Annotated in this window: 103 protein-coding genes and 7 pseudogenes (1 of these 110 cut by a window edge); 63 read left to right on the top strand and 47 right to left on the bottom strand. The window is 68.3% G+C overall.

The features are described 5' to 3' along the window. Nucleotides 1-252 carry the beginning of a cholesterol catabolism transcriptional regulator KstR gene (gene kstR, locus BJF87_RS01335; RefSeq protein ID WP_005194416.1) on the bottom strand. It extends 399 nt beyond the left edge of the window, so only the first 252 of its 651 coding nucleotides appear in the window; its start codon is at nt 250-252; the stop codon falls past the left edge of the window. Between the two features lie 137 nt (nt 253-389). Here kstR and BJF87_RS01330 point away from each other — a divergent pair, with 137 nt between their 5' ends. The 7 genes from BJF87_RS01330 (at nt 390) to BJF87_RS01300 (ending at nt 9,361) form a co-directional block, all read left to right on the top strand. Beyond that, nucleotides 390-2,576 (top strand): acyl-CoA dehydrogenase, encoded by a 2,187-nt coding sequence (locus BJF87_RS01330; RefSeq protein WP_075862517.1) that lies wholly within the window; start codon nt 390-392, stop codon nt 2,574-2,576. Between the two features lie 119 nt (nt 2,577-2,695). Continuing rightward, on the top strand, nt 2,696-3,820 hold the full coding sequence (locus BJF87_RS01325; protein WP_042376222.1) for an acyl-CoA dehydrogenase family protein: 1,125 nt from the start codon (nt 2,696-2,698) through the stop codon (nt 3,818-3,820). A gap of 2 nt (nt 3,821-3,822) precedes the next feature. Beyond that, a complete protein-coding gene (locus tag BJF87_RS01320; RefSeq protein ID WP_042376220.1) occupies nt 3,823-4,986 on the top strand; it encodes an acyl-CoA dehydrogenase family protein in 1,164 nt (387 codons plus the stop codon). After that, entirely contained in the window at nt 4,983-6,035 is a 1,053-nt protein-coding gene (locus tag BJF87_RS01315; RefSeq protein ID WP_035751921.1) for a bifunctional MaoC family dehydratase N-terminal/OB-fold nucleic acid binding domain-containing protein, read from the top strand. Before BJF87_RS01320 ends, BJF87_RS01315 begins: the two co-directional genes overlap by 4 nt. After that, nucleotides 6,032-6,475 carry a MaoC family dehydratase gene (locus BJF87_RS01310; RefSeq protein ID WP_035751919.1) on the top strand — a complete coding sequence of 148 codons (444 nt, stop codon included), beginning with the start codon at nt 6,032-6,034 and terminating at the stop codon, nt 6,473-6,475. The genes BJF87_RS01315 and BJF87_RS01310 overlap by 4 nt, the downstream gene beginning before the upstream one ends. Then, nucleotides 6,475-7,647, top strand: coding sequence for a lipid-transfer protein (locus BJF87_RS01305; RefSeq protein WP_035751917.1), 1,173 nt, complete (start codon nt 6,475-6,477; stop codon nt 7,645-7,647). The genes BJF87_RS01310 and BJF87_RS01305 overlap by 1 nt, the downstream gene beginning before the upstream one ends. Nucleotides 7,648-7,729: 82 nt before the next feature. Further along, the gene (locus tag BJF87_RS01300) at nt 7,730-9,361 is read left to right on the top strand and encodes an acyl-CoA synthetase (RefSeq protein ID WP_075862516.1); all 1,632 of its coding nucleotides are present in this window, start codon (nt 7,730-7,732) and stop codon (nt 9,359-9,361) included. 23 nt (nt 9,362-9,384) lie between these two features. On the opposite strand, the gene BJF87_RS01295 is transcribed toward BJF87_RS01300, so the two are convergent. Beyond that, entirely contained in the window at nt 9,385-10,650 is a 1,266-nt protein-coding gene (locus BJF87_RS01295; RefSeq protein ID WP_035751912.1) for an SLC13 family permease, read from the bottom strand. Nucleotides 10,651-10,667: 17 nt separating this feature from the next. Next, a pseudogene (locus BJF87_RS01290) lies at nt 10,668-12,333 on the bottom strand (MFS transporter). Between the two features lie 192 nt (nt 12,334-12,525). Here BJF87_RS01290 and BJF87_RS01285 point away from each other — a divergent pair. Continuing rightward, the gene (locus tag BJF87_RS01285; RefSeq protein WP_035751909.1) at nt 12,526-12,723 is read left to right on the top strand and encodes a hypothetical protein; all 198 of its coding nucleotides are present in this window, start codon (nt 12,526-12,528) and stop codon (nt 12,721-12,723) included. Nucleotides 12,724-12,748: 25 nt separating this feature from the next. On the opposite strand, the gene BJF87_RS01280 is transcribed toward BJF87_RS01285, so the two are convergent. The 3 genes from BJF87_RS01280 to kstD all read right to left on the bottom strand — a co-directional run bounded on the left by BJF87_RS01280 (nt 12,749) and on the right by kstD (nt 15,873). After that, nucleotides 12,749-13,180 carry a DUF6918 family protein gene (locus tag BJF87_RS01280; RefSeq protein WP_035751907.1) on the bottom strand — a complete coding sequence of 144 codons (432 nt, stop codon included), beginning with the start codon at nt 13,178-13,180 and terminating at the stop codon, nt 12,749-12,751. Between the two features lie 95 nt (nt 13,181-13,275). Continuing rightward, nucleotides 13,276-14,136 (bottom strand): MaoC/PaaZ C-terminal domain-containing protein, encoded by an 861-nt coding sequence (locus BJF87_RS01275; protein WP_035751905.1) that lies wholly within the window; start codon nt 14,134-14,136, stop codon nt 13,276-13,278. Nucleotides 14,137-14,139: 3 nt separating this feature from the next. Further along, nucleotides 14,140-15,873, bottom strand: coding sequence for a 3-oxosteroid 1-dehydrogenase (gene kstD / locus BJF87_RS01270; RefSeq protein ID WP_035751903.1), 1,734 nt, complete (start codon nt 15,871-15,873; stop codon nt 14,140-14,142). Between the two features lie 254 nt (nt 15,874-16,127). On the opposite strand from kstD, the gene BJF87_RS01265 reads away from it, so the two are divergent. The 6 genes from BJF87_RS01265 to BJF87_RS01240 all read left to right on the top strand — a co-directional run bounded on the left by BJF87_RS01265 (nt 16,128) and on the right by BJF87_RS01240 (nt 21,609). Then, nucleotides 16,128-16,646 carry a nuclear transport factor 2 family protein gene (locus tag BJF87_RS01265; protein WP_035751902.1) on the top strand — a complete coding sequence of 173 codons (519 nt, stop codon included), beginning with the start codon at nt 16,128-16,130 and terminating at the stop codon, nt 16,644-16,646. Nucleotides 16,647-16,813: 167 nt separating this feature from the next. Further along, nucleotides 16,814-17,761 carry an SMP-30/gluconolactonase/LRE family protein gene (locus tag BJF87_RS01260; RefSeq protein ID WP_035751900.1) on the top strand — a complete coding sequence of 316 codons (948 nt, stop codon included), beginning with the start codon at nt 16,814-16,816 and terminating at the stop codon, nt 17,759-17,761. 44 nt (nt 17,762-17,805) lie between these two features. Then, the gene (locus BJF87_RS01255) at nt 17,806-18,711 is read left to right on the top strand and encodes an SDR family NAD(P)-dependent oxidoreductase (RefSeq protein WP_035751898.1); all 906 of its coding nucleotides are present in this window, start codon (nt 17,806-17,808) and stop codon (nt 18,709-18,711) included. 38 nt (nt 18,712-18,749) lie between these two features. Beyond that, entirely contained in the window at nt 18,750-20,000 is a 1,251-nt protein-coding gene (locus tag BJF87_RS01250) for a cytochrome P450 (protein WP_075862515.1), read from the top strand. A gap of 9 nt (nt 20,001-20,009) precedes the next feature. Next, nucleotides 20,010-20,327, top strand: coding sequence for a 2Fe-2S iron-sulfur cluster-binding protein (locus BJF87_RS01245; protein WP_035751892.1), 318 nt, complete (start codon nt 20,010-20,012; stop codon nt 20,325-20,327). A gap of 1 nt (nt 20,328) precedes the next feature. Continuing rightward, complete coding sequence (locus BJF87_RS01240; protein WP_075862514.1) at nt 20,329-21,609, top strand: NAD(P)/FAD-dependent oxidoreductase; 1,281 nt, start codon at nt 20,329-20,331, stop codon at nt 21,607-21,609. A 9-nt stretch (nt 21,610-21,618) separates the two neighbouring features. Here the strand turns inward: BJF87_RS01240 and BJF87_RS01235 are convergent, their stop codons facing one another. From BJF87_RS01235 to BJF87_RS01210, 6 genes are read right to left on the bottom strand one after another with little or no spacing between them, the layout of a single operon-like run. Further along, the gene (locus tag BJF87_RS01235) at nt 21,619-22,569 is read right to left on the bottom strand and encodes an alpha/beta hydrolase (protein ID WP_035751887.1); all 951 of its coding nucleotides are present in this window, start codon (nt 22,567-22,569) and stop codon (nt 21,619-21,621) included. Further along, the gene (locus tag BJF87_RS01230; protein ID WP_035751883.1) at nt 22,566-23,243 is read right to left on the bottom strand and encodes a GntR family transcriptional regulator; all 678 of its coding nucleotides are present in this window, start codon (nt 23,241-23,243) and stop codon (nt 22,566-22,568) included. Before BJF87_RS01230 ends, BJF87_RS01235 begins: the two co-directional genes overlap by 4 nt. A gap of 11 nt (nt 23,244-23,254) precedes the next feature. After that, nucleotides 23,255-24,535, bottom strand: coding sequence for a CaiB/BaiF CoA-transferase family protein (locus BJF87_RS01225; RefSeq protein WP_035752089.1), 1,281 nt, complete (start codon nt 24,533-24,535; stop codon nt 23,255-23,257). Then, a complete protein-coding gene (locus BJF87_RS01220) occupies nt 24,532-25,647 on the bottom strand; it encodes an acyl-CoA dehydrogenase family protein (protein ID WP_035751880.1) in 1,116 nt (371 codons plus the stop codon). Before BJF87_RS01220 ends, BJF87_RS01225 begins: the two co-directional genes overlap by 4 nt. Further along, nucleotides 25,644-26,810: an acyl-CoA dehydrogenase family protein gene (locus tag BJF87_RS01215; protein ID WP_035751877.1), complete on the bottom strand. Its 1,167-nt coding sequence runs from the start codon at nt 26,808-26,810 to the stop codon at nt 25,644-25,646. Before BJF87_RS01215 ends, BJF87_RS01220 begins: the two co-directional genes overlap by 4 nt. Continuing rightward, nucleotides 26,807-27,619: an enoyl-CoA hydratase-related protein gene (locus BJF87_RS01210; protein WP_035751874.1), complete on the bottom strand. Its 813-nt coding sequence runs from the start codon at nt 27,617-27,619 to the stop codon at nt 26,807-26,809. The genes BJF87_RS01215 and BJF87_RS01210 overlap by 4 nt, the downstream gene beginning before the upstream one ends. 184 nt (nt 27,620-27,803) lie before the next feature. Between BJF87_RS01210 and BJF87_RS01205 the strand changes: the two genes are divergently transcribed. From BJF87_RS01205 to dmpG, 3 genes are read left to right on the top strand one after another with little or no spacing between them, the layout of a single operon-like run. Then, complete coding sequence (locus BJF87_RS01205; protein WP_035751870.1) at nt 27,804-28,592, top strand: 2-keto-4-pentenoate hydratase; 789 nt, start codon at nt 27,804-27,806, stop codon at nt 28,590-28,592. A gap of 51 nt (nt 28,593-28,643) precedes the next feature. Further along, nucleotides 28,644-29,549 (top strand): acetaldehyde dehydrogenase (acetylating), encoded by a 906-nt coding sequence (locus tag BJF87_RS01200; protein WP_006358438.1) that lies wholly within the window; start codon nt 28,644-28,646, stop codon nt 29,547-29,549. Continuing rightward, complete coding sequence (dmpG, locus tag BJF87_RS01195) at nt 29,546-30,640, top strand: 4-hydroxy-2-oxovalerate aldolase (RefSeq protein WP_035751867.1); 1,095 nt, start codon at nt 29,546-29,548, stop codon at nt 30,638-30,640. Before BJF87_RS01200 ends, dmpG begins: the two co-directional genes overlap by 4 nt. Nucleotides 30,641-30,647: 7 nt before the next feature. On the opposite strand, the gene BJF87_RS01190 is transcribed toward dmpG, so the two are convergent. Further along, nucleotides 30,648-31,565 (bottom strand): LysR family transcriptional regulator, encoded by a 918-nt coding sequence (locus tag BJF87_RS01190; protein WP_081724793.1) that lies wholly within the window; start codon nt 31,563-31,565, stop codon nt 30,648-30,650. Nucleotides 31,566-31,613: 48 nt separating this feature from the next. On the opposite strand from BJF87_RS01190, the pseudogene BJF87_RS01185 reads away from it, so the two are divergent. Both BJF87_RS01185 and BJF87_RS01180 read left to right on the top strand, forming a co-directional pair. Then, nucleotides 31,614-32,806: pseudogene (locus tag BJF87_RS01185) on the top strand (TDT family transporter). A 106-nt stretch (nt 32,807-32,912) separates the two neighbouring features. Then, nucleotides 32,913-33,125, top strand: coding sequence for a hypothetical protein (locus tag BJF87_RS01180; RefSeq protein WP_035751864.1), 213 nt, complete (start codon nt 32,913-32,915; stop codon nt 33,123-33,125). Nucleotides 33,126-33,170: 45 nt separating this feature from the next. Here the strand turns inward: BJF87_RS01180 and BJF87_RS01175 are convergent, their stop codons facing one another. Further along, on the bottom strand, nt 33,171-33,965 hold the full coding sequence (locus BJF87_RS01175; RefSeq protein ID WP_035751861.1) for a VOC family protein: 795 nt from the start codon (nt 33,963-33,965) through the stop codon (nt 33,171-33,173). A gap of 160 nt (nt 33,966-34,125) precedes the next feature. On the opposite strand from BJF87_RS01175, the gene BJF87_RS01170 reads away from it, so the two are divergent. Then, nucleotides 34,126-34,686 carry a hypothetical protein gene (locus BJF87_RS01170; RefSeq protein WP_006358444.1) on the top strand — a complete coding sequence of 187 codons (561 nt, stop codon included), beginning with the start codon at nt 34,126-34,128 and terminating at the stop codon, nt 34,684-34,686. Here the strand turns inward: BJF87_RS01170 and BJF87_RS01165 are convergent. The 3 genes from BJF87_RS01165 to BJF87_RS01155 all read right to left on the bottom strand — a co-directional run bounded on the left by BJF87_RS01165 (nt 34,661) and on the right by BJF87_RS01155 (nt 36,956). Then, a complete protein-coding gene (locus tag BJF87_RS01165) occupies nt 34,661-35,197 on the bottom strand; it encodes a C40 family peptidase (RefSeq protein WP_035752086.1) in 537 nt (178 codons plus the stop codon). The genes BJF87_RS01170 and BJF87_RS01165 overlap by 26 nt on opposite strands. A 128-nt stretch (nt 35,198-35,325) precedes the next feature. Further along, a complete protein-coding gene (locus BJF87_RS01160; protein ID WP_006358447.1) occupies nt 35,326-35,721 on the bottom strand; it encodes a hypothetical protein in 396 nt (131 codons plus the stop codon). A gap of 2 nt (nt 35,722-35,723) precedes the next feature. Further along, nucleotides 35,724-36,956: a Rieske 2Fe-2S domain-containing protein gene (locus BJF87_RS01155; RefSeq protein ID WP_042376212.1), complete on the bottom strand. Its 1,233-nt coding sequence runs from the start codon at nt 36,954-36,956 to the stop codon at nt 35,724-35,726. Nucleotides 36,957-37,182: 226 nt separating this feature from the next. On the opposite strand from BJF87_RS01155, the gene hsaA reads away from it, so the two are divergent. The 7 genes from hsaA to BJF87_RS01120 all read left to right on the top strand — a co-directional run bounded on the left by hsaA (nt 37,183) and on the right by BJF87_RS01120 (nt 43,762). Continuing rightward, complete coding sequence (gene hsaA / locus BJF87_RS01150) at nt 37,183-38,367, top strand: 3-hydroxy-9,10-secoandrosta-1,3,5(10)-triene-9,17-dione monooxygenase oxygenase subunit (RefSeq protein WP_006358449.1); 1,185 nt, start codon at nt 37,183-37,185, stop codon at nt 38,365-38,367. Between the two features lie 89 nt (nt 38,368-38,456). After that, a complete protein-coding gene (gene hsaC / locus BJF87_RS01145) occupies nt 38,457-39,368 on the top strand; it encodes an iron-dependent extradiol dioxygenase HsaC (RefSeq protein ID WP_035751856.1) in 912 nt (303 codons plus the stop codon). 1 nt (nt 39,369) lies between these two features. After that, nucleotides 39,370-39,942 (top strand): 3-hydroxy-9,10-secoandrosta-1,3,5(10)-triene-9,17-dione monooxygenase reductase subunit, encoded by a 573-nt coding sequence (hsaB, locus tag BJF87_RS01140; RefSeq protein WP_006358451.1) that lies wholly within the window; start codon nt 39,370-39,372, stop codon nt 39,940-39,942. After that, complete coding sequence (locus BJF87_RS01135) at nt 39,939-41,135, top strand: hypothetical protein (RefSeq protein WP_075862513.1); 1,197 nt, start codon at nt 39,939-39,941, stop codon at nt 41,133-41,135. Before hsaB ends, BJF87_RS01135 begins: the two co-directional genes overlap by 4 nt. Beyond that, nucleotides 41,132-41,923, top strand: a complete 792-nt coding sequence (locus BJF87_RS01130) for an SDR family oxidoreductase (protein ID WP_035751854.1) — start codon at nt 41,132-41,134, stop codon at nt 41,921-41,923. The genes BJF87_RS01135 and BJF87_RS01130 overlap by 4 nt, the downstream gene beginning before the upstream one ends. Beyond that, nucleotides 41,916-43,058 (top strand): sulfotransferase, encoded by a 1,143-nt coding sequence (locus BJF87_RS01125; RefSeq protein ID WP_035751852.1) that lies wholly within the window; start codon nt 41,916-41,918, stop codon nt 43,056-43,058. The genes BJF87_RS01130 and BJF87_RS01125 overlap by 8 nt, the downstream gene beginning before the upstream one ends. A 77-nt stretch (nt 43,059-43,135) precedes the next feature. Beyond that, nucleotides 43,136-43,762, top strand: coding sequence for a TMEM175 family protein (locus BJF87_RS01120; protein WP_035751850.1), 627 nt, complete (start codon nt 43,136-43,138; stop codon nt 43,760-43,762). A gap of 7 nt (nt 43,763-43,769) precedes the next feature. Here the strand turns inward: BJF87_RS01120 and BJF87_RS01115 are convergent, their stop codons facing one another. The 6 genes from BJF87_RS01115 to BJF87_RS01090 form a co-directional block, all read right to left on the bottom strand. Beyond that, nucleotides 43,770-44,867, bottom strand: a complete 1,098-nt coding sequence (locus BJF87_RS01115) for an acyl-CoA dehydrogenase family protein (RefSeq protein WP_035751848.1) — start codon at nt 44,865-44,867, stop codon at nt 43,770-43,772. Next, nucleotides 44,864-45,832, bottom strand: a complete 969-nt coding sequence (locus BJF87_RS01110; RefSeq protein WP_035751845.1) for an acyl-CoA dehydrogenase family protein — start codon at nt 45,830-45,832, stop codon at nt 44,864-44,866. Before BJF87_RS01110 ends, BJF87_RS01115 begins: the two co-directional genes overlap by 4 nt. A 6-nt stretch (nt 45,833-45,838) precedes the next feature. Then, nucleotides 45,839-47,005, bottom strand: a complete 1,167-nt coding sequence (locus BJF87_RS01105) for an acyl-CoA dehydrogenase family protein (RefSeq protein WP_006358458.1) — start codon at nt 47,003-47,005, stop codon at nt 45,839-45,841. 1 nt (nt 47,006) lies between these two features. Further along, nucleotides 47,007-47,915 (bottom strand): enoyl-CoA hydratase, encoded by a 909-nt coding sequence (locus BJF87_RS01100; protein WP_035751842.1) that lies wholly within the window; start codon nt 47,913-47,915, stop codon nt 47,007-47,009. 44 nt (nt 47,916-47,959) lie between these two features. After that, on the bottom strand, nt 47,960-48,430 hold the full coding sequence (locus tag BJF87_RS01095) for a hypothetical protein (RefSeq protein WP_035751840.1): 471 nt from the start codon (nt 48,428-48,430) through the stop codon (nt 47,960-47,962). Nucleotides 48,431-48,525: 95 nt separating this feature from the next. After that, the gene (locus BJF87_RS01090; protein WP_042376209.1) at nt 48,526-49,449 is read right to left on the bottom strand and encodes an IclR family transcriptional regulator; all 924 of its coding nucleotides are present in this window, start codon (nt 49,447-49,449) and stop codon (nt 48,526-48,528) included. A gap of 61 nt (nt 49,450-49,510) precedes the next feature. On the opposite strand from BJF87_RS01090, the gene cysD reads away from it, so the two are divergent. From cysD to BJF87_RS01075, 3 genes are all read left to right on the top strand, one after another. Further along, the gene (gene cysD, locus BJF87_RS01085; protein WP_006358462.1) at nt 49,511-50,473 is read left to right on the top strand and encodes a sulfate adenylyltransferase subunit CysD; all 963 of its coding nucleotides are present in this window, start codon (nt 49,511-49,513) and stop codon (nt 50,471-50,473) included. Next, nucleotides 50,473-52,335 (top strand): adenylyl-sulfate kinase, encoded by a 1,863-nt coding sequence (gene cysC, locus BJF87_RS01080; protein WP_042376207.1) that lies wholly within the window; start codon nt 50,473-50,475, stop codon nt 52,333-52,335. Before cysD ends, cysC begins: the two co-directional genes overlap by 1 nt. Nucleotides 52,336-52,407: 72 nt before the next feature. Beyond that, nucleotides 52,408-53,187: a 3'(2'),5'-bisphosphate nucleotidase CysQ gene (locus BJF87_RS01075; RefSeq protein ID WP_035751833.1), complete on the top strand. Its 780-nt coding sequence runs from the start codon at nt 52,408-52,410 to the stop codon at nt 53,185-53,187. Between the two features lie 30 nt (nt 53,188-53,217). Here BJF87_RS01075 and BJF87_RS01070 read toward each other — a convergent pair whose 3' ends face one another. From BJF87_RS01070 to eccA, 3 genes are all read right to left on the bottom strand, one after another. Then, nucleotides 53,218-53,757 carry a hypothetical protein gene (locus tag BJF87_RS01070; protein ID WP_006358465.1) on the bottom strand — a complete coding sequence of 180 codons (540 nt, stop codon included), beginning with the start codon at nt 53,755-53,757 and terminating at the stop codon, nt 53,218-53,220. A 14-nt stretch (nt 53,758-53,771) separates the two neighbouring features. Then, entirely contained in the window at nt 53,772-54,200 is a 429-nt protein-coding gene (locus tag BJF87_RS01065; RefSeq protein ID WP_006358466.1) for a hypothetical protein, read from the bottom strand. Nucleotides 54,201-54,268: 68 nt separating this feature from the next. After that, a complete protein-coding gene (eccA, locus tag BJF87_RS01060; RefSeq protein ID WP_035751832.1) occupies nt 54,269-56,053 on the bottom strand; it encodes a type VII secretion AAA-ATPase EccA in 1,785 nt (594 codons plus the stop codon). A 159-nt stretch (nt 56,054-56,212) separates the two neighbouring features. Between eccA and purL the strand changes: the two genes are divergently transcribed. The 3 genes from purL (at nt 56,213) to BJF87_RS01045 (ending at nt 59,513) form a co-directional block, all read left to right on the top strand. Beyond that, nucleotides 56,213-58,558: a phosphoribosylformylglycinamidine synthase subunit PurL gene (gene purL / locus BJF87_RS01055; protein WP_262338826.1), complete on the top strand. Its 2,346-nt coding sequence runs from the start codon at nt 56,213-56,215 to the stop codon at nt 58,556-58,558. Nucleotides 58,559-58,705: 147 nt separating this feature from the next. After that, complete coding sequence (locus tag BJF87_RS01050) at nt 58,706-59,068, top strand: CD225/dispanin family protein (protein WP_035751830.1); 363 nt, start codon at nt 58,706-58,708, stop codon at nt 59,066-59,068. A 28-nt stretch (nt 59,069-59,096) separates the two neighbouring features. Next, nucleotides 59,097-59,513, top strand: coding sequence for a DUF2752 domain-containing protein (locus tag BJF87_RS01045; RefSeq protein WP_006358470.1), 417 nt, complete (start codon nt 59,097-59,099; stop codon nt 59,511-59,513). On the opposite strand, the gene BJF87_RS01040 is transcribed toward BJF87_RS01045, so the two are convergent. Beyond that, nucleotides 59,502-60,449 (bottom strand): glycerophosphodiester phosphodiesterase family protein, encoded by a 948-nt coding sequence (locus BJF87_RS01040; protein WP_075862512.1) that lies wholly within the window; start codon nt 60,447-60,449, stop codon nt 59,502-59,504. The two genes, BJF87_RS01045 and BJF87_RS01040, sit on opposite strands and share 12 nt — an antisense overlap. Nucleotides 60,450-60,484: 35 nt before the next feature. On the opposite strand from BJF87_RS01040, the gene BJF87_RS01035 reads away from it, so the two are divergent. Next, nucleotides 60,485-61,120, top strand: coding sequence for a hypothetical protein (locus tag BJF87_RS01035; RefSeq protein WP_262338825.1), 636 nt, complete (start codon nt 60,485-60,487; stop codon nt 61,118-61,120). Nucleotides 61,121-61,142: 22 nt separating this feature from the next. Then, a complete protein-coding gene (locus BJF87_RS01030) occupies nt 61,143-62,222 on the top strand; it encodes a diacylglycerol kinase (protein WP_075862511.1) in 1,080 nt (359 codons plus the stop codon). A gap of 4 nt (nt 62,223-62,226) precedes the next feature. Here BJF87_RS01030 and BJF87_RS01025 read toward each other — a convergent pair whose 3' ends face one another. Further along, entirely contained in the window at nt 62,227-63,735 is a 1,509-nt protein-coding gene (locus BJF87_RS01025) for a hypothetical protein (protein ID WP_006358474.1), read from the bottom strand. A 47-nt stretch (nt 63,736-63,782) separates the two neighbouring features. Between BJF87_RS01025 and BJF87_RS01020 the strand changes: the two genes are divergently transcribed. The 3 genes and pseudogenes from BJF87_RS01020 to purM all read left to right on the top strand — a co-directional run bounded on the left by BJF87_RS01020 (nt 63,783) and on the right by purM (nt 67,165). Next, a complete protein-coding gene (locus BJF87_RS01020) occupies nt 63,783-64,202 on the top strand; it encodes a sterol carrier family protein (RefSeq protein WP_006358475.1) in 420 nt (139 codons plus the stop codon). Nucleotides 64,203-64,363: 161 nt separating this feature from the next. Next, complete coding sequence (gene purF, locus BJF87_RS01015; protein ID WP_035751821.1) at nt 64,364-65,971, top strand: amidophosphoribosyltransferase; 1,608 nt, start codon at nt 64,364-64,366, stop codon at nt 65,969-65,971. Between the two features lie 82 nt (nt 65,972-66,053). Further along, a pseudogene (gene purM, locus BJF87_RS01010) lies at nt 66,054-67,165 on the top strand (phosphoribosylformylglycinamidine cyclo-ligase). A gap of 328 nt (nt 67,166-67,493) precedes the next feature. On the opposite strand, the gene BJF87_RS01005 reads toward purM, so the two are convergent. The 3 genes and pseudogenes from BJF87_RS01005 to BJF87_RS00995 all read right to left on the bottom strand — a co-directional run bounded on the left by BJF87_RS01005 (nt 67,494) and on the right by BJF87_RS00995 (nt 69,623). Next, nucleotides 67,494-67,670: a DUF3073 domain-containing protein gene (locus tag BJF87_RS01005; RefSeq protein WP_005194294.1), complete on the bottom strand. Its 177-nt coding sequence runs from the start codon at nt 67,668-67,670 to the stop codon at nt 67,494-67,496. A 94-nt stretch (nt 67,671-67,764) separates the two neighbouring features. Then, nucleotides 67,765-68,441 (bottom strand): annotated as a pseudogene (locus BJF87_RS01000) (MOSC domain-containing protein). Between the two features lie 3 nt (nt 68,442-68,444). Next, a complete protein-coding gene (locus tag BJF87_RS00995; RefSeq protein WP_042376197.1) occupies nt 68,445-69,623 on the bottom strand; it encodes a folate-binding protein YgfZ in 1,179 nt (392 codons plus the stop codon). Nucleotides 69,624-69,697: 74 nt separating this feature from the next. Here BJF87_RS00995 and BJF87_RS00990 point away from each other — a divergent pair, with 74 nt between their 5' ends. From BJF87_RS00990 to cydC, 5 genes are all read left to right on the top strand, one after another. Next, nucleotides 69,698-70,567, top strand: coding sequence for an aminodeoxychorismate lyase (locus BJF87_RS00990; protein ID WP_035751815.1), 870 nt, complete (start codon nt 69,698-69,700; stop codon nt 70,565-70,567). A 207-nt stretch (nt 70,568-70,774) separates the two neighbouring features. Next, nucleotides 70,775-72,355: a cytochrome ubiquinol oxidase subunit I gene (locus BJF87_RS00985; RefSeq protein WP_035751813.1), complete on the top strand. Its 1,581-nt coding sequence runs from the start codon at nt 70,775-70,777 to the stop codon at nt 72,353-72,355. A 27-nt stretch (nt 72,356-72,382) separates the two neighbouring features. Continuing rightward, nucleotides 72,383-73,465 (top strand): cytochrome d ubiquinol oxidase subunit II, encoded by a 1,083-nt coding sequence (gene cydB, locus BJF87_RS00980; protein WP_035751811.1) that lies wholly within the window; start codon nt 72,383-72,385, stop codon nt 73,463-73,465. Next, a complete protein-coding gene (gene cydD / locus BJF87_RS00975) occupies nt 73,462-75,186 on the top strand; it encodes a thiol reductant ABC exporter subunit CydD (protein WP_051405860.1) in 1,725 nt (574 codons plus the stop codon). The genes cydB and cydD overlap by 4 nt, the downstream gene beginning before the upstream one ends. Continuing rightward, nucleotides 75,168-76,880, top strand: a complete 1,713-nt coding sequence (cydC, locus tag BJF87_RS00970) for a thiol reductant ABC exporter subunit CydC (protein ID WP_035751809.1) — start codon at nt 75,168-75,170, stop codon at nt 76,878-76,880. The genes cydD and cydC overlap by 19 nt, the downstream gene beginning before the upstream one ends. 108 nt (nt 76,881-76,988) lie before the next feature. Here cydC and BJF87_RS00965 read toward each other — a convergent pair whose 3' ends face one another. The 3 genes from BJF87_RS00965 to BJF87_RS00955 all read right to left on the bottom strand — a co-directional run bounded on the left by BJF87_RS00965 (nt 76,989) and on the right by BJF87_RS00955 (nt 79,618). Then, nucleotides 76,989-78,488, bottom strand: coding sequence for an aldehyde dehydrogenase (locus BJF87_RS00965; protein ID WP_075862510.1), 1,500 nt, complete (start codon nt 78,486-78,488; stop codon nt 76,989-76,991). Between the two features lie 133 nt (nt 78,489-78,621). Next, the gene (locus BJF87_RS00960) at nt 78,622-79,257 is read right to left on the bottom strand and encodes an LON peptidase substrate-binding domain-containing protein (protein WP_075862509.1); all 636 of its coding nucleotides are present in this window, start codon (nt 79,255-79,257) and stop codon (nt 78,622-78,624) included. A gap of 52 nt (nt 79,258-79,309) precedes the next feature. Beyond that, the gene (locus tag BJF87_RS00955) at nt 79,310-79,618 is read right to left on the bottom strand and encodes an antibiotic biosynthesis monooxygenase (RefSeq protein WP_006358487.1); all 309 of its coding nucleotides are present in this window, start codon (nt 79,616-79,618) and stop codon (nt 79,310-79,312) included. Between the two features lie 82 nt (nt 79,619-79,700). Here BJF87_RS00955 and BJF87_RS00950 point away from each other — a divergent pair, with 82 nt between their 5' ends. After that, nucleotides 79,701-80,528, top strand: coding sequence for an alpha/beta fold hydrolase (locus BJF87_RS00950; protein WP_075862508.1), 828 nt, complete (start codon nt 79,701-79,703; stop codon nt 80,526-80,528). Between the two features lie 60 nt (nt 80,529-80,588). On the opposite strand, the gene BJF87_RS00945 is transcribed toward BJF87_RS00950, so the two are convergent. Both BJF87_RS00945 and BJF87_RS00940 read right to left on the bottom strand, forming a co-directional pair. Beyond that, nucleotides 80,589-81,557 (bottom strand): integral membrane protein, encoded by a 969-nt coding sequence (locus tag BJF87_RS00945; RefSeq protein WP_042376195.1) that lies wholly within the window; start codon nt 81,555-81,557, stop codon nt 80,589-80,591. Between the two features lie 120 nt (nt 81,558-81,677). Beyond that, complete coding sequence (locus tag BJF87_RS00940; protein WP_035751799.1) at nt 81,678-82,550, bottom strand: A/G-specific adenine glycosylase; 873 nt, start codon at nt 82,548-82,550, stop codon at nt 81,678-81,680. Between BJF87_RS00940 and BJF87_RS00935 the strand changes: the two genes are divergently transcribed. Next, nucleotides 82,549-83,199, top strand: coding sequence for a carbonic anhydrase (locus BJF87_RS00935; RefSeq protein ID WP_035751798.1), 651 nt, complete (start codon nt 82,549-82,551; stop codon nt 83,197-83,199). The two genes, BJF87_RS00940 and BJF87_RS00935, sit on opposite strands and share 2 nt — an antisense overlap. A 126-nt stretch (nt 83,200-83,325) precedes the next feature. Continuing rightward, on the top strand, nt 83,326-84,093 hold the full coding sequence (locus BJF87_RS00930) for a hypothetical protein (protein ID WP_006358492.1): 768 nt from the start codon (nt 83,326-83,328) through the stop codon (nt 84,091-84,093). A gap of 44 nt (nt 84,094-84,137) precedes the next feature. On the opposite strand, the gene disA is transcribed toward BJF87_RS00930, so the two are convergent. Continuing rightward, complete coding sequence (gene disA / locus BJF87_RS00925; protein WP_006865342.1) at nt 84,138-85,223, bottom strand: DNA integrity scanning diadenylate cyclase DisA; 1,086 nt, start codon at nt 85,221-85,223, stop codon at nt 84,138-84,140. Between the two features lie 83 nt (nt 85,224-85,306). On the opposite strand from disA, the gene BJF87_RS00920 reads away from it, so the two are divergent. Beyond that, entirely contained in the window at nt 85,307-85,900 is a 594-nt protein-coding gene (locus BJF87_RS00920) for a PaaI family thioesterase (protein WP_396246691.1), read from the top strand. Here the strand turns inward: BJF87_RS00920 and radA are convergent. Beyond that, nucleotides 85,865-87,244, bottom strand: coding sequence for a DNA repair protein RadA (gene radA / locus BJF87_RS00915; protein WP_006358495.1), 1,380 nt, complete (start codon nt 87,242-87,244; stop codon nt 85,865-85,867). The genes BJF87_RS00920 and radA overlap by 36 nt on opposite strands. 83 nt (nt 87,245-87,327) lie before the next feature. After that, nucleotides 87,328-88,038 (bottom strand): annotated as a pseudogene (locus BJF87_RS00910) (hypothetical protein). 323 nt (nt 88,039-88,361) lie between these two features. Here BJF87_RS00910 and BJF87_RS00905 point away from each other — a divergent pair. The 3 genes from BJF87_RS00905 to ispF are packed head-to-tail and all read left to right on the top strand — an operon-like array spanning nt 88,362 to nt 90,057. After that, nucleotides 88,362-88,850 (top strand): CarD family transcriptional regulator, encoded by a 489-nt coding sequence (locus BJF87_RS00905; protein WP_006358497.1) that lies wholly within the window; start codon nt 88,362-88,364, stop codon nt 88,848-88,850. A gap of 29 nt (nt 88,851-88,879) precedes the next feature. Then, nucleotides 88,880-89,596, top strand: a complete 717-nt coding sequence (ispD, locus tag BJF87_RS00900; RefSeq protein WP_035751793.1) for a 2-C-methyl-D-erythritol 4-phosphate cytidylyltransferase — start codon at nt 88,880-88,882, stop codon at nt 89,594-89,596. Continuing rightward, nucleotides 89,593-90,057: a 2-C-methyl-D-erythritol 2,4-cyclodiphosphate synthase gene (gene ispF, locus BJF87_RS00895; protein WP_075862507.1), complete on the top strand. Its 465-nt coding sequence runs from the start codon at nt 89,593-89,595 to the stop codon at nt 90,055-90,057. Before ispD ends, ispF begins: the two co-directional genes overlap by 4 nt. 22 nt (nt 90,058-90,079) lie before the next feature. On the opposite strand, the gene BJF87_RS00890 is transcribed toward ispF, so the two are convergent. Both BJF87_RS00890 and BJF87_RS00885 read right to left on the bottom strand, forming a co-directional pair. After that, the gene (locus BJF87_RS00890) at nt 90,080-91,315 is read right to left on the bottom strand and encodes a nucleotide disphospho-sugar-binding domain-containing protein (protein ID WP_075862532.1); all 1,236 of its coding nucleotides are present in this window, start codon (nt 91,313-91,315) and stop codon (nt 90,080-90,082) included. Beyond that, complete coding sequence (locus BJF87_RS00885; protein WP_075862506.1) at nt 91,312-92,667, bottom strand: hypothetical protein; 1,356 nt, start codon at nt 92,665-92,667, stop codon at nt 91,312-91,314. The genes BJF87_RS00890 and BJF87_RS00885 overlap by 4 nt, the downstream gene beginning before the upstream one ends. 548 nt (nt 92,668-93,215) lie before the next feature. On the opposite strand from BJF87_RS00885, the gene BJF87_RS00880 reads away from it, so the two are divergent. The 6 genes from BJF87_RS00880 (at nt 93,216) to rlmB (ending at nt 101,195) form a co-directional block, all read left to right on the top strand. Continuing rightward, nucleotides 93,216-94,253 (top strand): alpha/beta hydrolase family protein, encoded by a 1,038-nt coding sequence (locus BJF87_RS00880; RefSeq protein WP_075862505.1) that lies wholly within the window; start codon nt 93,216-93,218, stop codon nt 94,251-94,253. A 167-nt stretch (nt 94,254-94,420) separates the two neighbouring features. Next, nucleotides 94,421-95,911, top strand: coding sequence for a condensation domain-containing protein (locus BJF87_RS00875; protein ID WP_075862504.1), 1,491 nt, complete (start codon nt 94,421-94,423; stop codon nt 95,909-95,911). Then, nucleotides 95,911-97,443 (top strand): acyltransferase, encoded by a 1,533-nt coding sequence (locus tag BJF87_RS00870; RefSeq protein WP_075862503.1) that lies wholly within the window; start codon nt 95,911-95,913, stop codon nt 97,441-97,443. Before BJF87_RS00875 ends, BJF87_RS00870 begins: the two co-directional genes overlap by 1 nt. Next, a complete protein-coding gene (locus tag BJF87_RS00865; RefSeq protein ID WP_006358504.1) occupies nt 97,440-98,759 on the top strand; it encodes a condensation protein in 1,320 nt (439 codons plus the stop codon). The genes BJF87_RS00870 and BJF87_RS00865 overlap by 4 nt, the downstream gene beginning before the upstream one ends. An 82-nt stretch (nt 98,760-98,841) precedes the next feature. Beyond that, a complete protein-coding gene (gene cysS / locus BJF87_RS00860; RefSeq protein WP_075862502.1) occupies nt 98,842-100,233 on the top strand; it encodes a cysteine--tRNA ligase in 1,392 nt (463 codons plus the stop codon). Further along, complete coding sequence (gene rlmB / locus BJF87_RS00855) at nt 100,233-101,195, top strand: 23S rRNA (guanosine(2251)-2'-O)-methyltransferase RlmB (RefSeq protein WP_006358506.1); 963 nt, start codon at nt 100,233-100,235, stop codon at nt 101,193-101,195. Before cysS ends, rlmB begins: the two co-directional genes overlap by 1 nt. Before the next feature lie 13 nt (nt 101,196-101,208). Here the strand turns inward: rlmB and BJF87_RS00850 are convergent, their stop codons facing one another. Continuing rightward, entirely contained in the window at nt 101,209-101,991 is a 783-nt protein-coding gene (locus tag BJF87_RS00850; RefSeq protein WP_006358507.1) for a LamB/YcsF family protein, read from the bottom strand. Nucleotides 101,992-102,055: 64 nt separating this feature from the next. On the opposite strand from BJF87_RS00850, the gene BJF87_RS00845 reads away from it, so the two are divergent. After that, on the top strand, nt 102,056-103,609 hold the full coding sequence (locus BJF87_RS00845; protein ID WP_006358508.1) for a carboxylesterase/lipase family protein: 1,554 nt from the start codon (nt 102,056-102,058) through the stop codon (nt 103,607-103,609). A gap of 16 nt (nt 103,610-103,625) precedes the next feature. Here BJF87_RS00845 and BJF87_RS00840 read toward each other — a convergent pair whose 3' ends face one another. Further along, nucleotides 103,626-104,429 (bottom strand): alpha/beta fold hydrolase, encoded by an 804-nt coding sequence (locus BJF87_RS00840; protein WP_006358509.1) that lies wholly within the window; start codon nt 104,427-104,429, stop codon nt 103,626-103,628. 187 nt (nt 104,430-104,616) lie between these two features. Between BJF87_RS00840 and BJF87_RS25625 the strand changes: the two are divergent. Then, nucleotides 104,617-105,069 (top strand): annotated as a pseudogene (locus BJF87_RS25625) (hypothetical protein); the annotation flags it as partial. Nucleotides 105,070-105,098: 29 nt separating this feature from the next. Further along, nucleotides 105,099-105,599: pseudogene (locus tag BJF87_RS00835) on the top strand (ABC transporter); the annotation flags it as partial. A 7-nt stretch (nt 105,600-105,606) separates the two neighbouring features. Here the strand turns inward: BJF87_RS00835 and BJF87_RS00830 are convergent. Beyond that, nucleotides 105,607-106,737, bottom strand: a complete 1,131-nt coding sequence (locus tag BJF87_RS00830) for a beta-mannosidase (protein WP_231498863.1) — start codon at nt 106,735-106,737, stop codon at nt 105,607-105,609. 63 nt (nt 106,738-106,800) lie between these two features. Between BJF87_RS00830 and BJF87_RS00825 the strand changes: the two genes are divergently transcribed. Then, nucleotides 106,801-107,346: a DUF2599 domain-containing protein gene (locus BJF87_RS00825; RefSeq protein WP_035751768.1), complete on the top strand. Its 546-nt coding sequence runs from the start codon at nt 106,801-106,803 to the stop codon at nt 107,344-107,346. On the opposite strand, the gene BJF87_RS00820 is transcribed toward BJF87_RS00825, so the two are convergent. Genes BJF87_RS00820 through BJF87_RS00810 form a run of 3 tightly spaced genes read right to left on the bottom strand, consistent with a single transcriptional unit; the run spans nt 107,343 to nt 109,986 of the window. Next, nucleotides 107,343-108,212 carry a metal ABC transporter permease gene (locus BJF87_RS00820; RefSeq protein ID WP_006358514.1) on the bottom strand — a complete coding sequence of 290 codons (870 nt, stop codon included), beginning with the start codon at nt 108,210-108,212 and terminating at the stop codon, nt 107,343-107,345. The genes BJF87_RS00825 and BJF87_RS00820 overlap by 4 nt on opposite strands. Continuing rightward, entirely contained in the window at nt 108,209-109,012 is an 804-nt protein-coding gene (locus BJF87_RS00815) for a metal ABC transporter ATP-binding protein (RefSeq protein ID WP_006358515.1), read from the bottom strand. Before BJF87_RS00815 ends, BJF87_RS00820 begins: the two co-directional genes overlap by 4 nt. Nucleotides 109,013-109,017: 5 nt before the next feature. Then, entirely contained in the window at nt 109,018-109,986 is a 969-nt protein-coding gene (locus BJF87_RS00810; RefSeq protein ID WP_006358516.1) for a metal ABC transporter solute-binding protein, Zn/Mn family, read from the bottom strand. 148 nt (nt 109,987-110,134) lie between these two features. Here BJF87_RS00810 and mshA point away from each other — a divergent pair, with 148 nt between their 5' ends. The 3 genes from mshA to BJF87_RS00795 all read left to right on the top strand — a co-directional run. After that, nucleotides 110,135-111,499 carry a D-inositol-3-phosphate glycosyltransferase gene (gene mshA, locus BJF87_RS00805; RefSeq protein WP_035752079.1) on the top strand — a complete coding sequence of 455 codons (1,365 nt, stop codon included), beginning with the start codon at nt 110,135-110,137 and terminating at the stop codon, nt 111,497-111,499. 37 nt (nt 111,500-111,536) lie between these two features. Beyond that, nucleotides 111,537-112,145 (top strand): YbjN domain-containing protein, encoded by a 609-nt coding sequence (locus BJF87_RS00800; protein WP_006358518.1) that lies wholly within the window; start codon nt 111,537-111,539, stop codon nt 112,143-112,145. Between the two features lie 208 nt (nt 112,146-112,353). Further along, a partial coding sequence (locus BJF87_RS00795; RefSeq protein WP_075862501.1) for an AMP-binding protein occupies nt 112,354-113,674 on the top strand: 1,321 nt, incomplete at its 3' end.

Raw genomic sequence — 113,674 nt, 5'->3', positions numbered from 1 at the left:
TGCGGTCACCAGCAGGTGGACCTTGGACGGGAAGTAGCGGTAGAGCGTGCCGACCGCGACGTCGGCCTTGTCGGCGACGGTGCGCATCTGGACGGCGTCGTAACCGCCCTTGGAGGCTAGAGCGAGCGTCGCGTCGAGGATGCGGCGGCGGCGTTCGCGCTGCGCGGTGGAACCGGCTTCGGGCGACGCGGCAGGGGTTGCGGCCCCCGCTGGGGCGTCGACCGCGGCGTTGCCTGGTGCAGAGCGGGCCATGTGTGTACGGACATCCTCACGTGATCGGCGACCGGGGAGGCGGGGGATTCACGGGTGGCTACCCGATCACCTCCACCCATGGCATATTAGAACAGGTTCTAATTATTCCTCACAACTCGACATACAGAGGATCACTCGTGACTATCGCCACGTCTCCCGAACAACAAGCCGTATGCCACAGTATCGAGTCCTGGGCGCGCGCCGCGAAGGTGACCGAACTCGTCCGTTCCGACCTCGACAAGCCGCGCGACCAGTGGACCCAGCTGTTCGGTCAGCTCGCGGACTTCGGTGTGTTCGCGGCCGCGGTGCCGGAGGCGTCCGGTGGTCTCGGGGCGGGATTCGTCGACGTGGCGGCGATGGTCGAGCAGTGCGGCATCGAATTGGTCCCGGGGCCCGTCGTCCCGACGGTGACCGCTGCTATCGCGCTGTCCACCAGCGCCGATGCCCGGGCGCAGGCGCTCCTCGACCAGGTTCTCGAAGGTGCGCTACCCATCGTGACGCCGGTCGCGAGCCACGCCGGCGGGGCGGCCGCACCGCTGTCCGACGCCATCGACCTCGGGCTCGTCGGCGGCTACTCCGAGGGTGTCGCGGTCCTCGCGGCGCTCGACGTCCCCGGTCGCGAGGGTCGCTGGTGGATCCTCCCGCCGAACGTCGGCAGCGCCGACATCGCGCCGGAGACCCCGCTCGACGGCACCACCTCAGTGGCCCGCGTGCGCCTGACCGGTGTCACCGCCGACGACCTCGTCGAACTACCCGATGCGCCGCTCGTCGAGGGGCTGCTGTCGGCGACGCTTGCTGCGTATCAGAGCGGCGTCACCCGCTGGACCCTCGACACCGCGGTCGACTACGCCAAGGTCCGCACACAGTTCGGTGCGCCGATCGGATCGTTCCAGGCGATCAAGCACATCTGTGCCGAGATGCTCTGCCGCAGCGAAGAGGTCACGGCCGTCGCATGGGACGTGGCCGGTGCGGTCGACGAGGTGCTCAACGCCTCCTCCGACGAACTCGCCTCTGCGCGAGAACAACTCGAGATCAGCCGGCTCGCCGCCGACGTCGTGGTGGCCCAGGCGCCCGCTGCCACGGCCAAGGACTGCATCCAGGTGCTCGGCGGGATCGGGTTCACCTTCGAACACGACGCGCATCTCTACCTGCGGTCCGCACTCGCCGCGCAGGCGGCTCTGGACCATGCGCACGATGCCGCCACCGCGCTCGCCGACCGCGGGCTCGCCGGTGCACGCCGGCGCTTCGCCCTCGACCTGTCGCAGGTCGAGGACAAGCGGAACGAGGTCCGCGAGACGGTCGCACGCATCGCGGCGGCCGACGCCGACGACCAGCGGCGCGTCCTCGCCGAGACCGGTTACCTCACCCCGCACTGGCCGGCGCCGTACGGACTCGGTGCCGATGCGGCCCTGCAGTTGCTCATCGACACCGAACTCGACGCGGCCGGCGTCGTCCGGCCCGACCTCGTCATCGGCGCCTGGGCGATTCCGACGATCCTGTCCCACGGCACCGACGCGCAGCGCGAACGCTTCGTCGCCCCGACCCTCGCCGGCGAGATCGTCTGGTGCCAGCTGTTCAGCGAACCGGAGGCCGGTTCCGACCTCGCCGCGCTGCGTACCAAGGCGGAGCGCGTCGACGGCGGCTGGAAGCTGTCCGGTCAGAAGATCTGGACCTCGCAGGCGCACAACGCGCAGTGGGCCATCTGTCTGGCGCGCACCGACGCCGAGGCCCCCAAGAACAAGGGGATCACCTACTTCCTCGTCGACATGTCCTCGCCGGGCATCGACATCCGGCCGCTCCGCGAGCTGACCGGTCGCGCCAACTTCAACGAGGTCTTCCTCGACGACGTCGTCGTGCCCGACGACTGCGTGGTCGGCGAGGTGAACAACGGCTGGCGGTTGGCCCGCACGACCCTCGCGAACGAACGCGTGGCGATGGGCGGGTCCGGGCTCGGCAAGGAGATGGAGTCGCTGCTGCGTCAGGTGCAGGGCATGACGCGCGACCTCTCCGACGCCGAACGGGTGGCACTCGGCAGCCAGTTCGCCGACGCACATGTCGGTCGGGTCCTCGACGCCCGTGCCGCCACCCAGCAGCTCGCCGGACTCGACCCGGGTGCGCTGTCCAGCGTCCGCAAATTGATCGGTGTGCAGCACCGCCAGTCGGTGCCCGATCTCGCCCTGCGGCTCCTCGGCGTGCAGGGCCTGGCGGCCACCGGTGCGTCCGACGCGGTGCTGCAGAACCGCTGTCTGTCGATCGCCGGTGGAACGACCCAGATTCTCAAGACCGCGGCGGCGGAACGCATTCTCGGTTTGCCGCGCGGCTGACCGGTCCAGGCTGCGCGAAACCGCAGATAAAGCCGGATCTCTACCCCCGGATGCGCCGACTCTGATACAACTAGAACAAGTTCTAGTTCTGTAGTTCGCGCACGGTGAGGAGACGCAGGGTGGACTTTGCCCTGGACGGCACGGCGATCGCGGTTCGCGACGTCGCGGAGGACGTGTTCGCACGACGACAACCCGACTGGGAGTCGACCTTCGGCAGGCGGGATTCCGGCGAGTCGGGAGCAGGTGATCAGGTCGGCGGCTTCGATGCCGAGACCTGGCAGGCGCTCGTCGACGCCGGGTTGCTCGCGTTGCCGTTACCGGCCGACCACGACGGTGACGAGGTCGACGAGGCGGGACTGCTGCCGCTGTTCCGCCGGATGGGGCGCGCCGCCGCGGTGACCCCGGCGCTCGGCACCCTGACCGCCGCGCTCGTCCTCGCCCGGGCTGCCGGCGACGGTGGGGACGTGTGGTCGCGCTGGGCCGAGTCCCTGACCGCCGGACGCTGGGCTGCCATCGCGATCGGCGAACACGGCGACCCGCTGACACCGACGCCCCAGACGAGCGTCCGGGGCGGGCGACTCAACGGCACCAAGGTCGGGGTCCTGCACGCCGAGGGTGCCTCGGTCCTCCTCGTCACGTCCGACGCCGGCGTCGTGGCCGTGCCCCCGACGGCCGACGGTGTCACTCTCACCCGTACCCCGTCATCTAGCGGGTGGGGCGAGTACACGATCAGCTTCGACGACGTCGCCGTCGCCGATGCCGATGTCATCAGTCGTGAGTTGGCGGTCCTGCGCGATCGCTATCGGCTCGCGCTGTGCGCCTACGCCGACGGTCTGGTCGCCGGGGCCACCCGGCTCACCGCCGACCACGTCTCGACGCGCGAACAGTTCGGCAAACCGATCGCGCTGTTCCAGGCCGTCGGTCAGCAGCTCGCCGACATCTACGTCGTCGGCCGGTCGATGGAGCTGTCGACCACCGCCGCTGCCTGGCGTCTCTCCGAAGGCCTGGACGCCGCAACCGATCTCGGCGTCGCCGCCTACTGGCTCGCCGAGGAGATCCCGCCGACCCTGCGGACGATGACCCATCTGCACGGCGGTATCGGCGTGGACATCACCTATCCGCTGCACCGGTACTTCTCCGTCGCCAAGGACCTCGCCCGCCTGGTGGGTGGGGCCGCGGTGCGGCTCGACGAACTCGCCGACATCACCGAGGGCGCCGCCCCGGCCGACCGAGCACAGAGGTGAGCATGTTCATCGATCTGACGTCCGAGCAGCGCGCGCTGCGTGAGGAACTCCGGGAGTATTTCGCCGACCTGGTGACCCCGGAAGAAGCGAAGGTCATGCTGACCGAGCGGCACGGACCCACATACCGCAAGGTCATCAAGCGGATGGGCGACGACGGCTGGCTCGGTGTGGGTTGGCCGAAGGAGTTCGGCGGCAAGGGCTTCGGGGAGATCGAACAGCAGATCTTCACCAACGAGGCCGTCCGCGCCGACGTCCCGCTGCCGTCGGTCACCCTGCAGACCGTCGGCCCGACCCTGCAGGTCCACGGCACCGAGGAGCAGAAGCGCAAGTTCCTGCCCGCGATCCTGGCCGGCGATGTGCACTTCGCCATCGGCTACACCGAACCCGAGGCAGGTACCGACCTGGCGTCGCTGAGTACCACCGCAGTGCTCGACGGCGACCACTACGTGGTCAACGGCCAGAAGATCTTCACCACCGGTGGGCATGACGCCGATTACATCTGGCTGGCCGTGCGCACCGACAAGGACGCGCCCAAACACAAGGGCATCTCGATCCTCATCGTGGACACGAGGGATCCCGGGTTCAGCTGGACGCCGATCATCACCGCCGACGGTGCCCACCACGTGAACGCCACCTACTACCAGGACGTGAAGGTCCCGGTGACGATGCGCGTGGGCGAGGAAGGCGACGGTTGGAAGCTGATCACCACGCAGCTCAACCACGAGCGCGTCATGCTCGGACCGGCCGGACGCATCGACGGTCTGGCGGCCCGACTGCGTGCCTGGACGCAGCGTCCGGGTCCCGACGGCACCGTGATCGCGAAGCAGCCCGACGTGCGCCGGGCGCTGGCCACCATCGACGCCTACGGCCGGATCAACGAACTGCTCAACTGGCAGGTCGCCTCCACCGGTGAGGCGATCTCCATGGCCGATGCCGCCGCGACGAAGGTGTTCTCCACCGAACGCATCCAGTCGGTGTGCCGGATGGCGAACGAAATCATCGGCCGCTACGGCGATTTCACCGATCCGGAGACCGCCGCCCTGGTGGACTGGCTCGACGTCCAGCAGAAGCGCCACGTCGTCATCACCTTCGGCGGCGGGGTCAACGAGGTCATGCGCGACATGATCGCCACCGCCGGACTCGGACTCCCGAGGGCCAAGCGTTGAGCACCCCCGAGCTGACCGGTACCGAATTGACCGAAGACGAGGCGATCCGCGCTGCCGCGCAGACGATCATGGACGACGGTGCGAGTGCACCGGTGCGTGGGCGCGATCCGATCAACCAGCCGATGATCAACAACTGGGTCGAGGCGATGGGCGACGAGAACCCCATCTACGTCGACGATGCCGCGGCACGCGCTGCCGGACACCCCGGCGTGGTGGCGCCGCCGGCGATGGCCCAGGTGTGGACCATGCGCGGCCTCAACGGCGTACGCACGGCCGACGATCCGCTCGGACGCGCGACACAGCTCTTCGACGACGCGGGCTTCACCTCGGTGGTCGCGACCAACTGCGACACCGTGTACCACCGCTACACCCGGCCGGGCGAACAGGTGTCGTTGTCGGCCGAACTCATCGAGATCGTCGGCCCCAAGAACACCGCGCTCGGTGAGGGCTGGTTCTTCACCACCCGCAACGTGTGGTCGGTGCCTGACGAGAACGGTGCAGCCGAGGTCGTCGCGGAGATGCGGTTCCGCATCCTCAAGTTCCGCCCGGCCGCGAAGGACGCTGCACCCGAGCCGGTTTCGTCGGTACCCGACGATCTCGACCCGGCCCGGTTGCTCAAGCCGAGCGTCTCGCGCGACACCGCCTTCTTCTGGGAGGGTGTCGCCGCACACGAACTGCGCATCCAGCGCGACGGCGACGGCGCCCTGCGTCATCCGCCGGTCCCGGCGACCTGGAAGCCCCGCGAGGCCGACGGTTCGGTGCCGGCGACCGACTACGTCGTCGCCTCGGGAACCGGAACCGTCTACAGCTACGTGGTCCATCGTGCCCCCAAGGTCCCCGGCCGGCAGCTGCCGTTCGTCGTCGCCCTCGTCGAGCTCGACGAAGGCGTGCGGATGCTGGGTGAACTGCGCGGCGTCGAACCGGAGGACGTCGAGATCGGCATGCCGGTCCGGGCGACCTTCCTGGACTTCCCGGCCCGCGACGATGCGGGAACACCGGCGTGGACGCTGTACGCCTGGGAACCGGCGAGTGAAGGGGGAGAAGCATGACCGGTGTCGCCACTCCGGCGGTGAGCGTCGGAACCACACTGCCGCCTTTGGTCGTCGACGCGACCCCGACCTTCGTCGTCGCGACGGCACTCGCCACCCGCGACTTCCAGGACGTGCACCACGACCGCGACCTCGCGCAGGCCAAGGGGTCCAAGGACATCTTCGTCAACATCCTGACCGACACCGGTCTGGTCGAGCGCTTCGTCACCGACTGGGCGGGTCCCACCGCCCGAATACGTTCGATCGCACTGAAACTGGGCGTGCCGTGGTACGCCTACGACTCGGTCACCTTCACCGGTGAGGTCACCGAGGTCGCAGACTACGGCCTGCTGACGGTCGCCGTCACCGGAACCAATTCGCTGGGCAAGCACGTCATCTCGACGGTGACCCTCACCATCGGCGAGGGTGCCTCGAATTCGTCGCAAGGGGAGGGGCACTGATGGGCGGGTTGTCCGGACAGGCGGCTATCGCCGGCATCGGGGCCACCGAGTTCTCCAAGGACTCCGGGCGGAGCGAGCTGCGGCTCGCGGCGGAGGCGGTGTCGGCGGCGATCGCCGATGCGGGTCTGACCCCGGCCGACGTCGACGGACTCGTCACGTTCACCATGGACACCAACAGCGAGATCTCGGTCGCCCGGGCCGTCGGAATCCCCGAGCTGACCTACTTCTCGCGGATTCACTACGGCGGCGGCGCAGCGTGCGCGACCGTGCAGCAGGCCGCGATGGCGGTGGCGACCGGGGTCGCCGACGTCGTCGTCGCCTACCGTGCGTTCAACGAACGGTCGGGACTGCGGTTCGGACAGGTGAATTCGGCGGTCGCCAACCAGGAGAACTCCTCGGGCACGGAGAACGCCTTCAGCTACCCGCACGGGTTGTCGACGCCGGCGGCGTTCGTCGCGATGATCGCCCAGCGGTACATGCACGACTACGGCTCCACCAGTGAGGATTTCGGCCGAATCGCGGTCGTCGACCGCAAGCATGCCGCGGTCAATCCAGACGCCTTCTTCTACGAGAAGCCGATCACCCTGGAGGACCACCAGAACTCCCGGTACATCGCCGAGCCGTTGCACCTGCTCGACTGCTGTCAGGAGTCCGACGGCGGTGTCGCGCTGGTCATCGTGTCGGCCGAGCGTGCCAAGGACCTGCCGAACACACCGGCCGTGATCGCTGCGGCCGCAGCCGGTTCCGCGGCCGACCAGTTCATCATGACCAGCTACTACCGCGACGAGCTGGCATCGCTGCCCGAGATGGGTCTCGTCGGACGGCAGCTGTGGTCGCAGTCCGGCCTCGGTCCCGAGGACATGGACATGGCCGTCCTGTACGACCACTTCACCCCGTACACGCTCCTCCAGCTCGAGGAGCTGGGTTTCTGCGGACGCGGTGAGGCCAAGGACTTCGTCCGTGAACCCGGTGCCCTGGAGGTGGGCGGCCGCCTGCCGCTCAACACCCACGGTGGCCAGCTCGGTGAGGCCTACATCCACGGCATGAACGGCATCGCCGAAGCCGTCCGTCAGATCCGGGGTACCTCCGTCAACCAGGTCGACGACGCCGAGAAGGTCGTCGTCACCGCCGGAACGGGCGTCCCCACAAGCGGGTTGGTGCTCACCGCATGACCGGAACCGCAGCCACCACCCACATCAGTCCCGACCAGCCAGTCCAGTGCAACAACTCTCTTGAGAACGAGGAGCGCGCAGAATGAAGTTCAACCTCGCCGATGTCTTCGAGACGGTCGCCGATTCGGTGCCCGAGCGGATCGCGCTCAGCTATCAGGGCCGCCAGATCAGCTACGCCGAACTCGACAAGCTGTCCAACCAGGTGGCACACCTGCTCTCGGGTTCGGGTATCGGCGCCTTCGACAACGTTGCACTGTTCCTCAAGAACAGCGTCGAACACGTCACCAGCCTCCTCGGCCTGCTGAAGGTCCGCGCGGTGCCGGTCAACATCAACTACCGGTACACCAACGCCGAGCTGCAGTACATCTTCGACAACTCCGATTCGCGCGCGATCATCGTCGAACTCCCCGAGCACCAGCGCAGCGTCGCCGCGCTGCTCGCCGAGACGCGCACCGTCCGAACGGTGTTCGTCATCGGTGACGTCGTCGAGGAACTCACCGCGGCCGTCGCAGACCTGCCCGATGGACGCACCGTCGAGATCGTGTCCTTCGCCGAGGCCGACTCCAAGCCGGACAACCGCGACTTCGAGCCACGCAACGGCGAAGAGCTCTACCTGCTCTACACCGGTGGCACCACGGGTTACCCAAAAGGCGTCATGTGGCAGCACGACGACTTCTTCCGCAAGCCGCTCTCGGGTGGCAACCCCTACGGTGATCCCCGCAAAGATCTCGAGGAGATCGGTACGGCGGTCAAGGATTTCCCGTCCATCGCCTTCCTGCTGGCGGCTCCGCTCATGCACGGCGCGGCATCGTACTCGCTGTTCACCTTCTTCACCCTCGGCGGTCGCCTGGTGATCCAGCGCGACTTCGACCCTGAGGCCATCGTCACCGAGGTCGAGAAGGAGAAGGTCAACATCGTCCTCATCGTCGGCGACGCCATGGGCATGCCGCTGGTGGAGGAGTTGGAGAAGCGGAAGGACTCCGTCGACCTGTCGTCGATGTTCTCCATCACCTCCGGTGGCGCGATCTGGTCGCAGCACGTGCGTGACCGCATGCTCGCGGTGAAGCCGGATCTGGTGCTGCGCGACAACTTCGGTGCGTCGGAGTCGGGCAACGACGGCGAGATCATGATGGACGACAACGGCAACCTGAAGGTGCCGCCGACCGACCGCATGATGGTCGTCGACGAGAGTCTCAACAAGATCGAGCCGGGCTCGGGCAACGTCGGGTACATCGCACGCATCGGCAACGTCCCCCTCGGCTACTACAAGGACGAGGAGAAGACCGCCAAGACCTTTCCCACGCTGCCGGACGGCACCCGGATCTCGATCTTGGGTGACATGGGCACCGTCGAGGCCGACGGTTCGATCGTCTTCCTCGGCCGCGGATCGCAGTGCATCAACACCGGTGGCGAGAAGGTGTACGCCGAAGAGGTCGAGGCCACCCTGCACGCGCATCCGGCTGTCGCCGACGCGCTGGTTGTCCCGGTTCCCGACGAGAAGTACGGCCAGCGGGTCGCCGCGGTGATCTCGCTCGCCGAGGGCGCCGAGGAGCCGTCGCTCGAGGAGATCCAGGAGCACTGCCGCGAGACCCTGGCCCGCTACAAGGTCCCGCGCACCGTCGTGTTCGTCGACGAGGTCAAGCGCACGCCGGCCGGCAAGGCCGACTACCGCTGGGCCAAGGCGGCCGCGGCCAAGGAGAGCACTCCGGTCTAGCCGCTCAGCAGAGGGGCGGGGGCTCAGGTGAGCTGCAGGCTCGCCCACAGCGCGAGCGCGGCGACGCCGAGCGTCGCGGGGACGGTGAGCGCGCCGAGCCGTAGGTACTCGCGTGAGGTCGGCGCTGCGACATCGCGGTGCATGATCTCCCGCCACAGCAGGTTGGCCAGCGACCCGAAGTAGGCCAGGTTGGGGCCGATGTTGACGCCGAGCAGCATCGCCATGACCAGTCCCGGGTCGTGGGCCACCAGCGGGATCAGTAGAAGCGTCGCCGGGAGGTTGTTGACGAGGTTCGCCAGAACCGCGGCGAGCACGGCGACCGCCAGGATGCCGAGCAGCGTCGACGACGACGGGATGAGCCCGCCGATCCAGTCGCCGAGGGGGCCGTCGCGCACCGGCAGGATGACGACGCCGAGCGTGGCGACGAAGGCCAGGAACGGCAGGTTCAGCGCGGTGATCGTGGAGCGCAGGGTGGCGATCGGAGAGCGGAGTAGCTCCGGCATGGTGAATCCCACCGCACCCGCCCCGGCGACCGCGGCGAGCGGCACACCGAACGGTTCGGCGATCACGAAGGCCACCAGCAGCAGCGCCAGCCCTATGAGCAGCAGGGTCGGGCGCCGAGCGTGCGGTTGAGGTTCACGGTCAGCTGCTTCGGGTGTGGGACTGCGCAACTCGCCGGCGAAGTACCACCGGAAGATCAAGTACTCGACGAGGATCGCCGCGATCCACGGCGCCAGCATCACGCCGGTGAAACCGAGAAAGCCGAAGCCGGTGGCCGAGAACGCCAGCAGGTTGGTGAGGTTGGAGACCGGCAGCAGCGTCGACGCGGTGTTCGCCAGATGGGCGCTGGAGAAGGCGATCGGGGTCACGCGCGCGCCGATGTGCCGCGCGGTGGCGACGGCGACCGGAGTCAGCAGCACGATCGTCGTGTCGAGGCTCAGGATGGCCGTGGTCACCGCAGCAGCGACGAACACGATACGCAACAGGCGATGCGGCGAGGACCGGCTCCAACCGGCGAGCACTGTCCCGACCCAGGTGAAGACGCCTTCGCGGGCGCACACGTCCGCGACCACCAGCATCGCGGCGAGGAAGCCGATGGTCGGGGCCATGGTCATGACCTCGTCGGCCGCGGCCTCGAGGTCCGTCAGACCGAGCGCGATGAGCAGTCCGGCCACCGGTGCTGCCACCACGACCACCGGAACACGCTGCGCGGCAAGGGTTGCGATGATCACCACGACGAGGCCGGCGATGCTGACGATGCAGCCGGCGATGCTGTCCACGGTGAGCACCGCAGACAGGTTACGCGTCAGTCGTTGGCGTAGGTGTCGTCGAGGTCGGGATCGGCCTCGAGGTCACCGGTTCGGCTCGTGATGACCGGACCTTCGACGACGCGGCGGGGAGTGATCCACAACAAGACGACGGTGCTGGCGAGCATGATGCCGCCCAGGATCAGCGACGCCTGCTCGAACGGCACGTCGAAGGCGGCCTGGCTGCCCTGGGCGATCTTGTCGGCGAGCTCGCCGGACTGCGCGGACAGATTGTCGACCACGACCCTCGCCTCGGCGAGGGACCGCTCGATGAGCGTGCCGGCCTGTTCGGCCTGGGCGATGGTGGCCTGACCGCCGGTCGGGTCACCCGCGGCTATCTGCTGTTGTCCGGCGGCGGTGAGCTGCTCCGAGGTCTGCGGTCTCTCCGATCCGTGCCTTGTAGCCGGCGGCCACCATGGAGCCGGCGATCGCGATGCCGATGGCCGCCCCGATCTCGCGGGCGGTGTCGTTGATCGCCGAACCGACGCCCTGGTTGTCGAGCGGGGTGTTGGACATGATCGCGGTGGTGGCCGGGGCGGAGGCGAGGCCGATGCCGATGGCGATGACCGCCAGAATCCAGGCCAGGGTCCAGTAGTCGTCCACCCGGATCAGGCCCAGCAGTGTCAGGCCGATCCCCGACAGCAGCGCACCGCCGGCGATCACGAATTTGAGTGAATCCAACCGCACCGCGAGCCAATTCGACAGCAGCGAGAAGACGCCCACGCCGGCGACGAACGGCATCAGCGCGACGGCGGACTGCAGTGGCGAGTAGCCGAAGACCAGCTGCAACAGCTGCAGGACGAGGTAGAACATGCCGAACGAGGCGAGGAACTGCACCGCCACCGACAGCGAACCCGATCCGAACGCCCGGTTGCGGAGCAGTCGTACGTCGAAGAGCGGTGAGGCCGAACGCAGTTCGACGACCACGAACAACACGGCGAGCAGGATGCCGCCGATCAGACAGCCCAGGACGAGCAGATCGTCCCACCCGCGGTGCGGCGCCTCCAGGAGCCCGAAGACCACACCCGCGATCGCCAGCACCGAGCACAGCGTGCCCGGGATGTCGAAGCGGCCCGGGTCGGTGTCCTTCGACGTCCCGATGGTGAAGCAGAGCAGCGCCGACACGGCCGACGACGCGGCGAAGGTGATGAAGATCGAATGCCAGGAGAAGAACTCGAGCAGGAGGCCGGTGACGAGGAAACCGGCGATCGCACCGCCGCCGGCGATGGCCGACCAGATGCTGATCCCGACCGCCCGCTGGCCGTCGGGCATCCCGGAGGTGATGAGCGACAACGTCGTCGGCATGATCAGCGCGGCGGCGGCGCCGGCGAGGCAGCGCGTGAGGATCAGCTGCTCCGGGCCGTTCACCCAGATCGCGGCGAGCGATGCGATACCGAAGAACACCAGCCCGACGATGAGGACCTCGCGTCGTCCGAACCGGTCACCGATCGCGCCGGCCGGCAGCAAGAGCGCGGCGAGAGCGAGCGTGTAACCGTCGACGATCCACGTCATCTGGCCGGCGTCGGCGCCGGTGTCGACGGCGATGTCGGGCAGTGCCGTGTTGAGTGCCGCCATGGCGGCGACGACCATGCTCACGGACAAGCAGGCGACGAGGACGAGCCACGCGGAGCGCGCATCCATCCGGAAGCCGTTCGGCAATTTCATCTTCCGTCCCCGATTTCGGTGTGTGACTCGTAGGATCGCAGGGTTGCCGTCCGTCGCGTTGCGGTTTCGTTATCGCGACACGCGTGGGGGCTACCACCGCAACGTGGGTAACTTGTGACACATTTATCACTGCAGTACCAGAGGCCGTAACGGTCGAAGTTGGCCCCGGACAATCGAAAGTGGTGAAAGGTCATGGCCTCACCCCACATCGCGTCAAACCCCGTCGCGTCCGCCACTGCAGGTCCCAGTACCGGCGCGGCCCCGATCGCTTCTCCGAACAGTAGCGACGTCTCGCCTGCACGCCTCCACATCTGGCGGGTGCTGTCGATGCTCGCGGCGCTCATCGGCGTCATCGTGACCCTCGTGGTCATCGCGTCGTCGGCGGTGTGACCGCCGACGACGCGTGACCGGGTGACTACCCGGCGTGCTTCTCGATGGCAGTGCCGAGTCGCGGCAGTGCCGCGACCACATGGTTCTTGGCCTTCCCGCGCAGCGAGTTGTAGGCCTTCGCCAATCCGGGCTTGGCCGAATCGGCCTGTGCGTCGGTGACCGCCAGCAGGGCCTCGGCAGCGGCGTCGCCGTTGGCCGAGAGGTGATCGCCGAAGGCGACACCCGCAGGCTTCGAATCCCACAACGGCGCGAGGGCCGTCAGGAAGTCCTCCGCCAGCTGATCCGTGGCGCTGCGCACCACGCCGGGCTTCACCTTCTGGACCGCCGAGTAGGCGGTCTTCACAGCGGCGCCGCTCAGACCCGACTGGTCGGCCACCTCGGCATCGATGACACCGACCAGGTCGGTCACCAGTGCGCTGCGGTTGTCGGCAAGTAGGGGCGTCAGCGAATCGCTCATGCGGTCTCCTTGTGAATATGCGACGTGGTTCACGCGGACCGGTCGTTCCCGGTCCGCGTGTAGAGCGTACTGGCCGCCGCTGACGGGCCGGCGACTCAGTTACGCGCGCACACCACATTGGCGAGGGCCTTCGCGCCCTCCCGTTCGATGACACTCGCGGTGGCCAGGAAACGGGCGCCGTCGTCCCAGACCGCGACCTCGAGGGTCTCGCCGGGGAAGACCACGCCGGCGAAAGATGCCGAGAACTCCGCGACGGCGGCGACGTCTCCGTCGAGCAGTTCGTCGGTGATGGCGCGGGCGACCGTGCCGTAGGTGCACAGCCCGTGCAGAATCGGGCGCGGAAAGCCTGCGCGCGAGGCGAACTCGGGATCGGAGTGCAGCGGGTTGCGGTCGCCGCACAGCCGGTAGAGCAGCGCCTGGTTGGGCAGCGTCGGGATGCGGAGCCGGTGATCGGGTTCGCGGTCGGGGTACTCGACCTTCTCCGACGTGCCGCGCTCACCGCCGAAGCCGCCCTCGCCCTTGGCGAAGATCGACGACCGTGCGGTCCACAGCGTCTGACCGGCGTCGTCGGTGGTCACCGACTCCTGGACGATGACGGCGGCCGATCCCTTGTCCTGGACCTCGGCGATGCGGGTCCGGGTGGTCGCCTTGCCGGCCGCCGGCAGCGGACGATGGGCGGCGATCTTCTGGCTTCCGTGGACGACCTTGGCGAGGTCGATGTCGACGCCGGGGAAGGAGACCTTCGGCGGCTCGGTGGTGTGGAAACCCGCGGCGACGGTCGCGAAGGTCGGCAGGACCTTGGGCGCCGAATCATGAACGTAGCTCAGCGACTCGGTGTCCATCGGGTCGGCCGCGGCGCCCACCGCGAGGTGATAGAGCGCGACATCCGATGCCGACCACTCGAACGAGACCTCGGGCAGTTCCGCTCCGACGGCGACGGTGGGATCGATCGGCATGGTTCAGGCTCCTGTCTGGGACGTCGGGGTGGTGGCCGACGCCTTGGCGGCGATGTCGGCGGCAGCGAGGTAGCCGAAGACGATCGCCGGGCCGATGGTGGCGCCGGGACCGGCGTAGGTGTGGCCCATCACCGGTGCACTGGTGTTGCCCGCGGCGTACAGGCCCTCGATGACCGATCCGTCGGCGCGAAGCGCGCGACCCGCGGCGTCGGCGTTGATGCCGCCCTTGGTGCCGAGGTCGCCGGGGACCATCTTGACCGCGTAGAACGGGCCCTTGCTGACCTCGCCGAGGCTCGGGTTGGGCTTGTTGGTGATGTCACCGTAGTAGTGGTCGTAACCGCTTGCGCCACGGCCGAAATCCTCGTCGACGCCGGCGCGGGCGAAGCCGTTGAATCGCTCGGTGGTGGCGACGAGCGACTCGGCGGGAACGCCGATCTTCTCCGCGAGTGCAGAGATGCTGTCCGCCTTCACGACCACGCCCGACTCATACCACTTCTTCGGGAGCGGCTGTCGCGCATTGATTCCGGCGAAGAGGTAGCGGTTACGGCAGCGCTGATCGAAGATCAGCCACGACGGCACGTTCTCGCCCGGACCCTCGCCGTGACCGAACTCGCCGCCGTACATCTGGTGCACCGCTTCGACATACGGGAGTGACTCGTTCATGTAGCGCTTGCCGCGCAAGTTCACGATGAAGGTGCCGGGGACCGACCGCTCGGACAGCGCGAACCACGGTCCGCGCGGCAGCGGGATCGTCGGACCCCACCAGGCGTCGTCCATGAGGGAGACCGCGGCGCCGATCTTGAGCCCGGCGTTGATGCCGTCGCCGGTGTTGCTGGGTGCACCGGTGGTCCAGTCGGAACCGATCGGTTCGCGCTGGTACTTCTTGCGCATCTCCTCGTTGTGCTCGAAGCCGCCGCAGGCGAGGATCACGCCCTGGCGCGCGTGGATCTCGAACTGCTTGCCCTCGGACTCCGCGATCACGCCGACGACCCGGTCGTCGGCGGTGATGAGGTCGACGAGGCCGGTGTTGAGGCGGACCGGGACCCCGGCCTCGCGCACGCCGATGAGCAGCTCGGCGGCCAGTGCCGCGCCCATCGCGATCAGCTTCTTGCCGCGGCTGCGGGCCCAGAAGAACCGGCTGCCGACCTTCGCCATGCGCAGCGGCCCACGCCAGTGGCGGAGACCGGTGTTGAGCCAGCGGTAGTCGGACTGCAGCACGACCATGTTGAGCGGGGCCTTGGTGTACTGCGGGTGCAGCGTCTTGAGGTCGTCCCCGAGGCGGCGCGCGTCGAACGGCCGCGGCTCGATCGACCGGCCGCCGAGACGACCGCCCGGCGCCTCGGGGTAGTAGTCCGAGTAGTTCTTCACCCACTCGAGGTCGAGGGGTGCGTGCTCCAGCAGGAAGTCGAGGGCCTCGGGTCCGCGATCGATGTAGGCGTCGATGCGGTCGGCCGGGGCGTGCTCGCCGATGATCGCGTGCACGTACTCGCGGGCCTTCTCCGGCGTATCGCTGACGCCGTCGCGCTTCAGCACCGAGTTGTTGGGGATCCACACGCCGCCGCCGGACCGGGAGGTCGAACCTCCCCAGTAGGGCGACTTCTCGATCAGGACGGTCTTGAGGCCCTTGCGGGCCGCGGTGATCGCGGCGGCCAGACCGGCACCACCGGCGCCGACGACGATGACGTCATAGGTCTCGGGTTCGGTGCTGGTCTGTGGTTGATCGGACGAGCCGGCCATGGGGTCCCCTTCGTGCGCGCAGCTGTAACGTGTTCTACCTGAATTAGAACACGTTACAGAAACGTGCCGCCAGGGTCAGTCGCCTCATTCCCGCGAAACCGTCAGGACGAGGCGCTGACCTGCACGGTCATGACGACCGGCTTTCCGCTGGATGGGAGTAGCGTCGCGCTCAGGGTGGCCCGGGATCGCTCCGACCTCCCGCTGAGCGGAAGCGGTCCCATTCCTACCGCGGCGGCCGGGCCTAGCGTGCCGGCATGGCACACAACACATGGTCCAGGCAGGAACTCGAAGAGGCATACCAGCGGTGGTTCATCACCATCAACCGCGCCGGGTCGGGGGAGGGGAGCTGGCGGGACTTTCTCGACCTGTTCACCGATGACGTCGTCTATCACGAGCAGATGGCGGGTGAGCTGAAGGGCAAGGAAGGGATCTGGGCGTGGGCCGAACCCAGCCTGGCGCAGTTCCCGGGCTCGCACACCGAGAGCTTTCCCGAGCACTGGCATGTCATCGACGAGACCAACGGGACCATCGTCGCCCGCCTCGACAACGTGATGAGCGATCCCGGTGACGGGAGCCGATTCGCGGCGCCGCACATCAGCGTCCTCGACTACGCCGGTGACGGGAAGTTCTCCCAGCAGCGGGACGTCTACGACGTGACGACCTTCCTCGACCTCATCAAGGCGTGGGGGCGTCGTGCGATGGAGCTGGGAACCTTCGACGCGGAGCAGCGGGCGTGGTTTGCCGCGGTGTACCCGGAGACCGTCCCCGGCTGACCGTTCAGGTGGGGGTCCACTGAATGGGAAGGTCCCGACCACTCGGCCGCCGAGCACTTAACGTACCTCTGTACGCGGCCCTGTGATCCAGCTCACGACCATTCTGGGCCGTCTTCCCCGTTGTCGCACAACACAACTCAGCCTCTCACGCTTCGGAAGGTTCACCGATGACCACTCCTGTCGACACCGTCGCAGCGGCCGTAGCCGCCGCGGACGCACCCACATTCGAGGCCCGCAAGATCGCGTCCGGGTTCTCCTGGCCGGAATGTCCGCGCTGGCACGACGGAGCACTGTGGTTCTCGGACATGTACACCGGGACGCTCAAGACCCTGGACGCCGACGGCAATGCGACCGTGGTCGTCGACGCAAACGGACGCGCCGCGGACACCGATGCCCCCATCACCCTCGGCGGGTTCGGTTGGCTGCCCGACGGTCGGCTGATCGTCAACTCGATGCACGAGCAGAAGGTTCTCGTCCACGGCGGCAACGGGATCGACGATCTCACCGTCTACGCCGATGTCGGCGAGTTCGCGATCAAGGCCGTCAACGACATGGTCGTCGACGCCGATGGTCGTGCCTACATCACCCAGCTCGGCTTCGACATCTTCCACGGCGAGACCCCGATCACCTCGGCGCTGATCATCGTGGAGCCCGACGGTACTGCACACGTCCCGGCCGGCATACCGGAGCTGAACTGCGGCAACGGCATCGGGATCAGTTCGGACGGCTCGAAGCTCTTCGTCGCCGAGGTGATGGCGCAGAAGATCACCGTGATCGACCGTGCCGCCGACGGAACACTCTCCAACGCGCAAGATTTCGCCACCTGTCCGTTCATGCCGGACGGCATCGGCCTGGACGAGGAGGGCGGGGTCTGGGCGGCAATGCCCGGTGGCGGATACGTGGCCAGGTTCACCGAAGAGGGCTTGACGGACGCGGTGCCGATGCCGCTCGAAGGCGGCATCGCATCGGCCTGCCTGCTCGGCGGACCCGATCGCAGCACTCTCTACATGACGGTCGGTTACGAGGTCTTCGACTTCGAGAAGTCCGCGCGCGAAGCACTCGGCGGGATCTGGGTCGCCGACGTCAAGCACCACGGCGGCCAGACGCGCCCCTGAGCCCCGACCACCCATCTGTTTCGAACCGATTCGAGGACGACACCATGACAGCACCACTCGACTTCACCGATCGCGTCGTGATCGTGACCGGCGCGGGCCGCGGTATCGGCCGCGCACACGCCCTTCTCCTGGCTTCGCGCGGCGCATCGGTCGTGGTCGGCGACCTGGGCTCGACCACCGACGGCTCCGGCGTCGAGTCGGGCGATCCGGCTGCCGACGTCGCCGCGGAGATCACCTCCGCCGGCGGCAAGGCGGTCGCGGTCGCCTCCGACATCACCACCGACGAGGGCGCGCTGGCTCTTGTCGACGCCGCGATCTCGAACTTCGGTCGGATCGACGCGGTCATCAACAACGCGGGCATCGTGCGGGCAGCGCCCTTCCGAGAGGTGCCCGACGCCGAGTACCAGCGACACCTCGACGTCCACTTCCTGGGTCCGATGCGCCTTCTCCGTGCCGCGTGGCCCCATCTGCTCGAGTCGCCGGCACCCCGCGTGGTCAACACGATCTCGCAGGCGATGCTCGGCAACCCCGGGATGGCCCACTACGGCGGCTCGAAGGGCGCGCTGTTCGGCCTGACCCGTAATCTCGCGCTCGAGGGCCTCGAGGCGGGCGTGAAGGTCAACGCCATCGCACCGGGTGCGGGTACCCGCATGGCCGAAGCGGCCGCCGACACGTTGTCGCCGGAGATCATGGAGTACATGCGGACTCAGCTCCGGCCGGAGCACGTCGCGCCTGTCGCGGCGTTTCTCGTCCATCCGTCCTGCGAGGTCACCGGCGAGGTGTTCAACGTCGCGGGCGGGATCGTCAATCGGCTCGCGCTGGTCAACACCACCGGCATCCACGACCCGGCTCTCACCGTCGAGACCGTGGCCGAGCAGTGGGACCAGATCATGTCGATCACGCCGGAGGCGATCCCGCAGGTCGTGGCTCCGGCGCAGATGCCGGTCTGACCCGCCACCGAACGTCCCCACAGCCCTGGAGTCCTGACATGAGTACCGAAACCACCGCCGACACAGCCGAACTGGACGAGGCCTACACGGTGTACCCGTTCTCGCCGGTGTCCCCGTCCGAGGCGGCCCTGCGCTACCAGGCGATCGCCGAAGACCGGCCGATGACCAAGATCACGATGCCCTACGGCGGCGAGGCCTGGATCATCCATCGCAACGCCGTGGCACGAGAGATGCTCGGCGACCCGCGATTCGTCCGCGAGCCCTTCCGTACCGGTGAGCGTGTGGTGCCCTACTTCGTGGAGTTCCCCGACTTCCTCAAGACCACACTGCAATTCGAGGACCCGCCGCAGCACACCAAGCTGCGCAAACTCGTGCAGAAATCGATCTCGCCGAAACGTGTCAAGGCGATGCGCGACTCGGCGGTCGAGTTCGCCAACAAGCTGATCGACGACATGCTCGCCAAGGGCGCGCCGACCAACCTGGTCGACGACTACGCGGTGGCATTGCCGATCCAGATGCTGGCCAACCTCATCGGCGTCCCGCCGGAGGACCGCCCTAAGTTCCAGAAGTGGAGCTCGGCGACGCTCGCGGTCGCGAACATGCCCGAGGAGGAAGCCACCGCCAACATGACCGAACTGGTCATGTACATGCTCGCGCTCATCGAGGAGCGCCGGAAGAATCCGCGCGAGGATCTGCTCAGCGACCTCACCAACGCGCAGGACAAGGACGACACCCTCACCGATGGTGAGATCCTCTCCGTCGCGCTGGTTCTCATCATCGGCGGCTTCGACAACACGGCGAACTTCATCTGTGCCGGGGTCCTGTCGCTTCTACACAACACCGACCAGCTTCGGGTGCTGCTCGAAGACATCGACGGGGTGACACCCACTGCGGTGGAGGAGATCCTGCGGCACGGGCGTTTCGAACTCAACGGCAAAGTCGGCGGGCCCAGCGGACTGGTGCCCTTCGTGGCCACCGAGGACGTCGAGCTCGACGGCCAGCTCGTCCGCAAGGGTGAGGCGATCATGGGCGACCCGGCGTCGGCCAATCACGACGGGTCGGCGATCGAACATGTCGACACCTTCGACATCCGGCGGCAGTCCAACCCTCACCTGACACTGAGTTACGGCATGCACCACTGCCTGGGCGCTCCGCTGGCCCGGATGGAGATGCAGGTCGCCATCGCCGAGCTGTTCCGTCGACTTCCCGACCTGGAGCTCGCCGGCGACCCGCTCATGAACAACGACAACCTGACCCAGCCGATCGTCGACCTCCCGGTCAGCTGGTAGGAGGTCCGCATGCCCAAGGTGTTCTACACACAACCCGACGGGGCGGTGAAGGTGATCGACGGTACGGCGGGAGACTCGGTGATGGCGACCGCGGTGAAGAACGGGGTCAGCGGGATCGTCGGCCAGTGCGGCGGCACGCTGTCGTGCGCGACGTGCCACGTCTACCTGGATCCCGAAGAAGCCCAGCTGTTCCCCGAGATCAGCGAGGACGAGGACGACATGCTCGACTGCACGTCGTCGGACCGCGAGGACACCTCGCGCCTGTCGTGCCAGCTCACCCTGGCCGACACCGACCTCCACGTCACCATCCCCGACGAACAGGTCTGAGGTGACGCCACACAGCGTCGCGGTCGTCGGAGCCTCGCATGCCGCAGTACATCTCGCAGACCGGCTGCGCACGAACGGCTTTGCCGGCCGGATCGCATTGTTCACCGACGAGCCACACGTGCCCTACCATCGGCCGCCGCTCTCGAAGGGACTGCTCAACGGAGCGGTCGACTCAGCGACCCTGGCGCTTCGTGCGGAGTCGTACTTCGACGATCAGTGCATCGATCTGCATCGGGGAACCCACGTCACCGGGGTGCGCCGTACCGGTGACGGTGTGATGGTGGATCTGTCGGACGAGAACGGCAGCCGGAGTGAGCAGTTCGAGCGACTGGTCCTCGCCACGGGCGCCCGCGCGCGGCGCCTCACGCTGCCGGGCGCGGACCATCCCGACGTTCTCGTCCTCCGCGACCTCGACGATGCCGATCTGCTTCGAGATCGGGCCACGGCCGGTCCGGCCGTGGTGATAGGCGGCGGTTTCATCGGGTTGGAGGTCGCCGCCGGTCTCCGTGCCGCGGGTACCGACGTGACGGTCGTCGAGACGGCCGACCGTCTCCTGGCCCGAGCGGTCGGGAAGCACACGGCGTCAGCGCTTCTCCGTGCGCACGAATCGATGGGGACATCCGTCTTGTTGGGCCGGCGACCCGTCGAGATCGTCCACGGCGGCATGGACAACGACGGCGACAACGGCATCGGGCGGGACTTCATCCGCGGCGTTCGCCTCGACGACGGTGGCGTCGTCCCCGCGGCGACGGTGATTGTCGGGATCGGTGCCGAGCCACGGACCGAGCTCGGTGAGATGCTCGGACTGGAGTGCGACGGTGGAATAGTCGTCGACGACAACTGTCTGGCCTCCGACGGATGGACACTCGCGATCGGGGACTGCACGGTCCACGTTTCCGCGAGCGGGCGGCGCTATCGGCTCGAGTCCGTGGACAATGCCACCGAACAGGCCACCGCCGCGGCGGCAGTCCTCCTCGGAACCGAACCACCCGTTCGACCGGCCCCGTGGTTCTGGTCCGACCAGGGGGCGCAGAAGCTCCAGATCGTCGGATTGTCCGGCGGGCACAGCGAAGTCGTGCACCGTACCGATCCGAAGCGGCCTGACCGTCAGGTGTCGTTGTACTTCTCCGACGGTCGACTGGCCGCCGCGGAATGCCTCAACTCACCGGCCGATTTCATGACGTTGCGTACCGCACTGAACCGCGGCCATCGTCCACCCCCGGAAGTGTTCGCGGACGAGAGCGTCCCGATCAAGATGCTCTTGGCGTCCGCACGCACCTGATCGGAGGGGTCAGTCCCGCACCGGGTGCGCGAAACGTGCGGCGACCAGGGCCCCGACTTCGGCGAGCGCCGCACGACCCCGCGCCACCGACGGGGCCTGCATCGCGAACCCGTGTCCCACACCGGGATAGCGCAACTGGGCGGTGGTCACACCGGCCTCTCGGAGACGATCCCCGAACTCTTCGATGCCATCGCGGAGCGGATCACCGTGTCCGACCGCGATGATCGTGGACGGGAGACCGGACAGGTCGGCGGCGAGCGCAGGTGTCCCGTATTCGTCGTCGAGTGAAGCGTCGCTGCCGAGGTAGAGATTCTTCATCCAGTCGATGTCCTCGGCGGTGAGGAACGGGCTGTCACCGAACTCGCGCATCGATGCCCGGTCACGGCGTCGTTCCACGCCGGGGTAGAACAGGACCTGTTGTGCAATGGCCGGGCCCCGCTCATCTCGGCTGCGCAACGCGGTCGCGGCGGCGAGCCCGCCTCCCGCGCTGTCGCCGCCGACACCGATCTTCGCCGGGTCGATGCCGAGGTCGGTTGCGACCCGGTGGGTCCACGCGAGCGCCGTGTACGCGTCGTCGTTGCCTGCGGGATAGGTGTGTTCGGGTGCGAGCCGGTAGTCCACGTTGACGATGACGGCGCCGGTGGCCTCCGCCAGGTCGCGGGCGAGGCGGTCGAAGGAGTTCAGCGACCCCATGATCATCCCGCCGCCGTGATACCAGACCAGCGCTGCCGCACCGGTATCCGGTGCGGTGTGCGGACGATAGATCCGCACCGGGACCGGGGTACCGAGGTCGTCGGCCACGGCGTCGGTGACCGAGGACATGTCCGGGCCGGGCGGGCGGACGATCGATTCCAGACTCTTCCGGATGCCGGCGACACCCTGCTCGCGAACAGGCCTCGCACCCGCGGCGGCCATCCGTTCGACGATGACCGCCAGATCGGGATCCCATGATGACGTCACGGCCGACCTCCACCCAGGATCATCCCCGTGTTGGCCTCGCCGCCGCGCCGGTGTTCGTCCATCAGCTCGACGAGGCGGGTGTTGTCACCCTCGGCCAGGGCGTCGATCATCGCGTCGTGTTCTCCGCACACGCGCTGCCGTCCGGCCGGATCGTACAGATACGCCGCATGATAGGGCATGGCGAGCTTCCAGAGGCGACGCAGTTCGGCGACCACCAGGTGAAGCCCCGAACGCTCGAACATCGCGAAATGAAAGCTCTGGTTCTCGGTACGCATCGAGACGATGTCGCCGTGGTCTGCGGCCTCGGTGATCCGCACCGCGATGGCGCGTACCTCGTCGAGCGCAGCGGCGTCGAACCGGGGGAGCCGGGTGAGGACCTCGCGCTCCAATGCCGAACGCATCAGATAGATCTGGTCGAACTCGCCCTGATCCAACCGGACGACGGTGTATCCGGCATTGTGCTGGTGCCCCACAAGTCCCTGAGCAGTCAGTTCGCGCAGGGCTTCGCGGATCGGCAGCCGGCTCACACCCAGGCGTTCGGCCATCCACTCCTGTCGGATCGGCTGTCCCGGCAGCAGCTCTCCGGTCGCGATCATCCGCTCGATCTCGGCGATGACACGTGTAACCGATCGTGACGGTGCCGGCCCGGATGACGCGGTCGTCGTGCGTCCCATGATGTCTCCCCTCACCCGTCGCCGAACACGCCGGACGATCGGAGCTCGGCCAACCGGCGCGGGCCGTAACCCAGCGCGGCGAGGACTTCCTCGGTGTGCGCGCCCCGACGTACCGCTGGACGGGGAGAACGGTGAGCCGACCTGCTCAACGAGATCGGCACGCCGACACCGCGATACTCGTCGGTGTCCAGGAACAGGCCGCGATGGCGGACTTGCGGCGAGGTGAGTGCCTCCGCGACATCGTTGACCGGGCTCGCCGGGACGCCCGCCCGCTCGAGCCGTTCCGCGAGATCGTCCCGGTCCCACTGCGCGATCCGCGCGCCCAGGACGGCGGCCAGTTCGACTCGATGGCGCGACCGCTCGCCGTTGTGCACGAATCTCGGGTCGTCGGCGAGCTCGGGCACCCCGAGGACCCCGACGAGCGAACGGAATTGACGGTCGTTGGCCGCACTGACGAAGAAGTCACCGTCTCGAGCGGAGAAGACCTGATAGGGCACCACGGTCGGGTGGAAATCGCCGGTCCGCTGCGGTATCGCACCTCCGGAGACCCAGTTCGCGGCATGCGGATGCAACAGGGAGATCACCGAATCGAGCAGCGTCATGTCCACCAGCTGCCCGCGACCGCTCCGGTCTCGCTCGTACAGCGCCAGGAGTATGCCGCTCACCGCCATGTTGGCGGCGACGATGTCCACGATGGGGATACCCACGCGCAGCGGCGCGCCGTCGGGGTAACCGTTCACGCTCATCAGACCGCCGAACGACTGGAGAACCGCGTCGTATCCGGGTAGTCCGCCCATCGGACCGTCGACGCCGAAACCCGTGATGCGGCAGTACACCATCCGCGGATGTCGGTCGGCGAGAACGGTGTCGTAGTCGAAACCCCACCGCGCCATCGTGCCGGCCTTGAAGTTCTCGATCACGATGTCAGCACCTGCCAGGAGGTCGCCGAGGACCTCCCGTCCGGCGTCGGTGCGAAGGTCGAGGCAGATGTTCTCCTTGCTGTGGTTGAGGCTCTGGTAGTAGGCGCTCGTGGCGCCCTCGTCCTCGAACGGTGGTCCCCAGCCTCGGGTCTCGTCGCCCGCGGGCGCTTCGACCTTGATCACCTCGGCGCCGTGGTCGGCGAGGATCTGGGCTGTGTAGGGACCGGCCAGGACCCGACTCAGGTCGAGAACCCGCAGGCCGCTGAGGATTCCGTGGTCGGCGGCCGCGTCGGCGGCGCGCCATGCTGCTCGTGGCTCCACCCGCTCGTCCTCGTCACGGAGCTGGTCACCCACCAGATCCGCCGCACTCATCGGACGCTCCGCGGCGAACTCTCCGGCGATGTCTCCCCGGCCTGCGGCGCTTCGGTCCCGGTGATGACCTCCCATGGATCGCCACCGTCGTCGAGTATCCGTCCGGCCAGGACATCGGCCCATTCGGCTTCGGTCCCGTGCCGGTCGCGCCATGCCCACAGCGCCGTCGTCGACCGGCCGAGGCGGTGCTCCGAGGTGAAACCGATGGCACCGTGGATCTGGTGTCCCGCCGCGGCCACCTCGTCGGCGTATCCGGACGTCACCACCTTCGCCGCGGCCACCGCGGCCCGGGCACCGGCCGGATCGTGCGATGTCGCATCGGCGGCCACCCGTGCCGCGGTCTCCATCATGGTGGTCCGGGCCGCCATCACCGCGAGGCGTTGCTGGATGGCCTGGAACTTGACGAGGGGCCGGCCGAACTGGATGCGTTCCGAGGCGTACCGCACGGACAGGTCGTGGACCGCCCCTGCTGCCGCCGCCAGGGCTGCGGAGTACGCGAGGGCGCCCCGTTGACGGACCTCGGCGGCATCGACCGGTGAGTCGGCGTGGAACACGGTCGCCGCCTCGTCGAATCGGAGGTCGCCGAGCGACACTCCCAGGAGGTCCGTGCCGTCCTCGACGTGGACTCCGGCGCCGCTCAGGTCGACGATCGCCACGAGCGGAACGTCGGAGGTGGGTACGAGTACGACCACGGAGTCGGCGGAGGCGGCGTGGACGACGTCGCGTGCGACCCCGCTGAGAATCAATCGCTCCTCGCCCTCGACACCTCGCTCGATGCGTGTTTCGACGTCGTCGGCGACCGCGATTGTCGCGGTGGTCCCCTCGAGTGACCGTCCGACCGTGCCGGCGAGCCATGCGGCCAGGAGCGCATGTTCGACGAACGGCGTGACCGCCCCGGCCGCGGTCACGGTCGACATCACGGCGAGTGCATCGTCGAGATCGGCGTCCTCTCCACCGGCGGCGTCGGGCACATCGAGACTCGCGAAACCCGAGTCCGCCAGGACTGTCCACAGTTCCGTGTCGACGCCGGTCGGCGGCGTCTCGGTGCCGACCGGAATGCGGTCCAGTATCGAGGTCGTCGCCGCGACCAGTTCAGCGGCCAGTTCGCTCATCGAATCCCCATTCCCCGCGCCACGATGCCGCGGAGGATCTCGTTGGTTCCGCCCCGTAGGGTGAAAGCCGGTGTGTGCAACACGCTTTGGCCGAGGAGACGCTCCAGCGAGGTGCCTCCGCTCCGTCGTGCGACGATGCCCGACGCCGCGCGTACCGCGTCGACGAGGTCGCCCTCGAAGATCGAACCGAGGTCTTTGACCATGGCGGCCAGCACATCCGGCTTGCCGCCGGCCGACAACTCGGCAGCGACCTGCAGGGACATCCGTCGTAGCGCCCAGGCTTGTGCGGTGAGCGTGCCGAGAGTTCGGCGCTGTTCGGCGGTGGCCCCGGTCTCGCGGAGATGATCAGTCCACGCCCGCAACAGTGGCAGTGTGCTGAGGTAGCGCTCGGGACCGGACCGCTCGAAGGCCAACTCGCTCATCACCTGTTGCCACCCGTTGCCGCGTCGGCCGAGGAGTGCCGACTTGTCCACGACGGCATCGTGGAAGACCACTTCGTTGAAGTGGGCCTGGCCGTCGATGCTCCGCAGCGGACGTACCTCGATATCCGGATGGGACAGGTCGACGAGGATCTGCGACAGACCCTGTTGACGATCTTCCGGGGTGCCGTCGGTGCGTGCGAGCAGAACCATCGCGTGGGAGACGTGGGCGCCGGTGGTCCAGACCTTGGTGCCGGTGATGGTCCAGGTGTCGCCGGTGTCTCGTGCCCGGGTGCGGACGCTCGCGAGATCCGAACCGGCATCCGGCTCGGACATCCCGATCGCGAAATAGATCGAGCCCGAGGCGATCCCGGGAAGGTAGCGGCGCTTCTGCTCTTCGGTGCCGTTCGCGAGGATGCCCGGCGCCATCTGCCGGTCGGCGATCCAGTGGGCGGCCACCGGCGCGCCGTGGGCGAGGAGTTCCTCGGTGATGACGAATCGCTCGACGGGAGTGCGTCCTCGGCCGCCGTACTCGGTCGGCGTGGTCATACCGAGCCAGCCCCGCTCACCCAGTCGTCGACTGAATGCCGGGTCGAAGCCGGTCATCCAGCTGTCCACGTCGGGAGCGAATGCGCCGCGGTCGATCTCGTCGCGCAGGAACTCGCGGACCTCGGTGCGCAATTCCACCAGGGCGGCGTCGTCGACGCCCGTCGACGAGCCGCGGGGGTCGTGCAGTGCCGTCATGACCGGCCGGGCCCGCGGGACGACCAGTTCTGTCCCTTGCGGGCCATCGACCACATCTGGGTGCCGCGCTCGATCTCGATCGCCGAGTCCCAGGTGACCGCGGGCGGGCCGAGTTCGAGTCGGACGCTGGACATCACGCGGCGGGTCAGCTCGGGATCGCGCGCGGCGGGTGCGGTGAGACCGTCCACGATCGCCGGGATGTCCTCGATCGGGGCGGCCGCGTACGCCAGACCCTGTGCGACGGCCTCCTCGCCGGTGAGTGACTGACCGCACGCCGCCAGGGCGATGGTGTTTGCCCGTCCCACCGCCCGGTTCAGCAGTGTGATGTGTCCGCCTCCCGGGTGGATACCGCGAGCGAGGAAACCGCTGTCGAGGACGGCATCCGGGGTGGCGACGAGCAGGTCGACGGCCAGCGCCAGGTTGAGGCCGGCGCCCACCGCACCGCCGACCACCACGCCGACGGTGGGTACGGGCAGCGACCCCACACGCACAAAGGCCTTGTACACCGCGGACAACTGCACGACCGACTTCGGCGATGCGGGATCGGCCGATGCGGATGCGAGGATGCGGGTGTCGGCGCCGCTGCAGAAGTAGGAGCCGGCGGCGTCGACGACCACCGCGCCGATGGTCTCATCGGCGGCGACCTGGTCGCAGAACTGCTCGATCGCCGCGGCCATGTCGAGGGTGATGGCGTTCTTGCGGCGCGGGTTGTTCAGGGTCAGCCGGGCGACGCCGTCGGTGAACGACGTGAGGATCGAGGGTGCGTCGTCGTCGGAAGGCTGCGCGTTAAGGGCTGTGTCGGACGTCATGAAGGGCAGCGTAGCCGATTGGATACAAAAAGCGATCCAAAATCATTGACTTGCCGGAGTCGCTGCGGTGAACTGCGTACCTGAGTATCTGACGGTGACCCGATCGCCTACTGGAAGGCCGCAGACACGATGGTGCAACGTGTTCTAAACTAGAACACGTTCACATTGGGAAGGTGAGGGCACGATGGCGGTTGACCAGGCTGTTCGCGAGCAGATCGCGGCTGAGCTGTGGAAAGCGGAGACGTCGGCCACCGCGATCGACCGGCCCACGGACACCCATCCCGACCTCGACGTGGTCGACGCCTACGAGATCCAGCTGATCAACATCCGCAAGCGACTCGAGGCCGGGGCCAGGGTCGCCGGGCACAAGGTCGGCCTCGCTTCCGAGGCGATGCAGAAGATGATGGGCGTCGACGAGCCCGACTACGGACACCTCCTCGACGAGATGCAGTACTTCGAGGAGACCCCCATCGACGCGAAGAAGCTGTGCTTCCCCCGGGTCGAGGTGGAGGTCGGCTTCATCCTCGGCGAGGACCTGCCCGGCGAGGGGTGCACCAACGAAGACGTCATCGCCGCGGTCGAATGGGTGGTGCCCTCGATCGAGCTCATCGACTCCCGCATCAAGGACTGGAAGATCACGCTGTGCGACACCATCGCCGACAACGCGTCGTCGTGCGGCTGGATTCTCGGACAGCAACGTGTCCCGATCGGCGAGATCGACACCGGGGACATCGACGCGGTCCTGCATCGTAACGGGGAGATCGTGGCGAAGGGCAATTCGTCTGCGGTGCTGGGCCATCCGCTCAATGCGGTGTCGTGGCTGGCACGCAAGGTCGACAGCTTCGGGGTCCGTCTCCGCAAGGGGGACGTGATCCTGCCCGGCACGGCGACGCGGGCGATCGACATCTCCTCGGGTGACCACTTCGTGGCCGAATTCGCCGGCCTCGGTTCGGTCACCCTGGATTTCACCTGACACGACTTCACCTGACATGCAACAGACTTCACTAGCAAGAGGAGGGTCCACGTGGCGGCAAAACTGACCGCGGCGATCATCGGATCGGGCAACATCGGCACCGATCTGATGTACAAGCTGGAGCGTTCGGAGGTCATCGAACCCCGATGGATGGTCGGCATCGACCCGGACTCGGAGGGCATGAAGCGCGCCGCCGACCGCGGACTCATCACGATGAGCGGTGGTGCGGACGAACTCCTCGGGTCGCAGGACAAGCCCGATCTCATCTTCGAGGCCACCTCGGCCTACGTGCACCGTGAGTACGCCCCGAAGTACGAGGCCGCCGGTATCACCGCGGTGGACCTCACCCCGGCGGCGGTCGGGCCCGCCGTGGTCCCGCCCGCCAACCTGCGTGAACACCTCGACGCCCCGAACACCAACATGATCACCTGCGGCGGGCAGGCGACCATCCCGATGGTGCACGCGGTCTCGTCGGTCGTGCCGGTCCCGTACGCGGAGATCGTCGCGTCGGTCGCCTCGGTCTCGGCCGGTCCGGGCACGCGCGCCAACATCGACGAGTTCACCCGCACCACCTCCGCCGGCGTCGAGTCGATCGGTGGCGCGCAGCGCGGTAAGGCGATCATCATCCTCAACCCGGCGGACCCGCCGATGATCATGCGCGACACCATCTTCTGCGCCATCCCCGAAGACGCCGACACCGACGCCATCGCGGAATCGATCCACCGGCGAGAGAAGGAGATCCAGCAGTACGTGCCGGGCTACCGTCTGCTGCAGGACCCGCAGTTCGACCCGCCGAGCGTCCTGAACGGCGGCTATGCGCGGGTGTCGATCTTCGTGGAGGTCGAGGGTGCGGGCGACTTCCTGCCGCCCTACGCCGGCAACCTGGACATCATGACCGCCGCCGCGACCAAGGTCGGCGAAGAACTCGCAAAGAAGAAGCTGGGAGTCCCCGCATGAGCACCAACGTGGTCACCACCCCGCGCGACCCGAAGCTGATGGCGAACGCGCGCAAGTACTCCGACACCCTCGACATCCGCATCACCGATTCGTCTCTGCGGGACGGCAGCCATCACAAGCGGCACCAGTTCACCGAAGAGGAGGTGCGCGCGATCGTCGGTGGCCTCGACGAGGCCGGTGTGCCGGTCATCGAGGTGACCCACGGCGACGGCCTCGGCGGCTCGTCGTTCAACTACGGGTTCTCCAAAACCCCTGAGCAGCAGCTGATCAAAGCTGCGGCCGAGACCGCGAAGCGGGCCAAGATCGCCTTCCTCATGCTGCCGGGTCTGGGCACCAAGGACGACATCCGCGCCGCGCAGGACAACGGCGGCCAGATCTGCCGCATCGCCACCCACTGCACCGAGGCCGACGTCTCCATCCAGCACTTCGGTCTCGCACGGGATCTCGGACTCGAAACCGTCGGCTTCCTGATGATGAGCCACAGCCAGCCGCCGGAGGTCATCGCCAAGCAGGCTCGCATCATGGCCGACGCCGGATGTCAGTGCGTCTACGTCGTCGACTCCGCGGGTGCGCTCGTCCTCGAGGACGTCACCGTCCGCGTCGAGGCGCTCGTCGCCGAACTCGGCAACGACGCCCAGGTCGGGTTCCACGGACACGAGAACCTCGACATCGCGATCGCCAACTCGGTCAACGCCATCCGTGCGGGCGCCCAGCAGATCGACGGCTCCATCCGACGCTTCGGCGCCGGCGCGGGCAACACGCCCACCGAGGCCTTCGTCGGTGTGTGCGACAAGCTCGGGATCACCACCGGGGTCGACTTCATGAAGATCGCCGACGTCGCACAGGACGTCGTCCGACCGGCCATGCCGTCGGAATGCCTGGTGGACCGCCCGGCGATGATGATGGGTTACGCCGGTTGTTACAGCTCGTTCCTCAAGCACGCAGAGGGCCACGCCGAGCGCTACGGCGTCTCGGCCGCCGAGATCCTGCTCGAGGCCGGCGCGCGCAAACTGGTCGGCGGCCAGGAGGACCAGCTCATCGACATCGCGCTGGAGTTGAAGAAGAAGCAGGACGCGAACGCCGGCGTCTGAGCAGAGCTCAGGAGCGGCCGATGTGGGCCAGGAAGTCCCGCGCTGCACCGGCACCGGGCTGGGGACCGGACGACCACACCGCCCGCAACTGACGTCCGAGGTCGAGGTCGTCGATCGGGATGCGGACCAGCCGTCGGTCGAGATCGTCGGCGACCGACAGGTTGCTGAGCACCGCGGGTCCGGCCCCCGCGATGACCGCGGCGCGCACCGATGCCGTGGTCGACAGTTCCAGCACCGGTGCGGTGACCTCGCGGGACGGTCCGAGCGCCCGGGTCAGGGCGCGTTCGAAGAACTCGCGAGTGCCCGAGCCCTCTTCGCGGGTCACGAGTGCGGTACCGGCGAGGTCGGCGGCCCCGATCCGACGGCGGCTGCGCGTCCACGGATGATCGGGTGGCACGACGACGACCAGCTCGTCACGTGCGATCGTCCGGCTCCGGAGCCCGGGTGCCACCCGAGGCCCCTCGACGAACCCGAGTTCGACCTCGCCGTCGCGCACCAGCGTGCAGACGTGGTCGGAGTTGGCGGCGGTGAACGACACCTTCGGCGCGGGGTCGTGCTGGGCCGCGAAGGAGACGAGCCAGCGGGGGAGGAGATGCTCCGCGACGGTGAGGCTCGCGGCCAGCCGCAGCCGATCTCGTCGTTCCAGCCGTAGGGCGGAGAGTCCGGCGTCGAATTCGCCTGCCAGCGTAAGTAATCGGTCGGCCCACTCGGCGACGAGCCGGCCGGACTGGGTCGGTACCGATCCGCGCGGCGTTCGCGTCAGCAGTCCGACGCCGAGCTGCGTCTCCATCGCGCGGATACGCGCCGACACCGCCTGCTGGGTGACACCGAGTTCGGCGGCCGCAGCATTGAGACTGCCCGTGCTGACGACCGACTGCAGGGTTTCCAACGATGCGAGGTCGGGCATCCGCGGACTGAGGACCATCGCCCGAGGGTACAACCAGCGTTGGTACCCCGGCTACAAGCGCAGTTTGTGACCTGCCAACGATTCGGGCTCTACCGGGGGCGCGGCATCCACGCGATCGTGGTGGACATGACCACGATGACCGTTCGCCCGACCCCGTCCCGGACCGGTTCCCTGCCCGGGACCGGGCCCGGAGTGCGCGTCCGTGTCACCTACTTTCCGCCGAACTGGTTCGCGGCGGTGATGGGCACGGGGATCATCGCGATCGCCGCGCACGGCCTGCCCTGGCAGCCGGCCGGCCTGAGCGTCGTAGCCGTCGGGTTCTGGTTGCTGGCCTGCCTCGTGTTCGTGGCCGTGGCCGTCACCACGATCGGCCACTGGGTGGCGGACCCCGCCGTCGCTCGCAGCCACCACGGTCATCGCGTCGTCGCGCACTTCTACGGTGCGGTGCCGATGGCGATCATGACCGTGGGGACCAGCACTCTCCTGGTCGGCGGCGGGCTCGTCGGCCGAGACGTTGCCCTCGGCGTCGACGTCGTGTGCTGGATCGTCGGCACACTCGGCGGCGTGGTCACCGCGCTGGTCATCCCGTACCGGCACCTGATCGTCGGGCGCGCTCGCGTCGAGGATGCGTTCGGCGGCTGGTTGATGCCGGTAGTGCCGCCGATGGTGTCGGCGTCGGCCGCGGCGATCCTGTCGGGGCAACTCGGTGCCGGGTGGGCGCGGGACCTGGTTCTCGGGGTCGGGTGCGCGATGTTCGGTCTGGCGGTGGTCGCCGCGACGCCCATCCTGGTCGCTCTCGTCCGGCGCTCCGGACGGGCGATCACGGTGCCACGAACATGGTGCCGACCTGGTGGATCGTGCTCGGCCCACTCGGGCAGTCGGTCACGGCGATGTGCATGCTCGCCCATGCGGCACTCCACGTGGTGCCCGCACCGGTCGCGGGTGCCATCCACGAGTTCGCAATCGCCTATGGGCTGGTCGTGTGGGTGATCGCCACGGCCTGGATCGGTGTCGCCGCACTGCTCACCCTCCGCACCGCGCGGGCCGGGATGCCGTTCGCGATGACCTGGTGGTCGTTCACGTTCCCGGTCGGTACCTACGTGACCGGCTCCTCCGCGTTGGCGCTCACCCTGGGCCGGCCGGTCTTCGAGGTCGCGGCGGTGACCGGCTTTGCTGTACTGGTGGCCGCCTGGGCCGTGGTCGCCGCCCGCACCGCCCGCGGCATCGTCTCCGGCGATCTCCTCCGACTGCCGGTCTGAGGATGTTGACGCTCGCGGGGTACGTCAGGATGATCGGAAGCGCACCACCGGAAGATCGAGCCCAGGCACGCCCGTGCCGAGCGCCCAGCTACCGGAAGGAGTCGCCATGGCAGACGCCCAAGCGTGGAGCGGAGGGGAAGCGGACGACGCCGACGTCGTCGAGCAGACGATGCCGGCGGATCCCGTCGACGACGAGGCTCCCGCCGAGTCCGAGGGGCCGGTCATCGCTCTGGAAGCCAACGACGCGGACGTCGTCGAACAGGCGACCGACGTCGGGTCCGACGACCCCGACGAGTACCCGCCCGAGGACGATCGGTAGACAACACACGCATATCGCGCGTTTTTCTTCTACCGATCGGTGGTGTCACATCCCGGCCGGCGGATGTCCGAGGCAGATCAGCGCGCCCATCGGGTCCTTGATCGCCGCGAGCGTCCCGTACGGGGTGTCCTCGCCGGGCATCAGGATCTCGCCGCCGAGGGACTCGACCTGCTTGACCGTCGCCGCCACGTCGTCGACGGTGATGTAGATCTGCCAGAACGACGGCACCTCCTCGGGAAACAGCTTGGAGGCGTCCATGATCCCGGCGTAGGACTCCTCACCGTAGAAGATCTGGCCGTAATGGTCAGGACCTACGGCGTCGGGGTCACCGCCGGTGCCGACCTCCTCGATACGCGCGCCGAGCACGGCGCGATAGAAGTCGAGTGACTTGGCGTAATCCTTGGACTGGCATTCGAACCAGTACGGGGTGCCGTGATCGCCGAACTCCGAATAACCCTTGTGCTGCTTGGGCTGCCAGAAACCGATGACCGCTCCGGCCGGATCGGTGGCGACCATCATCGTGCCCTCGTCACCGATCGGCATGGGCGGGACCATGATGCTGCCCCCGGCGGATTCGACGGCGTTCACGGTGGCGTTCGCGTCCTCGGAGTGCAGGTACACCGACCAGATGTTCGGCGGCCCGGCCTCGTCCATGGCGGGGCTGAGCCCGGCGACCGGTTTGCCGTTCTTGAGGAAGTTCCGGTAGCCGCCGAATTCCTCGTTCGGTTCCTCCGTCTCCCAGCCGAAGATCTCGCCGTAGAACTGCTCGGCCTTCGCCGTGTCGCTGCTCATCAGGTCGAACCAGATCGGCGCCCCGGACGGGGCTGCGTACTCGGCCATGTTCGTATCCCTTCGTTGCCTTGCGGAATGTTGCTGAACGACTGAGGTGGAGACTCTCAGCGTCGCGCAAACTCATCGGTCCGACAGCGTGTTGGGGCGCTTGGGTGGGATCGATACCGGCGCGTGATTTCGGCACCGGGTGAATGGCAGTCTTGTCGGCATGACCGCAGAACCGGGCATCGTCGACAGACTGCGCACCTTCGTGTGGCCTGCCGCCCTCGTCGGTGGACTCCTCCTGGTGCTGTTCGCACAGGTGGAGTGGGGAAGCACCGACGAGGGCGTACAACCGTCCATCACCGGTCTCGGACGGGTGACCGTCCCGGGGGCGAGCGATGAGGACGTGGCCTTCTTCTTCGAGGACAACACCGACCGGCCCGGTCTGAGTGTGGTGATCCTCGGTGCGGTCATCGCGGTGGTCGCCGCGTTGGCGTGGTGGCGCGAGCGTCTCCGTCCGGCGGCGATCGGGGTAATCGGCCTGGCCGCGGTGGTCGCGTCGGTCGTCGGGATCCGAACGCTGAGTGATCCGGCCGCGCACCTGTTCTCCGACCGGGTCACCGAGGCCCTCGACCTCGAACTCCCGACGATGCAACCGGGTTACGGGCTGCTCGGCACCGTGGTGGTCGCGGTGCTGCTGCTCGTCGTCGTGGGGTTCGCGACGGTGACCTCGGTGTGGCCCGGACGGTCGGTCGACCCGGTCAGCCGAAACGACGAATGGTCTTGATGGTGCCCATGTCCTTGACCTTGGTGAAGCCGATTGGCTTGCCCGTGGTGTAGGCGTTGAACAGGCGGCCGCCACCGGCGTAGATGCCGACGTGCCCGGCGTCGCGGCCGAAGATGATGATGTCGCCGGGGGCGAGGGCGCTGAACGGGATCGCATTGCCGACCCTCGCCTGTTGCTGGCTGGTCCGGGGCAGCTTCACGCCGGCGGTGTGGAACGCCCACTGGACGAGACCAGAACAGTCCCACGAGTGCGGACCGGTGCCGCCCCACCGGTACGGCTTGCCGATCTGGGTCATCGACGCCCCGAGCGCGGCCAGGCCGGTGGGGGTGGGGATGGGGAGGTAGATCGGCACCGAACCTGTCGAATCGCTGGAGCCGGAGCTCGAACCGGCCGCGGCGGCGCGTCCGGCATCGGCAAAAGGTGAGCCCAGGAACGGCGCCGCGACGGTGAGTGCGGCGGACAGGGCGACAGCACAGGTGACCCGCGTACAGCGGGTTCGCAAAACGGACATGACGACCAGATTGGCCGACCGCATACCCGCTTGTCGCCGCTATTCCTAGACGTGTGATGAAGGTGTGACCGTTGTGATGCGTGAGGCTAGTGTTGATTAATGTTGCAGACAGTGCTCAAATTCGACACTCACCAATAGCCGTCGGGATCGGTGGCGGGTGATTCCGGAGGAATGATTCCCTCGGCCACACCGTGGTCGATACTCGCCGACAAGCGGACACAGGTCGGCATCATCGCACCCGGGAGCAGTGGCCCGTTCCCGTCGTCGCCGCCGGCGCGCATCTGCTCGAGGCCGTGGCATCGGCTCCGGGCGTCGGCGTTCCACTGCACGCTCGTGTGGTGCGTGCTGGTCTTCTTCACCAGCACGCACGCGTGGCAGGCGCGGCATTCGATCTCTCGCATGCCGCCCTGCAGGTAGTGCTCGCGGTCGCGCTGGGTCGCCGCGTGGACCCGGGCCGCCCGGTCGGGATCGTCGCCGAAGTCGGGCGCCTTGGCCCAGTGTGCTCGTGACGCGGCCCGGGTCATCGTCAGACCTGCGCCTTCTCCGAGGAATCCGCCGCGCCGTCCGGCGACTGCTCGGCCGCTGCCTTCTCGGCCTCTTGGCGTCGGAGGTTCTCCTGGATCTCGGCGTTCCAGCTCTCGACTGCCTTGGAGGTGTCGATCTCGTACTCGAACCGGCCGGTCATCTCGTCGGTGACGTCGGCCTTGTCGACATAGAACTGCTCGTACCAGCGACGGAGCTGGTACACCGGGCCGTCCTCCTCGACGAGGAGCGGATTGTCGATGCGGGTCTTGTTCTTCCAGATCTCGACGTCCTGCAGGAAGCCGACCTCGACACCCGCGCTGATCTTGGTGGCCATCTTCGAGGCCTGCTCGGCGGTGAGGCCCTCGGGAACCTTCGCCATGACGCCGTACATCAGGACGAACGAATTCTCGTCGATCGGGTAGTGGCAGTTGGTCAGGATGGTCTCGACCGCGAAGCCGCCGTAGTACTGGACCATCGGGTTCAGCATGTAAGACGGACCGTAGTAAGCGGCGATCGATTCGAGCCGGCTGTCGCCGTAGTTGGTGCCCAGCGTGACGTCGGGGCGCCCATGCGAATTCATGTACTGCGCGGCGATCTCGCCCTCGAAGACATTCTTGAAGTAATCCGGCAGCGCGAAATGCACATAGAAGAAATGCGCCATGTCGACGACGTTGTCGATGATCTCGCGGCAGTTCGAGCCCTCGATCACGATGCGGTTCCAGGTCCAGTCGGTCCACTCCTCGGACCCGACCTCGGCCAGCTCCGGGATGATGACCTCTTCCGGCGGCGGGTTGCCCTCGGGGTCGTTGTAGACGAAGACCTGGCCGTTGCGGACCATCGACGGCCACGAGCGGGTCTTGGCGAGCTTGGGGTTGCGCTTGGCGTACGGGACGCCGGCGCAGCGACCGTTGCCCTTCCACAGCCAGCCGTGGAACGGGCAGGCGACGTTGTCGCCGGACAGCTTGCCCTGCGACAGGTCACCGCCCATGTGGCGGCAGTAGGCGTCGAGGATGTTCAGCTCGCCCTTGGTGTCGACCCAGACGACGAGCTTGGTGCCGAAGATCTGCACGGAGTGCGGTTGGCCGTCGTCGAACTCGCCGAACAGGCCCAGGCAGTGCCACCCGCGGGCGAACCGGGTGGGCGGCGCGCCGGTGTCGATCTCCCGGATACCCACCTCGGCGTCGTTGGACGAACCGGGGGTGTTCGGGGTCATCGTGTCGGGTGCTGGTGACATGTGCCCTCTCCTGTCTGTGGCTGGTGTCGCGTCGAACCTCTGCCGCCAATACTAGAACACGTTTCAAATCCTTTGGGTGGATCGCCGCCCAGATCGCCGATCAGTGCTGTACATGGGCATAAAGTCCCAGTGCTCGACAGAAATGAGAACGTGTTCTAATCTCGAACTCGATGAGTAAGCGGCCGGCGCCGTCCGGCCGAGGGAGAGACAGGTAGGAGCAGGCGAGATGCCAGCACAACGGAGCGAAGCCGCCGAGCAGGTCCTGGAGAAGATCAACGCACTGCTCCCGGAGATCGAGCAGCGGGCGCAGTCCACCGAGGATCTGCGTCGAATCCCCGAAGAGACCGTGTCCAGCCTCGAGACGGCCGGCTTCTTCAAGCTGATGCAGCCCGAGCAGTGGGGCGGATACCAGGTCGACCCGGTGACCTTCTACGAGGCCGTGCGGCGGATCGCCTCGGCCTGCGGGTCGACGGGTTGGGTGTCGGGCATCATCGGCATCCACAACTGGCACCTCGCGCTCTTCGACCAGCAGGCGCAGGAGGACGTCTGGGGCAAGGACCCCAACGTCCGCATCTCGTCGTCGTACGCGCCGATGGGTATGGGTGAGGTCGTCGACGGCGGCTACAAGGTCAACGGTTCGTGGGCCTGGTCGTCGGGCTGCGACACCGCCGACTGGGTGTTCGTCGGTGGACCGGTCATCAAGAACGGCAAGCCGGTCGACTTCGTCAGCTTCCTGATCCCGCGTGAGGACTACACGATCAAGGACGTGTGGAACGTCGTCGGTCTTCGCGGCACCGGGTCCAACACCATCGAGGTCAAGGACGTCTTCGTCCCCCGCCACCGCATGCTGAGCATGCGCACCATGTCGATGGGCCAGAGCCCGGGACTCGAGCAGAACACCGCACCGGTCTACAAGATGCCCTGGGGCACAATTCATCCCAGCACCATTGCGACCCCGATCGTCGGCATGGCCTTCGGTGCCTACCACGCTCACGTCGAGCACCAGGGCAAGCGCGTCCGCGCCGCTTACGCCGGGGAGAAGGCCAAGGACGACCCCTTCGCCAAGGTTCGTATCGCCGAGGCCGCCAGCGACATCGACGCCGCATGGCGTCAGCTGTCAGGCAACCTGCAGGCCGAGTACGACCTGATCCTCGCCGGTGAAGAGGTCCCCATGGAGCTGCGTCTGGCGGCCCGTCGCGACCAGGTGCGCGCCACCGGCCGCGCGATCTCCGCCATCGACCGTCTCTTCGAGAACTCGGGTGCCCACGCGCTCGAGAACGGCACCCCGATCCAGCGGTTCTGGCGCGACGCCCACGCCGGACGCGTGCATGCCGCCAACGATCCGGAACGAGCCTACGTCGCATTCGGCAACGGCGAGTTCGGGATTCCCATCGGCGACACGATGGTCTGACCCTTCGAGACGCTCGCAGGCTAGCTCCTCAGGGGGCCGGGGACACTTTCACACGCTCCTCAGGGAGCAGGAAACAGGAGATCGTGGAGATGAGTGACTGTCCGATCCGTTCATTGGGATACATGAGGATCGAGGCGACCGACATCGAGGCGTGGCGCACCTACGGCCTCAAGGTTCTCGGCATGATCGAGGGCTCTGGACTCACCGAGGGCGCGCTCTATCTGCGGATGGACGACTTCCCCGCCCGCCTGGTCATCGTGCCCTCCGAGCACGACCGCCTGGCCTGCGCGGGCTGGGAGGTCGCCAATGCCGCTGCGCTGCAGGAGGTCCGCGACCGCCTGGCGGGCGCGCACGTCGTCTTCCGTGAGGGCAAGGACGAGGAGATCGCCGACCGTCGCGTCGCCGAGATGATCGTGTTCGACGATCCCGCCGGCAACACCCTCGAGGTGTTCCACGGGGCCGCGCTCGAGCATCGTCGCATCGTCAGCCCGTACGGTCACCGCTTCGTCACCGAGGAACAGGGTCTCGGCCACGTCGTGCTCACCTGTGAGGACGACAAGGCCGCGCTCGAGTTCTACCGGGACGTACTGGGATTCAAGCTCCGTGACTCGATGCGCCTGCCCCCGCAGGTCGTCGGACGCGAGGAGGGCGACGAGGTCCCGTGGCTGCGATTCCTCGGCTGCAACCCGCGACACCACTCGCTGGCGTTCCTGCCGATCCCCAACAGCACCGGCATCGTCCACCTGATGGTGGAGGTCGAGAACTCCGACGACGTCGGACTGTGCCTCGACCGCGCCCTGCGCAAGAAGGTCCCCATGTCGGCGACCCTGGGTCGGCACGTCAACGACCTGATGCTCTCGTTCTACATGAAGACGCCGGGCGGCTTCGACGTCGAATTCGGTTGCGAGGGACGGACGGTCAAGGACGAGGAGTGGATCGCCCGGGAGAGCACCGCGGTCAGTCTGTGGGGGCATGACTTCAGCGTCGGGTTCAAGAACTGACATGGCCCAGACGCCTTACGGGTCCGCGGAGTTCGACTCCCGGCAGTTCCGTACCGCGATGGGTCAGTTCTGCACCGGCGTCACGGTCATCACGACCGTCGACGACGACGGCAAACCCGTCGGCTTCGCCTGCCAGTCCTTCGCGGCGCTGTCCCTCGATCCGCCGCTGGTGCTGTTCTGCCCGATGAAGACCTCCCGGAGCTGGAAGGTCATCGAGAAGGCCGGGAAGTTCTGCGTCAACGTCCTCTCCAACCGGCAGCAGGACGTGAGTGCGGCTTTCGGCGCCCCGGGTGACGACAAGTTCGCCAACATCACCTGGGACCCGTCGCCGGCGGGCCTGCCGGTGATCAGGCACGCGCTGACCTGGGTCGAGTGCGACGTCGAACGGGTCACCGACGGGGGCGATCACCACATCGTCATCGGCCGGGCGCTCACGCTGGGCGAAGTGCTGCAGGACAAGCCGTTGCTCTTCTACCGTGGCGGCTATCTGTCGACAGAACATCCGCGGGTGACGCCGGCACAGGCCGAACTCGAGAACTTCCTGACCTGGACGGGCGGAGACACCTGGCTATGAGCTCGCGCGAGATCGCTTCACCGCAGGACCTGACCAAGCCCCTGACCGATGCGATCGCCGAGGCGGAGAAGCTGGTCGCGTCGGCGGAGTTCGCCGAGACCGAGCAGGATCTCGCCGAGGGGTACGACTATCTCGCGGGCAGCATCGCCGCGATCATCCAGCTGGTCCGCGGCCGGTCGTTGTCGCACCCGAACTTCGTCACCTCGACCGGGCCGTCGACCAAGATGGGCCTCGACAACCCGGACACGCTGTACTACCACGCCGACGTCGAACCGACCGGGACCTACGTGGTCCGCGGACGCCGTGGCACCACAACCGATCTCAGCTTCCAGGTGCTGCGCGGCGACTACACGCCGTCCGCGGTGCCCGGCGGCGAGGACGCCTTCGACGACCGTCGCCTGACCATCGCCGACGACGGCACGTTCGAGCTGACCTTCGGACCGGGGATCGCCGACCCGCCCGACAACTACTTCGCCCTCGGCGAGGGGGCGTCGATGCTCGCGGTCCGCGAGGTGTACTCCGACTGGACCGAGCGCAAGGGTTCGATCACCGTCGAACGCGTCGACACCGTCGGAACCGCGCCGGAGGAAGCCGATCTCGCCCGCGTCGCACGTCGGTACGCGACGGCGGGCAAGATGCTCACGGCACGCATCAACACCTGGTTCAATTTCCCCAAGTGGTTCTACCTCGACGAACCGGTCAACACCTTCACCCCGCCCCGGCAGACACCAGGCGGGCTGAGCACCCAGTTCTCCTCGGTGGGCCACTACCGTCTGGGTCCCGACGAGGCGATGGTCATCACGATCCCGAAGTCCGATGCGCCTTATCAGGGATTCCAGCTCGGGAGCATGTGGTACATCTCGCTCGACTACGTGAACCACCAGACCAGCCTCAATTCGGCTCAGGCGCAGGTCGACCCGGACGGCATGATCCGCATGGTCGTCTCGCACCGCGACCCCGGCGTCGCCAACTGGATCGAGACGACCGGCCGGGAGAAGGGCATCCTGCAGTTCCGCTGGCAGCGCAGCGATTCGCCGATCGGTCCCGAGCTCGGGCCGACGGCGACGGTCGTGGGCCTCGACGACGTGGCCGCGCACCTGCCGCACTTCGAACACAACAAGATCGACGCCGCCGGCTGGTCCGACCGGATCGCGGCACGGCAACGCGCGTTCGCCGAGAGGATGCTGGGATGAGTTCTGGAGCGGGTCTCCTCGACGACAAGGTGGTCGTCGTATCCGGCGTGGGACCCGGGCTGGGTCGCTCGATCTGCCTGCGCGCCGCCGCCGAGGGAGCTCGTGTCGTCCTCGCTGCGCGCACCGAGTCGCGTCTCAAAGAGGTGGCCGCGGAGGTCGATTCGGCCGGAGGGACGAGTCTCGTCGTGCCGACCGACATCACCGACGACGCCGCCGTCGACAATCTGGTCGCCACCACGCTCGCCGAGTTCGGCCGGGCAGATGTCCTGGTCAACAACGCCTTTGCCCTGCCGTCGATGAAACCGCTGGGCCGCACCGACTTCGAGCAGATCACCAGCAGCATCGAGGTCACCGTCGTCGGGACCCTGCGGGTGATCAAGTCGTTCACCGATGCGCTCGCCGAGGCGAACGGGTCGATCGTCAACATCAACTCGATGGTCATCCGGCACTCCGAACCGCGATACGGCAGTTACAAGATCGCCAAGTCGGCGCTGCTCGCGATGTCGCAGACGCTGGCGTCGGAGCTGGGGGATCGCGGTATCCGCATCAACTCGGTGGCGCCGGGTTACATCTGGGACGATCAGCTGAAGTGGTACTTCGGCGAGGTCGCCAAGAAGTACGGCATCACTCCCGAGCAGGTGTACGAACAGACCGCGTCGAAGTCCGATCTCAAACGCCTGCCCGAGCCGGACGAGATCGCCGACGCCGTGATGTTCCTCGCCTCGCCGATGGCGCGGGCGATCTCCGGGCACACCCTGGACGTGAATTGCGGTGAATACCATGACTAGTACGGCGCGGACCGACGTCGGGACCATCGCGGACCTGCACGCCTCGGCCACCCGGGCGACGGGCCTCGAGGACTTCGGTGACACCGACTACCTGGAGCCGTTGGGCATCCTGCTCGACTCCTACCGCTCCGAGGCCGGACTCACCGAACTCGGCAGCAAGATGTTCCGGTTCTTCCTCAAGGGAGCACTCGTCGCCCGACTGCTGAGTGAGGCGTCGTGGAAGGCGAACCCGGAACACGCCGAGGTCGAGATCACCCGGCCCATCTTCGTGACCGGTCTGCCGCGCACGGGAACCACTGCGCTGCACCGGCTCCTGGCCGCCGACCCGGCGCACCAGGGGTTGGAGATGTGGCTCGCCGAGTTCCCGCAGCCGCGGCCGCCCCGCGACACCTGGGCCGACAACCCGGTGTACCAGCAGATCCAGGCCGGCTTCGAGCAGCACCACGTCGAGAACCCGGAGTTCATGGGGCTGCACTACATGGATGCGGGCGAGGTCGAGGAATGCTGGCAGTTGTTGCGGCAGAGCGTCACCTCGATCTCCTACGAGTCGCTCGCCCATATCCCGACCTACTCGCGCTGGCTCGCCGAGCAGGACTGGACGCCGGCATACCTGCGGCATCGCAAGAACCTGCAGCTGATAGGCCTCAACGATCCGGGCAAGCGGTGGGTGCTCAAGAACCCGAGCCATCTGTTCGCACTCGACGCGCTGATGGCCGCCTACCCGGACGCGCTGGTCATCCAGACCCATCGCGCGCCGTCGACCATCATCGCGTCGATGTGCAGCCTCGCCGAGCACGCCACTCCCGGCTGGTCGACGACCTTCACCGGTGATCAGATCGGACAGGACCAGCTGGAACTGTGGTCGCGTGGATTGCGTGAGTTCTCTCGCGCCCGCGAGAAGTACGACCCCGCCCAGTTCCTCGACATCGACTTCGCCGACCTCCGCTCGGACCCGATGGGCACCGTCGAACGCGTCTACGCGGCGCTCGACACCCCCATGTCCGAGGCGGCCCGCGCGGCGGTGACCACGCTCGACGAGGAGAGCAGGTCCGGTGCGCGGAAGCCGCAGCACCGCTACCAGCTCGCCGACTACGGACTCGACGAGGCAGTGGTCGAGGCGGCGTTCGGGGAGTAGCCGGGAACGGGCGCGCGATCCGGGACCATCGGGTCGATTGTCGCGCGCGCCGACCGCCACGGTTCTACATTCAACCAATGGCCGCACCGGAGAATCGGAAGTCGGAAGAGGGTCTGAGTCGGCTGATCGCGTTCGCGGACGCGGTGGTGGCGATCGCGCTCACGCTGCTGGTGCTCCCGCTGGTCGACATCGCCAACGACCTGCGTGAGGAGACCTCGGTCGCCGAGGTGGTGTCCGACCATGCGCTCGAGCTGACCAGCTTCTTCGTCAGCTTCGTGGTGATCTGGGTGCTCTGGCGGCAACACCATCGGGCGATGGAGTACTTCCGTTCCTACGACTCGGTTTTGATCAATCTCACCTTCGTGTGGCTGCTGACCATCGTGGTGCTGCCGTTCGCGACCGCGATGGTCGACGACAGCCGGGTTGAGTGGGCGAACGTGCTCTACATCGGCGTGCTCGCCATCTCGGTGGCGTCGCTCGTCGGGATCGCTCAGTGGGGGCATCGGCACCGGGAGCTGCTCGTCGACGACGAGGCCACCGACCGCTGGGCCAGGTCGTCGGGTGGGTGGGGCACCCTCCTGGCCCTGGCGGTGGCGCTGGTCATCGCGCTGGTCTACCCGAAGAGCGGGAACTGGCCGCTTCTGCTGCTGCTCTTCACCGATCCGATCGAGCGGACGCTGGACCGCCTCCGCAACCGCGCCTGAGAGCCGACTATCGCAGGCGCGCAGCAGCTTCGGCGACCGCGAGATGCGGGGCGCCCAGCAACTGCGACGACGCCTGTGCGCGCTTGAAGTACAGCTGGATGTCGTGTTCCCAGGTGATGCCGATGCCGCCGTGCAACTGGATGGCCTCGCCGGTGATTCGCCGGAAGGCATTCGAGCAGTACACGTGGGCGGCGAGGGCCAGTTCGGACGCTTCGGGGTCGTCGCCGGCGACCGCGGCGACCGCCGCACGCGAGATCGAACGAGCGGTCTCGACGAGAACGTACATGTCGGCCATGCGGTGCTTCAGCGCCTGGAACGAGCCGATGGTGCGGCCGAACTGCTTGCGCGACTTGGTGTACTCGACGGTGAGGTCGAGGGCGCGCTGGGCGCCGCCGACCTGCTCGGCGGAGAGCATCGCCCACCCGAGCGTCCGCAGGCGTGCGGCGAGGTCGGCCGGTGCGGGGATCGCGGTGGACACGACCTCGTCGAACCGCACCGAGGACAACGCACGCGTCGGATCGAGAAGAGGCAACGGCGACACCGTCACACCGGCCGCATCAGCGGCGACCGAGTGCATTGTCACGTGCTCACCGGGCCCCGATGCCAATACCAGGAAGGTGTCCGCGGACTCGGCATCGACGACGAAGTGTGCGGTGCCGGAGAGCAATCCGGCGTCGGCGTGCACGCCGGGGGTGTCCCAGCCGCGTTCGCCGGCCCAGCACAGGGCGGCCGTCTGCTCACCGGCGGCCAGCGCGGGAAGCAGCTGCGACGCGGCGTCGTCGTCCTGCGCCAGCAGGATCGCGCCGGTCGCCAGCACCGAAGACCCGAAGGCGGGCACCGGACTCAGGGTCGCACCGAGTTCTTCGAGGACAGCGGCCAACTCGGCCCACGACGCCCCCGCACCGCCGGCGTCCTCCGGGATGGGAAGTGCCGCCACCCCGATCTCGGTGCACAGGGTCTCCCACAGGCCGCGGTCGACGCGTCCGGTCGACGCCATGGCCGTGCGCACCGAGGCGATGTCTCCCCGGCGTCGCAGCAGATCACGCACCGCCTCGGCCAGTGCCTCACGTTCCTCGGCGGAGATCGCGAGCGTCTCGGTGGTCACAGTGTCTCCAGGATGCGTCGACGATGGACTGCGGGCGAGCCCCAGGCGGACAGGAGCGCGCGGGTCTTGGTGATGTACAGCGAGATGTCGTGTTCGGCGGTGTAACCGATCGCCCCGAGCACCTGCAGCGAGCGGCGGGCCGAGAGGTGCGCGGCGTCGGCCGCCGCGACCTTGGCCGCCGACACGTCCCGCGACACGTTGGTGTCCTCGGGCACCTGGCCGTCGATGCCGAGTGCTGCGGCATGGACCAGGGGACGGGCCATCTCGAGTGCGATGGCCACATCGGCGAGGTGATGCTTCACGGCCTGGAAGGACCCGATCGGCCGGCCGAACTGCTTGCGGGTCTGTGCATATTCGCTGGCGAGGGCGAGCATCGCCTGACCGAGTCCGAGGAGCTCGGCTGCGGTGGCGAGTGCCCCGGCGTCGACGGCGTCGGACGGGTCGATGCCGGTGGCCAGGGTCTTGTCCGGAGCCACCCGTGACAGTGTGCGGGTGGTGTCCACCGAGGGTTCGGTGCCGAGCACGGTGGCCGTCGACAGGACGCCGTCCTCCACGACGTACACGTCGGCGGAATCGACATCGGGCGCGAGCGGCTGCAGCGGGGCGATGGCACAGGTCGCCAACCGCCCCTCGGCGAGATCCTGGAGAGGGCCGTTCACGTCCGCGTCTCGCAACAGGATCGGCAGGACGGCAACGCTTTCCACGATCGGTCCGGGAGCGCAGTGGCGTCCGAGCTGTTCGACGGCGACGATCATCTCGACGGCGCCGGCACTGCTGCCGCCGTGGGATTCGTCGATGAGGAGGCCGCTGATCCCGGCGTCGGCGAGCTGGGAGTAGACCTTGGTGACCGCGGTCCGGTCACCGGCCGCCCATGCTCTAGCCGCGGCGGGCATGTCGGCCTTGCCGAGCATGGCGTCGACGGTGGCGGCGAGGTCCGTGTGGATGTCGGAGAGTTGGAAGTCCATGTGGTATCAGCGATCTCCGCGAGGAAGGCCGAGGAGTCGCTCGGCGATGACATTGCGTTGGATCTCGTTGGTGCCGGCGTAGATCGGGCCGGACAGGGAGAACAGGTAGCCGTCCATCCAGGCGTCGTCGAGTTCGGCGTCCGGTCCCTGTAGATCGAGGGCGGTCTCGTGGGCGGCGATGTCCCACTGCGACCAGAAGACCTTGTTGATCGAGGACTCCATGCCGAGCTGTCCGCCTGCGGAGAGCCGGCTCACGGTGTGCCAGGTCGACAACTCGTAGGCGCGCGCCCCGATCCAGGCGTCGGCGACCCGCGCATCGGCGTTGGCCGTCGAGGGCACCTCGTCGCGCTTCGACCGCCACAGGTCGACGAGGCGGTCGGTGGTGGCGAGGAAGCGGCCCGGTGCTCGCAGCGAGAGTCCGCGCTCGTTGGCGGCCGTGCTCATCGCCACCCGCCAGCCGTTGTCCACCTCGCCGATGACCCCGGACTCGCCGGGGTTCGCGGGGTCGTCGGGCACGAAGACGTTCTCCAGGAACAGCTCTGCGAAACCCGCCTCGCCGTCGAGCTGCGCGATGGGACGGACGGTGACGCCCTCGGCACGTAGGTCGAACATGAAGTAGGTGAGGCCCCTGTGTCGCTGGGCCTCCTTGTCGGTGCGGAAGAGGCCGAAGGCCCGGTCGGCGAAACTCGACCGCGAACTCCACGTCTTCTGCCCGTTCAGCAGCCAGCCGCCGTCGGTGCGGACCGCGGTCGAACGGAGCGAGGCGAGGTCGCTGCCCGCCTCCGGCTCGCTCCACGCCTGGCCCCAGATGTCGTCGGCCCGGGCCATCCGCGGCATGATGCGTTCCAGCTGAGCGGGATTCGCGTGCTCGAAGAGGGTCGGGGCGAGCAGGAAGATGCCGTTCTGGCTCACCCGGCCCGGTGCGCCCGAGCGGTAGTACTCCTCCTCGAAGATCACCCAGTGGAGGAGGGGAGCGTCGCGGCCGCCGTACTCCTCGGGCCAGCTGACGACCGACATGCGGTCGGCGGCCATCGTGCGCTCCCACTCGCGGTGGGCCTCGAAGCCCTCCGCGGTGTCCATGGACGGGAGGGGTTCGCGCGGAACGTGTTCGGCCAGCCAGGAGCGGACCTCGGCCCGGAACTGCTCGGCCGCGTCGTCGAAGAGCAGGTCCATGTCAGCTACCCGATCCTGCCGAGGCCTTCATCGACTTGGCGTCCATGCCGCCGAGCGAATCGCCGCCCGACGCCTCGGCATTGGCCGAGTGGGCGAAGTGGTGCCAGCCGAAGACCGAGTCCATCGAGTTGCGGAGTCCCATCTGGTCCTCGCAGATGTTGACGGCCTTCTTGCTGAGGAACAACCCCTGCATCGGCATCGAGACCGCCTTCTCGACGATCTCGTTCACCTTGGTCTCGAGCCCGTCGCGCGGCACGACGTGGTTGACCATGCCCCAGTGGGCTGCCTGCGTGGCGGTGAAACGCTCGCCGGTGAACAGGATCTCCTTCGCGCGGCGGGTGCCGAGGGCGTATGCGTGCGCGAAGTACTCGACGCCCGGGATGCCCATGCGTGCCACCGGGTCGGAGAAGAACGCATCGTCGGAGGCGACGATGAAGTCGCAGATCCAGGCCAGCATCAGGCCGCCGGCGATGCAGGCGCCGTGGACCTGGGCGATGAGCGGCTTGGGGATGTCGCGCCAACGGCGGCACATCCCCATGTACACCTCCATCTCGCGGGCGAGGCGCTGATCGGCACCGGTCTTGTCGGTGTGATCCCAGTGCAGGACGGCGGCGTTCTCGTAGTAGGTGTCGAAGTCGCGCTCCGGGGTGCCGATGTCGTGTCCGGCCGAGAAGTGCTTGCCGTTCGCGCGCAGGACGATGACCTTCACGGTCGTGTCCTCGACGGCCTTGCGGAAGGCGGCGTCGAGCGAATACGTCATGACCGAGTTCTGTGCATTGCGGTACTCGGGACGGTTCAGTGTCACGTACGCGACGGCACCTTCGGGCCCGCCGACCTCGTAGGCGACCGGAGAGGTGTCCGGGCCGAGATCGTCGGGGCCGAGTGCGGGCGGGATGGCGGCATCACTCATGCCCACGAGCCTAACCTAGCAAGTGCTTGGTTGGTAGCCCGGCGTCAGGGAACGACGATCGTCCCGCTGCAGCTCGTCGACGGCACGCTCCACAGCGCGTTGCGGTTCGTCGCGCCGAAGGTCACAGCCACCCGGCCCTTGCCGATCGTCTTCACCGGGATGACGAAGTAGTGGACACCCTGGTAAGGCGGGTTCACCTTGGTGTTGCTGACCTTGAAGCCACGTTTGCCGGTGGACAGGTTGTGCCAGTCCATCCGCAACGACGACTGGTAGCCGCCGGGGAAGTAGCTGGGGAAGTCCGCGGCGATGTAGGCATCGCCACCGTAGGTGCTGACGATGGCGCGTCTCACCATGAACGGGAGGTCGACGATGTTCGGGCTCGGGCCGATGCAGTGCGAGACCGGGAACTCGCGCGCCGCCTCGGCTTGTCCCGTGCCGGCGAGGCCGAGTCCTGCTGCGGCTGCGACCGACAGGGTCGCCGCGGCCAACCTGGTGAACGTCTTCGTCCGGACCATGCTCGAACTCCTCGTGTCGTGGGAACGATCGGCCCGCGGCCGACTTCCGGCGATTGTCGCGAATCCAGTGGGGTTTCGTTGCGGAGTACCGGAATTCATCGCAGATGCGAGGAGATCTCTTCGGCCGCTGCGCGGGTGGCGTCGGCGATCGAGTGCAGATCCGCGACGTCCAGTGTGGAGTTCGGGCACGCGACCATCGCGGCGACGACCCGCCCCGTGTGGTCGAAGATCGGCGCACCGATGGTCACCACCGGAACGCCCTCGCGGGCGCCGGCGTCGAGCTCGTCCGGCAGGTAGTCGATCACCGACAGTTCGGTCAGCAGGTCTCCGACCCGGCTGCGCAGGTTCTCCGACATGGTGTCCAGGGAGTTCAGGGCGTCGATGATCGCTACGTGGTCGTCGGTCATCCGCTCGATCGAGTAGCCGCGTTCGGCGATCACGTCGAGGATCATGCGCAACCGGGTGCGGGTGGGCTCGGCGGCCTGAGCGATCCAGGCATCACGTGCCTCCGCCGGGTCCCAGGCGACGAATTCGCGGCAGATCGGCGGGCGGATCCGGATGCGGCTTCCGTTGCGAAGCCACGGATGCGGTTCGGAGTCGGCCGCGAGATGCGGTGGGAAGGCGTGCGCCGCGAGCGTGACGACGTCGGTCGAGGATCGGCGGGCCACGAAGAAGGGGATCGAGAAGCGTCCAGACAGGTCGTGCGCGGCTACCGCCGCCCATCGGTCGAGGTGATCGGCGTCCGCGGCTGCCCGTGCGAGGGCTCGGAATTCCGGGCCGATCCCGTATTTCCCGGTGGCGGGATCGCGGCTCAACCAGCCGTGTTCGGTCAGTTCGGCGACGATCGCGTGTGCCGTCGCACGCGAGAGCGAGGTCTGCCGGACAATCTCGGCGAGGGTCAGTGCCGGTTGATTGGCACCGGCCAGCAGCTGGACGATGTGGACGACCCGCGAGGTGGGTGGCGACGCCGCGCGCGACGGTTGACGCGCATCGGAGAGGTCGCCTACGGTCGGTGTCACATTGTCAACACTTAGTGTCGAATATTCGACATGTCAAGGGGGGTTGCGCACGGTGACGAGCATGACCGAAGCGAACGGCGGCAGCGCCGGCGACCGGCAGGCACACCGACCGGGCCGGCACGGGTACGAGTTGTCGCATCTCGCGGCTCTCGAAGCGGAGTCCGTGCACATCTTCCGCGAGGTCGCGGCGACCTTCGAACGTCCGGTGCTGCTGTTCTCGGGCGGCAAGGACTCGGTCGTCATGTTCCACCTGGCGCGCAAGGCGTTCTGGCCCGCGCCGATCCCGTTCCCGCTGATGCATGTCGACACCGGACACAACTTCGACGAGGTGATCGCCTACCGCGACCGGGTGGTCGCCGAGACCGGCGTCCGACTGATCGTGAGCTCGGTCCAGGACGACATCGACGCCGGACGCGTCGTCGAGCAGACGGGTCCCGGAGCGAGCCGCAACCGCCTCCAGACCACGGCTCTGCTGCGGGGTATCACCGAGAACCGCTTCGACGCCGTGTTCGGCGGTGCGCGTCGCGACGAGGAGAAGGCGCGCGCGAAGGAACGCGTCTTCAGCTTCCGGGACGAGTTCGGCGCGTGGAACCCGCGGGACCAGCGGCCCGAACTGTGGCGGCTCTACAACGGGCGCCATGCGAAAGGGGAGCACATCCGGGTCTTCCCCCTGTCGAACTGGACCGAACTCGACATCTGGCAATACATCGCCGAGGAGAGCATCGACCTGCCGTCGATCTACTACGCGCACCAGCGGGAGGTGATCCCCCGCGACGGCATGCTGCTCGCGAAAACCCGTTTCCTCCAGGAACTCCCGGGGGAGGAGATCCGAACGGAGACGGTGCGCTTCCGGACCGTGGGCGACGCCACCTGCACCGGGTGCGTCCTGTCGGCGGCCGACGACGTCCGCAAGGTGATCGAGGAGATCGAGGTGACCCGGGTGACCGAACGCGGGGCCACGCGCGCCGACGACCGGATCTCCGAGTCGGGCATGGAGGATCGCAAGAAGGAGGGGTACTTCTGATGAGCGGGGTCAATGCTGCCGGGGGTGCCACCGAGATGTTGCGGCTCGCCACCGCTGGTTCCGTCGACGACGGCAAGTCGACACTGATCGGCCGGTTGCTGTACGACTCCAAGGCGATCTTCACCGATCAGCTGGAGTCGATCGAGCGGACCAGCGCGGAGCGGGGCGACGAGTACGCCAACCTCGCGCTCCTGACCGACGGTCTGCGGGCCGAGCGCGAACAGGGCATCACGATCGACGTGGCGTACCGCTATTTCGCCACTCCCAGGCGGAAATTCATCATCGCCGACACCCCTGGCCACGTGCAGTACACCCGCAACATGGTGACCGGGGCGTCGACCGCGGATCTGGCCATGATCCTCATCGACGCCCGCAAGGGGGTGCTGGAACAGACCCGGCGACACGCGTTCCTCTCGACGCTGCTCGGGATTCCGCATCTGACGGTCTGCGTCAACAAGATGGACCTCGTCGACTGGTCGCAGGAACGCTTCGACGAGATCTGCGCCGACTTCATCGATTTCGCGGCCAAGCTGAACGTCGTCGACCTCACCTTCATCCCGATGTCGGCGCTACGCGGCGACAACGTCGTCGAACAGTCGACCGCGATGCCGTGGTACGAGGGCAGGCCGCTCCTCAACCACCTCGAGCACGTCTACATCGCATCCGACCGCAACCTCATCGACGCCCGCCTGCCGGTGCAGTACGTCATCCGTCCGCAGCGCAGCGATGGCGCCGACCACCGCGCGTATGCGGGTACGGTCGCCGGCGGCGTGTTCGCCAAGGGCGACGAGATCGTGGTTCTGCCAAGCGGATTCAGTACCACCATCACCGAGATCTGGGAACCGGGCGGGGCCCGTGTCGACGAGGCGTTCGCATCGATGGCCGTGTCGGTGGAGCTCGCCGACGAGATCGACATCGTGCGCGGCGACATGCTCGCGCGGCCGAACAACCGGCCGTACGTCGGGCGCGACATCGACGCGATGGTGTGCTGGTTCGCCGAAGACGCGGATCTCCGCTCGCACAACCGCTATCAGCTCCTGTGCGGAACGCGACTGACCCGCGCGCAGATCACCGGCCTCAACTACCGGCTCGACGTCAACTCGCTGCACCGCGACGAGAACGCCGAGGCGCTGTCGCTCAACGAGATCGGCCGGGTGACCCTGCGTACGCAGGAACCGGTCATGTTCGACTCGTACCGGCGCAACCGGGACACCGGCAGCTTCATCCTCATCGACGAGGCCACCAACCGCACCGTGGGCGCGGGCATGATCAACGCTCCGGTCAGCCACGACAGCCACATCGTCTGGCAGGCCAGCAAGGTCGACCGCGAACACCGGGCGCACCGCGGTGCCACCATCTGGCTCACCGGACTCTCCGGTTCGGGGAAGTCGTCGCTCGCCGTCGAACTCGAGCGGCGATTCGTCGCCGAGGGCCGGCCCGCCTACCTGATGGATGGTGACAACCTCCGGCACGGGCTGAACTCCGACCTGGGCTTCTCCGACGACGACCGGCGCGAGAACATCCGCCGGACCAGCGAGGTCGCGGCGCTCTTCGCCGATTCGGGTGCGGTCGCGATCGTGTCGCTGATCAGCCCGTTCGACGAGGAACGGCAGCGCGCCCGCGAGATCCACGCCCAGCGGGGTCTGCCGTTCTACGAGATCTTCGTCGACACCCCGATCGAGGAGTGCGAGCGGCGGGACCCGAAGGGGCTGTACGGCAAGGCTCGCCGGGGCGAGATCAGCCAGTTCACCGGCATCGACTCGCCGTATGAACGGCCGGCCGACGCAGAGCTCGTCATCACCCCCGATGACGGCGCGCCCGCCGAGGTCGCCGACATGGTCCTCCGTAACCTGGGACTGTAAGAAACGCCGGTTGGCCGGGGGTACCCCTGGGTATGCAGCGACTGATCAGCACAACGCCAGAGAGGGAACCCCGTGACCGACGATCGAGCACTCGCAGGCGAACTGGCCACCGCGGCAGGAGAACTCCTCCTGGACATTCGCAAGACCAGTGGGCTGACCGGCAAGGAGCTGGGAAACGCCGGCGATGCGCAGTCCAACGATTTCCTGCTTCGACGGCTCGCGGAGGAGCGACCCGACGACGCGGTGCTGTCGGAGGAATCGGCGGACGACAAGTCCCGACTCCAGGCGGAGCGGGTCTGGATCGTGGACCCGGTCGACGGCACCCGTGAGTACGGCACCTACGAGCCGGGAGCCGGCCGCGCCGACTGGGCCGTTCATGTGGCGCTGTGGTCGGCGACCGACGGTCTGATCGCCGGTGCGGTGGCACTCCCGGCGCTCGGCGTGACCTACGTCGACGACGAGACGGTCGTCGAACCCACCGAGGGACTGGCCTCGCGGCCGCGTACCGGTGTGCCCCGCGTCGTCGTCAGCTCGTCGCGCCCACCGGCTTTCGCCGACGAGGTCGCCGCCGCGGTCGGCGGTGAACTCCTGCCGATGGGTTCGGCCGGCGCGAAGGCGATGGCGGTGGTCCGCGGTGAGGCGGACGCGTATGTGCACGCCGGTGGTCAGTACGAATGGGATTCGGCCGCACCGGTGGCCGTCGCGCAGGCGAAGGGTCTCTGGTGCGGACGCATCGACGGCTCGCCCCTGGTCTACAACAACGACGACACGTATCTGCCCGACCTGGTGATCTGCCGACCCGAATACGTCGAGGCGATCCTCACCGTCACGACCGAGGGTGCGGGCGGCTGACGCACGGCCGCGTGTTCCGGGAACCCCGGCTCAGTGCGTCAGCACGACCTTGATGACGACGATCGCGGTGGCCACCACGGTGACCGCGCCGGCGCCGATCAGCGTCGCGCGATTGGGCCGTTCGTTGTTCAGTCGGTCGATGACGAAAACCGTTCCGCCGATTCGTAAGAGGATCACGATCTCCGCGGCGAGCTGGGCGGTGCGCGGATCGATCCAGCCGACCCAGGCCATCGCCAGGATGAGACACGGGACCGACGCGGAGGACAGGATCGGCACCGAGTCCCGCAGATTGTGAAGAACCATCGACTTGTTCGGATGGATGGCGCCCTCGTGCACGCGGCGTCCCACGGCCTCGGCGAAGACATGCGCGACGAAGGTCGACGCCGCCGTGCCGAGCAGGATCAGGATGCCGACGAAATCGTCGGTGAGGTGCAGCGGGATCAGCGCCGCCAAGATCAGGATGTTGCCGTAGATGTAGGCGCTGATGCGGGGGGCGGCGTGTTCACGGTCCAGCGGATTGCTGCGCGAGAACAACGGGCCGTGCAGCACTGTCCACGGGCGAGCGGTCATGGACAACGAAAGTATCAGCGAGTGGGCACGAGTTCACCGACAACGTCGGCGACCTTGTCCTCGAGGCGGGTGAGGCAGACCGTCGCCGCGACGGTGGCGACCTGGTCGGCGTTCGACTTCACCCCGAGTGCTGCCACGGCGGCCGCACGCCCCTCGTCCTCGAGTGCGCGGAATTCGCGGCAGCTCAGGGCCTTGGCGTCGCCGGCGTCGGCGGAGCCCGTCGGCCGGGGTGTGCCCGTCGACGGCCGGGCGGCCGAGCTCTCGGCGGTGCCCGGTGCCGCTGGAGTGGCCTGCTCGGTGCTGGTCTGCTCGACCGAGGTCTGTTCCGAGACCGTCGTCGTCGGCGCGGGTTCGGCGTCGTCGGACGAGCAGCCGGCCAGCGACAACGACAGCGCGGCAGCCCCGGCGAGCAGGGCGGGACGGAACAGACGAGCGCGGGACATGAGGAAACCTCTCTGGGGATTCGAGTCTCGGTTGTCGAGGACGGTACGGCTGGGGCAAAGGAGGACTGCTAGCGGCGGAGTCCGGACAGCACCCCGGAGATCGCGGACCGGATGTCGTCGAGTTCGATGCGCATCAGGTCGTCGGCGGACAGGGAGGCGAGGTCGCCGGCGGAGCTGAGCCGGAACTCGCGTTCCTCCTCGGCGGCTTCGACGATGTTGCGGATGAATCGGCCGTTACCGGCCAGGTCGGTGGCCCGACGTGTGCCGCCGTCGTCTCCGCGGACATCGTGGTAGAGCGGCGCACACGCCTGCTCCAGTTCGGCGACCGCCTCCGGGGTGAGGACCGAATCGCGTTTGCGGGCGATGAACTCGCCGATCTGCGCGAGCTCCTGCGGGGTGTAGGAGTCGAATCGGACGCGGCGGGCGAAGCGCGACGAGAGACCGTCGTTGGCGGCGAGGAAACGGTCGATCTCCGAGTCGTAGCCGGCGATGATCACGACCAGACGGTCGCGGTCGTCCTCCATCCGCGCCAGCAGGGTGTCCACCGCCTCGCGGCCGAACGCGTCGCCGCCGGACAGGCCCTTCTGGATCAGGGTGTACGCCTCGTCGATGAACAGCACGCCGTCCATGGCCGAGTCGATGAGCGCCGACGTCTTGATGGCGGTGGAGCCGAGGTGCTCGCCGACGAGGTCGCGCCGCGTCGCCTCGACGACCTTGTCGGACTTGATGAAGCCCAGCCCGCAGTAGATCTTGGCGACGATCCGGGCGACCGTCGTCTTGCCGGTTCCGGGAGGACCGGTGAAGGCCAGGTGCAGGCTGCGCGCCGACGTCGAGAGTCCGCGGTCGGCGCGGACCCGGGCGAGGGTGGCGGCCGACTGCAGTTTTGCGACCTGCTGCTTGACCGACTCGAGTCCGATCTGTTCGTCGAGCTCGCGCCGGGCATCGGTCACCAGCTCGTTCTCGGCGACGCCGTCCGAGCCGTCCTGCGACACCAGGGTCTCGGTCCGGTCCGGCACGGAGGCGGGGTCCCACGGGTCGGTGCGGGCGGCGATCTGCTCGGGGGTCGTGACAGCCAGGCGGATCGACGGAGACTGCAGAGCCTGTACCGCGGCGGTGTGCGCCGGGTTGCGGGCGTAGACCTGTTCGAGCATCGCCTTCGCCTTCTCCTCATGCCCCTGCTGGCGGAGTGCGAGGGCATAGGCGTACATAGCGCTCGTCGAGCAGGCGGCGATCGGACCGTCGATGGCGTTCTGCAGGCGCCGCATGCCCTCACCGAGCATGCCGAGGCTCACACACGCCGAGCCGGCCATGTAGTCGGCCACCGACTGCATGACGGTGTCGCCCCACCGGTCCGAGCGGGTGAGGGCGGTCAGGACGTCGGGCCACCGCTGGGTCTTGAAGTGGAGGTGAGCGCGGACGAACTCGACGATCGGCAGTCGATGGGCGGGCGGGACCTCGTCCAGCGCCTCCTCTGCGCCGGTGTGGTCGGCGCCGCGGATCAGGCTGGACGCATATGCGGCGGTGGCGTCGACGGCGTTGATCGCCGGGTACTCGATGTACAGCCCGGTGTCCCAGCGGCCTGCGATGGTGCCCGGGGGGAGGCCGAGGCGCCGCTGTTCGGCGCCGATCGTGGCGCGTGCGCGGTACAGCCCCAGGAGCACCTCGTCGCTCGTGTCCCCGCAGGCGAGCCGGCCGATCCAGGCGTCGCCGAGCGACGGGTCCCACTCGGTCGCGCGAGTGAATGCTTTCGCGGCCTGGGCCGGATTGTTGATGGGTTCCTGACCGTCGACCGGGATGTTCAAGGACAGGACACCCAGCTCGAAGAGTGCCCTCGCCTTGCGGACATCGGCCATCTCGTCCCCCTGTGTCAACGTCGTCCCCCCGCGCGGCGGCGGCGTGCGGCGCACCCCCGCGCACGTCGCGCACACGGCGCGGCTCGAGTGAACAGACTATCCCGAGACAGGCCCGGTCCCCGGAACAGATCTCCCAGGGGAGGACCCGTCGAACATCGGATGGTCCGCCCCGTCGCCTCCGACCGCCCGGGCCCGCCTAGACTTGTCACCGTGAGTGCCCAGGTGGATACCGTCTCAGCCGCTTCCTCGACCCCGGATCATCCGCAACCGTTCCGCGAACTCGGACTCAAGGACGACGAGTACGCGCGGATCCGCGAGATCCTGGGCCGTCGACCCACCGACGCCGAGCTCGCCATGTACTCGGTCATGTGGTCCGAGCACTGCAGCTACAAGTCGTCGAAGGTCCACCTCCGGTATTTCGGGGAGACCACCACCGAGGAGATGCGGGCCAACATGCTCGCCGGTATCGGTGAGAACGCCGGCGTCGTCGACGTGGGCGACGGATGGGCGGTGACCTTCAAGGTCGAGTCGCACAACCACCCCAGCTACGTCGAGCCCTACCAGGGTGCGGCGACCGGTGTCGGCGGCATCGTCCGCGACATCATGGCGATGGGCGCGCGCCCGATCGCGGTCATGGACCAGCTGCGTTTCGGCCCGGCCGACGCCCCCGACACCCGACGCGTCGTCGACGGTGTGGTGCGCGGCGTGGGCGGCTACGGCAACTCCCTCGGCCTACCCAACATCGGCGGCGAGACCGTCTTCGACGCCAGCTATGCGGGCAACCCGCTGGTGAACGCACTCTGTGCGGGTGTGCTCCGCGTCGAGGACCTTCACCTGGCCTTCGCGTCGGGAACCGGCAACAAGATCATCCTGTTCGGTGCGCGCACCGGACTCGACGGCATCGGCGGCGTGTCGGTCCTGGCGTCGGAGACCTTCGACGATGACGAGACCTCGGGCCCGAGCCGCAAGAAGCTGCCGAGTGTCCAGGTGGGCGACCCGTTCACCGAGAAGGTGCTCATCGAGTGCTGCCTCGAGCTCTACCACGCCGGGCTCGTGGTGGGCATTCAGGACCTCGGCGGTGCCGGATTGTCTTGCGCCACCAGCGAACTCGCGGCCGCCGGCGACGGTGGCATGCACATCGACCTGGAGAAGGTGCCCATGCGCGCCGAGGGCATGACCCCGGCCGAGGTGCTGTCCAGCGAGTCGCAGGAACGCATGTGCGCGGTCGTCGCTCCCGAGAACGTCGACGCCTTCCTCGAGGTGTGCCGCAAGTGGGATGTGCTCGCCACCGTGATCGGCGAGGTCACCGACGGTGATCATCTGGTCATCACGTGGCACGGCGAGACCGTCGTCGACGTGCCGCCGCGCACCGTCGCCCACGACGGCCCGGTCTACGAGCGCCCGGTGGCGCGTCCGGACTGGCAGGACACCGTGGTCGCGTCGACAACCGAGCCGCTGAAGCGTCCGAGCACGCCGGATCAGCTGCGCGAGACCCTGCTGGCGATGCTGGCCAGCCCGGCGCTGTGCAGCCGCCAGTTCATCACCGACCAGTACGACCGCTACGTCCGCGGCAACACCGTCCTGGCCGAGCACGCCGACTCCGGCATGATCCGTATCGACGAGAAGACCGGCCGCGGAATCGCGCTGGCGACCGACGCGTCGGGCCGCTACACCTTCCTCGACCCGTACCGCGGTGCGCAGCTGGCGCTGGCCGAGGCCTACCGCAACGTCGCCGTCTCGGGTGCGACGCCCAAGGCCGTCACCAACTGCCTCAACTTCGGCTCGCCCGAGGACCCGGCGGTGATGTGGCAGTTCCAGCAGGCGGTCCGCGGACTCGCCGACGGCTGTGCGCAGCTGGGCATCCCGGTCACCGGCGGCAACGTGAGCTTCTACAACCAGACCGGTGCGACCGCGATCCTCCCGACGCCGGTCATCGGTGTCCTCGGTGTGATCGACGACGTCCATCGTCGTATCCCGACGGGCTTCGGCACCGAACCGGGCGAGACGCTGATCCTCCTCGGCGAGACCCGCGAAGAGTTCGACGGCTCGATCTGGGCGCAGGTCGCCTACGACCACCTCGGTGGCGTGCCGCCGGAGGTCGACCTCGAGCGTGAGCGTCTGCTGTCGGAGATCCTGACCGCGGCGTCGCGCGACGGATTGATCTCGGCCGCACACGATCTCAGCGAGGGCGGGCTCATCCAGACCGTCGTCGAGGCGGCGCTGGCCGGCGAGACCGGTTGCCGGCTGCTGCTGCCCGAGGATGCCGACCCCTTCGTCTGGCTGTTCTCCGAATCCGCCGGACGCGTGCTGGTCGCCGTGCCGCGCACCGAGGAGTCCCGCTTCTCCGCCATGCTCGACGCCCGCGGCATGCCGTGGACGCGCATCGGCGTGGTCGACCAGGGCAGCGACGAGGTCGAGGTCCAGGACTACTTCTCGGTGCCGCTCGCCGAGCTGCGCGAGGTGCACGAGGCGACGCTGCCGCGTCTCTTCGGCGACACCGCGTAGCGAGCCGAATCGTTGTAGCGCGCACCGTTCCCTCCTGCGGGAACGGTGCGCGTATACCGTTGAAAGCAATCTGATTCACCGACCCGACGAATACGGTCAGGGTCGGATACGCTCCGTGGGTTCTCAGCGAGAGTCGAAAGGGCGCAGATGAGCTATCCCCACGATCCGAACCAGCCGCCGAACTACGGCGCGGCGCCCGGCTACGGACAGCAGCCGTACGGCGCATACGCGCCCGGTCCCGAACCGGACAACAACCTCGTGTGGGCGATCCTGACGACGGTGCTGTGCTGCCTGCCCCTGGGGATCGTGGCGATCGTCAAGTCCACCTCGGTCAGCAAGCTGTGGGCCGCCGGTGATTTCGCCGGTGCTCAGAAGGCGGCCGACGACGCCAAGAAGTGGGCGATGTGGGGCGCGATCATCGGGATCGTCGGCTCGATCCTCATCGTGGTCGTCTATTTCGTCTTCGCGGCGTTGATCATCGGTGCAAGCGCCACCACGTCCACGTACTGAAGGGTTCGAACGGGCCGTCCTGGAGCGGGTGTCGGTCCTCTCGAACCATCGGGTCCTCGGCCCGGCGACCGTGGTCGTCGGGGCCGGGATCTGTTGTGCCGCAGTGTTGCTGGGAGATCCCACCACGCCCGGCGGGGTACTCCCGATGTGTCCCACCAAGTTGATCCTCGGTGTGACCTGTCCGGGCTGCGGGTCGCAGCGTGCGCTCTACTCACTCCTGCACGGTGATCTGTTCGCGTCCCTGCACTACAACGCGGCCTTTGTCCTCGCGCTCGGGTTGCTGCTCTTCGCATTCGGCGCCTACTGCCTGCGGCTGTGGACCGGGCGGCGGATTCGCGGCTGGCAGAACATGCGCTATTCCGCCGTCGTGTTGCTCGTCGCCGTGCTCGGCTGGTTCGTGGTCCGGAACATCCCGGTGGAACCGCTCTGGTCCCTACACGTCTGACGGGCCGCGGCGTCCGGTGCGCCGGACCCATCGGACCAGTCGTGACCCGCCGGCGTCGGCAGCCGCGTCGAGATCGAGCGCGGCAAGTCCCTCCGGGTCGTCGGTGGTGATCTGGTCGACCCGTAACTCCAAGAGCCGCCTGATATCCGGGACCGAACGAGGTCCGACACGGGTCACCGTGTAGCCGTCGACGAGTCGATCGTGGCGATGGAAGGCGTCGACGAGATCGACACCGCGCCGGTCCGCGGCCAGGATCAAGCGGTTCTCCAGATAGACCATCTCCGCGTTCGGCGACGCGGCCAGCGCACGCGCGACGAAACCCTCGAAGTCCCCGGACCGGATCGCGGCGTCGGCGGCACCGTGATGGCAGGGGTCGTAACCGACGCGAATCCCGGGGGCCGCCGACGTCAGGCGCGCCACGGCCGCCGCATCGCCGCAGGACAGGATGTAGTGCGACGCCAGCGGCTCGACGCTGCGCGCGAAGGTGTGCACCGCACGTGGATCGAGGGCGGCGTCGTCCTCCTTGAAGTCGAGCTGGAGGATCGACGACGGTGCGATGTCGACCGTCGAGAACAGCTCGGTGAGGTCCTCGAGTAACAGGACCGGCTCGTCGAGCGCCTTGCCGTGGTTGTCGCGCAGGGACAATCCGCGGAGGTAGGCCGCGGGTAGCGCCGAGATCGCTCCGGAGCCGGTGGTGGCGTGATCGACGACGCGGTCGTGCAGGATCGCGAAACCGCGGTCGGCGTGGATGACCAGGTCCACCTCGATGCTCGCGCCCAGCCGCATCCCCTCGATGATGCGAGAAGCGGTGAAGGCCGGGTCGTCGGCGCGCCGGCGACCCCGGTGCCACTTGAGCATGGTCCGGTGCCCGTCGAAGTCGACGTACAGCGGCGGACGTGCCGGATCGGGCGCTGATGGTGTGCTCGTCTGGGACATCGTCTTCCGAGACTAGTCCCGGTAGGGTCTGGCAGATGGCGGCGTTCTCGATGCCCAGGTGGGTCGGTGCGGTGACGATGGCCGAGTCGGCCGGATTCCTCATCCCGGTCGCCGGGTTCGCGATCTCCGCCATCACCGGGTTACCGGTCGGATGGGCCTGGCTGCTCATAGTTGTGTGTGGGGCCGGCGAGGGCGCGCTGCTCGGTCTCGGTCAGGCAGTCGCCCTCCGCGGGACGTCGTGGCAGGTCCCGACCGCGCGATGGGTTCCGGCGACCGCGGTCGGCGCGATGATCGCCTGGTCGTTGGGGATGGCGCCGTCGAGTCTTGTCGATCTGGGTGTGGACATCGACTTCGGGAATCCCCTCACCTGGATCGTGGCCGGCGCGGGTGCGGTGGCGCTGCTGATCAGCATTCCCTCGGCGCAGTACGTCGTTCTGCGGAACCGAATCCCCCACGCATGGCAGTGGATACCGGTGAACGCGGCCGCCTGGACGGTGGGACTGGTCTTCACCTTCCTGCCCGGTCCGTTCATCGACGAGTCCACCCCCGGTATCACGATGGCGGTCGCCTTCGTCCTGGCCGGCATCTGTATGGCCGCGACCGTCGCGGTGGTCACCGGACTCTGGTTGCGGTCGCGACCTGTTCTCGCCGAACCGGCCCTGCAGAGTTGAAACGTGTTCTAGTTTGAGGGGCATGACTCTGCGCGTGGTCGAGTGGTCGACCGGAACCGTCGGAAGACATGCGATCGCCGGGATCGACGCCCATCCCGACCTCGAACTCGTCGGGGTCTGGGTGTCGAGTCCGGACAAGGTCGGGAAAGACGCCGGCGCACTGGCGGGCCTCGATCGTGACCTCGGCGTCGCCGCGACCGACGACCGCGACGCACTGATCGCCCTGAAGCCCGACTGCATCGTGCACACCGCGATGACCGACGACCGGGTGATGGAGTCGATCGAGGATCTGATCTTCTTCGTGGAGAACGGGATCAACGTGGTCTCCAGTGGTCCGGTCGTGTTGCAGTTCCCGAAGGGAATCCTGCCGGACAGACTGCTGGACCGGATCGCCGCGGCCGGCGAGTTCAGCGGTGCCAGTCTGCACGTCAACGGCATCGACCCCGGTTTCGCCAATGACGTTCTGCCGCTGTCGTTGACGAGTCTCTCCCAGCGGATCGACGAGGTGCGGTGCCAGGAGATCGCGGACTACTCGACCTACTACCAGCCGGTTGTCATGCGGGACCTGTTCGGCTTCGGGCAGCCGATGGACACGACGCCGTTGCTGCTGTCGCCGGGCATCCTGTCGATGGGCTGGGGCAGCGTGGTGCGGCAGATCGCCGCCGGACTCGACCTCACCCTCGATGAGCCGCTCGTCGAACGGGTGGAACGCGTCGAGGCCGACCGTGACTATTCGACGGTGTCGGTGGAGATCCCGAAGGGAACCATGGCGGCGTTGCGATTCGAGGTCGCCGGTCAGGTCGACGGAGTGGATCGTGTTGTGCTGGAGCACTACACGCGCACGCACGCCGACCAGTGCCCGGAGTGGCCGACCCCGCACGAGGGTGACGGTTGCTACCGGATCGCGATCTCCGGCGAGCCGGAGATGACCGTCGAGTTCGGTCATCACGGGGAGAACGGCGACCACAACGTCTCCGGGATGATCGTCACGGCGATGCGGCTGGTGAATTCGGTTGCCGCCGTGGTCGATGCGAAGCCGGGCCTGGTGACCGCCCTGGATCTACCGCTCATCACCGGGCGGGGTCTGGTGACGCGGGGCTGACCCCTCACATGTCCCACGTGTGCACGGGTTCGCCCTCGTGCATGAGAGTCACGTAATCGGCGAGCATGCCGCTCAGCGCCGCCGACCGGCTCTCGCCGGCCTTCTCGCGGGCGGCGACGGCCTCGCGCTGCCACACCGACCCGGTCCGGCGGGTGACGCAGCGTCCCTCGATCACCGACAGATACCGCTTGCGGGCCTTGTCCGAGACGCCGTATGCGCGAAGGCCTTTCTCGGCGAGGGTCAGCAGGCGCCGGAGTACGAGTTCGTCCGGTCGGACCCAGCCGACGTCGGGCCAGTAGAGCTGCGACTCCATGCCGAAATGCGCACCGGACTGTAGGTTCTCCGCGGCCGCGTTGAACGACATCTGCGACCACAGCGGCCGGTCGGCCTCGACGAGCCCGCGGACCACCCCGTAGTAGAAGGCGGCGTTGGCCATCGTGTCCACGACCGTCGGTCCGGCGGGCAGCACCCGGTTCTCGACGCGCAGATGTGCCTGCCCCTCGTGGATGTCGTACACGGGCCGGTTCCAGCGGTAGACCGTGCCGTTGTGCAGCCGCAGCTCGTCGAGCGTCGGGATACGTCCGGCATCGAGTTCGGCCAGCGGATCGACGTCGGTCGAGACGGGTAGGAGAGCAGGGAAGTAACGGGTGTTCTCCTCGAACAGGTCGAAGATGGTGTTGATCCAGCGTTCGCCGAACCAGACGCGTGGCCGGACGCCCTGGTTCTTCAGCTCCAGCGGCCGGGTGTCGGTGGCCTGCTCGAAGACCGGGATGCGACTCTCGTGCCACAGTGCGGTCTCGGCGAGGAACGGGGAGTTGCCGGCCAGCGCCACCTGTATCCCGGAGATCACCTGGGCGGCATTCCAATGCGCGGCAAAGTCTTCCGGGGCCACCCTCAGGTGCAGCTGCAGCGAGGTACAGGCGGCTTCGGGGAGGATCGAGTCGGTGGACGTGTGGAGGCGTTCGGTGTCATGGCCGTCGCCCAGCGGCACACCGCTGATGTCGATCTCGAGGTCCTCGCCGCGGGCGTTGAAGATCTGCTCGTTCAGCAGGTCGTAGCGGGGGTTGGCCGAGATCCACTGATGGGCAAAGTGTTCGGCCTTCAGGGTCGGGAGCATCCCGATCATGACCAGGTGGTTGTCCGTGCGGGCGGCGCGTTCCTCCGCGCGGTTCAACGACGTCCGCAGCGCCTGTTCCAGCGAGATCGTGTCGTCGGTGGTGAAGGGCCGCGGCGAGACGTTGATCTCGATGTTGAACTGCCCGAGTTCGGTCTGATAGTCGGGGTCGGCGATCGCCTCGAGGACGGCGGCGTTGGCCATGGCCGGACGCATCTGCTCGTCGACGAGGTTGAGTTCCACCTCCATGCCGAGGAGGGGTTTGGGTGGCCGCCCCTGATCGGTGAACAGCCCGTCGGCGAGCATCCGCGCGATCGCGTCGGTACCACGACTGACCTGCCGGCGGAACCTCACGCGATCCTCGCCGGTGAACTCCTGTTTGGTCACTTCCGCGCCCATGCGTCACATACTGCCCCAATTCGGGCGGCGTCAACCGCCGTTGCAAGATGACTGACGTGCCCCCGCGTAAGAGACCCGACCCGGCAGAGGTCCGCGCCGCAGTCCTCGCGGTCGCGGACTGGCTCGGCGACGAATCGGCCCCCGCGCCGTCGCGGCCGGCTCTCGCCGCCGCCGTCCGCCTCACCGCCCGCACGCTCGAACACCTCGCCCCGGGCAACTCGGTCGAGGTTCGCGTCCCACCGTTCGTCGCGGTGCAGTGCATCGAGGGCCCGCGCCACACGCGCGGGACGCCGCCCAACGTCGTCGAGACCTCGCCGCGCACGTGGTTGCTGATGGTGACCGGTCTGCTGACCTACGACGCCGCGCTCGGCGCCGGTGAACTCGACGCATCGGGCCACCGCGCGGACCTGGTGGCGGGGCTGCTGCCGCTGGTTCCGCTGGGCCCGGGCGCGTCGAGAACCGAGTGATCCGACGAGTGTGATCCGTCACTCCTGGCGTTCACGTGGAATTACGGCGCTTCGGACACCGCTGGAAGATTCGCTCTGTGAGGCAACGGGCACGTAAACTCCGAAACTGTCTCCCAGCACATTGACGTGTTAACCGATTCGCAGCCCAGGGGAGCTAGTCGATGACTGATCGCTCGATCGCCAACGTGAACCTGCTCGCTCCCACGCCGGCCGGTGGATGCTCCGCAGCCGGTGGGTGCGCGCCCGAACCCGCTCCGCTGGACCAGCCCGAGAACGAACCGCGCGAGGAGTGCGGGGTATTCGGGGTCTGGGCACCCGGCGAGGACGTCGCCAAACTCACCTACTACGGCCTCTACGCGCTGCAGCATCGCGGACAGGAGGCGGCGGGCATCGCCGTCGGCGACGGCAGCCAGGTCGTCGTCTTCAAGGATCTGGGCCTCGTCAGCCAGGTGTTCGACGAGCAGACACTGGGCGCGATGAGCGGCCACGTCGCCATCGGGCACTGCCGCTACTCCACCACCGGTTCGACCACCTGGGAGAACTCGCAGCCGATCTTCCGCACCACCGATGCCGGCACCGGCGTCGCGCTCGGTCACAACGGCAATCTCGTCAACACCGCCGATCTCGCCGCCCGCGCTCGGGAGAAGGGCATCAAGAGCTCCGCGGCGACGTCGGACTCGGATGTCGTGGGTGCGCTCCTGGCGCACGGCGCCGCCGACAGCTCGATCGAGCAGGCCGCGATGGAGCTGCTGCCGACTCTCAAGGGCGCCTTCTGCCTGACCTTCATGGACGAGCACACCCTCTACGCGGCACGTGACCCGCACGGTGTGCGTCCGCTCTCGCTCGGACGCCTCGACCGCGGCTGGGTCGTCGCTTCGGAGACCGCCGCCCTCGACATCGTCGGCGCCTCCTTCGTCCGCGACATCGAACCCGGTGAGCTGCTGGCCATCGACGCCGACGGCGTGCGCACCAAGCGCTTCGCCGAGCCGACCCCGCGCGGCTGCGTCTTCGAGTACGTCTACCTGGCCCGCCCGGACTCCAACATCCACGGCCGGTCGGTGCACTCCACCCGCGTGGAGATCGGCCGCCGCCTGGCCAAGGAACACCCTGCCGAGGGCGACCTGGTGATCCCGGTCCCGGAGTCGGGTGTGCCCGCGGCCGTCGGCTTCGCCCAGGGCTCGGGCATCCCCTACGGGCAGGGCCTGATGAAGAACGCCTACGTGGGCCGCACCTTCATCCAGCCGTCGCAGACGATCCGTCAGCTCGGCATCCGGCTCAAGCTCAACCCGCTGCGCGAGGTCATCCGCGGTAAACGACTCGTCGTCGTCGACGACTCGATCGTGCGCGGCAACACCCAGCGCGCCCTCATCCGCATGCTGCGCGAGGCCGGTGCCGCCGAGGTGCACGTGCGGATCGCCTCCAGTCCCGTGCGCTGGCCGTGCTTCTACGGCATCGACTTCGCCTCCCCGGCGGAACTCATCGCCAACGGCATGGAGTCCGAGGAGGGCATGGTCGAGGGCGTGCGCCAGGCCATCGGCGCCGACTCGCTCGGCTACATCAGCATCGACGAGATGATCGGTGCCACCGAGCAGCCCGCGTCGAACCTGTGCGCGGCCTGCTTCGACGGCAACTACCCGATCGAACTGCCCGAGGAGACCTCCATGGGCAAGGCGGTCCTGGAGCAGATGCTGGCCTCCGCCGCACACGACGGAACGGTCGACCCGCTCACCAAGCCGAACGACAACGTCAGCGCAGTGATGCGTCCCTGAATCCGGGGGCAGGGCACTCCGGTACCGTGTGATCGTCGGCGAACACGTCGAGAACAACTTTTGACAAGGGGTGCTTGCGGAGATGACGGAGCGGGATGCGGCGGCCGACGAGACGACGGGCGCTACGCCGCCGGCCTCGTACGCGGCGGCCGGAGTCGACATCGACGCCGGTGAACGAGCCGTAGAGCTGATCACCCCGCACGCGAAACGTGCCTCGCGCCCCGAGGTCCTCGGCGGGCTCGGTGGCTTCTCGGGCCTCTTCGCGCTGAAGGGCAACTACCGCGAGCCGGTCCTCGCCGCCGCCAGCGACGGCGTCGGAACCAAGCTCGCCGTCGCGCAGGCCATCGACAAGCACGACACCGTCGGACGCGACCTCGTCGCCATGTGCGTCGACGACCTCGTCGTCTGCGGCGCCGAGCCGCTCTTCCTGCAGGACTACATCGCCGTCGGCAAGGTCGTCCCCGAGACCGTCGCCAGATCGTCGCCGGCATCGCCGACGGCTGCGTCGAGGCCGGATGTGCGCTGCTCGGCGGCGAGACCGCCGAACACCCCGGACTCATGCAGGACAACCACTACGACCTGTCGGCCACCGCCGTCGGTGTCGTGGAGGCCGACAAGGTCCTCACCCCCGACCGTGTCCGTGCCGGTGACGTCGTCATCGCCATGGGATCGTCGGGCCTGCACTCCAACGGCTACTCGCTCGCCCGCAAGGTGCTGCTCGAGTGGGGCCACATGGATCTCTTCGGCCACGTCGAGGAGTTCGGCCGCTCGCTCGGCGAGGAACTGCTCGAGCCGACCCGCATCTACGCCCGCGACTGCCTGGCGCTCATCGCCGAGGCGGACGTGCGGACCTTCGCGCACATCACCGGCGGCGGCCTGGCCGAGAACCTGGCCCGCGTCATCCCTCAGGGCCTCGTGGCCGAGCTGGAACGCAACACCTGGACCCCGGCCCCGATCTTCGCCCTCATCGGGCAGCGCGGACGCGTCGAGCAGCTCGAGATGGAGCGCACCTTCAACATGGGTGTCGGCATGGTCGCGGTCGTCGCACCCGAGGACACCGACCGCGCACAGGCGGTCCTGACGGCCCGGCACGTCGACAACTGGGTGCTCGGCACGATCAAGCGGTCCACCGACCCCAAGAGCACCGAGGCAGGCTCGCGCGTCTCCCTGGTCGGCGAGCACCCGCGCTTCTGAGAGTCACGGGCGCACAGCGCCTCTCGCACCGACGCCAAAGCGGCGGGGACCTTCGGGTTCCCGCCGCTTTCTCGTTGTCAGACGCGTCGATCGCACCCTACCGCTGGACACCACAGAGCAGCGATGCTCATCGCCGGTTGTCGCCGCGGCGAGCACCGCTGGATGTCGAGAAACGACTCCGCACGCATCAGACGGCCGCAGTCACCTGCGGCCGTCTGATACCTACGAAAACATCAACCCGCGTTACCGCGGGTCCGCTGAGCGGAGAGGTCGTGGCGGGGTGAGATCTGGTGTCGCCGATGAGGCCGGCACCCACGAGTGGTGCGCCTCAGGCGCGTCGCCACTCGTCCTCGTCCAACCACTCATCCACCGGATCCGGACGATCTACCGAGCTGGTCTGCCCGGACAGCTCACGCTGCAGGCTTTCGAGATCGGTGTTCGGAGTGGAGTACTTCAGCTGACGAGCAACCTTCGTCTGCTTTGCCTTTGCCCGGCCGCGGCCCATACGGGACCCCCTCGCAAAATGACGGGGCGGCCAACGATTTGGCGGCCCCGTTCTCTTGAAGTAATTCTGTCGTGCTGACCAGTCTAGCGCGCCTTCAGGACTTGTGTGCCGCGCCCTGCCTCGCCGCGCCGCCCGATCTCTTCACCTTGCTCATAATTCGCTGCGCCTCGCGTCGGACCTTGACCGGCAGATCGTCGGCGGCGAGCAGCGTGGCGATCGACTCGGGGTCGGCGTCGACGAGCAGTTGCCGGACCCGCACACCGTGATCGGGACGGTGGATCACTGTCACCGAATCGCCCGCGGCCACCGTACCGGGCTGCAGAACGCGCAGGTAGGCGCCGAAATCGGCCTGGTCCATGAACCTCTTAACCCACCTGGCTCATCCGCCCACACCGCGAAGGTCCGGCACGGTACACGAGGGATGGTGGTCTCGAGGAGGAGTCCGTCGTCACCGACCTGCCACCGCTCACCCACGAAGGCGTCGGTGACGTCGATCCCGTCTATCCGGAGGTTCTCGCCGAACCAGCCGTAAGGAAGCTCACGTCCGAGTTCCTCGGACCAGCGTCGTGCGTCGGGTTCGGCGTAGGCGTACACCGCCTGATCGACGCCGCCGTGATGCCTGCGGTTGCGCTGGTGATCGGCGGCCAGTCCGAGCTCGTGCACGTCGGCGCGGCCGGCCAGAGGGCGCTTGTCGATCGCGGACGGGCCGATCTTGTCGAGGACGACATCATGGCCGGCCGCGCAGACGGCCAGCACGGTTCCGGTGTCCACGCGTCAGGTGCCCGGGGTGGCCGAGCCGCTGCGCAGCCGCTCGACGGCGGCGCGACCGGCCTGGACATGATCGTCCTCGCGGACGGAGTCCGGATCGATGCGCGCGCTCAACGGTTCCTCGGCGCCGATCGTCAGTTCGACGTCCGCACCGACGTTGCGTTTGACGAGCGCGAGCGCGATGGGGCCCCACTCGTAGTGGTCGATGACGGTGCCGAGACGGCCGACGGTGCGGCCACCCGCGGTGACCGGGTCGCCGGTCGTCGGACGCTGATCCGAGCTGCCGTCGAGATGCAGAAGTACCAGGCGTCGCGGCGACTTGCCGAGGTTGTGGACACGGGCGACCGTCTCCTGGCCGCGGTAGCAGCCCTTGTCCAGATGGACGGCGCCCTGCTCGGCCGGACCACCGATCCAGTCGACCTCGTGCGGGATCGTCCGTTCGTCGGTGTCGGCACCCAGCCGGGGGCGGCGGGCGGCGACGCGCAGCGCGTCGTACGCCCAGCTGCCCGCCATCCGGGCGCCGGCCTCGACGAGTGCGTCCCACCAGCGCAGCAGGACGAACTCGGGCAGGACGAGGTCGACGACCGGCAGGTCGCGGTTCTCGCCGAGGGGTGGCATCCGTCGCCAGAATCCCAGCGGCTCGTCCTCGTGATGCGTCTCCGGCAGGTTGCCCGCCTGGTAGACGTCCGCGTCGGCGGGGATCTCGAGCAGCTCGACGACCGGTCCGGTCACCGCGCCGGGACCGACGAGGGTGAGTACCTTCATGTCTGTTCGCGGGGCCGGCTGCGCCTTGGCCCAGAACACCATCTTGGCGAGGAACCCGGCGAGGGCCTCGCCGCGTACGCCCTCGGTGTCGACCCAGGTGACGCCGTCGATGTCGGTCAGGACGAAGTGTTCCTCGACGCGGCCGTTGGCGTCGAGAGACAGATTCTCCGCGCTCCGGCGGTCGGGGAGTGCGGCGACGTGCTGGCTCGAGATGGTGTGCAGCCAGCTCAGGCGTTCCTCGCCGGGGATCTCGACGACGGCGCGGTCGGAGCGGTCGACGACGATGACCCCGGTGGCGGCGGCTCTCTGTTCCCCGAGTGGATCACCGAAGTGCCACGGGGTCTCCGATGAGTGGAACTCGCCGGGGCCGGGGACCGCCCCGCCCTCGGAATGCCTGGTCAGGATGGGTGAACGGCTCACGGGTCGATTCTACGGGTCGCTCGCGCACCAGGGGTGTGGAGCCGGGGCCGGGCGGTCGTGGGAGCCTCTTATCCATGTCGGATTCGATCCTGCTCACCCTCGACGGCACCCAACACGATGCCGATGCACCGTTCCTGCACGCCGACGACCTCGCGGCGGTGCGCGGCGACGGCGTCTTCGAGACCCTGCTCGTCCGTGCCGGCCGGGCGCGTGGGGTGCGCCTGCACCTCGAGCGCCTCGCCCGTAGCGCGACCGCGATGGAGCTGCCGGCACCGGACCCCGACGAGTGGCGCGCGGCGGTCGAGAACGCGGTCAAGCTGTGGACTGCCGAGCACGGGACGTCGGACGAGGCGTTGCTGCGTCTGGTCTACACCCGTGGGCGCGAACACGGGTACGCCCCGACGGCCTACCTGACCGTGGAGCGGGTGCCCGAACGCGTCGCCTCGGCGCGCGCCGACGGTGTCTCGGTGGTCACCCTCGATCGCGGCTTCTCCATCGACCTGGCCGCCAGGGCGCCATGGCAGCTGCTCGGGGCGAAGACGCTGAGCTATGCGACCAACATGGCCGCGCTCCGGCACGCCGCATCCGAGGGCTACGACGACGTCATCTTCGTCAGCAGCGAGGGGGCGGTGCTCGAGGGGCCGCGATCGACGGTGGTCGCGGTGTACGGGGACTCGCTGGTCACCCCGCCGACGGAGATCGGCATCCTCGCCTCGACGACTGCCCAGGCCGTCTTCGATCTCGCCGATGCGGAGGGCTGGAAGACCAAGGTCGAGATCCTGCGCCCGGAGGATCTCGTGGCGGCCGACTCGGTCTGGCTCGTCAGCAGCGTGACGCTCGCGGCCCGGGTCACCCATCTCAACCGGTACGTGATGCCGGTGCCGGCCGACGCCGACCGGTTTTCCGATTTGGTGGACCGAGCCATCGCCGCGGAAGACAATTGATCCCGGTCACTCACACATGATCCCGGGCCCGCGTCACACCTGTTCGCGGGTGAGAGCGAATGCACCAGCGACAGTGCAGTGATGGGACTTTTGGCGCTTGAACAGGGTCGGTGACCAGGCGTAACGTCGCGCCCAGGGCCTACTACTAAAAGTAGTAGGCGACGTCGGCACCCGCCGGCTCAGCCGGTGACCTGATTCGAGGCATACATGGACGCTCTGGACGTCTCCAGATGGCAATTCGGTATCACGACCGTCTATCACTTCATCCTGGTGCCGCTGACCATCGGTCTCGCACCGATGATCGCGGTGATGCAGACGGTGTGGCACGTCACCGGCAACGAGCAGTGGCTGCGCGCGACGAAGTTCTTCGGCAAACTCTTCCTGATCAACTTCGCGTTGGGTGTCGCGACCGGCATCGTCCAGGAGTTCCAGTTCGGCATGAACTGGAGCGAGTACAGCCGATTCGTCGCGGACGTGTTCGGCGCCCCGCTCGCGATGGAAGGGCTCGTTGCGTTCTTCCTCGAGTCCACCTTCATCGGACTCTGGATCTTCGGCTGGGATCGGCTGCCGCGCAGGGTGCACCTGGCGTGCATCTGGCTCGCCTCGATAGGCGTCATCGCCTCGGCGTACTTCATCATCGCGGCGAACTCGTGGATGCAACACCCGGTGGGCGTGGTGTGGGACGACACGCGAGACCGGCCGAGGATGAACGACTTCTGGGCGGTGATCACGAACAGCACGACACTGGCGGCGTTCCCGCACGTGATCGCCGGTGCCTTCCTCACCGCAGGCACCTTCGTCGCCGCCATCGGTTGTTGGTGGATGGCCCGGAACATGTGGCGCGCCAAGAAACTCCGTGTGGCCATCGACACCGGTGACACCTCGGAAATGCCCAAGACGACCTCGCCGAGCCACATCGACGCCACCCCCGAGGATCTCGAGCTCGACGCCCGACGCTTCTGGCGGCCGGTCACCCGGTTGGCTCTCTGGATCGTGATCGCCTCCGGTGTGGGGTTGTTCATCACCGGCGACATCCAGTCGCAGATCATGTTCAACCAGCAACCGATGAAAATGGCTGCGGCGGAATCTCTGTGCGAGACCCAGACCGGCGCCGGATTCTCCGTGCTGGCCATCGGGCGGCAGAACAACTGCGACAACATCGAGCACGTCATCGAGATCCCGAAGATGCTCTCGTTCCTGGCCGACCACAGTTTCGACAGCACCCTGCAGGGCGTCGAGGAACTGCAGCAGCAGTACACCGAGGCGCTCGCGGGACAACCAGGTGTGCCCGCAGGGCAGAACTTCGCCCCGAACCTGTTCGTCACCTACTGGAGTTTCCGGGCGATGATCACCTGGGCTCTCGGGTCGGTCGTGGTGGCGCTCGGGGGACTCTGGCTCACGCGTCGCAAGCGAGTCGTCGAATCCCGCAAGTTCGGCACTCTCGCGCTGTGGATGATCCCGACACCGTTCCTGGCCAACAGCTCTGGCTGGATCTTCACCGAGATGGGACGTCAGCCGTGGGTCGTTGCGCCCAACTGGGAGAACGACCTCGACCCGATGCGGATCAACATGCTCGTCCAGAACGGGGTTTCGAACCACTCGGCGGCGACGGTGTGGGTGACGCTGATCGGCTTCACCCTGCTCTACGGCGCGCTGGGTGTCGTGTGGTTCATGCTCCAGCGGCGATATGTCATCGAGGGGCCGGCGACCTATGACTCCAGACCGCCGGGACATTCCGACCCCGACGCGGACAGCGGTGAGCCCAAACAGCTCTCGTTCGCGTACTGACGGCCGACCCAACCATAGGAGAGACCAGTGGGACTTCCGGAAGTCTGGTTCCTGATCATCGCGGTGCTGTTCGTCGGCTACTTCGTCCTCGAGGGGTTCGACTACGGCGTCGGGATGCTGATGCCCTTCCTCGGCCGCAGCCACACCGGCGGCGATGCACGGGTGGCGTCCGATGAGCCGGCCGCCGACCCCGATACCCGTCGGCGGGTGCTGCTCAACACGATCGGACCGGTCTGGGACGGCAACGAGGTGTGGTTGATCACCGCGGGTGGAGCGTTGTTCGCCGCCTTCGGCGGCTGGTATGCAACCATGTTCTCCGCCTTCTACTTCGCGCTGTTCCTGATCCTGATCGGCCTCATCACGCGGGTCTGCGCCATCGAGTGGCGCGGCAAGATCGACAACCCGCGATGGCGGATGTGGTGCGACGTCGGGATCGGACTCGGCTCCTGGATTCCGGCCATCGTGTGGGGCATCGCCTTTGCCAATGTCGTACGCGGTCTGCCGATCGACGCCGACGCGCAGTACACGGGCGGATTCTTCGACCTGTTCAACCCGTATGCGCTGTTGGGCGGGCTGACCACGTTGCTGGCCTTCCTGACCCACGGCGCCGTCTTCTTGTCGTTGAAGACCGACGGCGCGCTTCGCGAGGACTCGATGCGCTACGCATCGCGACTGTCGATCCCGGCGCTGGTCGTCGCGGGGGCGTTCCTGTTGTGGACGCAGTTCGCCTACGGCAGTGCGTGGACCTGGATTCCGGTGCTGACCGCCGCGGTCGCCGCCCTGGTGATGGTGGGTGCCACCCAGGTGCGCAAGGAGGGCCTGGCGTTCGCCGCGACCTCGATCGCCATCGTGGGCACCGTGGCGGCCCTGTTCGGGTCGCTGTACCCCGACGTGCTGCCGTCGACGATCAATCCGGCGTATGACCTCACCATCGACAACACCTCGTCGAGTCACTACACCCTCGTCGTCATGACCTGGGCCGCCGTTCTGGTCACACCCGTCGTGATCGCCTACCAGGCCTGGACCTATTGGGTGTTCCGCAAGCGCCTGTCCGTGGAGATCATGCCCAAGCCGGCGGGGCTGCGATCCCTGCGCGCCTTCGGCGAGTGACGCCGCTGGAACGGTCGGCGGCCACGCGGCGGGGTGCGGCCCGGCCGCCGGTCGATCCGCGCCTGCTGCGGTATTCACCGACGACCCGGCGCTACGTCGCGGTCACCGCGGCGTTCGCCGTCGCGCAGGTGATCGCGATCATCGTGGCCGCGGGTACGGCCGCCTCGATCCTGTCGGAGCTGATCGTCTTCCCGGAGGAGCGGTCCTTCGACGCGCAGTGGGTGCACCTGGTCGTCCTCGCGGTCGCGATGGCGGCCCGTGCCGCGATGGCTTATGGGCACGACCGATATGCGCACCGCGCGGCCGAACAGGCGATCGCGGAATTGCGGGCCGAGGCACTCGATGTGCTCACCGATCCGCGTCGGACCGCACCGCGAACGCTGCTGACGCTGCGTGAGCATGCGGCGACCGTGCTGTTGCGGGGACTCGACGCGCTCGGGCCGTATCTGTCCGGATACCTGCCGGCGCTCGTGGCCGCGGTGATCCTCACGCCTACGGTGACCGTGGTGATCGCCTTCGCCGACTGGCCGTCGGCGCTGATCATCCTGATCACGTTGCCGCTCATCCCGATCTTCATGGTCCTGGTCGGGCTCATGACCCGGGATCGCACCAGCCGCAAGCTGGCGACGATGAGCAGGCTGACCGCGCAGCTGCTGGATCTGATCGCCGGCCTGCCGACGCTGCGGGCACTGAACCGGGCCGAGGCCCCGGCCGCCCAGGTGGCCGAACTCGGTGAGGCACACCGGCGTTCCACGATGAGTTCGCTACGGGTGGCGTTCCTGTCCGGGGCCGTCCTCGAGCTGCTCGCCACCCTGTGCGTCGCACTGGTCGCCGTGGGCATCGGTCTGCGCCTGGTGTTCGGCGAGATGTCGCTCTACGCAGGTGTTTTCGCGTTGATCCTGGCGCCCGAGGCGTATCTGCCTCTCCGACGCGTCGGCGCACAGTTCCACAACTCCGCCGACGGCGTCACCGCCGCCGGGGAGGTCTTCGAGCTGATCGACTCTCCCGAGGACGCGGCGCCGATGCCGGTCAGCGGTGGCCGGGGCATCACCGTTGCGGGCGCGCCGATCACCATCCTCGACCTCGGGGTGCACGGTCGTGACGGCTGGGCGCCGGAGTCCCTGCGCGCGACCATCGCGCCCGGCTCGCTCACGCTCTTCACCGGCCCGAACGGGTCGGGGAAATCCACGACCCTGGCCGCCATCATGGGTTTGGTGACACCGGACGACGGGTCGGTGCTCATCGGGTCCATCCCGGTCACCCATGCCGATCCCGAGTCCCTGTACGAACAGATCGCCTGGCTGCCGCAGCAACCGGTCGTCGTGCCGGGCACGGTCGGCGAGAACGTGGAACTGTTCGGCGCCCTCGACCGCGACGCCGCCGACCGGGCCGCGACGGCCAGTGGATTCGACTCCGTGGTGCTCGAGCTGCCGAACCGTCTCGACACCCGGCTCGGCGCGGGCGGCGTCGGACTGTCCGCCGGCCAGCGCCAGCGACTCGCGCTGACACGAGTGCTTGCATCCCCGGCTCCGCTGCTGCTCCTCGACGAGCCGACCGCCCACCTCGACGAGGACTCCGAACGTGCGGTGCTCACCGCGCTCCGCGAGCGCGCACGCGCCGGTGACACGGTCATCGTGGTGGCCCATCGGGGGATCGCGCGTGAATTCGCCGATCAGGTCGTCGAATTCGACGGAGGTGTGCCATGCGCGACGACCCACTGATCCGGGCGCTCGGATTCCTCGGCCTGCGCCGTGGCGCGGTCGCCAAGGCCCTGCTGCTCGGCGTCGGCGGTTCGCTGTCGGCGCTCGGCCTCGCGGCGCTGTCCGCGTGGCTGATCACCCGCGCGTGGCAGATGCCGCCGGTGCTGTACCTGTCGGTGGCGATCACCGCCGTTCGGGCACTCGGCATCTCGCGCGGCCTGTTCCGCTACCTCGAACGGCTCGCCACCCATGATCTCGCCCTGCGTGCGATGACGACCGCCCGCGAACGGGTGTACACGGCCCTCGCGACCGGTTCGCCCGCCTACTCGGTCACTCTCCGGCGCGGAGATCTGTTGACCCGCACGGGCGATGACATCGACGAGATCGGCAACGCGCTCATCCGCGGACTCATCCCCATCGGCGTCGGGGTGACGACGGCCGTGGCCGCGGTCGTCGTGATGGCACTGGTCTCGCTGCCCGCCGCCGCAGTGCTCGCCGTCGCGCTCGTCATCAGCGGTGGCGTCGCCCCGTGGCTCGCGGCGCGCGGTGGCGCCTCCACCCTCCGGGACGGGTCGCGCGCGGCCACCGAATCCGCCGAGGCGACGACGACCACACTGTGGCACGCCTCCGAACTCGTCGTCGCGCGTCGGCGTGGAGAGCTGCTCGAGACCGCTGCAGACGCCGACCGCCGGCATCTCGCGGCCACCGATCGGGGGCGTCGGCTGGAGGCGGCAGCCGCTGCGGCCACCCCACTCGCGATGGGTGCGTCACTCGTCGCGGCATGTGTGATCGCCATCCAGTTGGCATCGCAGACAACCGGTTCCCTCGCCGGGATCGCCTCCGGCGAGGGGCTCACCCCGATGATCCTCGGCGTGCTGGTCCTCCTGCCGCTGTCGGCCTTCGAGTCGACCGCGCCGCTGACCGAGGCCGGATTGCAGATCGAGCGCAGTCGCCAGAGTGCCGCTCGGGTCATGGCTCTCGTCGACGGTGCGCACGCCGCCGACGGCACCGGGCCGTCCGGTGCGGATGTGGCGGTCCACCGTGGGATGGTCGAGGTGTCGACCGACGGACTGCGATGGGGGCGCGCGGAACGGAACGTCCTCGGACCCGAGGACGGCCTCGACCTCGACCTGCGGCCGGGATCGAGGCTGGCGGTCGTCGGACCCAGCGGAGTCGGCAAGTCCACGCTGCTGCTCACCCTCGCCGGCCTGCTCGATCCCGTCGACGGGGACATCACCTGTGTCGACACGTCGAGCCGTGGGCCCGTCGAACTCCGTTCGGCCGGTTGCTACTTCGCCGAGGAGGCACATCTCTTCTCGACATCGGTCCGCGAGAACATGCGCGTCGCGCGCGGTGACGCCACCGACGAGGAGATCCTCGCGGCCCTGACGACCGTCGGCCTCGACGGTTGGGCCGCAAGGCTTCCCGACGGTCTGGACACCACCCTGACCGGCGGTGCCGACGCCGTCAGCGGCGGCGAGCGCCGACGCCTGCTCCTCGCTCGTGCACTACTCCACCCGGCACCGATGGTCCTGCTCGACGAACCGACCGAACACCTCTCCGCCGACGATGCCGCCGGCCTGCTTAGACGCCTCCTCGGCGTCGAGGACGACCTCTTCGGACCCGATCGCATCGTCGTGGTCGTGACCCACCAGCTCCCCGCGGACGTCGGCGACGCGCGGGTGGTGGAACTGGCGCCGGTCGCCGCCCACTGACGGGGGTACCCCATCGCTCCTCGCACCTCAGGCAGCAGTGGGACAACGGAATCGGGGCCGGACGCCTGGCGTCCGGCCCCGGTACTTCCCCCTGTGAGAGGTGAGGGTCTAGTTGCTGGAGACCTCGTAGCCCATCGGCAGCATCGTCGACTTGTGCTCGAGGAAGGACTCCAGGCCTTCGCGGCCGTTCTCGCGGCCGATGCCGGAGTTCTTGTAGCCGCCGAAGGGGGACTCGGGATCGATTGCGTACCAGTTGATCCCGAAGGTGCCCGTGCGGATCCTGGTGGAGATCTCGATGCCGCGCTCGACGTCGTTGGTCCACACCGTGCCGGCGAGTCCGTAGTCGGAGTCGTTGGCGATGGCGATGGCCTCGTCGACGTCGTCGTAGGCGATGACCGACAGGACGGGGCCGAAGATCTCCTCCTGGGCGATGGCCATGTCGTTGGTGACGCCGGTGAAGATGGTCGGGGTGAGGAAGTGGCCCGAGTCGAGACCGGCGGGACGTTCGCTCTCGAGAACCGGTGTGGCACCGGCCTTCTTGCCGAGTTCGATGTACTCCTCGACCTTCTGGCGCTGCTTTTCGGTGATCAGCGGCCCGAGCTGGGCCTCCGGATCCGACGGTAGGCCGACCTTCATGGCCTTCGCCGCCTCGACCATCGCCGCGACGATCTCGTCCTGGCGGCTGCGCGGCACCAGGATTCGGGTCTGCGCGACGCAGGCCTGGCCGGTGTTGAACAGGCCGAGGAACGTCAGCATGAAGGCGTTCGCGGCGATGTCGACGTCGTCGAGGACGATCGCCGCCGACTTGCCGCCCAGCTCGAGCGAGCAGCGCTTCAGGGTCTCGGCGCAGGCGGCGCCGATGGCCTTGCCCGCGGCGGTCGAACCGGTGAAGGTGATCTTGTCGACGTCGGGATGGGCGACGAGGGCCTGGCCGGTCTCGGTGCCGCCGGTGACCACCGAGATCGCCTCGGCGGGCACGCCGGCCTCGATGAACAGCTGGGCCACGTAGTTACCGGTGAGCGGGGTCTCCGGGGCGGGCTTGAGGACCACCGAGCAGCCGGCGGCGAGGGCCGCGCCCATCTTGTTGCAGGTGATGAACAGCGGAACGTTCCAGGCGCAGATCGCGCCGACGACGCCGACCGGCTCGCGGGTGATGCGGGTGGTGCCGAACAGGCCGGTCCGGTACTCCTCCCACTGGTAGTCGCGGGCGGCGTTGGCGTAGGCGCGCAGGACACCAGTGCCGGGCAGCTGCTGCAGGGTGGCGATCGCACTCGGCGGGGCGCCCATCTCGGCCGAGACCAGCGCGGTGATCTCGTCGCCGCGCTCGTCGATGAGGTCGGCGACCTTGGCGATGATGTCGGCGCGCTGAGCCGGGGGCGTCGAACTCCAGACGCCGGAGTCGAAGGCCGCGCGGGCCGCCCCGACGGCGGTGTCGATGTCGGTGGCGTCGGCGTGCGGCACGGACCCGACACGCTCCCCGGTGGCGGGGGAGAAGACCTCGAGGGTCTCACTGGAATGGGGGTCGACCCATCGGCCGCCGATGAGCAACTGGGGTTGATCCCCGCCGCCGGTGACTGTTGCGGTGTGGGACTCCACGGTCTCGGTCATTACGCGTGTGCTCCTCAGGAGGACGGGTCCTTGCCGGTCAGCGGCGGATTTCTCTCCGCACGCGGGCAAGTGTGAACTACGGCACACGCAATACTAGAACACGTTCTAACTTCGCCGCCAGGGGCGGCGCGAATCAGCCCCGCCCGAACGCCGCGCGGGCCTCCAGTCCTTCCATGACGTCGTCGAGTACATCGAGCTGTCCGGACGGGTCGGCGGCCTCGAGGAGGCGTTGCTGATCGTGGGGCTCGACCTGGAGTCGGTTGGCCCAGCGGTAGATGGGCGAGATGTCTGCCATCGCGGGATCGGCGTCGATGATGTCGAGTGCGGCGAAGATCGTGTAGACGTCCTTGCCGGCGGCCTCGAGAGTCTGCCGCATGATGACGCGGAGGCGCTGGTCGATCGAGTGCAGCCGCTCGAGGTCGACCTCGGAAGGGGCCGGTTCGGGGAGCACCTCGATGCGGGCGAGGGGATACGGATCGTCGGGAAGCCATTCGACGATCCGGAAGCGATGAGTGCCGGTGCCGGACAACAGCGCCCGACCGTCCGGGAGTCGATCGGTGACGTCGGCGAGTGTCAGCGTGCCGACCTCGCACCGCACCTCGCCGCCACCGACCTCGGAGCCGCGGGCGATCAACACGACGCCGAAACGCACGGTCGATCGCCCGTCGGACTCCGCGATGTGGTCGCCGACCATCTGCCGGTAGCGCGGTTCGAAGACACGCAGCGGCAACTCGCCACCCGGCAGCAGGGCGGTGCCGAGCGGGAACATCGGCGAGACGAACTGCTCGCCGGCGGGGATCGACGAACTCAGGGCTGCTCCGTCAGGCCCTGGGGCGCGCGTCGAGGACGACCTCGAACTCGAGCAGATCGGCACCCGAGGCGACCGGCTTGGCCCGCTCTCCGGCATGCGCTTCGCGTGCCGGGCCGGATGCCCACGCCTGGAAGTCCTCTTCGGACTCCCACTGCGTCACGACGAAGTAGCGGTCGTCGCCCTTCACCGGACGCAGGAGCTGGAACCCGAGGAATCCCTTGGAACCGTCGACCGAGTGGGCGCGGTTGGCGAACCGCTTCTCCAGTTCGGGTCCGGCGCCCTCGGGAACGGTGATTGCATTGATCTTCACAACAGCCATGCGTCCACCATAGGCGTTGCGAGTGCGGTCGTGACGGTGTTGTCCGGCTCGAGGCATCGGTCGGGCGGCTACAGTTTCGGCCATGTTCGACACCCACGCGATCGGCGAGATCGGGTTCCGTGACCACGGGGGTCCGGTGGTCGTCGACGACGCCCGCGGACCGCTCGACGACGGCACGACGGCTCGGCCGATCGTCCTGCTGCACGGGCTGATGGGGCGTGGGCGCACGTGGCGGCGACAGGTGCCGTGGCTGCGCCGGTACGGCCGGGTGTTCACCTACGACGCGGCCTTCCACACCGGCGCCGATGTCGAGGAGCCGGAGAGCGCAACAGAACTCGCGACCGAGCGGTTCGTCGCCGACCTCGCCGAGATCCTCACCTGGATCGACCGCGGACCGGCGGTACTCATCGGGCACTCGATGGGGGCACTGCACGCCTGGTGCACCGCCGCCGCCTATCCGGAGCTCGTGGCGGCGCTCGTACTCGAGGACATGGCACCCGACTTCCGCGGTCGGACCACCACCAACTGGACGCCCTGGTTCGAGTCCTGGCCCGAGCGTTTCGATTCCGTCGACGACGCGGTCGCGATGTTCGGTCCGGTGGCCGGCCGGTACTTTTACGAGGCATTCGACGACGGGCGGCTCCATGGCCGGATTCCGTCGTGGGGCGCGATCGCCGACGAATGGGGCGTTCGCGACTTCTGGTCGGAGTGGGAAGAGGTCGCGGTGCCGTCGCTGGTGATCGAAGCCGAGTACACGGTCACCCCGCCCGGGCAGATGCGCCGCATGTGTGAGGTCAACGAGCGCGCGCAGTATCTACGGGTCGAGGGGGCCGGGCACCTCGTCCACGACGACGCGCCGCACGTGTATCGCGGTGCGGTGGAGGCCTTTCTGTCCGGGCTCGACACCTGACCCGAATAGATCGGGGCGCACACGATGTCTCGTGCGCGCCCCGAATGGGTGGGCTGTGGATCAGGCGGGATCGGCGGGTGCGATCGGTGCGCCGTTGAGTCGACGCCAGCAGTGCACCAGGAACAACTGGGCGACCGGGGCGGCGACGATCAGGCCGACGTAGCAGACCAGGACACCGACCAGGTTGATGGCGTAGGTGACCAGCAGGGTGATGATCGAGTCACCGACCTTCGACTTCGTCAGCTCGAAGGAGTTCTTCATCGCGTTGATCGGCGAGAGGCTCTTGTCGATGGTGGCGACCACCGAGAACATCAGGAAGAACATCGCGATGATGCCGGGGATGATGCACAGGGCGTAGCCGATTCCGGTGATGATGCCGACCAGGATCGCGGTGCCGACGACCGGCCCGAAGCGGATCGGGGTCAGGAACGACTTCGCCGTCACCGGTTCGCCGTTGGCGACGCGGACCGCGCCCGAGATGATGCTCGCCTGGATGTAGAGCAGGCCCACGATGAAGACGAGGTACACCAGGCCGAAGAGGATCGAGCCTCCGAAGCCCAGCGACGTCTCGGTGTATTCGTTGCCGAAGCGGTCATAGGTTGTTTCGGTGGTGCCGAAGAGTGCGACTGCCGAAAAACCCACCGCGATGAGTGCGGCCCCCAGCAGGAACACCGCCAGACCCGGCAGGATCATGGCGCCGACGTTGTTCTTGAACTTGTTGAAGGCCCAGGAGAACGCCTCGCCCACATCGACCTTGGTGCCTGGGGCGCCGGGAGCGCCGGGGTACGCGCCCGCGCTCCCGTACTGCGGCGCACCCGGGGGCGGCGGAGGCGGCGCCTGGCCGTACTGCGGCTGTCCGTGATCAGGCTGCTGGCCGTACTGGGGTGGCTGCTGCCCGAACCCGGGCTGTTGACCGTACTGGGGTGGGGGAGGCGGCTGCTGCCCGTACTGGGGCGGCTGCTGCCCTGGTTGTCCACCCGGCTGATTCGGGTCCGACGGCGGGACAGGAGGATACGGCGGCTGACTCATGGATCGGGACATTAGCAACGATCCGGGTCCAGCGGGAGACTATGCCCGAACGATCAAATGACTGGTCATCGACCTTGGCACGAATTATGACCTGCGGTGTCGCCCGTCGGTCGGACGGCTTCAGCCCTCGCCAGCAAGGCAGTAGCGCCCGTCGGTGGTGATCTCCACGAGCCCGTCGACGAGCAGGGAGTCGAGGGCACGGTCGCGCTGGGCGGTGTCGCTCGTCCACACCACGTCGAGCTTCGCCCGGTCCACCGAACCGGTGGTGCCGCGCAGGACGTCGAGCAGCAGGCCGCGGACCTGCCGGTCGGTGCCGGCGAACTTCTGGGCCTTCCGCGGTGGGCCGGTGTGCGCGGGACGGCCGCGCCGGACCCAGGTGCAGTCGACGAGAGGGCAGTTGTCGCACTTGGGGTTTCGTGCCGTGCACACCAGTGCGCCCAGTTCCATCAGGGCCGCCGAGAACCGCGGCGCGCCGGACCGGGGGAGCAGCGCCTCGGCGTCGTCGAGGTCGCGGCGTGACGGGTTACCGGGCTGCTCGCGACCGTGCACCGCGCGCGCGATGACGCGGCGGACGTTGGTGTCGACGACGGGTACCGCCCGGCCGTAGGCGAAGCACGCGACCGCCCGCGCGGTGTAGTCGCCGATGCCGGGCAGCGTGAGCATCGTCTCGACGTCGTCGGGCACTCGGTCGCCGTGATCACGTGCGAGGACCTTGGAGCACTCGTGGAGGCGCAGGGCGCGCCGGGGGTACCCGAGCTTGCCCCAGGCACGTAGGACCTCACCGGCAGGCTCGACGGCCATCGCCGACGGCACCGGCCAGCGCTCGACCCACATCCGCCACGGCTCCAACACCCGGGAGACCGGGGTCTGTTGCAGCATGATCTCGCTGACGAGGATCTGCCATCCGGTACATGCCGGGTCCCGCCACGGCAGGTCGCGCTCATGGGTGCCGAACCAACCGATCAATCGCTCCGGTGGCACACTATTGGTCATGATCGGAAAGACACCCCGCGAAGCCTGGCGCGTCCTGCGCAACGGAAACGACCGATTTGTGGCCGGAGAATCTCAACATCCGAGCCAGGGTATCGAGGATCGGGCGCGGCTCGCCGACGGGCAGCACCCGCATGTGGTCCTCTTCGGCTGCGCCGATTCCCGTCTGGCCGCCGAGATCATCTTCGATCAGGGTCTCGGCGACATGTTCGTGGTCCGCACGGCCGGCCACGTCATCGACTCCGCGGTCATGGGTTCGCTCGAGTACGCGGTCGAGGTCCTCGACGTGCCGCTGATCGTGCTTCTCGGCCATGACAGCTGCGGCGCGGTGAAGGCGACCCTCGACGCCCTCGACGATCTGCAGATCCCCGGCGGCTACATCCGCGACGTCGTCGAACGAGTCACCCCGAGCATTCTCGCCGGACGCAGCGAGGGCCTCACCCGGGTCGACGAGTTCGAGGCCCGCCACGTCGTCGAGACCGGGCGCCTGCTCATGCAGCGCAGCCGGATCATCGCCGACCGCATCAGCACCGGGAGACTCGCGATCGTCGGCCTGACCTACAAGCTGAGCGAGGGCCGGGTGAGCCTGCAGGGCGTGTACGGCGACATCGGCGAGCAGCCGCAGGCCCACGTGGTGGCGGAGACCGCCTGAATCGCTCCGGACGACCCGGAACCTGAAGGCGAACTCTAGACTTTGCCTGTTGGGGACTGTTTTTCGGCCGCGACACGCCGCACGTGATCAACCGGAAGTCAAGATCCGGCCGTTAGCGTTGTGGTCGTGATCGAACCCCAGGGCCCGCTGCCCCCCGAGATCTACTGGCGACGACGCGTTGTCGCCGGGGGTGCTGCACTGGTCGTCGTGGGGTTGGTCGTGGCTCTCATCGTGTGGATGACGTCGGGTGGTGACGCGCCGCAGAACACCGCGGCCACCTCATCCGTTCCCAGCAGTGCGGCTCCGTCCTCGGAGTCGGCGCCGCCGTCGTCCGAACCGCCCGCCGCCGGAGACGCCGGCGCCGGTGGCGCTCCGGGCGGCAATGCTGCCGGTGCCGGAGCCCCGGGTGGTGCGTCCGCGTCGGCGTCCTCACCTCCGGAATCGGCGAGCCCCGCAGGAGTCCCCGGTGGCCCCGCCGGCCCCAACCTCTGCCCGGACCAGGCGATCTCGGTGGTCCTCTACACCGACAAGCCGACGTACACGATCGGCCAGCAGCCGGTCTTCACGATCGTCACCACGAACGCCGGTCTGTCCGACTGCACACGCGATGTGGGCAAGGCCGCTCAGAACGTGATCGTGCGGACGCTCGACGGGTCGCGCACCCTGTGGTCGGCGCGTGACTGTTCGCCGATCGAAACCGTGAACAACGTCGTCCTCAAGCCCGCACAGCAGGTCAAGGACACGATCACCTGGTCGGGTACCACCAGCAGCCCCGGCTGTGAGCGTCCGCGGACGCAGGTGCCCGCCGGTTCCTACTCGGCGATCGGCAAGATCGGGGAGCGCGAGTCGTTCCCGATCACCTTCAACGTGGTCGCCCCGGCGCAAGAACCCTGATCGTCAGAAAACCCTGATCGTCTGAAGCCCGATTCGTCGGGGCTCTAGTCGTATCGCTCGATGCTTGTCTCCGCGAGCCGGGAAAGGCCTTCGCGGATGTGCCGCGCCCAGATGCTGCCGATGCCCTCGACGGCCTGGAGGTCGGCCGAGGTGCTGGCGAGCAGAGCCTGCAGGGTGCCGAAGCTGCGGACGAGCCGGTCCACGTGCGCGAACTGCAGACGGGAGATGCGAGCGAGCAGCCGGTAGCCGCGCGGACTCATGGCGTTGTCCTGGGCATCGATCGTCGTCGGGTAGCCGAAGGCGCCCGCGAGCTGCGTGAGGTCGAGGAGATCGGCATCGCTGAGTCCCTCGATCACCTCGAGCGCCTGCCGCACGTCCTCGGCGGTGGCGGGTTCGGGACTGGCGTAGTAGTCGCGGACGAGGAGTTCGCGCATGGTGTCGTTGTCGCTGATGAGCTCCTCGAGCTGCAGGCTCACCTGCCGGCCGTTGGTGCCCAGTTCGAGGACGTACTCCTCGATCTCCACCGACACCCGGCGCACCATCTCCATGCGCTGTGCGGTCGACATGGCGTCGCGCAGCAGCACGTAGTCCTCGATCTCGGCGCGCGAGAGCGCGGCGATGACCTCGTCGAGGCGTGCCTTGTAGCGCTCCAGGGTCGCCAGGGCGACGTTCGCGCGCGACAGGATGGGGTCAGGGCTCTCCACGACACGACGAGCACCGTCGACGTAGACGCTGACGATCGACATCGAAGCGCTGACCGAGATGACCGGGTGGCCGGTCTGGATCGCGGTGCGCTCGGCGTTGCGATGCCGGGTGCCCGATTCCTCGGTGGGGATCGACGGGTCCGGCACGAGCTGGACGTTGGCGCGCACGATGCGCTTGCCGTCGGTCGACAAGACCACCGCGCCGTCCATCTTGGCGAGCTCGCGCAGCCGCGTGGGGGCGAATTCGACGTCGAGGTGGAAGCCACCGTCGCAGATCTTCTCCACGTCGGAGTCGTGACCGAGCACGATCAGGGCGCCGGTACCGCCGCGCAGGATCCGCTCCAGGCCGTCGCGCAGCGGGGTGCCCGGCGCGACGCGCGCCAACGTCTCACGCGTGAGCTCGGACTTCACCACTTCGGCAACCATGTCTCCCCTTCGGCACCGGGACACCCCGGGCGGACGACGCCCGTCGAAGCAGGTCGTCACAACGGTGACTAGGGTACCGGGATGTGAAGAGCAGCAGTTTTGTGGTGCCCGACGAACTCGACGTGCTCGAGCGTCACCCGAAGACGTCCGAACCGGGCGAACTCATGCGTCCGCACAACATGACGTGCTTCGGTTGTGGCCCAGAGTCCCCACACGGCCTACACCTCGAGATGTACGCGGGCGAGGGCTTCAGCGTCGACGCGAAGATGCCCGTCCAGCAGTGGATGGAGGGCGGGCCCGGCGTGATCCACGGCGGCATCCTCTCCAGTGCGTTCGACGACGTCATGGGTATGACGCCGCGGCTGATCGGTCCGGCGGCGGTGACCGCGCACCTCCAGGTCGACTTCCTGCAGCCCATCCCGGTGGGCAAGACCCTGCACCTGCATGCCGAGATCCTGGGCAAGCAGCGACGCAAGATCTACGTCGAAGGTGTTGCGCACCTCGGTGATCCGGAGCGGCCGGTGGCGCGGGCGAACGGCCTGTTCGTCCAGATCGACGTCCGGGCGCACTTCGCCGATCACGTCGAGAACAGCGCCAAGGCGGCGGAGTACCTGGCGGTAAGCCTCAGCTCTGAGGTCGGCTCAGAACGGCGCGTCCACCGGGTCGGAGTCGCGTAGGTGGACGGCGTCGCCGAGGTTGGCGACCCGGAGGATGCGGATGCCCTTCGGAAGTTCCTCGTCGGTGGCCGCGGGGATGATGGCCTCGCGGAAGCCGAGCCGCTTGGCCTCCGCCAGGCGTCGCGCCACCGCCGACACCCGACGGATCTCGCCGCCGAGTCCGACTTCGCCGATGACGACGGTCGACTGGGGGACGGGGCGTTGGGTCAGGGTCGAATAGACCGAGAGCGCGATGGCGAGGTCGGCGGCGGGTTCGGTCACGCGCATGCCGCCGACCGTCGACAGGTAGACCTCCGACTTGCCCAGTTCCTTGCGGCCGGCGCGCGCCTGCAGCACGGCGAGGACCATCGCCACCCGGTTGAAGTCGAGGCCCGACACCGCACGACGGGGGTTGGACATCTCGGTCCCGTTGGCGAGCGCCTGTACCTCGCCGACGAGCGCCCGCTTGCCGTCCATCGTCACCATCGTGACGCTGCCACTGACGTCCGAATCCCGTTGGTGCAGGAAGATTCCCGACGGATCGGGCACCTGGTGGATGCCGTCGTCGCGCTGTTCGAAACAGCCGACCTCGTCGGCGGCGCCGAAACGGTTCTTCACGCCGCGGACCATCCGCAGCGTCGAGTGCTTGTCGCCCTCGAAGGCGAGTACGACGTCGACGAGGTGCTCGAGTGAACGAGGACCCGCGACCGCGCCCTCCTTGGTCACGTGGCCGACCAGGATCACCGCGATGCCCCGGTTCTTGGCCAGCGAGACCAGTGCGGTGGTGACGGCGCGGATCTGCGTCACGCCACCGGTCACGCCGTCGGCGCCGGACGCGACGACGGTCTGCACCGAGTCGATGATCATCAGCGACGGCCGCACGGTGTCGACGTGGCCGAGGATGGTCGCGAGATCGGTTTCGGCGGCGAGGTAGACGTTGGCGTGCACCGCGCCGGTGCGCTCGGCGCGCATACGGACCTGACCGGCCGATTCCTCGCCGGTGATGTAGAGCGCGACGCGATCCTGGGCCGCCCAGTGTTTGACGGTCTCCAGCAGCAGCGTCGACTTGCCGACGCCGGGTTCTCCGGCGAGCAGGATGACCGACCCCGGGACGACGCCGCGCCCGAGGACGCGGTCGAGTTCCCCGATGCCGGTGGGCACCGCCGCGGTGGACTGGGCGTCGACCTCGGTGATGCGCAGGGCCGGGCTCGACGGCGCCACCGCGGCGGTCGTCCGGGAGGACGTGGGTGCGCCGGCGACCTCGTCGATCGATCCCCACTCGCTGCATTCGGGGCAGCGTCCGACCCACTTGGCGACCTGATGACCGCAGCCGGTGCAGCGATACGAGGATTTGGGTTTTGCCACCCGGTCAGCCTAAGCGGGCGGACCGACAGAACAGACGAGGCCCGGCGGATGCCGGGCCTCGTCGTGCGTCTTCAGGGGAGGGGTCAGTGCCCGCCGCCCTCTTCGTGTCCGGTCTCGGGTGTGCCGCCCTCGGAGTCCCCGGGGCCGACCGCTCCGTGATGCTAGTTGTAGAACGTCGGCTCCGCGTTGCGCGCGACGTCCTGGCGCTCGAGTTCCGCGCCGGCGTCTACCGGGGTCTGCACGGTGGTCTCACCGGCGGGGACCCACGAGCCGTTGCCCTCGCGCTTCTCGAAGACGAAGGTCAGGTCGGTGGTCAGGCCGGCGGCGACGGTGTCGCCCGCGTTGGTGAGCTCGGCGGTGACCTTCTTCTCGCTGTCCCGGACGGAGCCGACGGGCGTGCCGCTGCTGAGGGCCTGCCCCGGCGCGATGACGCGAGCCGCGGAGTCGCTGCCCTCGACGAACTCGACCGAACCCTTCTCGGGCTTGATCTCCTTAAGGCGGTAGTACGCGGTCTGGTCGGAGTTCGCGACGACGAACGCGAGCTCGAATGGTCCGCCGTTGCCGAAGACGGTCGGTGCGTCCTTCTCCGGGTAGAGGATCTGCACGTCCCGCAGCTGCAGCGTGTCGATGTTGACGTTCGCACCGTTCACTGCGGGCAGCTGGTTGGCGGTCTGCGAGATCTGTCCCGCACCGCAACCGGTGGTGCCCAGGGCAACGGCGATGCCGATCGTGGCTGCAGCGGTGGCCAGACGAGACGGCCGAACCGCCGACCGCCGTGCGGATAGTGGAAGCACTGACACCCGATCCTCCCAGGTCAAACGAAGTCGAATTGCAGCGCGCGAAACCCTGCACTACGCAGCGTAGTGGGCGTCGTCCGGAAAAGTCCGCCCGGGTGCCCGATTCGTGTCCGCGAGGGCATGTTCCGGGGCTCGGGAGGGGGGTCTCCACGGGGCTCGCCGAAGAGGTGTTGCGTGACGTCGAACACGCTGCTACGGCACCCCCTGCCACCTCGGAAGAGCCTGCACTGGAACCGGTTCACCGCGTTGACCTGCACCGTTGGGTGGGGCCCTCGGAACGCCCGTGCTAGACTGGGTTCACTCGAAAGGGGCAAGGAACATTGAATTTCAAAGTTGGCGACACCGTCGTTTACCCCCATCACGGTGCTGCTCGGGTCGAAGACATCGTTACCCGGACCATCAAGGGTGAGCAGATCGAATACCTTGTTCTCAAGGTTGCCGACGGTGACATGACCGTTCAGATTCCCTCGACGAAGTTGGAATACGTGGGCGTCCGCGACGTGGTCGGGCAAGAGGGTCTCGACCAGGTATTCCAGGTGCTGCGGGCCCCGCACACCGAAGAGCCGACCAACTGGGCGCGGCGATTCAAGGCGAACCAGGAGAAGCTCATCTCCGGCGACATCATCAAGGTCGCCGAGATCGTGCGCGACCTCTGGCGCCGCGAGCAGGACCGTGGACTCTCGGCCGGTGAGAAGCGCATGCTGACCCGTGCCCGCCGAGTCCTCGTGGACGAACTGTCGCTCGCGCAGAACACCGATGACGAGAAGGCCACCATCATCCTGGACGAGGTCCTCGCGGCGGCTTCCTGACATCGGTTCGTACCTGATCAGGTAGAACATTGACCACTACGCCGGAGGATTCCGGCGCGGAAGTCTGCGTCATCATCCCGGCTGCCGGGTCGGGAACCCGACTCGGCGAGCCGGTACCGAAGGCGTTCGTCGACCTCGATGGCGCAACGATCATCGAGCGCTGCGTCGACAACATCCCCGAATCGCTCGGGGCATCGATCGTCGTCGTGGTGCCGGCCGACCTCGTGGAGCATGCTCGAGAGCTGCTCCCCGGGGTCGCCGTCGTTCCCGGCGGTGCTCACCGGTCCGATTCGGTGCGCGCGGGAATAGCCGCGGCCGGCGATGCCCGGATCCTTCTCGTGCACGACGCGGCACGTCCCCTGACGCCCGCTCATGTCTTCACGAGAGTGGTCGACGCCGTCGCGGCCGGGCATCCGGCCGTGGTGCCCGGGGTGCCGGTTGTCGACACTCTCAAGCAGGTCGCACCGGATGCGAGCGGACACGAACTCGTGACCCGCACCGTCGACCGCGAAGAACTCCGCGCGGTGCAGACCCCACAGGGCTTCACCCGCGAGGCCCTGCTGCGAGCGCATGCCGACGATTCCGGTCTGGCGACCGACGACGCCGGCCTCGCCGAACGCTGCGGAATCCCCGTCCACATCGTCCCGGGAGACCCTCTCGCCATGAAGATCACCACCCCGTGGGACCTCCGCATCATCCGAGACGTCGTCCGTGAGACCGCGGCCGACGCCGAGGCCCGGTCATGAGGGTCGGGATCGGCACCGATGCGCACCGTATCGACGCATCCGCCGACTGCTGGATGGTCGGCCTGCACTTTCACGACGAGCCCGGCTGTGAGGGTCACTCCGACGGCGACGTCGGTGCGCACGCCCTGTGCGACGCGGTGCTCTCGGCCGCCGGACTCGGCGACGTCGGGTCGGTGTTCGGCACCGGTCGACCCGAGTGGGAGGGCGTCTCCGGCATCGCGATGCTCACCCATGTGGCCGAGCTGATCGCTGCCGAGGGACTCCGCGTCGTCAACGCCGCCGTGCAGGTCATCGGCAATCGTCCCAAGATCGGACCCCGTCGTGCCGAAGCTCAGGAAGTGCTGTCCGCGGCGGTCGGCGGACCGGTGTCGGTGTCGGCGACGACCACCGACGGTCTGGGCATGACCGGACGCGGCGAGGGGATCGCGGCGGTCGCCACCGCCCTGCTCGACGACGCGTGACCGCGGCTCGACGACGCCCGGGTCAGCGCGCCGCGGCGTCCAGCAGGATCTCGCAGGCGCGGTCGACGGCGTCGGCCGGTGGGGTGAGGTCCCTCCCCAGACGCGCGGCCGCAGCCGCCACCGCCGGATCGGTGAGCGGGTCGAGATCGGATGGCTCGAACCGGGCCAGCTTGTTGCCGGAACCGGCACCTTTCCGTCGAAGAGCTGCCGCCCACATCGGCTGATCCGCGCTGAGCCACGCGATCACCGACGGGATGCCCGCGCGTGCTGCCGCTGCCGTGGTGCCGGCGCCGCCGTGGTGCACCGCGCCTCGACATTCCGGGAGCAGGGTCTCGTGGTCGACCGGCTGTTGGAGGTGCAGGAGCCGATCATGCTGGGAGAGTTCGTGATCGGTGTGTCCGATGACCCGAAGCCCGCGATCGAGGAGCGAGCTCACGATCCCGCCGATCTGCTCGGCGGTGATCTTCATGCTGCCGAAACCGACGTAGACGGGTGCCTCACCGCCCGACGCCCACTCGACCGCGCGTGACGTCGCATCGTCGCCGTTGGCGAGTGCGGCGCGAGTTTCCTTGTCCGGCAGAAGGAATCCGACCAGCGGCCGCTGTGGTCCCCAGTCGTTCGCGAGTCCGGGGAACAGGGCGGCATCGTAGGCCTGGATCTCGGGTACCCCGCGCCGCCGAAGTCGGCTCCCCAGTGGGCCTTTGGCGGGCGGGAGGTCGAGTTCGGTGCGCAGCCTCCGGTCGGCGCCGCGCAGCGTCAGCCAGTAGGTCTGGTCGGCGAGACGCCACATCGCGCGCGAGACCGGACGCGGGTACTCGCGGTAGCGGACGGCGAGGCTGGCGTTCGGACGCAGCGGACAGTAGTGCAGCGGAACGAATCCGATGCCACGGCTCTGGGTGATCGCGTCGGCCCGGTCCTGCGCCAGCGGCCCGGTCACCAGGAGATCGGAGACGTCGGCGAGTTCGGCCATGACCTGTTCCGAGGTCGCGCGACCGTGGTCGGCGACCTCGCCCAGCGCCTTCAACCGGACCCGTGGGTTCTTGGACTTCAGGCGCTCCTTGACCAGTGGACCGGCCAGCAGCTCGGCCGTCGACGGCGCCAGCATCCGCGTCGGCAACCCGGACGCCGCGGTCAGTTCGACGAGATCCTCGGGCACGGCGAGGCGGACCTCGTGTCCGCGACGCGCGAGTTCGGTGCCGATCGCCACCGCGGGCTGGACATCTCCCCGGCTGCCGTGGACGGTGAACGCGATCCTCATGCGCCCCAGCGGCTTCCGTGCAGACCCCACGCGGCGAGCTCGGTGGTCACCAGCTCGCGCAGGGTGGCCACGTCCGGGATGCGCACCGGGTCGAGCGAACTCACGCTGAACATGACGTCGTCGGCGCCGAGCGCGAGCCAGCCGCTGATGCCGCCCTTGCGGTCACGCAGATTGCGGGGATCGTCGGTCGCGGTGACGGCGCGGATGGAGAGTGCGGCGCGTTCTCCGGTGCCCAGCGTCGCGAACTCGTCGGGAACCAGTCCGACGTTGGAGGCGAGGCACAGCGGTGTGGTGACGTTGGCGGCGAGGCGTCGGGTGAGGGCGGCGTTCAGCGCCTGCAGGACGACTGCTCGCTGGGCCACTTTGCCCGAGTTGGCGGTTAACCGGTTGTAGGCGTCCTTGCACGCCGTCCGGACCGCGGACAGGTCCTCGTAGCGGTCCGGGGAGACCTCGACGAAGGCGGTGGCGCCCGACGTCGCGTTCGCGCGGCGGTCGTCGTGCGTGCGTGACGAGACGGGCAGCGACACCGGGACGACGTCGCCGGGGGAGACCCGGCCGCACCGCTCCAGTACACCCACCATGAGCGCCGCGAAAAGGCTGTTGTCGGTGCCGCCCCGGGATTCGGCCGCGGCGGTGAAGTCGGCGGCCGGGATCAGGACGGTCACGTTCGGTGCGATCTCGGCGGTGGCGACGTCGGTGTCGGGTGCCGGCCGGCCGGTCACGCGCGCCGGCGAGGCGGGCGGTCCGGACCTACTCGCGCGCGCCATCCGGATCGCGGTCTTCCCCGCGGTCCAGAGCAGGTCGCCGGCGTCGACGACGTTCGACACCAGGCCCGGAGCGGTGCCGGGCGTGTAGTCCAGGCCGTGGACGGCCTCGAGGACCGCGACCGCGCCCGTCCCGCCGTCGGCGATGACATGGGAGATGACCAGGGACACGAGCACCGAGGCGTCGTCGGCGGTCCGTGCGACGACGAGCCGCCACGCGGGTCCGTTCTCGAAGTCGAGGTCGGTGTCGGCCTGTGCCCGGCCCCACTGCTCTTCCTCGCCGACCGCGACCGGCTCGGCCTGCACGGAGAAGTGGCCGGCGTCGGGGGTGTACCGCCAGTAGGCGCGCCCCGGACCCCGGTGGGTGGCGACGAGCCGGCTCAAGCGACCGCGACGTAGCTTGTCTGCCAACGAGGCGATGGCGTCGACGTCGACCGTGCCGGGGAACCGCCACAGCGTCTGGTTCACGACGGGGAGGCCGAGGATCACATCCATGCGCACGAAGAGGTCGTCGTCCGCGGTGAGCCGATCGACGGTCGAGTCGGTGGACACGCCGGGCACGTGTCCGACCAGGGAAGCGAAGTTCATGACTGCACCTGCCGTTCGTCGAGAGTGATTCTTTCCACAATCCACCGGGCGGAAGGGCTCAGACCGTGCCCTGGCGCCATGTGTGTTGTGTCACACCGGGTTTCCATTGTGAGCACCGCCCGAGGTGTCTTCCGCGGTGCCGTACCGCCGGTCCGATCCGGTCGGACCGCCGGAGCGGTGCGGGCCGGACGCCGGCGACGGCCGGACGGATGAACACGCGCAGCTGCGGATTCGGTGATCGTGGTCGACCGCGCCTCGCGAGCCGCGTCAGGTGGCGTCGAGACCGTGCAAACCATACCCGAGGAGCCGGTGGTGGCCCGATCTTCGGGCGACGGGCCCGAACGGTGGCCCGGGAGTGCCCCGAAACCGCCAATATCATGGATCTTTAAGGGTCGCCTTGTTGACGCGCAATTCGTACGGCGAACTATCCAATCGGATGAATTCGGGTTACTGTCGTGACCAATGTGGACCGGCCCCCCCGGAAATCGGGAAGCCGGCGAATCTGGTCAATTGACTGCCAAGTCTTGGAATTCGGAGGACGCGACGATATGACGGGTGCTGCCCGCCGGAACACGTATCGCCGTGTGAAGATGCGCGCCACAGGCGTTCTCGCGACCACCGTGGCTGCGGCGATCGTCTTCTCGGGTCTGGCCACAGCAGTGTCGGCGGGCCCCGCGTCCGCGGCACCGGGCGTCTCCGCGATCGAGCGAGTGGTCGCCGAGGGCCCGCACCTCCACGCCGTGTACGTGCATTCCGCGTCCATGGACAAGACCATCAAGGTGCAGGTCCTGACCCCGCGTGCGGACACCGGCCCGCGGCCGTCGCTGTACCTGCTGGGCGGCCTGAACGAACAGGATCCGAACAACAGTGTGTGGACGCTGAAGACGGATCTCGCCGGTTTCTATGCCGACAAGAACGTCAACGTGGTCATGCCCATCGCGGGTGACGGCAGTTTCTATACGGACTGGCAGCGCGACGATCCGAAGCTCGGCCGCTACAAGTGGGAGACGTTCCTGACCCGCGAACTGCCCCCGCTGATCGATACGCAGTTCTCCGGCAACGGCGTGCGGGGTGTCGCCGGACTCTCGATGGGTGCGGGTGCCGCGCTCGTCCTGGCGGCCCGCAATCCCCGTTTCTATGATGCGGTGGCCGCCTACAGCGGATGCTTCACCACGACGGGACCGGCCGGCCAGGCCTACCCTCGAGGCATCGTCGCGGCGTTCGGCGGTGACGCCAACAACATGTGGGGCGGCCCGAACGACCCGGATTGGGCTGCACACGATGTGCTCGCCCAGGCGGGAAACCTCCGGGGCTCCGCCGTCTACGTCTCCACCGGGACGGGCCGCTCCGGAAAGTACGATGCCCCCGGTTATCCCGGCAACGAGAACCCCACAGACCGACAGGTCGTCGGTGGCGTGATCGAGGTCGGCTCGATGTGGTGCACACAGCAGCTGCAGTCCAGGCTCGCCGCTGCCGGTGTTCCGGCCACCATCCGTTACGTCGACCCCGGCACACATTCGTGGCCGTACTGGGTCGACCAGCAGCGGGAGTCGTGGCCCACGCTACGACGTGGGTTGGGGCTGTGAGCATGGCGAGACGACCGAGAGCACAGCAGCTCTCGGCATCGAGGACGCATGCCCGCGTCGACTTCGATCGACAACACCGCTAGCGCAACGCGGCGCACCAGCCTCAGGGGAGGGGCTGGAGAAGACCAACAGTCGGGGGCTGACACGTGTCAACACGAGAGGTTTCGATGGAATACACCGAACTCGATGACTATTCGATGCCCGGCGGAACGGTGACCGCGTGGGAGCCGACGGTCGAGGCATCGGAATGGCAGACCGACTCGCGGCAACTGTCGTACATGCATCTCGAGCACGCCCGACGCGCGGTTCGGGAGGGCGACGACTGGTACAGCCAGTGGATCGGGACGGCATTCCGGATCCAGCGTCCGCTCGACCGGGAAGCGTTCTCGCGCACACTCGTCGCGTGGTACCGCCGGCACGAGGCGTTCCGGACCTCGGTCCGTGTCCACGACGCCGGACACCCGCAGGGCGACCTGACCCGCATCACCGTCGCCGCCGACGCGATCTCGGTGCGCGAGCGGGCCTTCGGGTCCGATCTGGAACCCGCCGAGGTCTCCGAACTCGTCACCGAGTACTTCAACACCACCGTCACCCCGCTGGCGTGGCCGCACTGCATCGCGGTCACAGTCGAGACGCCTGGCGACGACGAGGGCTTCCTCGTGGTGTTCGCCGCCGACCACACCGTGATGGACGCCTACACCCAGGTGTTCGCGATCCGCGAGCTGACCGCGCTGTACCTCGCCGAGCTCACCGGTGATCCGCACGGCCTCGCCGCCTTCGGCAGCTACCTGGACTTCAGCGACGCCGAGCGCCGCCTCGGTGAGCAGATCGACGCGAACAACGCCGCGGTGAGCCAGTGGCGCAGCTTCTTCGACGACACCACCACGGCCGTTCAGCCGGAGCCGATCCCGCGCTTCCCGCAGTTCGCCGCCCCGGACGACGCGCCGCGCACGATCACCGCGCAGCGGGTCCCGGACGAGGGCTTCCAGACGACGCTGTCGCACTGGTTGCTCGATCCCGCCGAGACCAAGCGCTTCGACGCGATCTGCAAGGCGGCCGGGTCGTCCATGACCGCGGGCATCTACACCGCGCTGTCGATGACGTCCGCGGCCCTGACCGGTTCCGCGGATCTGCGTTTCATCAGTCCGGTCCACACCCGCAACTCGGTCGAGTGGGGCGAGGCCGTGGGCTGGTTCGTCGGCATCATCCCGGTGGCCGTCCGCCCGGGTCGGCCGCTGAAGTTCACCGACGCGCTGACCGCCGTCGCGGCCACCGCGGCCCAGTACAAGGATGTGGGCGGCGCCCCGTTCGCGCCGGTCGCCGAGCTCATCGGCGGGGATGTCACGCCGCCGGGATTCGTGGTGTCCTACATCGACCTCCGCCACGCAGAGGGGTCGACCGAGTGGGAGCCGCGCGCGGCACGCGTGCTGCGCAGCGCGACCCGCGACGCCGACGAGGTCTACTTCTGGATCAACCGCATCCCCACCGGTGTCAACGTGTCCTCGCGCTTCCCGGCCGAGAGCGCGCCCGCGGTCGAGACCTTCCTGTCCGTCTTCCATGCGATCCTCGAGCGGATCGTCACCGAAGGCGATTGCGAGTACACCTACCGCACTGCGGAATTGGTAGCCGGAGGGTCGCCGGTCGTAGCGGAACGCTGATGTCCGGCACCCTGCAGTCCTCTCGCGTGTCCCCCGGGTTCGGTGTCCCCGGGTCGCTGACCGTTCGCCTCCGCCCCCACCTGCGTGGTGGGCGGATCGTCGAATGGGAACTCGGCGACCCGGCAGGCGTCGCCCGGGCGGCACGACGGTGGGGTGACGGGGTGTCGTTCCTGCAGTCAGACCATCTCGCGGCCATGGCGGACAGGCGATCCGACAGTCAGCCGCATCACGGCTTCCTGCTCGCCGCCGCACGTTTCGACGTTCCCCTCGATGCGGAGGCGATGAGCGGCGCCCTCACCGCGTTCGTCCGGCGACACGAGGAGCAGCGTGCCCACTACCGCACTGGTGACTCTGGTCCCGAACGATGGGTGGCGCCGCCGGAGGCCTTCGAGTTCCGGGTCGCCGAGCGCGCCGGGGAGGCGCAGGTCGTCGGCGATGCCGATCTGGGCCTCTGGGCCGGTCGTCGTGCATCGGAAACGGCTCGTGCAGAGCTGATCCCGGGCACCTGGTGCGCCGCCGCGGTCGATCCGAACCCCTCGGCCGATGGTGCCTTCACGTTCTTCTTCGCCACCGACCACGCCCACGGTGACGGCTACTCCTCGGCCCTGGCGTTGTCCGAGATCGTCGCGCTGTACCGGGAGCGAAGTTCCGGTGTGCCCGCGGAACTCGGCCCCGCCGGTGCCTTCGGTGATTCGATCGCGGCCGAGCGGGCCGCGGCGACGGCCCTCACCTCGGACGACGAGCGGGTGGCTCTCTGGCGGGATGCGTTGTCCGCGAACGACGGCCGACCCCCGCGGTGTCCACTCGACCTGGGACTGACCGGTGGCGCGCCGCAACCCGCGGTCGCGATCGAGCACTGGCTGCTGACGCCCGAGCAGCTGGTGCATTGCGACACCCGGCTGGCCGCGTCCGCCGGCGGTTTCGCCGGCCTCCTCTACGCCGCTCTCGCCACGCATCATCGTGAATCCACCGGCGAGGCACGGTTCTTCGTGTCCACCGTGCTCGCGAGCCGGGGCGCCGGGCACGCGCGGACACAGGGCTGGCTGTGCAACTTCGCGCCGGTCATCGTGGACTCGCCGCAGGGGCCGGACACGTCGTTCGACGGGCTCGTCCGCATCGCGACCGAGAGTGTGCGCGCTGCGCGCCGGGCCGCTTCGGTACCGGCTCACGGCGTCCTCGGACTCTTGGCGGGCGAAGGGGTCTTCAAGGGACTCGACGGCAGTCCGTACATGGTGTCCTACACAGATGTGCGCCGGCTCGGCCTCGGCGACGACCCGGTTCTGTCGACGATGCATACCTCCAGCGGGGTCGGTCCGACCCGCAACGCCAACTTGTGGTTCACGCGCACCGACGCCGGACTCGTCGTGCGCTCACACGTCCCCGACAACGCGGTGGCGCGCACCTCGATCCTCGGCCTGATCGAACGTATCGAGTCCATCGTGACCGCTTACGCCGCAGGCGTTCCCGCGCCCGAACCGACCCCCGACGCCCCATCCGCCGTCCCCCGCCGATCGACAAGGAGTGTGCGATGAAGCTCTCGAGTTCCGAATCGTGGGAGGTCGAGCCGGGTGAACTGGTGTGCTGGCGCGCCGTGCCGGGTGGTGCCGCCGCGCGGTCGAGCGCGCCGGTGTCGGAGAACGAGCGATTCCACCTGGCGTCGCTCGCCTCGGGACAGCCGGGCTGGATGGCGCTGACCCTCGACTTCCCCGAACAGCTCGACGCCGACGTGCTCGGCGAGGTGGTCGCCACGGTCATCGCCCGCCATGACGCGCTGCGCAGTCACTACGTACAGGCCGAGGACGGGGTCACCCGATTGGTGCACCCCGGCGTCGACGTCAAGGAGGAGCACCGCGAGACCGCTGAGGGGCTCTCCTCGCAGGAGTTCGCCGCGAAGCTCATCGAGTCCATCGGCGCGACGTGCAACCCCTTCGAGCCGATGCCGCATTTCCTGGCGGCGGTCACGCGCGCCGGCGGGACGACACTCATCTGCGCCTTCGACCATTGCTACGTCGACGCCCGCTCGCTGGCCGTCGTGTCGACCGAGATCTGCGAACTGCTCGTCGGTCGGGAACTGGCGCCCGCGGAGTCGGGACTCGCGGCCCTGAGCGTCGTCGCCGAGGGGGAGGCGTCGGTGACCGCCGACGATCCCCGCCTGGGCGCCTGGGGGCAGTTCCTCGCCGCGACCGGCTGGACGGTGCCCGAGTTCCCGCTCGACCTCGGTGTCGCCGTGGGCGTCAGCCTGCCCGTGCACACGATGGTCCGGACGTTGCTGTCCGGCGACGACGCCGCGACCTTCAGTTCGACGGTCCACCGTCGCGGTGCCCGCACCTATCCGGCCGTCCTCACCTGTGCGGCGATGGCCGTCAACGCCGCCGGCGGACCCGACGAGATCGCGACCGTGGTGCCCACCGGCGCCGGGGCGGGACCGGGTTGCGTGAGCTGGTCGGTGGGCAACGCCCCGCTGCGGATCAGCGCGACGGGCGACCTGTACGCCGCCATGCACCGCAACACCCGGCGTCTCGCGGCCGCACTGCCGCTGGCCGAGATCGGGCTGACGCCGGTGTACGCAGCCTTCGGTGATCGACTGCGCCCCGGTCGTAGCGACGTCTTCATGATGTCCTATGTCGACTACACGCGGCTGCCCATGCCGCGCGGGGACGTCGACGTGCGGCAGATCTCGAGCCAGAAGCCGACCGACACGGCGCAGTGGTGGTTCTGGCGTGATCGTGACGGCATCCATGTGCGTGTGCGGTATCCGCACACCGAACGGGCCGTGGCGGTCCTCGGGGACACGCTCGACACGATGCAGGCGCTCCTCGACTCGGTCCTCGCTGCCGACGCGAGTTGATGGCATTCCGGCTGCGGAACGGGGCTCGTCCGCGCGCTCGCGTGGTCGGTGGCCCGATCGTGGTCCGGTAGGATGGCCGGTCGTGACCCTGCGCCTGTATGACACCAGCTCCCGAGAGGTGCGCGACTTCGTGCCGCTGCGCCCAGGCCAGGCATCGGTGTACCTCTGTGGCGCGACTGTGCAGGGTGTTCCCCATATCGGCCACGTCCGCAGCGGCATCGCCTTTGACATCCTCCGGCGCTGGTTGAGCCATCAGGGCCTCGACGTGCTGTTCGTCCGCAACGTCACCGACATCGACGACAAGATCCTCCGCAAGGCCGCCGACGCCGGGCGCCCGTGGTGGGAGTGGGCGGCCACCCACGAGCGCGCCTTCGACGACGCCTACCGCGCCCTCGGCGTTCTGCCGCCGTCCGCGGAACCGCGCGCGACCGGCTTCGTGACCCAGATGGTCGAGTACATGGAGCGGCTGATCGAACGCGGGCACGCCTACGTCGCCGACGGCAACGTGTACTTCGACGTCCGCAGCCTGCCCGACTACGGTGCGCTGTCCGGGCACAAGCTCGACGACGTGCACCAGGGTGAGAGCGCGGGCACCGGCAAGCGCGACCACCGCGACTTCACCCTGTGGAAGGCGGCCAAACCCGACGAGCCGTCATGGCCGACACCGTGGGGGCCGGGACGCCCGGGCTGGCACCTCGAATGCTCGGCGATGGCCACCAGCCTGCTGGGTGCCGAGTTCGACATCCACTGCGGCGGAATGGATCTGGTGTTCCCGCATCACGAGAATGAGATCGCCCAGGCGCACGGCGCCGGGGACCCGTTCGCGCGCTACTGGCTACACAACGGCTGGGTCACCATGGGTGGCGAGAAGATGAGCAAGTCGCTGGGCAACGTGGTGTCGATCCCCGCGATGCTGAAGCGCGTCCGTGCCGTCGAACTGCGGTACTACCTCGGCAGCGCGCACTACCGGTCGATGCTGGAGTACTCGCCCGGTGCGCTCACCGAGGCGGCCGCCGGCTACCGGCGGGTGGAGTCGTTCGTCGAGCGTGTCGCCGCCCGCGTCGGTGACGTGGTGATCGGCGACATCGACCCCGAGTTCGGTGCCGCACTCGACGACGATCTCGGCGTCCCCGCGGCTCTCGCGGTGGTGCACAACGTCGTCCGGCAGGGCAACACCGCACTCGAATCGGGTGACGGGGCGGCCGCTCTCGCAGCCGCGTCGTCGGTGCGGGCCATGATGGGGATTCTCGGCGTCGACCCGCTCGACGACCAATGGGCCGGTACGGCCGACGACTCGGCCGCCACCTCCGCGCTGGACGTGCTGGTGCGCGCCGAACTGCAACGACGCGCGGACGCGCGTTCCGCCAAGGACTGGGCGACCGCGGACGCGGTCCGAGACCGCCTGGCCGAGGCCGGCATCGAGGTGACCGACACCCCTGATGGTGCACAGTGGGCATTGAAGGGTGAGGCGTGATGGCAGGAAATTCGAAGCGTAAGGGTGCGATCCGGAAGTCGGGCACCAAGAAGGGACAGGTCGTCGGGTCCGGCGGCCAGCGTCGTCGTGGACTCGAGGCCCGCGGCGCCACCCCGAAGGCGGTCGACCGCCCGTACCATCCCGCGCACAAGAAGGCCAAGGCCGCGGCGAAGTCGGGTGCAGGACGCAGCGGTGGCGGCGCGGCGCGAGCCAAGGACGAGGGTCCCGAGTACGTCCTCGGTCGCAACCCGGTGGTCGAGTGCCTGCGCGCCGGCGTTCCCGCGACGGCGCTCTACATCGCCACCAACTCCGAGCCGGACGAGCGCGTCGCCGAGGCGGTCAAGATCGCCGGCGATCAGGCGATCTCCATCCTCGAGGTCGGCAAACCGGAGCTGGATCGGTTGTCCACCAACGGAATGCACCAGGGCATCGCCCTCCAGGTGCCGGAGTACCGGTACACCCATCCGGACGATCTGATGGCCGATGCAAAGGCCAGCGGCACCCCGCCTCTGCTGGTGGCCCTCGACAACATCACCGACCCGCGCAACCTGGGCGCGGTGATCCGCTCGGTGGCCGCGTTCGGCGGGCACGGTGTGGTGATCCCGGCCCGACGCAGCGCGAGTGTGACCGCGGTGGCCTGGCGGACCAGTGCCGGCGCCGCCGCGCGTCTCCCGGTCGCGCGCGCCACCAACCTGACCCGCACCCTCAAGGACTGGGCGGACTCCGGTGCCCAGCTCGTGGGTCTGGATGCCGACGGCGACGTCACCCTCGACGAGTACGACGGCACCGGCCCTACCGTGATCGTCGTCGGGTCGGAGGGCAAGGGACTGTCGCGGCTCGTGCGCGAGAGCTGCGACTCGATCCTCTCCATCCCGATGGCGGGTGACGTCGAGTCGCTCAACGCGTCGGTAGCCGCGGGCGTCGTGCTCGCCGAATTCGCTCGTCAGCGGCGTCGTCGGTAACGACCGGCAACCCTCAGGCCCGGTGGAGCGCGACCTCGACGCCGGCCCGGCCGAGGGCCTCGCGGACCGCGCGGGCGTGGTCGACCGCGCCCGGGGTGTCGCCGTGCAGGCAGATCGAATCCGCGGCGACGGTGATGACCGAGCCGTCGACGGCCGTGAGTCGTCCGCTCGTGGTCATCTCGACGACGCGGCGCGCGATCTCGGTGCTGTCGGAGAGAACCGCCCCCGGCTCGGTGCGGGGGACGAGTGTGCCGGCCGGGGTGTAGGCGCGGTCGGCGAAGGCCTCGGTGATGACCGCGAGTCCGGCACGTTCGGCGCGGGCGAGGACCTCCGAGTCCGGTAGGCCCATCACCGCGAGGTCGGGGTTCACGTCGCGCACCGCGGTCACGATCGCATCGGCCTGCTGCTGGTGGTGGACGACCGTGTTGTACAGCGCGCCATGGGGTTTCACATATGTGACCGCCCCGCCGACGGAGTGGGCGAGAGCGTCGAGCGCGCCGATCTGGTAGACGAGGTCGGCGATCAGGTCCGGCGTCGACATCTCCATGAAGCGGCGGCCGAATCCCGCGCGGTCGGGGTAGGAGACCTGGGCGCCGATGCGTACACCGGCGGCGACGGCCGCCCGGCACGTCGCCAGCAGGTCCGCGGGCGTCCCCGCGTGGAAGCCGCATGCGACGTTGGCGCTGGTGACGATGGTCAGCATCGCTTCGTCGTCGCCGACACCCTCGCCGAGATCGGCGTTGAGATCGATGCGAGGAGCGGGCGCCGGGTCGGTCGTGGCCCTGTCGGGGGTCATGGCCACATCCTAGTTCTGCCAACGGTTGAACAGACGAAACGTGCGATTCGTCTACAGTGGGGGAATGGCACTGCTCGACACCAAGGTCACCACGGTCAACGGCGTCATCGGTGGCGCCCGGGGGAAGCGGCTCCGCCGCGGCACGATCAGCTGGCGGGGCATCCCGTTCGCCGCACCCCCGGTGGCTCACCGCCGCTTCCGCGCTCCCGAACCGGTGCACGACTGGCCCGGCGTCCGGGACTGCACCAAGATCGCCAAGGCGGCCATCCAGGAGAAGCGGTTCACCGCGGTTGCGCCGGGCAGGTTCGCCCCGATGGCCGAGGACTGCCTGACCCTCAACGTGTTCTCGCCCGAGGTGGAATCGAGCAGGCCGCGCCCGGTGATGGTCTTCATCCACGGCGGAGCCTTCATCCTCGGCACCGCCGCGACGCCGCTCTACGACGGCGCCTTCCTGGCACGCGCCCAGGACGTCGTCGTGGTGACGATCCAATATCGCTTCGGGCCTTTCGGTTTTCTCGACCTCTCGCAGTTCGCCACGGACGACCGGCCGTTCGACACCAACGCGGGTCTGCGCGACCAGATCGCCGCGCTGCGCTGGGTGCAGGAGAACATCGCCGCGTTCGGCGGCGACCCCGACAACGTGACCGTCTTCGGCGAGAGCGCCGGCGGCTCCTCGGTCCTCGCTCTGCTGTCCGCGCCGGAGGCCACCGGCCTGTTCCACCACGCCATCGCGCAGAGTCCGGCTCCCGAACTCGTGGTCGAGCAGGATGCGGCGACCGTCTACGCCGACGAGTTCGTCCGGATCCTCCGCGACCCGCAGCGCCGGAACACCTCGATGGAACGCACCGAGGATCCCGTCGACCCGGCCGAGGCGCAGCGCCTCCTCACCACACCCAACCCGGCCCTGTTGCTCGAGGCCGGCAACCGGTTGATGCGGTTCGCGACCAAGTCGTCCGGCGGGGCCATCCCGTTCGCGCCGGTCGTCGACGGTGACGTGCTGCCGCGCTCGCCGCTGGCCGCGGCAGCCGAGGGACTGACGGTGCCGGTGCCGCTGGTGATCGGGAGCAACAAGGACGAGGGAAAGCTCTTCGCGAAGCTCTGGAACGTACTACCCGACTCCGAACGCATGCTGATGCGGGTGGAGGACGAGGAGGTCCGCCGCGAGATCGCCTCGCAGTACGGCAACGGCGACCGCGACCGCATCCGGCTGGCCGGCGACTCGATCTTCTGGGCGCCGATGACCGCCTTCGCCGACGGACACAGCAAGGTCGCGCCGACCTACGTCTACCGCTACGACTACCGGACGAAGGTGCTGGACGCGACGGGCTTCGGTGCGACGCACGCGACGGAACTGTTCACCGTGTTCGGTGCCTACCGGGCACCGATGGGGGCCGGACTCGCCATCGCCGACTGGCCGGGCACGCGCCGCGTCACCGAGAACGTGCAGGGGCGCTGGGGTGCTTTCGCCCGCACCGGCGACCCCGGTCTGGGCTGGCCGGTCTACACCACCGGCGAGCGGAAGGTCCTGGTCATCAACGACCCGGACCGTGTCGTCGCCGACCCCGACACCCTGCGTCGCCGGGCCTGGTACCGGGTGCACGCACCGTCGCAGGCCTGACCGCACACCCGTCGGGTCACTCCGGTAGCCACTGGGTCGGCGGGTCGGCGGCGAGGAACGACAGTACGAGCGGGTTGAACAGTTCTGGTGCCTCCACCGGAACGATGTGCGTACCGGGCAGCACCGCGAACCGGGCGTTGGGCAGCGTCCGGACGATCTCCAGGGCGTGTTCCATCCGGACCAGCCCGCGGTCGGCGACCACCACGAGGACCGGCGCCCGGACGCCGGCGAAATCGGCGACCGCGTAGTCGGGTTCGGCGGCGAGCATTCGAAGCGTCTTGTCGTAGACGACCGAGAAGTGTTCGGGCCCATCGGGCGATGTCGCATCGTGGTGGGTGCGCAGGTATTCGACGGTGACGGGATTGCGGCTGAGCACCATGTCGGAGAACCGATCGGGTCGGCGCCCACGGGGGTTCAGGTAGCCACCCACGTACACGATCCGGTTGACGAGATCGGGCCGGTCCCGGGCGACGACGAGGGCGATCGCCGCACCGTCGGCCCACCCGACGATGTTCGCCGGCCGTCCGACGACCGTCTGGAGATAGGCGATCGTGCGCTCGGCGATCGATGCACAGGTGAAATCGCTGGTGGTGTCGGGACTGTGGCCGTGACCGGGCCGCTCGGGCATGAACAGCAACAGTCCGGCGTCGAGGAAGTCGGGGACCTGCGCGCCCCAGGACGCGGCGGACGCGAAGATGCCGTGCAACAGGACGGTCGGGGTGCCCTGCGGGTCACCGGCGGAGAAATGCCAGAGCGTGGTCCCGGCGACGTCCACGTACGTTCCGCCGTCGACCTCGTCGCCGACGTGAACTGTGCGCATGGGCGTTCCTCGGGTTGGCGTGGACTCCTCCGCTCCGCCATGGTTGCAGACTTCGCCGTGGCGCGGGGAGACCTTCGGCAATCGAGACCATTGCTTCGCCGGACAAAGATGTACCCGGCAGGGGCATGGGATAGGTTGAACGCCGAGGCGATGGGGTGTTGTCCGGGGGTCATTCGGAGGGTGAAGTATGTGCACGTCCTGGGCGCTCCAGGCATTTTCGCCTGTCCGGAGCCGTCGCAGCGTGAGCCTGCTGCTGGCGGGTCTGCTGTTGGCCGGGATCGTCTCGACCGGGGCGCTCACCGCCCCCGCAACCGCGGCGCCGGGTGATCCGCCACCACCGTTGAGCATGCGCGAACTCGGGTCGTCGCCGACCGTCTCGTTCCCCGGACAGCAGGGCGAGGTCAGCCTGTCGCTCGCGGTGCCGCCGGGGCTGATCCCCACCGAGATCCGCGGGACCGCGCAGTTCCCGACCTTCGTCACCGGTGGCACCGTCGACGTGCTGCAGGAGGGGCGGCTGATCTCGCGCACCCCGATCGATGCCGCGGTGAACTCGCCGATCGCGTTGTCGCTGCGTGGGATTCGCGTCGAGCGCAACGCCGTCGACCTCGTCCTGCGGACCTACCTGCGTACCGCGGGCTCGCGTACCCGTCCGCCGCCGGGGCCGTCGTCGTGCTGATGGCCGCCGCGATCCCGGTGACCGCGATGGGGATGACTTCACCCAAGTACGCACCGCAGGAGTTCGCGGTGGGTTCGGTGGTCGATCCTCGACCGCAGTCGGTCGAGAAGAAGTACCTCGACGAACAGCGCGTCGTGCGGTCGTTCTCCACCGAACGGGCGTTGGCGAAGTACCTGGACTCGCTCGAACTGCCCGACGGGGCCGTCCTGTGCGACACCGTGTACGGCTTCGCGGTGGTCGCCCAGTCCGAGCGGCCGCGACAGTTCGTCATCCCGTCGGACCGCGACTTCGCGCAGTTGCTGAACGACCCGGTCGGCGGCGGGGTGCAGTACTTCCTCACCGTTCCGGCCGAGGGGCGCGGGGTGTCGGACGCCATCAACCAGCGCTACCCGACGATGTACGAGAACGGTGCCCAGATCGGGGTCCGCGTTCTCGAGGCCCCCAACGACGGTGCCGATCTGCCCGATTGGCGCGTCTACCGGATCACGGGCTGAGGTCCCCTCAGCCGGTCGGCTGAGGGACGTTGGCGCGCAACACATCCCATGCGGGGTCGCGCGGCCCGATGTCGTAGGTGCACTCGGAGGTGCGGGGGTCGGGGACGAAGGACCAGAGCAGGACGCCCGCGACACCGGCGTCCCGCCGGCGGGACATGGCGGCGTCGACGCGCCGGGCGCGGGTCCCCAGGGACAGGCACGAACCTGCTTCGATGCCGATCTCGTTGACCACCAACGGTTTACCGAGTCGTCGGGCCTGATCGATCCGGGTCGACAGGTCGCTGCCCTGCGGTCCGGGGTCGGGGTCGTCGGTGGAGCTGTAGTCGTGGAAGTCGAGGACGTCGATCCCGTCGGAGCGAGCGACCTCGAGGTAACCGTCGCCGGCGATCCCGCACTGGTCGCCACCCACGAGTCCGGAGAAGATCGGGCGCGAGTCGTCGAACGATCGCAGATGCGCGCCGGCCCGGTCGAAGAACGAGCGCAACACGGCCGTGGCATCGCCGGGACACACGCGTCGCCGCCAGTCGCAGGATCTGCCGCAGACTCCGGGTTCGGGCTCGCCGACGAGCTCCCATCCGACGATCGACGATTCGTCACGCCAGCGGGACACTGCGGTCTCGACCCATTGGGCATACGTCAGATGACCTCGGGAGGTCGTCGCGGAGGCACCCTTCGACAGCCACCCGTCCACATAGAAGGCCCGCTCCTTGAACCTGCCGTCCTCGCAGTCCCCCGAGCCGCCGGCAAGGACCGGCAGCACCAGCTGTGCGTGGTGCTTCGCGGCTTCGAAGACCCGGTCCAGTGGTTCGAAGTTCAGCAGTCCCGTGTGTTTGTCGGAGGCGAAGGACGAGTAGAGGTCGAACCGCGTCAGGGCCCCGGGTGGCAACGCCGCGAAGTATGCATCGAGATCGACCTCGGCGCCGCAGCCGACGTTCACCGACCAGTCGGTGCCCAGCTGGTAGGCGTTGAAACCCACCGGCCACCACGGTTTCCCGTCGAGGGTGAGGCCGTCCGAGGTCGCGCGCACGCGGGGACGAGTCGAGTCACCGGCGTGCGGTGCGGAATCGCGGTCGCCCCCGCTGAGACCGATGAGCAGGACGAACACGGTGACGATGAGCACGGTCGTCCCCGTGCGCACCGCCCGACCGAATGTTCGCCGGTGAATCACAGATGCAGGCTACTCGTGCCCTACGGTGGCCGTATGAGCGCGGGAGGCTTCAGGAAGACAACGGCGCGAATCTGTGCTCTGGCCGGAGTGGGAGGTGTCTCGACCACGTTGTTCCTGGCGGGTTGCAGTGCGGAATCCGGCGAGGCCGGCGAGTCGGTCGGCGCGACGTCGACGACCACTCAGGTGAGTACGGATTCTGCCCCCACGTCCACCATCACGACAGGTCCGGGACCCGCGAGTAGGTCGACCACTCCGACGGTGGTCTATCGGCCGCCGTTCATCGACCACGTCGAGTGGACGGAGACGGAAGTGGGACCGAGCCTCTCCGTCTTCCCGACGACCTCGGGTCGGTACACGCAGGACCCGGCGGCGATGGCCGCGGCCTGGCGTGAGGTCGTCGGACTCGACGCGAACGCCGACACCCCCGGCATGCAGGCACAGTTCGACTGTCACTGGCGGTTCGCGCGGATCATCGAACCGGAGAAGCCGAGCTGGAACCTGGAACCCGGACGGCCCGTCGTCCCCGAGGAGGACATGATCGGCGCCCGATGCAATCCGGGATTCGCCGAGGAGTACTAGCGCGTCGTGTGCACGCGGCGCGAGCCGATGATGCGGCAGACCACGTAGATCACGAACGAGATGATCGTGACGAACACCGAGACCGGGAGTTTCGGCGCGAGCGACATCAACAAGCCGCCGACCGCGGCGACCTCGGCGAAGACGACCGACAGCACCAGCGCCCGCATCGGGTTGGCCGTCACCCGTGCAGCGGCGGCACCCGGGGTGATCAGCAACGACATCACCAGCAGCGCGCCGATGATCTGGACGCCCTGGGCGGCCGCGAGTCCCATGATGATCGCGAAGACGACGGACAGCGTCCGGACGGGCACGCCGTGCGCTTGTGCGACGCGCGGATCGGTCGACGCGAACAGCAGCGGCCGGTAGATCACCGCGAGCACCGCGACGACGATGGCCGTCGTGATCGTGATCGCGACCAGGCCGTTCAGTCCGACGCTCACGACCTGTCCGGTCAGCAGCGCGAAACCGGTGCCGATCCGGCCGTAGAGGGCCAGGAACAGGACACCGATGCCCAGGCCGAACGCCATCACGACACCGATCACCGAATCGCGTTCCCGGGCCTTGTTGCCGAGGATGCCGAAGACCGCCGCGGCGAGGACTGCGCCGATGACACCGCCGAGGTTCACGCTGACGCCGGCGAGCAACGCCGCGGCCGCGCCCGTCACCGACAGCTCACTGCAGCCGTGGACCGCGAACGACATCTGCCGGGCGACGATCAACGGCCCGAGCAGTCCGCCCACCAGGCCGAGCAGGACCATCGCGAGCAGCGCCTGCTGCATGAAGTCGTAGCCGAGCAGGTCGATGGTCGTCGAGAAGTCCCAGAGGTCGCTGAACTGACGTTCGGCGGCCAGCGGAGTCACGCTCATAGGGGCTGACTCCCGGTTTCGGCGATGTCGACGCAGTGGTGTGCATCCTCGCCGCCGATCACGACGAGGCGACCGTTGACCCGGAGCACCTCGACGTCGCTGCCGTACAGCTCGCTGAGCGTCTCCGTGGTCATCACCTCGTCGGGTGTGCCGACGCGGAACCGTCCGCCGACCAGATAGAGCACGCGGTCGACGTAGGGGAGGATCGGGTTGATCTCGTGCGTGACGAACACGACCGCCGTTCCCGCCTGCTTGCGGCGCTGGTCGATGAGGTCGACGACCACCTGCTGGTTGGTCGGGTCGAGGCTCGCCAGCGGTTCGTCGCACAGCAGGAGGTCGGGATCGCTCACGACCGCCTGGGCCACGCGCAGCCGCTGCTGTTCGCCTCCGGAGAGGACACCGAGCGGGGCGTCGGCGTAGGGGAGCGAGTCCACCGCGGCGAGTGCCTGGTCGACGAGGTCGCGGCGGCGGGACCGCCCGCGCAGTCCGAGTCCCCACCGGTTGCCGTCGACGCCGAAACCGACCAGGTCCCGGCCCCGGAGGGCCATCGGGTCGCCCTCGTCGGCGTGCTGCTGCGGGATGTAGCCGATCTTGTCGGTGGTCGTGACGGTGCCGCGGTCGAGTGAGTACTGACGTAACAGGACGCGCAGGAACGAGGTCTTCCCGGACCCGTTGGGGCCGAGCACGGCGACGAACTCACCCGGTCGGATCGTCAGGTCGAGGTCGTCCCAGAGCACGCGGTCGCCGAAGCCGAGTCGCGCACCCGAGAACGTGACCACCGGGTCGGTTCCCGCCGTCATCGCGGTCACCCCTTCTCGGCGTCGAGGGCTGTCGCGAGCGCGTCGATCTGTGCGCGCTGCCAGACGAGGTAGTCGGTGACGCCGTCCGGGAGGGTCTCGGTGAACTCGACCACGGGCACCTTCGCGGACTTCGCGACGTCGAGCATCGCCTGGGTCACCGGGTCGACGGCCTGGACGTTGTAGATCAGGACGGCGGCGCCGCGGGAGGCGAGCAGATCCTGCATGGCCGCGCGGTCCGCGGCGGACGGCGACTGGCCCTCCTCGACGGCCTGGGTGAACCCGGCCGGAGCCGCGTCGATCAGGCCGGCCTCGGTGAGCAGGTACCCCGCGAGCGGTTCGGTCTGGGCCACCTTCGTGCCGTCGTGCGCCTTGCGGATGCTGGCGACCTCGGCTCGCAGTTCGTCGATGCCGGTGGTGAAGGTCTCGGCGTTCGCGCGGTAGGTCCCCGCGTTCTCCGGGTCCTGCTCGGCGAGGGCGTCGGCGACCTTGTCGGCGACCTCCGCGACGACGGGCAGGTCGTAGAAGACGTGCTCGTTCTCGTCGCCGTGGTCGTGATCGGCGTGATCCGCGTGGTCGTCTGCGCTCTGTCCGTCGGCATCGTGATCGTGCGCGTCATGGTCGTCGCTGCGGGTGAGGGCGTAGGCGTCGACGACGGTCGCGCCCGAGGACTTCGCGGCCTGCTCCATGTAGGCGTCGTAGTGGCCGCCGTTCATGACGAGGATGTCGGCGTCGGCGATCGTCGCGGTGTCGGCGGCGGACGGCTCGAACTCGTGGGGGTCGCCCTCGGTGCTGGTGTAGACGGAGGCGACGGTCGCCTTGTCGCCGGCGACGGCCGAGGCGACCGCGCCCCAGACGTTGGTCGACGTGACCACGGTCGGGGTGCCGTCACCGTTTCCGGAGTCGCTCGAGCAGCCGGCCAGCACCAGCGCGGCGGCGGACAGGACTCCGGCCGCGGCGAGAAGCGTTTTCCTCATGACACCCTTTACGCAAATGACAATCGTTACCGAAAACAGTGTAGGGGATGGCCGGGCCCGACGCGAAGCCGCGGGAGAACTGCGGTGTGCGCTGGTCGACGCGGAGGGCGCGCGCCACCGTCTGCGCCATTTCTCTAAGGTGGAGACCATGACCTCCAGCCCGTTGCCGCGGCGTGTTGCGCTGATCTCCGTGCACACCTCGCCGTTGGCGCAGCCGGGTACCGGCGACGCGGGCGGGATGAACGTCTACGTCTGGCAGACGGCGATCCGGCTGGCCCGACGCGGCATCGAGGTCGAGATCTTCACCCGGGCGACCTCGTCGTCCGACGCGCCGTCGGTCGCGGCCGCGCCGGGGGTCACCGTCCGCCACGTGATCGCCGGGCCTTTCGAGGGTCTCGACAAGCGAGACCTCCCCGCCCAGCTCTGCGCGTTCACCGCGGGAGTGCTGCGCGCCGAGGCGGCGCAGGCGCCGGGCCACTACGACGTGATCCACTCGCACTACTGGTTGTCGGGGCAGGTCGGCTGGCTGGCGCGCGACCGCTGGGGCGTGCCGCTGGTGCACACCGCCCACACTCTCGCCGCGGTCAAGAACGCCGCCCTCGCAGAGGGTGACACCGCCGAGCCGCAACTGCGCGTCATCGGCGAGCAGCAGGTGGTGGGCGAGGCCGACCGGCTGGTCGCGAACACCGAAACCGAAGCGGCAGAACTTCTCTCGATGTACGACGCGGACGCCGACCGCATCGACGTGGTCACGCCGGGCGCCGACCTCGAGTGCTACACGCCCGGCTCGTCGGCCGAGGCCAGGTCGGTCCTCGGCCTCGATCCCGACGAGACGATCGTGACGTTCGTGGGACGGATCCAGCCGCTCAAGGCTCCCGATCTCCTGGTCGCCGCGATCGCGCCGCTGATCAAAGAAGTCGGGTCCGGGCGGAAGCTGCGACTCCTGATCGTCGGCGGGCCGTCGGGTTCCGGACTGCAACGCCCCACCGCGCTCATGGATCAGGTAGCCGAACTGGGGATCTCCGAGTCCGTCACCTTCCTCCCGCCGCAGCCGTCGGATCGGCTCGTCCAGGTGTACCGCGCGTCGGACCTGGTCGCGGTGCCCAGTCATTCCGAGAGTTTCGGTCTCGTGGCCATCGAGGCGCAGGCCTGCGGGACGCCGGTCATCGCCGCCGATGTCGGTGGTCTCGGCGTCGCCGTCGACGACGGACGCACCGGTGTGCTGGTCAATGGTCATGTGCCCGGCGACTGGACGAATGCACTGGAAAAGCTTCTGGCGCAACCCGATCGGCTGGCCGAACTCGGCCGCAACGCCCGACGCCACGCCGAGAAGTTCTCCTGGGAGCACACGGTGGACCAGCTGATCGAGAGCTACCGCTGGGCGATGGAGTCCTTCGCCGCTCAGACCGATGCCGCCCACCGAGACGCCGAGCAGGCGGCGGCACAGACACCGGGCGGCCCCGCCCGGGCTCGCCGGCGCTGGCGTCGGCGGCGCAATCGGGTGACCGTCTGAGGGTCTCGCAGTACCCGTTCCCCACCGAGAGGATGTCGTGAGTCGCACCGAGGTCGTCGACCTGCTCGAGAAGACACTGACCGAGAACGAGATCGCCTACTCGCGTAAGAGCGGTGGTGGAGCCGACGTCGACCACGTCATCCTGGAACTCCCGGGCGAGCAGAAGCTCAAGACGACGGTCCTGCTCACCGCCAGCGAACACGGGGTCAGGGTCGAGGCCTTCGTGTGCCGCCGACCCGACGAGAACCACGCGGGCGTCTACAAATACCTGCTCAAGCGGAACCGTCGGCTGTTCGGCGTCGCCTACACCATCGACAACACCGGCGACATCTACCTCGTCGGCCGGATCTCGGCCGACGCACTCGGCTCCGACGAACTCGACCGCGTCCTCGGGCAGGTACTGGAGGCCGCCGACGGCGACTTCAACACCCTGCTCGAACTCGGCTTCCTCTCCTCGATCCAGCGCGAGTGGGCCTGGCGCGTGTCGCGCGGTGAATCCCTGCGGAACCTCCTGGCCTTCGAGCACCTCATCGACAAGGAGGCGCTGCCCGAGGCCGGCGCCCCGCTCGAAGGACGTTACGTCCCAGGCGAGTCCGTCGTCGAGGGCGCACAGACCTCCAGCGACGAGCCTGCGTCCGACGACTGAGAAACGCTCCCGACCAACCGCCCTGGGCAGCTGCTCGCAGACATATATCGTCGGTGGCCGCGATCTGGGGTCGATTCGAGGGGCGGTTCTTGTAGGTGGTGTCCCACCGGGCCGGGGGAGTTTGATTGGATGGAGAGGTCCAGGTCACACCGCGGCAACGATTGTTGATACGGTGTGCGGGCAGAACCGACCCATCACCGGAGGTGCCATGAGCTTCACCAGTCCTTTCCCCGACGTCGAGATCCCCGATGTGAGTGTCTTCGACTACCTGTTCGGGTCGGTCGCCGACGAGGACCGCGAACGGATCGCCCTGGTGGACCCGAAGTCGGGTTCGACGACCACTTACGGCCAGCTGATCGGCCAGATCGAGGCCGCGGCCGGCGCCTTGGCGTCGCGGGGGATCGGGGTCGGGGACGTGGTGGGCATCCTCTCGCCGAACATCCCGGCGTTCGCGACCGTGTTCCATGGCATCCTGCGCGCGGGCGCGACGGCGACGACGATCAATGCGCTGTTCACCGCGACTGAGATCGCCAAGCAACTCCGGGATTCCGGCGCCAAGATGCTGGTCACCATCTCGCCGATGTTCGAGCAGGCCAAGGCGGCCGCCGACGAGGTGGGGCTGGCCGCGGAGAGCCTCATCGTCCTCGACGGTGAGGGGCAGGACGCCTCGGGTCACCCGAACGCGGTGGATCTGCTGGGTCCGAACCTGCCCGCGCCGGACGTCTCCTTCGACCCCGCCACCCATGTGGCGGTGTTGCCCTACAGCTCGGGAACGACCGGGAACCCCAAGGGTGTTGCGCTGTCTCACCGCAACCTGGTCGCCAACGTCGCCCAGCTGAAGCCGTTGCAGGGCATGACCGCCGACGATGTGGTGATCGCGGTGCTGCCGTTCTTCCACATCTACGGAATGACGGTGCTGCTCAACGCGGCTCTCGCGGCTCGCGGTTCGCTGGTCATCATGCCGCGATTCGACCTGGTGGAGTTCTTGGAGAACATCCAGAACCACAAGGTGACGATGGCCTACATCGCGCCGCCGGTCGCCGTCGCCCTGGCCAAGCACCCGATCGTGGACAACTACGACCTGTCGTCGCTGCACACGATGATGTCGGGCGCGGCTCCGCTCGACGACGAGCTGGGCCAGGCGGTCGCCAAGCGTCTGAACCTGCACATGCTGCAGGGCTACGGCATGAGCGAACTGTCCCCGGTGTCGCACATCATCCCCTTCGACACCCAGGCCACGCTGGGACGTGAGGATCCGCCGCTGTCGTCGACGGGCTGGCCGGTGCCGAACACCGTGAACAAGGTCGTCGATCCCGCCACCGGTGAGGACATCCCCCTCCCGCAGGAAGGGCTCTCGGAGCCGGGTGAGCTGTGGGTGAAGGGGCCGAACGTCATGCTCGGCTACCTCAACAACGAGCAGGCCACCGCCGACACGATCGACGCCGACGGCTTCCTGCACACCGGTGACATGGCGCAGGTCGATCCGACGGGGTGTGTCTACATCGTCGACCGGCTCAAGGAGCTCATCA

It is taken from the genome of Gordonia sp. CNJ-863, from assembly GCF_001942325.1.
Taxonomy (GTDB): domain Bacteria; phylum Actinomycetota; class Actinomycetes; order Mycobacteriales; family Mycobacteriaceae; genus Gordonia; species Gordonia alkanivorans.
The sequence above is the reverse complement of the archived record's forward strand: the minus strand, read 5'-3'. Positions and strand labels throughout refer to the sequence as shown.

What these genes read in the sequence shown, in the direction of transcription:
- BJF87_RS01285 (WP_035751909.1), top strand. Translation starts at nt 12,526, where the DNA reads ATGGCCTCACCCCACATCGCGTCAAACCCCGTCGCGTCCGCCACTGCA.
- BJF87_RS01030 (WP_075862511.1), top strand. Translation starts at nt 61,143, where the DNA reads ATGACTCTGCGCGTGGTCGAGTGGTCGACCGGAACCGTCGGAAGACAT.
- BJF87_RS00875 (WP_075862504.1), top strand. Translation starts at nt 94,421, where the DNA reads ATGGAATACACCGAACTCGATGACTATTCGATGCCCGGCGGAACGGTG.
- BJF87_RS01120 (WP_035751850.1), top strand. Translation starts at nt 43,136, where the DNA reads ATGGCCGCACCGGAGAATCGGAAGTCGGAAGAGGGTCTGAGTCGGCTG.
- BJF87_RS01180 (WP_035751864.1), top strand. Translation starts at nt 32,913, where the DNA reads ATGGCAGACGCCCAAGCGTGGAGCGGAGGGGAAGCGGACGACGCCGAC.
- BJF87_RS00825 (WP_035751768.1), top strand. Translation starts at nt 106,801, where the DNA reads ATGAGCGCGGGAGGCTTCAGGAAGACAACGGCGCGAATCTGTGCTCTG.
- BJF87_RS00940 (WP_035751799.1), bottom strand. Translation starts at nt 82,550, where the DNA reads ATGACCAATAGTGTGCCACCGGAGCGATTGATCGGTTGGTTCGGCACC.
- BJF87_RS00820 (WP_006358514.1), bottom strand. Translation starts at nt 108,212, where the DNA reads ATGAGCGTGACTCCGCTGGCCGCCGAACGTCAGTTCAGCGACCTCTGG.
- BJF87_RS01050 (WP_035751830.1), top strand. Translation starts at nt 58,706, where the DNA reads ATGAGCTATCCCCACGATCCGAACCAGCCGCCGAACTACGGCGCGGCG.
- BJF87_RS00960 (WP_075862509.1), bottom strand. Translation starts at nt 79,257, where the DNA reads ATGTTCCCGCTCGGCACCGCCCTGCTGCCGGGTGGCGAGTTGCCGCTG.
- BJF87_RS01070 (WP_006358465.1), bottom strand. Translation starts at nt 53,757, where the DNA reads ATGACCGCTCGCCCGTGGACAGTGCTGCACGGCCCGTTGTTCTCGCGC.
- BJF87_RS00965 (WP_075862510.1), bottom strand. Translation starts at nt 78,488, where the DNA reads ATGACCGAGACCGTGGAGTCCCACACCGCAACAGTCACCGGCGGCGGG.
- BJF87_RS01020 (WP_006358475.1), top strand. Translation starts at nt 63,783, where the DNA reads ATGACTGACGTGCCCCCGCGTAAGAGACCCGACCCGGCAGAGGTCCGC.
- BJF87_RS01225 (WP_035752089.1), bottom strand. Translation starts at nt 24,535, where the DNA reads ATGAGTGCGGCGGATCTGGTGGGTGACCAGCTCCGTGACGAGGACGAG.
- BJF87_RS01280 (WP_035751907.1), bottom strand. Translation starts at nt 13,180, where the DNA reads ATGAGCGATTCGCTGACGCCCCTACTTGCCGACAACCGCAGCGCACTG.
- cysD (WP_006358462.1), top strand. Translation starts at nt 49,511, where the DNA reads ATGACCGAAGCGAACGGCGGCAGCGCCGGCGACCGGCAGGCACACCGA.
- BJF87_RS01230 (WP_035751883.1), bottom strand. Translation starts at nt 23,243, where the DNA reads ATGGGACGCACGACGACCGCGTCATCCGGGCCGGCACCGTCACGATCG.
- BJF87_RS01035 (WP_262338825.1), top strand. Translation starts at nt 60,485, where the DNA reads ATGGCGGCGTTCTCGATGCCCAGGTGGGTCGGTGCGGTGACGATGGCC.
- BJF87_RS01205 (WP_035751870.1), top strand. Translation starts at nt 27,804, where the DNA reads ATGGCGGTTGACCAGGCTGTTCGCGAGCAGATCGCGGCTGAGCTGTGG.
- BJF87_RS00950 (WP_075862508.1), top strand. Translation starts at nt 79,701, where the DNA reads ATGTTCGACACCCACGCGATCGGCGAGATCGGGTTCCGTGACCACGGG.
- BJF87_RS00845 (WP_006358508.1), top strand. Translation starts at nt 102,056, where the DNA reads ATGGCACTGCTCGACACCAAGGTCACCACGGTCAACGGCGTCATCGGT.
- BJF87_RS01255 (WP_035751898.1), top strand. Translation starts at nt 17,806, where the DNA reads ATGACAGCACCACTCGACTTCACCGATCGCGTCGTGATCGTGACCGGC.
- cydC (WP_035751809.1), top strand. Translation starts at nt 75,168, where the DNA reads ATGCGCGACGACCCACTGATCCGGGCGCTCGGATTCCTCGGCCTGCGC.
- BJF87_RS01095 (WP_035751840.1), bottom strand. Translation starts at nt 48,430, where the DNA reads ATGGTCCGGACGAAGACGTTCACCAGGTTGGCCGCGGCGACCCTGTCG.
- dmpG (WP_035751867.1), top strand. Translation starts at nt 29,546, where the DNA reads ATGAGCACCAACGTGGTCACCACCCCGCGCGACCCGAAGCTGATGGCG.
- BJF87_RS00945 (WP_042376195.1), bottom strand. Translation starts at nt 81,557, where the DNA reads ATGAGTCAGCCGCCGTATCCTCCTGTCCCGCCGTCGGACCCGAATCAG.
- BJF87_RS01065 (WP_006358466.1), bottom strand. Translation starts at nt 54,200, where the DNA reads ATGTCCCGCGCTCGTCTGTTCCGTCCCGCCCTGCTCGCCGGGGCTGCC.
- BJF87_RS01005 (WP_005194294.1), bottom strand. Translation starts at nt 67,670, where the DNA reads ATGGGCCGCGGCCGGGCAAAGGCAAAGCAGACGAAGGTTGCTCGTCAG.
- BJF87_RS00840 (WP_006358509.1), bottom strand. Translation starts at nt 104,429, where the DNA reads ATGCGCACAGTTCACGTCGGCGACGAGGTCGACGGCGGAACGTACGTG.
- kstD (WP_035751903.1), bottom strand. Translation starts at nt 15,873, where the DNA reads ATGGCCGGCTCGTCCGATCAACCACAGACCAGCACCGAACCCGAGACC.
- BJF87_RS01275 (WP_035751905.1), bottom strand. Translation starts at nt 14,136, where the DNA reads ATGCCGATCGATCCCACCGTCGCCGTCGGAGCGGAACTGCCCGAGGTC.
- disA (WP_006865342.1), bottom strand. Translation starts at nt 85,223, where the DNA reads ATGGTTGCCGAAGTGGTGAAGTCCGAGCTCACGCGTGAGACGTTGGCG.
- ispF (WP_075862507.1), top strand. Translation starts at nt 89,593, where the DNA reads ATGAGGGTCGGGATCGGCACCGATGCGCACCGTATCGACGCATCCGCC.
- BJF87_RS01210 (WP_035751874.1), bottom strand. Translation starts at nt 27,619, where the DNA reads ATGACGTCCGACACAGCCCTTAACGCGCAGCCTTCCGACGACGACGCA.
- BJF87_RS00850 (WP_006358507.1), bottom strand. Translation starts at nt 101,991, where the DNA reads ATGACCCCCGACAGGGCCACGACCGACCCGGCGCCCGCTCCTCGCATC.
- BJF87_RS00870 (WP_075862503.1), top strand. Translation starts at nt 95,911, where the DNA reads ATGTCCGGCACCCTGCAGTCCTCTCGCGTGTCCCCCGGGTTCGGTGTC.
- BJF87_RS01310 (WP_035751919.1), top strand. Translation starts at nt 6,032, where the DNA reads ATGACCGGTGTCGCCACTCCGGCGGTGAGCGTCGGAACCACACTGCCG.
- BJF87_RS01250 (WP_075862515.1), top strand. Translation starts at nt 18,750, where the DNA reads ATGAGTACCGAAACCACCGCCGACACAGCCGAACTGGACGAGGCCTAC.
- BJF87_RS00955 (WP_006358487.1), bottom strand. Translation starts at nt 79,618, where the DNA reads ATGGCTGTTGTGAAGATCAATGCAATCACCGTTCCCGAGGGCGCCGGA.
- BJF87_RS00890 (WP_075862532.1), bottom strand. Translation starts at nt 91,315, where the DNA reads ATGAGGATCGCGTTCACCGTCCACGGCAGCCGGGGAGATGTCCAGCCC.
- BJF87_RS01215 (WP_035751877.1), bottom strand. Translation starts at nt 26,810, where the DNA reads ATGACGGCACTGCACGACCCCCGCGGCTCGTCGACGGGCGTCGACGAC.
- BJF87_RS01190 (WP_081724793.1), bottom strand. Translation starts at nt 31,565, where the DNA reads ATGGTCCTCAGTCCGCGGATGCCCGACCTCGCATCGTTGGAAACCCTG.
- hsaC (WP_035751856.1), top strand. Translation starts at nt 38,457, where the DNA reads ATGAGTGACTGTCCGATCCGTTCATTGGGATACATGAGGATCGAGGCG.
- BJF87_RS01130 (WP_035751854.1), top strand. Translation starts at nt 41,132, where the DNA reads ATGAGTTCTGGAGCGGGTCTCCTCGACGACAAGGTGGTCGTCGTATCC.
- BJF87_RS01125 (WP_035751852.1), top strand. Translation starts at nt 41,916, where the DNA reads ATGACTAGTACGGCGCGGACCGACGTCGGGACCATCGCGGACCTGCAC.
- BJF87_RS01220 (WP_035751880.1), bottom strand. Translation starts at nt 25,647, where the DNA reads ATGAGCGAACTGGCCGCTGAACTGGTCGCGGCGACGACCTCGATACTG.
- hsaB (WP_006358451.1), top strand. Translation starts at nt 39,370, where the DNA reads ATGGCCCAGACGCCTTACGGGTCCGCGGAGTTCGACTCCCGGCAGTTC.
- purL (WP_262338826.1), top strand. Translation starts at nt 56,213, where the DNA reads ATGGTCCGCCCCGTCGCCTCCGACCGCCCGGGCCCGCCTAGACTTGTC.
- BJF87_RS00865 (WP_006358504.1), top strand. Translation starts at nt 97,440, where the DNA reads ATGAAGCTCTCGAGTTCCGAATCGTGGGAGGTCGAGCCGGGTGAACTG.
- rlmB (WP_006358506.1), top strand. Translation starts at nt 100,233, where the DNA reads ATGGCAGGAAATTCGAAGCGTAAGGGTGCGATCCGGAAGTCGGGCACC.
- BJF87_RS01025 (WP_006358474.1), bottom strand. Translation starts at nt 63,735, where the DNA reads ATGGGCGCGGAAGTGACCAAACAGGAGTTCACCGGCGAGGATCGCGTG.
- BJF87_RS01170 (WP_006358444.1), top strand. Translation starts at nt 34,126, where the DNA reads ATGACCGCAGAACCGGGCATCGTCGACAGACTGCGCACCTTCGTGTGG.
- BJF87_RS01100 (WP_035751842.1), bottom strand. Translation starts at nt 47,915, where the DNA reads ATGAGTGATGCCGCCATCCCGCCCGCACTCGGCCCCGACGATCTCGGC.
- BJF87_RS00935 (WP_035751798.1), top strand. Translation starts at nt 82,549, where the DNA reads ATGATCGGAAAGACACCCCGCGAAGCCTGGCGCGTCCTGCGCAACGGA.
- cysC (WP_042376207.1), top strand. Translation starts at nt 50,473, where the DNA reads ATGAGCGGGGTCAATGCTGCCGGGGGTGCCACCGAGATGTTGCGGCTC.
- BJF87_RS01245 (WP_035751892.1), top strand. Translation starts at nt 20,010, where the DNA reads ATGCCCAAGGTGTTCTACACACAACCCGACGGGGCGGTGAAGGTGATC.
- BJF87_RS01165 (WP_035752086.1), bottom strand. Translation starts at nt 35,197, where the DNA reads ATGTCCGTTTTGCGAACCCGCTGTACGCGGGTCACCTGTGCTGTCGCC.
- BJF87_RS00985 (WP_035751813.1), top strand. Translation starts at nt 70,775, where the DNA reads ATGGACGCTCTGGACGTCTCCAGATGGCAATTCGGTATCACGACCGTC.
- BJF87_RS01175 (WP_035751861.1), bottom strand. Translation starts at nt 33,965, where the DNA reads ATGGCCGAGTACGCAGCCCCGTCCGGGGCGCCGATCTGGTTCGACCTG.
- BJF87_RS00810 (WP_006358516.1), bottom strand. Translation starts at nt 109,986, where the DNA reads ATGAGGAAAACGCTTCTCGCCGCGGCCGGAGTCCTGTCCGCCGCCGCG.
- BJF87_RS01305 (WP_035751917.1), top strand. Translation starts at nt 6,475, where the DNA reads ATGGGCGGGTTGTCCGGACAGGCGGCTATCGCCGGCATCGGGGCCACC.
- BJF87_RS00880 (WP_075862505.1), top strand. Translation starts at nt 93,216, where the DNA reads ATGACGGGTGCTGCCCGCCGGAACACGTATCGCCGTGTGAAGATGCGC.
- BJF87_RS00990 (WP_035751815.1), top strand. Translation starts at nt 69,698, where the DNA reads ATGTCGGATTCGATCCTGCTCACCCTCGACGGCACCCAACACGATGCC.
- BJF87_RS01260 (WP_035751900.1), top strand. Translation starts at nt 16,814, where the DNA reads ATGACCACTCCTGTCGACACCGTCGCAGCGGCCGTAGCCGCCGCGGAC.
- mshA (WP_035752079.1), top strand. Translation starts at nt 110,135, where the DNA reads ATGACCTCCAGCCCGTTGCCGCGGCGTGTTGCGCTGATCTCCGTGCAC.
- purF (WP_035751821.1), top strand. Translation starts at nt 64,364, where the DNA reads ATGACTGATCGCTCGATCGCCAACGTGAACCTGCTCGCTCCCACGCCG.
- eccA (WP_035751832.1), bottom strand. Translation starts at nt 56,053, where the DNA reads ATGGCCGATGTCCGCAAGGCGAGGGCACTCTTCGAGCTGGGTGTCCTG.
- BJF87_RS00815 (WP_006358515.1), bottom strand. Translation starts at nt 109,012, where the DNA reads ATGACGGCGGGAACCGACCCGGTGGTCACGTTCTCGGGTGCGCGACTC.
- BJF87_RS01265 (WP_035751902.1), top strand. Translation starts at nt 16,128, where the DNA reads ATGGCACACAACACATGGTCCAGGCAGGAACTCGAAGAGGCATACCAG.
- hsaA (WP_006358449.1), top strand. Translation starts at nt 37,183, where the DNA reads ATGCCAGCACAACGGAGCGAAGCCGCCGAGCAGGTCCTGGAGAAGATC.
- BJF87_RS01135 (WP_075862513.1), top strand. Translation starts at nt 39,939, where the DNA reads ATGAGCTCGCGCGAGATCGCTTCACCGCAGGACCTGACCAAGCCCCTG.
- BJF87_RS01110 (WP_035751845.1), bottom strand. Translation starts at nt 45,832, where the DNA reads ATGGACTTCCAACTCTCCGACATCCACACGGACCTCGCCGCCACCGTC.
- BJF87_RS01300 (WP_075862516.1), top strand. Translation starts at nt 7,730, where the DNA reads ATGAAGTTCAACCTCGCCGATGTCTTCGAGACGGTCGCCGATTCGGTG.
- BJF87_RS01160 (WP_006358447.1), bottom strand. Translation starts at nt 35,721, where the DNA reads ATGACCCGGGCCGCGTCACGAGCACACTGGGCCAAGGCGCCCGACTTC.
- BJF87_RS01040 (WP_075862512.1), bottom strand. Translation starts at nt 60,449, where the DNA reads ATGTCCCAGACGAGCACACCATCAGCGCCCGATCCGGCACGTCCGCCG.
- BJF87_RS01320 (WP_042376220.1), top strand. Translation starts at nt 3,823, where the DNA reads ATGTTCATCGATCTGACGTCCGAGCAGCGCGCGCTGCGTGAGGAACTC.
- BJF87_RS01155 (WP_042376212.1), bottom strand. Translation starts at nt 36,956, where the DNA reads ATGTCACCAGCACCCGACACGATGACCCCGAACACCCCCGGTTCGTCC.
- BJF87_RS00885 (WP_075862506.1), bottom strand. Translation starts at nt 92,667, where the DNA reads ATGAACTTCGCTTCCCTGGTCGGACACGTGCCCGGCGTGTCCACCGAC.
- BJF87_RS01105 (WP_006358458.1), bottom strand. Translation starts at nt 47,005, where the DNA reads ATGGACCTGCTCTTCGACGACGCGGCCGAGCAGTTCCGGGCCGAGGTC.